The sequence below is a fragment of the Pseudomonas sp. R151218B TE3479 genome, from assembly GCF_053629195.1.
This window is the reverse complement of record NZ_JBRJHV010000001.1, coordinates 966,525-1,080,521: the sequence shown is the minus strand read 5'-3', so window position 1 is coordinate 1,080,521 and position 113,997 is coordinate 966,525. Positions and strand designations below refer to the sequence as shown.

Genomic DNA, 113,997 nt, shown 5'->3' with positions numbered 1-113,997 from the left:
AATGAGTGCCCAGGCGGTGCCGAGCATCGCGCCGAGCAACGCGGCGGCGTATTTCCACAAGACCGAATGCTTTTGTTTTACCCAGCAAGTGCTGCAACCCGGCGAACGCATCGAAATGCCCATGCGCTTCATCGTCGACCGGGACATGCCCAAGGAAGTGAAGCATCTGACGCTGTCCTACACGCTGTTCGACATCACCGCTCGTCATCCACCGGTGGCTTTAAACACTGACCGATAGCGTGCCCGATAAGGAGAACAATAAATGGCAACTCACGAACACTATTACGTTCCGGCCCAGAGCAAATGGCCGATCATCGCCACGGTCGGGATGTTCGTCACGGTGTATGGCCTGGCCACCTGGTTCAACGACCTGAAGGCCGCCCGGCCGGATTCCCACGGCCCGCTGATCTTTTTCGTCGGCGGCCTGCTGGTGGCCTACATGCTGTTCGGCTGGTTCGGCGCGGTGATCAAGGAAAGTCGCGCCGGGCTGTACAGCGCCCAGCTCGACCGCTCGTTCCGCTGGGGCATGAGCTGGTTCATCTTTTCCGAGGTGATGTTCTTCATCGCGTTCTTCGGCGCCCTGTTCTATGTGCGCATGATCTCCGCACCGGGCTTGGCGGGCGAAGGCACCAAGGGCCTGTCACACATGCTCTGGCCGAGCTTCGAGTTCGCCTGGCCGTTGCTGAACAACCCCGATCCGAAACTCTTCCCGGCGCCCAAGGACGTCATCAGCCCCTGGGGCTTGCCGCTGCTCAACACCATCCTGCTGGTCAGTTCCAGCGTCACCGTCACCATCGCCCACCATGCCCTGAAAAAAGGCCATCGCGGCGCGCTGAAAATCTGGCTGGCCATCACCGTCCTGCTGGGTTGTGCCTTCCTGGGCTTCCAGGCCGAGGAATACATCCACGCCTATAAAGAACTGGGCCTGACCCTGGGCTCCGGCGTCTACGGCGCGACGTTCTTCATGCTCACGGGCTTTCACGGCGCCCACGTCACCATCGGCACGATCATCCTGTTCGTCATGCTGATGCGCATCATGCGCGGGCACTTCGACAACGAGCACCAGTTCGGCTTCGAGGCGGCGAGCTGGTATTGGCACTTCGTCGATGTGGTGTGGATCGGCTTGTTCATCTTCGTCTACGTGCTCTGAGGCAAACGCTACCAGGGCGCGTGTGACACCAGTTGGCCGCTGAAGAAACCCCAGGCGATCAAGCCGACGGTGGCGGCGGCCAGACCGACCCGAATCACCAAGGCGATGACCAGGCGATTGGAACTGCTGTCGTCCTTGACCAGAAAAAACAGACCGCTGAAAAGGCTGGCAATCGTGGCAATCAGCATCAGGACGATGGCTGCTTTTAGCATTAGGGACACTCCGGGGGGACGCAATGCACGTGAGTATAGCTATCCCGTTCGACGGCTTTCGGACGGCGCCATGAAACACTTTCGGCCGGGCATCCTGCCGTCGCTGGTGGTCGCCGTTCTGGTGCCGGTGATGGTGTGCCTGGGGTTCTGGCAACTGAGCCGGGGCGAACAGAAACGTGTGCTCATGGAGAGTTACGCCGAGCGCCGCGTGGCGCCGCCGCTGGACAGCACCGAGCTGGCACACACCACCGACCCGGCCTTTCGAGCGGTCACGCTGCAGGGCCAGTTCGACGCCGAGCACAGCATCCTGCTGGACAACCGCCAACACGACGGCAAGGTCGGCGTCGAGTTGCTGCAACCGTTCCTCGACCACCGGACCGGGCTCTGGCTGCTGGTCAATCGCGGCTGGCTGCCCTGGCCGGACCGGCGTACCCCGCCGGTCTTCAACACGCCGGAACAACCCGTCAGCCTCCAGGCCTGGGTCTATGTCGCCCCCGGCGCGACGTTCCAGCTCCACGCCGACCCGGCCGGCGCTCCCTGGCCGCGACTGGTCACTGCCATCGAGCCGGACAAGCTCTGGGCCGACCTGGGCCGCAGCGGCTTCGCCTATGAATTACGCCAACAAAACGGCCCCGGTGCCTACCGGACCGATTGGCCCGTCGTGGCCATGGGCCCGGAAAAACACCTCGGTTATGCCGTGCAGTGGTTCGCCATGGCGGCGGCCCTGTTCGGCCTTTTTCTTTATCTCGGATGGCACAACGCAGGGAGACACCATGGGAAGCACCATGAATCCAACCAACACGTCTGAGGCGCCCGCGGCACACAACCGTCGCAAGGGCCGCGTGCAATTGCTGCTGATCGTGCTCGGGGTGATCGGCCCGATGATCCTGGCCACCGGCATGTACAAATTCCAGTTCTGGGTGCCCGACAGCCGCAGCTACCACGGCGAACTGATCGGCACCGGCCAGACCCGCGCCGAGATTGGCGTGCAGGCCGACGAGCAGCGCTGGCAGATCCTGGTCACGGCGCCACAGGAATGCTCGGTGGATTGCCGGCAACTGGTGTACCTGGCCCGGCAAGTCCAGATCAGCCTGGGCCGCGAAGCCTCTCGCGCCAGCCATGCCCTGGCGGTGGCGCAACCGTTGGACGCCGAGTACGACGCTCAACTGCAACGCGAATACCCGCAACTTCAACGCTACCCACTGGACCTGCCGGCCTATCAGAAAGGCGCCCAGGGCTCCGGCGGCGCCCAACTGTGGATCATCGACCCCCACAGCAACCTGGTGCTGCGCTACGACGCCCGGGTCAAGGGCAAGGACCTGCTCAACGACCTGCGCCACTTGCTGAAACTGTCGAACATCGGATGAGGGCATCGACATGGCCAAACCAGGATTTCGCCTCGCGCTGTTTGCCACGCTGCTGGCACTGATCGTCGTATTGCTGGGCGCCTACACCCGGCTGACCCACGCCGGCCTCGGCTGCCCCGACTGGCCCGGCTGCTACGGATTCATCAGCGTGCCCAAGAGCGAAGCCCAACTGGCCCATGCCGAGCTGCACTTTCCCGACACTCCGGTGGAAGCCCACAAGGGCTGGAACGAGATGGTCCATCGCTACTTCGCCGGCGCCTTGGGCTTGATGATCGTAGCGTTGGCGGCACGGTCCTGGATGAACCGCCACCGCCCGGGTCAGCCGTTGAAATTGCCGCTGTTCCTGCTGGCGGTGGTCTTCGCGCAAGCGGCATTCGGCATGTGGACCGTGACCCTCAAGCTCTGGCCCCAAGTGGTCACCGGGCATTTGCTGGGCGGCTTCGCGACGTTGAGCCTGCTGTTTCTGCTTACGCTGAGATTGTCCGGCGTACTACCGGCGCTGACCGTGCCCAAGCGCCTGCAACACTGGGCCACCGCCGGGCTGCTGCTGGTGATCGGCCAGATCGCCTTGGGCGGCTGGGTCAGTTCCAATTACGCCGCCGTGGCCTGCATCGACTTCCCCACCTGCCACGGCCAATGGCTGCCACCGGCCGACTTTGCCAACGGCTTTCACCTGACCCAACACATCGGCCCCAACTACCTGGGCGGGCAACTGGACAGCGACGCCCGCACCGCCATCCACCTGACCCACCGCATCGGCGCCTTGCTGGTGACCGTGGTGCTGCTCGGGCTGGCCTGGCAATTGAAGACCGTCGGCATGACCCGCCTGGCCGGGCTGGTGCTGACGGCGCTGGCGGCACAGATCACCCTGGGCATCAGCAACGTGCTGTTCCACCTGCCGTTGCCGGTGGCCGTCGCCCACAACGCCGGGGGCGCCGCGTTGCTGCTGACCCTGGTATTGGTCAACTATCACGCCCGCACCAGCCTGGTCCGGGTCAAGCATCAAGTCCCGCTGCGCTGGCGGTTCAACCCGCATAAACACGGCGTCAGCCCCATAACTATAAAAGGAGAGATGCCATGGCAACCTTGACCGGTGAACGCCACAGCCAAGCGATCTGGCGCGATTACCTGGAGCTGACCAAGCCGAAAGTGGTGGTGCTGATGCTGATCACCTCGCTGGTGGGCATGTTCCTCGCCACCCGCGCCGGCGTGCCCTGGACGGTGCTGGTGTTCGGCAACCTGGGCATCGCCCTGTGTGCCGGCGGCGCGGCGGCGGTCAACCATGTGGTGGACCGCCGCATCGACGCCGTCATGGCCCGCACCCACAAACGGCCACTGGCCGAAGGGCGCATCTCCCCCGCCGCCGCACTGACCTTCGCCCTGGCCCTGGCCGTGATCGGCCAGGCCCTGCTGCTGGCCTTCACCAACCCACTGACAGCCTGGCTGACCCTCGCTTCATTGCTGGGTTATGCGGTGGTCTACACCGGCTTCCTCAAGCGCGCAACGCCACAGAACATCGTCATCGGCGGCCTCGCCGGCGCGGCGCCGCCGCTGCTGGGCTGGGTGGCGGCCACCGGGCATGTCAGCGCCGAACCGCTGCTGCTGGTGCTGATCATCTTCGCCTGGACCCCACCACATTTCTGGGCCTTGGCCATCCACCGCAAAGAGGAATACGCCAAGGCCGACATCCCGATGCTGCCGGTGACCCACGGCGAGCACTACACCAAAATCCATATCCTGCTCTACACCCTGGTGCTGCTGGCGGTGAGCCTAATGCCGTTCGTGATCCATATGAGCGGAATGCTCTATCTTGTTTGCGCGCTCGTGCTGGGCGCCCGGTTCCTGCAATGGGCCGTGGTGTTGTACCGTGGCACTCGGCCGCACGCGGCGATCAACACCTTCAAGTACTCTATCTATTACTTGTTCCTGCTGTTCATCGCCCTGCTTGTAGATCATTACTTACTGTTGAGCCTATGACTCGAACCCAGAAAACCGTCTTCATCCTCGTGGCCGTGATCGCACTGATCCTAGGCCTGACCATCAACAAGGTGCTGTCCGGCAAAGGCCAGGGCGACCCGACCGCGCTGATCGACGCCGGCATCATCCTGCTGCCCCAGAGCCGCAACCTGCCGGACGTGAAAATGACCGACCAGGACGGCCAGCCCGTAGTGATGGATGGATTGAAAGACAAATGGAGCCTGCTGTTCTTCGGCTACACCTTCTGCCCGGACATCTGCCCCACCACCCTCGCCCAACTGCGCCAGATCAAAAGCGAGTTGCCGAAGGAAGCTGTGGATAAGTTGCAGATCGTACTGGTCAGCGTCGACCCGAACCGCGACACGCCCAAGCAACTGAAGCAGTACCTGGGGTACTTTGATCCGCAGTTCAAAGGCCTGACTGCTTCGTCTGTTGAAGACCTGCAGAAACTGGCGAATGCGGTGAGCATTCCGTTTATTCCGGCGGATACCAGTAAGCCCAACTATACGGTTGATCACAGCGGCAACCTGGCGGTGATTGGGCCGGACGGTACCCAGCGCGGGTTTATTCGCGCGCCGTTGAATAATCAGAAGCTGGTGGCGCAGTTGCCGGAGATGCTGAAGCGTAAATAGCGCCTCCAGGAGCATGCCGTTCAGCTAAGCCATGCCCATTCCTTGTGGTGAGGAAGTCCCCTTGTGGTAGGGAAGTCCCTTGTGGCGAGGGGATTTATCCCCGCTGGGCTGCGCAGCAGCCCCCAAAAGGCTGAACACAATCAACATGGCACAACGCGATGGCTAGGTTCAGGACGAGAGGCCTCCAGCCCCCGCTCCCACACCGGGTGGAAGTGAACACACTATCTGCAACAGCCCCCCAACCCCTGTGGGAGCGAGCTTGCTCGCGATGAAATCGACTCGGTTCCAGACCAAAACAAGTCACCCGCATCGCCGACAAACCCTGCTCCTACAGACCCCACCTACACCCCACCACCAACCCACGCATCCTTGCGCCTTTGCCTACAACTACGCCAGAATCCGCCCGCTTGTGCGCCTTGTCCCGGGGTTCTATTGTTTTCCTGCCACTGCCCATCAGTGGTCGGGTTTAGTAGCCCGGTTCCCACCTTGGTTGTACAAGTCTCATCAGTCAGGCATTTGCCTGTTCTCGATGGTGGCTGTGCGCATGGCGCCCTCGGGCGCGCCGGGTTTGGTGTGGGTTACCGGTCTACTAACTTGCGCACAGCCGCCACCCTTTCGTTTAGTAGCGAGATGGTGCGGCCTACTATGAGGACCCACACCGATGTACAAAATAACCCCGAATCCGCCAGAGGCAGATTCCACTTCTACGTCCGCAAAATCCAAAGCCAAGCAGCAAGACGAAACCACCAAACGCGTGCTTGATCACTACTTGCTGCCGAAATCTGAAAAATCTCAAGACGCCCCCAAACCGGGCCAGCTATTCACCGTCGTGAAAGGCCTCGATAACGAATGCTTGCTCGCCAATCTCAGCGAGACGCTGGCTTCGGCTGATGCGATGGTGAGTGATCTGGCGTTTGATCTGGATGGATCAAGGCGTCATGTGGCGCAAGGGATTCAGCAGTTGATTGAGCTGAGTTCGTTGTTGGCGAATCGGGTGTTGGATAATGTGGAGCCGAGGCAGTAGCCAAACAGCTCCAACGAAAAAAACCCGGCGCTTTGCGCTGGGTTTTGGCTCTTTTATCCGCAAGAGCGAGCGGCGAATATCGTGATGAGCGACGTCAACTATGCTGCTAGCAGCTGCCTCGCAATAGTTAGGCGCTGCGGAGTTCGTCCAATGCTCCCCGGCCACCTCAGACTTTAGGCATCTATTGCAACACCGGAGGTTTGATGAGTTGCTTACCTAGTCATGGCAGAGTCACCTGCTCGCGTTGCCATAGTCATATCGAGCCGCAATTTGATGTATCCAAGCGCACGGAGGGGGATTGGCGAATTACAGCTAACCCTCTGTCTTGGGGCAGCACTATGCCCGAGATCGTGGTATTAGGCTTCTCCAAGGGCCCGACTCAGGCTGGAGCGCTCGCTTCCACACCTCACGACGAAATTGCGTACAAGGGCAGTCGCCTCAACGTGGGCAAGATTCTGGCTCACATTGGACTCATTCCCACCGACGAGCCTGATAGAGTGAAGAAAAACGTAGACCGTCTTATTTCGGATAAGTCTGGACGCTTTCATTTCGCATCACTCATTCGTTGCACTGTGGAGCGCTACGACCATAAATCTGCATCTTGGAAAGGATCGGGCGGAGGCATGTTGGACAAGTTTATTGCCACCACGTTTGGCACATCCGTCGCAACTAACTGCACAACTACCTTTCTCCGTGACTTGCCGAAAGAAACTCGGCTCGTTGTCATGTTTGGTCTGGGCACGAACCTGAACTATGTGGCATCCGCTTACAGCCTGTTTCGCCGCGCTCGCCCTAGTGCTTGGAAAATGATCAATTCAGTTGCCTATACGGACGGAAATATCACCGTGGTGCATGTTGAGCATTTTGCTTCTCAAGGCGCGTTGATTCCGAATTGGCTCGGGGAAAAAGCCCACCCAAGAAGCAACCTTGGCCTCCTCTCAAAAGCGGCAGTCGAAGCATCTGGAGTCGGCGCTTAACAGTTTATTCAACAAAATTTCGGAAAAGGGGAACAGACTTACTTTCAGTCGCTTGCTGCTCATCAAAAAAGCAAAAAAGGGGACAGCAAAAAAGGGGACAGATTTATTTTAAGAAAGTAAATTTGCCCTCTTTTTTGTTGGGGTCAGGGAGGTGCGTTGGCCGAACGGATACGTTGAATCCAAAGTCGATTGCAGCCTTCGGAGACAGACCGCAATCGGGCCAAAAGCGGTCAGTGATGAGCGGCTGCTTCCGCCCCATAGCGGGACGGTCAAATTTCTCGGCGACCTTAATCCCGGGAACGATGCAGGCCCATTGCGTCCCGCCGGTACAACGTACTCTCATACTGGAAGGTTAGCAGGAAGAGGGATGAGCGCGTTTGAGCAATAGACTCAGCGATTTTTCCAGCTCGCTCATAGATGACTGCCCCTCAGGTTCAGGGCCTTTGATTCTAATGCTGCAACGCAAACCGACTTTGAATTCAAGACCTTTCTTGTCTTCGGCGTATATCGTGAAGTCAGTGGTTTCGTCTTCTGCTATCAGCCTTAGTCCGGAGGCGAAAACGGCCTCCAAAGCGCCGTTCAGATTATCGACCTCTATCGCACCGGCCTTCATCAATGCCATGCTCAGCATCGGAACCGTCAAAACGCTATCAGCTTCTATGTGCAGATCAAAACTCATTCACCCCCCCTCCATCGCCCGAAAAAGGGGACAGAGTTATTTCTATCAAATAAATCTGTCCCCTTTCATTTATACCGTTTTACAAACCGACGTTCGTCAGCCGCATAACCTTGCCGCTGGTAAAATGTATGGGCCTCTATTCGGTGGTCGCTGCTAGTCACCTCAGCCCGAACGCAAAGTTGTTTTGTAAAAAACGCATCGGCAGCGGCAACCAGCATCGCCCCTACACCTTGCCCCCGGAAGTCATCGTCAACGACTAGCGAGGTAATGCGTCCGAGCCTGCCTGCCTGATGAAACAGCTCCAGTACGTGCAAGCTTATGACACCAATGATATTTTCACCGTCTTGTGCCAGCAGCACGGTATCGCAGGTACTAACTCCTAAAGCCTCAAGCTTATTTCGGATAAGCTGTGGCGAGGCTTGGTAGCCTAGCTGCTCTAAGAGTTTAGACACCGATTCTGCATCGGTTAGTAAAGCATTTCGAAACTGGGGACAGACCACGATTATGAGACGGGCCGATTAAAGGCAAACCCAAGATCGCGGTTTGTTCCAATTTCCGCGAGGTATAGAGTCAACTGTTGGACCTACTGAGCAGAGTGCTATTAGACATTTTTTATAGGAGTTTACTTTGCTGACTTTTACGGAGTTACCGAAGGACGGAACCAAATTTGAGCAGCTCGTTCGAGAGATTTTATTAAAGCGAGGGTTGCGGCCTCATTGGACTGGTAAGGGTCCAGATAGCGATAGAGATTTACTTGTTGAAGAACCCCTAAAGGGGGAAATCCAAGATAGCAAGCGCCTGTGGCTTGTTGATTGCAAGCATTATGCACACTCGAATAGAACTATTGGCGTAGATGATGTCACAGACATCCGCGACCGATGTGAAAGAGTTAAAGCTGACGGCTATTTACTGGCCTGCACTACTACTATTTCATCTGAATTGGCGAGAAAGCTAAGAGAGCTGTCCTCTAACGCCAATATTGCAACCGAAGTTTGGGATTCGGTCACAATCGAAAGACTACTACTGAACCCCAACGCTTACTCCATCGCACAACAGTTCTTTCCTATCTCTATGGCAGTCCCAAAATGGCGAATGTTTTACACCGAACGCGAAGAACGCTGGATGGCCCATTTCAGGGGTTATTTCCTTTACGTTGAAAGCCGCGCTGGAATTGACCCTCCCTCACTTATCGATCTTGAGCTCATAGTTCAAGAGCTTGAAAACGTCTACCTCGGCGATGGCGAAAGTCTCCGCATAAGAGGTATTTGGCACGACACCCCAAATGGTCCATTTTACAGTGTCGCCGCAGACTACCTCGTTCCATCTGAGAACTCTCCAGCCTTGAGTCCTTCCGAAATCAAGGCTCAGTTAGATGAATGTTGTGTAGATGGGGGATACATAACTTGGCACATAAAGCTTCAAATCACGCTTCCTCAATCAGACTATTACTCGCCTGATGACCCAAGTTTCTATAGCGAATTTCGGCAACCACTATTTCATGCATTCTACGGTGTAGGCGATCTTGACGAGTTGGCGAAGCACGACAAGTGGGTGAATCTATCCACGCCACCAATACGAACTTTCAATGATCAGATGATCTGGGAGAGCAACAAAGAAAAATTTGGCTACAAGAAGATGGGAAACTTGTCCTACCGTGAAATTCAATAACGGATAAGCAAAAATAAGGGGACGAATTTATTTCTGATAGTTGTCCCTCTTTCTACATGGTGAAGGAGCCTGAATAACGATCAAGCTGCCCAGTAGTACCAGGACGTTAAAAGAACAGGAGCTCCTATGCAGCGTGTCATGATTGTCGGCCAACCAGGGTCAGGGAAAAGTACGCTGGCTCGAGAGATGGGCAAACACACCGGTTTGCCGGTCATCCATATCGACACGATCCATTGGCAACCGGGGTGGATCGAGCGAAACGCAGATGAGAAGACTCGCCTTTGTCGCGAGGTCGAGGCTCGCGATCAGTGGATTTTTGAAGGCGGTCATTCGGCCACCTGGAACAATCGGATTGCCAGAGCCGATCTCTTAATATGGATTGATCGATCATCGCTGCTTCGGTTTTGGCGTGTGCTTCTCAGGACTTTGATCCAGCGAGGCCGCCCTCGCCCCGACCTTCCAGAGGATTGCCCAGAGCAGCTAGGGAAACTCCCGGAATTTTTCAACTTCATGTGGACTACCCGTAAATCGGCGCGTGCCAAGATGAAGCTACTCGCGGCAACGGCCCCATCAACCTGTCGTGTCGTCTGTCTGCGATCCAACCGCCAGACTAGGCAGTTTCTGTCGAGTATTGGGGAAGCGTCTTACGTAAAGTCGTCGCGAAAAGGCCAGGTTCCGACAAAACCGCTGCGTGATTAACATTCAGTCTGCCCTTCTTCTCTTCAGCCAACCGACTCAAACCGCCGCCGCTTCATGAACAACTCCACCCCCAGCGCATAATCGCGGTCTGTTCCCGTTTTCTGCAGGGTTGATGTGGGACTGGTATAGGCGCGGAGGAGCTTCTTATGAGTGCTTCGCACTCAAGCGGGAGCAAGCTCCTCGCCACGGGCTTTGCTTTCAAGGCCATAAGGCTCCTGCGGCGCTCGCGTTGGTCTCAAAAGCCGCCCCCTCAACATGGTAAACCCTCGGCTCCTCCGAAAAATATTCCTCCAACCCCATCATGAACACCCGATGGTCTTCACTCGCTTCAAAACCCGGTGTGTGGTCTTCCAGTGATTGCCACCGCACGATCAGGTTGAACTGCTCGGGCGTTTCGATCCCTTGCGCCAGCATGTGGCCGCCGTAACCCTTGGCCCGTGTGAGCAATGGAGCGACTTCGGCAAATGCGCGTCGGAACGTTTCAATGCGTTCTTTGTGAACAGGAAGCACAGCGATTTCATAAACCATGACGCACCTCTGAATTGGCTAAAAGTTCGCATTTACGGAATGAGCGATGGCTCGACGGCAATGGCGATTTTTCCTCGAAGACCGTTGTTGGCGCTTTCCAACCGGGCATGGGCCAGGGGAATGTCGGCCAGCGAATAGACGGCGCCGACATGTGGGCGCAGCTGACCGCGGGCTATCAATGCGCTCAGCTCATCGAGCTTGCCGCGGTTTTGGCGGGTGAACACGAAGTGATAGCTCGCGTTCTTGCCCCAGGCCTGGACGAGGTTTTGTGGCTGGGCGATGTCCACGATCGAGACGACGCGGCCCAGTTGGGCGAGGACGTCGGGGCTGCGGGACAGTGTGTTGCCGCCGATGGTGTCGAATACGACATCCACGCCGTGGCCAGCGGTTTCCCGAAGGACAGCGTCGACATAATCTTCTTTCTCGTAGTCGATGATCACGTCGGCACCCAAGTTGCGGGCAAACTCCGCGTTTGCTTCGCGCACAGTGGTGAACACCCGGGCGCCCATGGCTTTCGCCACTTGGATCGCGACATGCCCGACGCCTCCAGCGCCGCCGTGGACAAGAATGCTCTCCCCGACCCTGAGCGCCGCGCGCACCACCAGCGCTTCCCACACCGTCCCGCCCACCAGGGTCAGGCTTGCGGCCTCAAGATGGCTCAGCTCGGGCGGTTTCTTCCCGACAATGCTTTCGGCCGCGACGTGGTACTCGGCATAGCTGCCTGACCCTTCAAATATTTGCGGGGTGTACCAGACTTCGTCTCCGGGCGCGAAGGCGGTCACACCGGGCCCGACGGCTTCGACCACGCCAGAGACGTCGTGGCCGGTGATGGCCGGCAGCGGTACCAGGTCGGGATAGTCGCCGCGTCGAACCTGGTAATCCAGCGGGTTGATGGAAGTGGCGTATACGCGGACCAGGACTTGTCCCGCTTGCGGAACGGGCTTGGGCACGTCGCGGAGTTCGAACGATTCAGGACCGCCGAATGATTTAAGAATCATCGCTTTCATAAGTAAATCCTCGTATCGATAAAAAGGGATATCGGAATATCTCGATATCCTGTGGTAAAAAAACGCTACAGGTCTTTCCCAATGATCTCGGCGAGAGCACTGATGGTGGCTTCATTGCGTTTGTAATAGGTCCACTGGCCTATACGCCTGACTTCGACCAGACCCACCCGTTGCAACGTGGCCAGATAACCGGACACCGTTGACTGCGACAGGCCAATCCCTTCCTGGATACTGCTGACGCAGACGCCGACCGTGTGAACGTCACCCTCATCCTGCGGGGGGAAGTTCTTTGCCGGATCCTTCAAACCTTTCAGGATTTGGAGACGTGTCGGGTTTGAGAGGGCTTTGAATATTTCGAGTAGGTCCATGCGGCGAGGATATCGAGATTTTTCGATATGTCAATACGTGAATTCGGATAGCTCATGAGTGGGGGTTTTGAAGCTGCTTCGCAGCCTGGCGGGGATGAATCCCCTCGCCACAGGCGTTGTGCGTCGGTTTCTTGGGGGGCAGGTATTGAATATGAGTGCTTCGCACTCAAGCGGGAGCAAGCTCCCTCGCCACAAAAAGCGGTTTTGTGTGAGTTCAGGGATGGCGGTCCAGCTTCTTCAGGAACACCGTCATTTCCTTCTCCGCCTGTTTGTCGCCGTGGGCGCGGGCGGCTTCGAGGCCTTGTTCCCAGGCTTGACGGGCGGCCGGTAGGTCGCCTTGGCCTTGGTGGGCTTTGCCCAGGAGTTTCCAGGCGGCTGAGTATTTGGGGTCGAGTTCGACGCAGCGTTGGAAGTGTTCGGCGGCGCGGGGGAATTCGCCGAGGTCCAGGTAGCCTTTGCCCAGGCCGAAGCGTAGCAGGGCGTTATCCACACCCTTGGCAAGCATTTTTTCCAGGGAGTCGAGCATGGCGGCGTCCTTATCTGTTGTCTCAGGGGTTGATCAGTTGGCTGCTAGATAGCCATCGCGAGCAAGCTCGCTCCCACAGGGGATCTAGGGTGAACACAAATCTTGTGAACGGCATTGAACCCTTTGTGGGAGCGAGCTTGCTCGCGATGAGGCCCTTTCCGTCACTGCACATTCCAGATCAGAAGAAGCTCAACCCCACATGGAACAGCTTCTCGACGTCGCGAATGTGCTTCTTGTCCACCAGGAACAGGATCACATGGTCGCCGGTCTTGATCGTGGTGTCGTCGTGGGCGATCAGGACTTCTTCGTCGCGGATGATCGCGCCGATGGTGGTGCCCGGCGGCAGGCCGATGTCGCGGATGGCTTTGCCGATGACTTTGCTGGACTTGGCATCGCCGTGGGCAATGGCCTCGATGGCTTCGGCCGCGCCGCGGCGCAGGGAGTGGACGCTGACGATGTCGCCGCGGCGTACGTGGGCCAGCAAGGTGCCGATGGTTGCCAGTTGCGGGCTGATAGCGATGTCGATGTCGCCGCCCTGGATCAGGTCGACGTAGGCCGGGTTGTTGATGATGGTCATGACCTTCTTCGCCCCCAGGCGCTTGGCCAACAGCGACGACATGATGTTGGCTTCGTCGTCGTTGGTCAGGGCCAGGAAGATGTCGGCGTCGGCGATGTTTTCTTCCAGCAGCAGGTCGCGGTCCGAGGCACTGCCCTGCAGCACCACGGTGCTGTCGAGGGTGTCCGAGAGGTAGCGGCAGCGGGTCGGGTTCATCTCGATGATCTTGACCTGGTAGCGGCTTTCGATGGCTTCGGCCAGGCGCTCGCCGATCTGCCCGCCACCGGCGATGACGATGCGTTTGTAATTCTCGTCGAGGCGGCGCATTTCGCTCATCACCGCGCGAATATTCGCCTTGGCGGCGATGAAAAACACTTCGTCGTCGGCTTCGATCACCGTGTCGCCCTGGGGCAGGATCGGCCGGTCCCGGCGGAAAATCGCCGCGACCCGGGTTTCCACGTTCGGCATGTGTTCGCGCAATTGGCGCAGTTGCTGGCCCACCAGCGGCCCGCCGTAGTAGGCCTTGACCGCCACCAGTTGCGCCTTGCCTTCGGCAAAGTCGATCACCTGCAGGGCACCGGGGTGCTCGATCAGGCGCTTGATGTAGTTGGTCACCACCTGCTCGGGGCTGATCAGCACGTCCACCGGGATCGCTTCGTTGTCGAACAGGTCGGCACGGGTCAGGTAGGCGGCCTCGCGCACCCGGGCGATTTTGGTCGGGGTGTGGAACAGGGTGTGGGCGACCTGGCAGGCGACCATGTTGGTTTCGTCGCTGTTGGTCACGGCCACCAGCATGTCGGCGTCGTCGGCGCCGGCCTGGCGCAGCACCGTAGGCAAGGAACCCCGGCCTTGTACGGTGCGGATGTCGAGGCGGTCACCGAGGTCGCGCAGACGTTCGCCGTCGGTGTCGACCACGGTGATGTCGTTGGCCTCGCTGGCCAGATGTTCCGCCAGCGAACCGCCGACCTGCCCTGCACCGAGGATGATGATTTTCATCCAGTCACTCCTATCGAATCGGTCTTAACCGCGTGCAGCGGCGATCTTGATCAGCTTGGCGTAGTAGAAGCCGTCGTGCCCGCCCTCCTGGGCCAGCAACTGGCGGCCATGGGGCTGCTTGAGGCCGGCCTGGCTGGCGATGTCCAGTTCCCGGGCGCCCGGGGTGCGGGCGAGGAAGGCCTCGATCACGTCGGTGTTCTCGGTGGGCAAGGTCGAACAGGTGGCGTAGAGCAGCATGCCGCCGACTTCGAGGGTCAGCCACAGGGCATCGAGCAGTTCGCCTTGCAAGGTGGCCAGTGCGGCAATATCGTCCGGCTGGCGGGTGAGCTTGATGTCCGGATGCCGACGAATCACCCCGGTGGCCGAGCACGGCGCGTCCAGCAGGATGCGCTGGAACGGTTTGCCGTCCCACCAGGTTGCGGTGTCGCGGCCATCGGCGGCGATCAGTTGGGCGTCCAGGCCCAGGCGCTCGAGATTTTCCTTCACCCGTACCAGGCGCTTGGCTTCCAGGTCCACCGCCACCACGCCGGCCAGCTTCGGCTCGGCCTCGAGGATGTGGCAGGTCTTGCCCCCCGGCGCGCAACAGGCGTCCAGCACCCGTTGGCCGGGCGCCAGCTCCAGCAGGTCGGCGGCCAGTTGGGCGGCTTCGTCCTGAACGCTGATCCAACCGTCGGCAAAGCCCGGCAGTGCTCGTACGTCGCCGGGGGTTTCCAGCACGATGCCGTCGCGACTGTACTGGCACGGGATGGCCGGGATGCCCGCCTCGCCCAATAACGCCAGGTAGGCATCACGGGTATGGTGGCGGCGATTGACCCGCAGGATCATCGGCGGATGGGCGTTGTTGGCCGCGCAGATGGCTTCCCATTGCTCGGGCCAGAAGGCCTTCAGGGATTTCTGCAACCAGCGCGGGTGGGCGGTGCGCACCACCGGGTCGTGTTCCAGCTCGGCCAGCAGGGCTTCGCTTTCCCGTTGGGCGCGGCGCAGCACGGCATTGAGCAGGGCTTTGGCCCAGGGCTTTTTCAACTTGTCGGCGCAGCCCACGGTTTCGCCGATGGCGGCGTGGGCCGGGACGCGGGTGTAGAGCAGTTGATAGAGCCCCACCAGCAGCAGCGCTTCGACGTCGGCATCGGCGGCCTTGAACGGCTTCTGCAACAGCTTGGCCGCCAGGGCCGACAGCCGCGGCTGCCAGCGAGCGGTGCCGAACGCCAGGTCCTGGGTGAAACCGCGATCACGGTCTTCCACTTTGTCCAGTTGGGTCGGCAGGGAACTGTTCAGCGAGGCTTTCCCGCTGAGTACCGCGGCGAGTGCCTTGGCGGCGGCCAGACGCGGGTTCATGAGGCGTCCGTCGCTTGGCCGAGGACGGTGCCGACGGCAAATTTCTCACGGCGGCTGTTGAACAGGTCGCTGAAGTTCAGTGCCTTGCCACCGGGCAGTTGCAGGCGCGTCAGGCACAACGCCTGTTCACCGCAGGCAACGACGAGGCCGTCCTTGCTGGCGCTGAGGATCTCACCCGGTGCGCCCTCCCCTTCGGCGTAATGGGCCGCCAGCACTTTCAGGGCTTCGCCGTTCAAGGTGCTGTGGCAGATCGGCCACGGGTTGAAGGCCCGCACCAGACGCTCCAGCTCGACGGCCGGGCGGCTCCAGTCGATGCGGGCCTCGTCCTTGTTCAGTTTGTGTGCGTAGGTGGCGAGGTTGTCATCCTGCACGTCGCCTTCCAGCGTGCCGGCAGCCAGGCCGGCAATGGCCTCGACCACGGCGGGCGGGCCGATCAGCGCGAGGCGGTCATGCAGGCTACCGCCGGTGTCTTCGGCGCTGATGGGCGTGCTGACCTTGAGCAGCATCGGCCCGGTATCCAGGCCGGCTTCCATACGCATCACCGTCACGCCGCTCTCGGCATCGCCGGCTTCCACCGCACGCTGGATCGGCGCCGCACCGCGCCAGCGCGGCAGCAGCGAGGCGTGGCTGTTGATGCAGCCCAGGCGCGGGATATCCAGCACCACTTGGGGCAGGATCAGGCCGTAGGCGACCACCACCATCAAGTCCGGCTGCAGCGCCGCCAGTTCGGCCTGGGCTTGCGCGTCGCGCAGGGTCGGTGGCTGCAACACCTGGATGCCGTGTTCCAGGGCCAGCTGCTTGACCGGGCTGGGCATCAGTTTTTGCCCGCGACCGGCCGGCCGGTCCGGCTGGGTGTAGACCGCGACGATGTCGTGGGGGCTGGCCAGCAGGGCCTTGAGGTGTTCGGCGGCAAATTCGGGAGTGCCGGCAAAGACGATGCGCAGGGGCTCAGTCATGGGAAGCTCTCAATTACAAAGCAGTCGCAAAAAGAAAAAGGCTTGCCGCGGCAAGCCTTTGAAGAGAGGGCATCAAGCATTCTGGCGATGAAGTTTTTCCAGTTTTTTCTTGATCCGGTCACGCTTGAGGGTAGACAGGTAATCCACGAACAGCTTGCCGTTGAGGTGGTCGCACTCGTGCTGGATGCACACCGCCAGCAAGCCTTCGGCGATCAGTTCATAAGGCTGGCCGTCACGGTCCAGGGCCTTGATCTTGACCTTCTGCGGACGGTCGACGTTTTCATAGAAGCCTGGCACCGAAAGGCAGCCTTCCTGGTACTGGTCCATCTCGTCGGTCAGGGTTTCGAACTCGGGGTTGATGAACACCCGGGGCTCGCTGCGGTCTTCGGAAAGGTCCATCACGACGATACGCTTGTGCACGTTGACCTGGGTCGCGGCGAGGCCGATGCCTGGCGCCTCATACATTGTTTCAAACATGTCATCGACCAACTGACGCACTTCGTCGTCCACTACGGCCACCGGTTTGGCGATAGTGCGCAGGCGCGGGTCCGGAAATTCGAGAATGTTCAAAATGGCCATAAGCTTGATAAATGCACGTGTGAGGTAAAGTCGGGTGGCTGGCCTGGCGTGTCTTGGGATGCAGGCTACCGTTGTAAAACGTTGCCCTTGGGGAAAACAGCTCCACAGGGCAGCGAGCCACGGGGGCTCTGGCGTTTTACGCGAACGCACATAATAAAGGGATTCACCGCATGAGGAAATCACTACTCGCCCTGCTGCTCCTGGCTTCGGCCGGTATGGCGCACGGGCAAGTGCAACTTCGGGAAGGTTTTCCCCAGCAATACACGGTGGTGACGGGGGACACATTGTGGGACATTTCCGGCAAATACCTGCGCGAGCCGTGGAAATGGCCGGAACTCTGGCAGGCCAACCCGCAGATCGAAAACCCCAACCTGATCTATCCGGGCGATACCCTGTCGCTGGTCTACGTCAACGGCCAGCCGCGCCTGACCCTCAATCGCGGTGCCTCACGCGGCACCATCAAGCTGTCGCCACGCATTCGCAGTTCGCCGGTGGCCGATGCCATCCCGAGCATTCCGCTGCAAGCCATCAACAGCTTCCTGCTGAGCAACCGCATCGTCGACACGCCTGAGGATTTCGACAAGGCGCCCTATGTCGTCGCCGGCAATGCCGAGCGGGTGCTCAGCGGCATGGGGGATCGGGTCTTCGCCCGTGGCACATTCGACTCGAACCAGTCGGCCTACGGCATCTTCCGCCAGGGCAAGGTCTACACCGATCCCGAGACCAAGGAGTTTTTAGGCATCAACGCCGACGACATCGGCGGCGGCGAAGTGGTCGCCACCGAGGGCGATGTCACCACCCTGGCCCTGCAACGCACCACCCAGGAAGTGCGCCTGGGTGATCGCCTGTTCAGCGGCGAAGAGCGCTCGATCAACTCGACCTTCATGCCCAGCGCGCCAAAAACGGACATCAACGGGTTGATCCTGGACGTGCCCCGGGGCGTGACCCAGATCGGCGCGCTGGACGTGGTTACCCTGAACAAGGGCCGTCGCGATGGGCTGATCGAGGGCAACGTGCTGGCGGTGATGAAGACCGGTGAAACCGTGCGCGACCGCATCACTGGCGAGCCAGTGAAAATCCCCGATGAGCGGGCCGGCCTGCTGATGGTGTTCCGCACTTACGACAAGCTCAGCTACGGCTTGGTGCTGTACGCCTCGCGCTCGCTGTCGGTGCTCGACAAGGTCCGTAACCCATAACGGGTCTCACAAGTTACCAACAGAGTTATCCACAGCTTGTTCCCGTTTGTACGGGGCTTATAACGGTCAAGGATGATCGCATGTCACTACCTGAATCTGCTCCGGTTTCCCCTGCGGAACTGGAAGCTCGGCTACGCCTTCACCGCTTGCCGGAACTCGGTCCCAAGCGTTTCATGACCCTGATGGAGGCCTTCGGCTCGGCCTCCAAAGCTATCAGTGCACCGGCCAGTGCCTGGCGAGCGCTGGGCCTGCCCATCGCCTGCGCCGAGGCGAGACGCAACCCGGATGTACGTGACGGCGCCGCCCATGCATTGGCCTGGCTAGAGCGTGCGGGCCAGCATTTACTGATGTGGGACCAACCTGACTACCCGGCGCTGCTGGCACAGATCAGCGACGCGCCACCGCTGCTGTTCGTCGCTGGCGACACCTCGATCCTGGAAAAACCCCAGCTGGCGATTGTCGGCAGCCGCCGGGCATCGCGGCCGGGCATGGACACTGCGGCGGCGTTTTCCCGCAGCCTGGCCGGGGCCGGTTTTGTCATCACCAGCGGCCTGGCGTTGGGCATCGATGCGGCGGCCCATCAGGCGGCGCTGGACGTTGGCGGCCGCACCGTCGGCGTGTTGGGCACCGGCCTGGAAAATTTTTATCCACAGCGCAATCGTCGGCTGGCAGACGCGATGATTGCCCAAGGCAGCGCGGTGCTGTCGGAGTTCCCGTTGGACGCGCCGCCCCATGCCAGCAACTTTCCGCGCCGCAACCGGATCATCAGCGGCTTGTCCCTGGGGGTGCTGGTGGTGGAAGCCAGTGTCGCCAGTGGCTCGCTGATCACCGCCCGACTGGCGGCGGAACAGGGCCGCGAGGTGTATGCCATTCCTGGATCGATCCATCACCCCGGCGCCCGGGGCTGCCATCAGTTGATCCGCGACGGTGCGGCGCTGGTGGAAACCGTCGAGCACATCCTCGAAGCGTTGCGCGGTTGGCAGCGGTTGCCGCTGGCCACGGCGCCTGAGCCGGTGACCCATCCGCTGCTGCGCCTGCTGCATGCCGCGCCGTTGAGCAGCGAGGCCTTGGCCGACGCCAGCGGCTGGGGCTTGCCCAAAGTGTTGGCGGCGTTGACCGAGCTGGAAATGGAAGGACGCGCCACCTGTGACAACGGGCGCTGGTTTGCACGCTAGGTTTTATGGGGAAGATCGGTAAACTGCCCACAGCCTTATTTGCGTTGCGGGAGAAACTTTCATGGTCAACAGTTGGCGTGTGCAACAAGCCGCGCGAGAAATTCGCGCCGGGGCGGTGATTGCCTATCCAACCGAAGCGGTCTGGGGCCTGGGTTGTGACCCGTGGAACGAGGAGGCGGTGGAGCGCCTGCTGGCGATCAAATCGCGGCTGCCCGACAAAGGCCTGATCCTGGTGGCTGACAACATCCACCAGTTCGACTTCCTGTTCGAAGACTTCCCCGAAACCTGGATGGACCGCATGGCCAGCACCTGGCCGGGGCCCAATACCTGGCTGGTGCCGCACCAGAACCTGCTGCCGGAATGGATCACCGGGGTGCACGACACGGTAGCGCTGCGGGTCAGCGATCATCCCACCGTGCGCGACTTGTGCTCGTTGGTCGGGCCGCTGGTGTCCACCTCGGCCAACCCCCAAGGGCGCCCGGCGGCGCGCACACGGATTCGCGTCGAGCAGTATTTCCGCGGGCAGATCGATCTGGTGCTGGGCGGCAACCTGGGCGGGCGCAAGAACCCCAGCGTGATTCGTGACTTGGCTACTGGCAAGGTCGTACGCCCGGACTGAGCCCGGAAACAAACTCTGCATCTTGCACAAAACCACTGTGGGAGCGAGCTTGCTCGCGATAGCGTCAGGTCAGCCAGCCAGCCAGCCTTGATATTGACTGACACAACGCTTTCGCGAGCAAGCTCGCTCCCACAGGAATTTGTGGCGAATGCCGGATCTGTGGTCACTGCAAACCCCTTGTGGGAGCGAGCTTGCTCGCGATGGCGTCAGGTCCGCCAGCCTTGATATTGACTGACACAACGCTTTCGCGAGCAAGCTCGCTCCCACAGGAATTTGTGGCGAATGCCAGATCTGTGGTCACTGCAAACCCCTTGTGGGAGTGAGCTTGCTCGCGATGGCGTCAGGTCAGCCAGCCTTGATATTGACTGACACACCGCTTTCGCGAGCAAGCTCGCTCCCACAGGAATTTGTGGCGAATGCCGGATCTGTGGTCACTGCAAACCCCTTGTGGGAGCGAGCTTGCTCGCGATGGCGTCAGGTCAACCAGCATTGATGTCGGCTGACACACCGCTTTCGCGAGCAAGCTCGCTCCCACAGGAATTTGTGGCGAATGCCAGATCTGTGGTCACTGCAAACCCCTTGTGGGAGTGAGCTTGCTCGCGATGGCGTCAGGTCAGCCAGCCTTGATATTGACTGACACACCGCTTTCGCGAGCAAGCTCGCTCCCACAGGAATTTGTGGCGAATGCCGGATCTGTGGTCACTGCAAACCCCTTGTGGGAGCGAGCTTGCTCGCGATGGCGTCAGGTCAACCAGCATTGATGTCGGCTGACACACCGCTTTCGCGAGCAAGCTCGCTCCCACAGGAATTTGTGGCGAATGCCGGATCTGTGGTCACTGCAAACCCCTTGTGGGAGCGAGCTTGCTCGCGATGGCGTCAGGTCAACCAGCATTGATGTCGACTGACACAACGCTTTCGCGAGCAAGCTCGCTCCCACAGGAATTTGTGGCGAATGCCAGATCTGTGGTCACCGCAAACCCCTTGTGGGAGCGAGCTTGCTCGCGATGGCGTCAGGTCAGCCAGCCTTGATATTGACTGACACACCGCTTTCGCGAGCAAGCTCGCTCCCACAGGAATTTGTGGCGAATGCCGGATCTGTGGTCACTGCAAACCCCTTGTGGGAGCGAGCTTGCTCGCGATGGCGTCAGGTCAGCCAGCCTTGATATTGACTGACACAACGCTTTCGCGAGCAAGCTCGCTCCCACAGGAATTTGTGGCGAATGCCGGATCTGTGGTCACTGCAAACCCCTTGTGGGAGCGAGCTTGCTCGCGATGGCGTCAGGTCAACCAGCATTGATGTCGACTGGCACAACGCTTTCGCGAGCAAGCTCGCTCCCACAGGTTTTCAAGCAACCTGAACCATCAAATCTCAGGGCAAGAGAATCGTCGACCCCGTCGTGCGCCGCGCCGACAGTTCGGTCTGGGCCTTGGCCGCGTCCGCCAGTGGGTAACGCTGGTTGATGTCCACTGTGAGCTTGCCGCTACTGATCATCCCGAACAGTTCATCGGCCATGCGCTGCAGGTTTTCGGCATTATTGGCGTACGTCGCCAAGGTCGGGCGGGTGACGTACAGCGAGCCCTTGGCCGAAAGAATCCCCAGGTTCACACCGTCCACCGCCCCCGAGGCATTGCCGAAGCTCACCACCAGGCCACGGGGGGCGACGCTGTCCAGGGAGGTCAGCCAGGTGTCCTTGCCAACGCCGTCGTACACCACGGGCACCTTCTTGCCGTCAGTCAATTCCAACACCCGCTGTGCGACGTTTTCCTTGCTGTAGTCGATGGTTTCCCAGGCGCCATGGGATTTGGCGATGGCGGCTTTTTCCGGTGAGCTGACGGTACCGATCAGCTTCACGCCCAAGGCCTTGGCCCATTGGCAGGCCAAGGAGCCCACGCCACCAGCGGCGGCGTGGAACAGGATGGTTTCGCCACCCTTGAGTTCATAGGTCTGGCGCAACAGGTATTGCACGGTCAGGCCCTTGAGCATCACGCCAGCGGCCTGTTCGAAACTGATGGATTCGGGCAGATGCACCAGGTTGGCTTCGGGCAATACATGCACATCGCTGTAGGCCCCCAGCGGCCCGCTGCCGTATGCCACCCGGTCGCCGACCTTGAACCGCGTGACGCCTGAACCGATGGCCTCCACCACGCCCGCGCCCTCGGCGCCCAAGCCCGAAGGCAGCGCCGGTGGCGGATAGAGACCGCTGCGGTAGTAGGTGTCGATGAAATTCAGGCCGATCGCCTTGTTGCTGACGCGTACCTGCTGCGGGCCCGGCTCGGCCGGCTGATAGTCGACGTACTCGAGCACTTCGGGACCGCCGTGGGAACTGAACTGGATACGTTTGGCCATCTTCACTTTCTCCTTGTCGCAGACTTTTACCAAGCCTGCTATCGGACTCCTAAGCTTGACCGTCGTCAACTGTGGCGTGGGCAAGTGCGGTGGTATCCTGTGCGCCCATTTGCCACCGGCCCGCTATACGCCGCGTAGCGTAGCCCTGATCAAGGTGACGTCATGTCCACTCGTACCGAGGCCGTGAAAGCCTATCTGCTCGACCTGCAAGACCGAATCTGCGCCGCCCTGGAAACCGAGGACGGCGGCACGCGCTTCGTCGAAGATGCCTGGACCCGGCCAGCCGGGGGTGGCGGTCGCACGCGGGTGATCGAAAACGGCACGGTGATCGAAAAGGGCGGCGTCAACTTTTCCCACGTCTTCGGCAGCGGCCTCCCACCCTCGGCCAGCGCCCATCGGCCGGAACTGGCCGGACGCGGCTTCGAAGCCTTGGGCGTGTCGCTGGTGATCCACCCGCACAACCCCCACGTGCCGACCTCCCACGCCAACGTGCGTTTCTTCATCGCCGAAAAGGAAGGCGAAGAAGCCGTCTGGTGGTTCGGCGGTGGTTTCGACCTCACGCCCTACTACGGCGTAGAAGAGGACTGCGTCCATTGGCACCGCGTCGCCGAGCAAGCCTGCGCGCCGTTCGGCCCCGACGTGTATCCGCGCTACAAGGCCTGGTGCGACAGCTACTTCCACCTCAAGCACCGCAACGAACCCCGGGGCATCGGCGGGCTGTTTTTCGACGACCTGAACGAGTGGGGTTTCGACACCTGCTTCGCCTTCATCCGCGCCATCGGCGACGCCTACATCGATGCCTACCTGCCCATCGTGCGTCGCCGCAAGCATGACGCGTTCACCGCCAAGCAACGGGAATTCCAGGAATATCGCCGTGGGCGTTACGTGGAATTCAACCTGGTCTACGACCGCGGCACCCTGTTCGGGCTGCAATCGGGCGGGCGTACCGAGTCGATCTTGATGTCCCTGCCGCCGCAAGTGCGCTGGGGCTACGACTGGAAAGCCGAGCCGGGCAGCGAAGAGGCGCGGCTGACCGAGTACTTCCTGCAGGATCGCGATTGGCTGGCAACGGCCTGAACGGGGATATTCCATGGATCGCTACGTTGTAATGGGTAACCCGATCGGCCACAGCAAGTCGCCGCTGATCCATCGCCTGTTTGCCGAGCAGACCGGGCAAACCCTGGACTACAGCACGCTGCTGGCACCGCTGGAGGATTTCTCCGGTTGCGCCCGGGCATTTTTCCGCGATGGGCGTGGGGCGAACGTCACGGTGCCGTTCAAGGAAGACGCCTTTCGCCTGGCCGACACCCTGACCGAGCGGGCCCAGCGGGCCGGGGCGGTCAATACGTTGAGCAAACTGGCCGACGGGCGTCTGTTGGGTGACAACACCGACGGCGCCGGCCTGGTCCGCGACCTGACCGTCAACGCCGGCTTCAGCCTCCAGGGCAAGCGCATCCTGTTGCTGGGGGCCGGCGGCGCGGTGCGCGGCGCCCTGGAGCCGCTGCTGGCCGAAGCGCCGGTCTCGGTGATCATCGCCAACCGCACCGTGGAAAAAGCCGAAGTGCTGGCCGAGTCGTTCGCCGACCTGGGCCCGGTCTCGGCCAGTGGGTTCGATTGGCTGCAAGAGCCGGTGGACCTGATCATCAACGCCACCTCCGCGAGCCTGTCGGGGGATGTGCCGCCGATTGCCGCCAGCTTGATCGAGCCCGGCAAGACGGTCTGCTACGACATGATGTATGGCAAGGAACCGACCTCATTCTGCCGTTGGGCCAGTGAGCACGGGGCGGCGGTGGCGATGGATGGCCTGGGCATGCTCGCCGAACAGGCGGGCGAAGCGTTCTACCTGTGGCGCGGGGTGCGCCCGGACACCGCGCCGGTGCTGGCCGAGCTGCGCCGACAGCTCGCGCTGTAGGCTTCAGGCTGTTGTGGCGAGGGGATTTATCCCCGTTGGACTGCGAAGCAGTCCCAAAAAAGCAGGGCCGCTTCGCGTCCCAACGGGGATAAATCCCCTCGCCACAGGTATGTGTCTGCCTCAAGTCCCCTACAGTTTTCAATCCTCGAAATGGATCGGGCAATGCTCCGGTCCTTCCAGCTTCAACAACTCCTCCACCACCTGCGGCCGGGCCATGCGCAAGGTCAGGCTACGCCCCTGGCCGCGCAGGCGCCGGGCTTCCTGGTGGAGCATTTCCACCCCGGAATAATCGATGAAGTTGATCTGCTGGGCGTCAATGACTACCCGCTGCGCCTGCAACCGTTGCAGGCGTACTTGCAGGTAATGGCTGGCGCCGAAAAAGATCGAGCCGCCCACCCGCAGGATCTCCGCCTCCCCCTCGCGAAAGTGCTGCACCCGCGGCTGTGAGGTGCGCTTGAGGTAGAAGAACAGCGAAGCCAGTACGCCGGCATAAATGGCGGTTTGCAGTTCCAGCAGCAACGTCGCCAGGCAGGTCAGGCTCATCACCATGAATTCGGCGCGGCTCACGCGGTACAACGCTCGGATACCACGGTGGTCCACCAGCCCCCAGGCTATCAGCAGGATGCTGCCGGCCATGGCCGGAATCGGGATGTGCGCGATCAGCTTCGCCCCGGCGACCGCAAACAACGCCACCCACAAGGCCGAGAACACCCCGGCCAGGGGCGAGCAGGCCCCGGCTTCATAGCTGAGGCCGGAGCGGGTGAAGGAACCGGCCGACAAGGATCCCGAGAAAAATCCGCCAACGAGGTTGGAAAGCCCCTGCGCCCTCACCTCCTGGTTCGCATCGAGCAATTGCCCGGAACGTACCGACAACGAACGGGCAATGGACAGGCTGGTGACCAGCCCGAGCATGCCCACCGCAACGGCCCCAGGCAGCAAGCGCAGGATCAGTTCCAGGTCCAGCGGCAGCAGCGTGAGCGGTGGCAGGCGCCCGACGAAAGCACTGACCAGCGCCACATGCCCGAACATCGCCGGCCACAGCCAGACCACCAGACTGCTGATGATTAAAGTTATCAACAGGCTCGGCCAGCGCGGCAGCAAGCGCTTGAGCACCACACCCAGGAGCAGCGTGCCCAACCCCAGCAGCAGCGATGGCTTATCCACAGCCCCGATGTGCTCGACCAGCATCAGCAGGCTCCGCAGCGCCGTGGCTTCATTCGGCAAGTCGAGGCCCAGCAGGTTCGGCAACTGCCCCAATGCGATCACCGCCGCCGCCCCCAAGGTGAAACCCAGCACCACCGAATGGGAGACGAAATTCACCAGCGCACCGAAACGCAACAACCCCAGCAGCCACTGGAAAATCCCCGCCAGGACTGTCAGCAGCAGGATCAAGGTGACGTAGTCCTGGCTGGCGGGCACGGCCAGCGGACTGACGGTGGCGTACAAGACGATGGAGATTGCCGCCGTAGGACCGCAGATCAGGTGCCATGACGAACCCCACAGGCAGGCGATCAGCACCGGCACGATCGCTGCGTACAAACCGTACTCGGGGGGCAAACCGGCAATCAGGGCGTAGGCAATGGACTGCGGCAACGCGAGAATCGCGCCACTCAAACCGACGATCAGGTCACGGCCGACACTGGCGCGAGTCTGTCGGGGCAGCCAGCTCAAGAAGGGAAAGAGTGAATGGCGGGTGGGGATTGCCATGGGGCCTCAAGGATGGGGTTTGGCGCAAGAGTATCAGGCGAGTGATCACCCGTGGCGAGGGAGCTTGCTCCCGCTGGGCTGCGAAGCAGCCCCAAAATCTGAGACGGCACGACACCGTATCGGTTTTGGGAAGGCTTCGCCCTCCAGCGGGAGCAAGCTCCCTCGCCACAAGAGCAACTCATCGGCACATAGGCTTTACAGCTTGGCCTTCACCGCCGCCAACGCCTCCTTGCCATCCAGGGTCTTCACGCCGTCCAGCCACTTATCCAGCACCGCCGGGTTGGCCTTGATCCAGGCCTTGGCCGCATCGGCGTTGCTGACTTTGTTGTTCACCACCTCGGCCATGATGCTGTTTTCCATCTCCTGGGTGAAACTCAGGTTGGTCAGCAGCTTGCCGACGTTCGGGCAAGCCTGTGCATAACCCTTGCGGGTCAGGGTGTAGACGCTGCCGGTGTCGCCGAAGTATTTCTCGCCGCCCTTGAGGTAGTGCATTTTCAATTGCACGTTCATCGGGTGCGGCGTCCAGCCCAGGAAGGTCACGAACTTCTGCTTCTTCACCGCCCGGGAGACTTCCGCCAGCATCGCCTGCTCGCTGGACTCCACCAGTTTCCACTCGCCCATGCCGAAGTCATTGGTCTTGATGATTTCTTTCAGGGAGAGGTTGGCCGGGGCGCCGGAGCCGATGCCGTAGATCTTCTTCTCGAACTTGTCGGCGAATTTGTTCAGGTCGGCAAAGTTATGCACACCGGCGTCCCAGACATAATCCGGAACCGCCAGGGTGAACTCGGTGCCGTCAAGGTTCTTGGCCAGTTGCGTGACGTCGCCCGTGGCCACGAATTTGTCATAGAAGCCCTGCTGCGCCGGCATCCAGTTACCCAGGAATACATCCACCTGGCCGTCCTTGAGACCGCCGAAGGTGATCGGCACCGCGAGGGTGTCAACCTTGGCCTTGTAGCCCATGCCATCCAACAGGAAACCGGTGATGGCGTTCGTCGCGGCGATGTCACTCCAGCCCGGGTCAGCCATTTTCACGGTCTCGCAGCTCTGCTCGGCCCACGCCGAAACACTGCTCAACGCCAACAGCCCAGCGGTCAGTACTGTGGATAACTTTTGCATGTGCTTCCCCTTACGTTATTGGTTTTGGCAGGGTTGTGGATAACGGGCCTTGCGCTCCAGATCGTCGAGATCGATGTGGTTACGCATGTACTGCTGGCTGGCGTCCACCAGCGGCTGGTGGTCCCAGCTCTTGAGTTTGCCCAGGGTCAGCGCCTGGGCGACAAAACGGCGGCGGCGCTGGCTGGCGAGCACCTGTTGGTGAATAACCGGAATATCCCACTTGGCGCGCGACTCGGCGAGAAAATCGGCGAACAGGGATTGATGCTCGGGAGATTGGCTGAGATCTTCCAGCTCCTTGGGATCGTTGCGTACGTCGAACAGCAGGCACGGGTCATCTTCGCTGTAGATGAATTTCCACGGGCCACGGCGGATCATCATCAAGGGGCTGATGGTGCCTTCGGCCATGTATTCACCGAAGACTTCGTCATGCCCGCCCTGCCCTTGCAGATGCGGCACCAGCGAACGGCCATCCAGTGGCAAGCCGGGTTCCAGCGTACCGCCGGCCAGTTCCACCAGGGTCGGCAGCAGGTCGGCGGTAGACACAGCCGCGCCCACCCGTCTGCTGGCGAACTGTCCCGGTGCGCTGATGAGCAACGGTACGCGGGCGGCCATTTCGAACCAGTGCATTTTGTACCAGAGACCCTTTTCGCCGAGCATGTCCCCATGATCGCCGGAGAAGACGATGATCGTGTCGTCCAGCAGACCGGTATCTTCCAGGGTTTGCAGCAGCTTGCCGACGTTGCTGTCGATGTAGCTGCACGCGCCGAAATAGGCGCGGCGGGCATCACGGATTTTATCCACAGGCAGTGGCTTGTCCCACAGGTCATAGACCTTCAGCAGCCGCTGGGAATGTGGATCGAGGTCCGTTTGCGCCGGTGTCTGCGGCAACGGAATGTCGTTGTCGTCATACAAATCCCAGAACGCCTTGGGAATCGTGTACGGATCGTGTGGGTGGGTCATCGACACGGTGAGGCAGAACGGCTGGTCACCGTCTTCGCGGATGTGGTCGAACAGGTACTGTTGGGCCTTGAACACCACTTCTTCATCAAAATCCAGCTGGTTGGTGCGCACGCAAGGGCCGGCCTGCAACACCGACGACATGTTGTGGTACCAGCTCGGCCGCACGTCCGGCTCGTCCCAGTTCACCGACCAGCCGTAGTCGGCCGGGTAAATGTCGCTGGTCAGGCGCTCTTCGTAGCCGTGCAGTTGGTCAGGACCGCAAAAGTGCATCTTGCCGGACAATGCCGTGCGATAGCCGAGGCGGCGCAGGTAATGGGCGTAGGTCGGCACGTCCGCAGGAAAATCCGCCGCGTTGTCGTAGGCGCCGATCTTGCTGGGCAGCTGGCCGCTCACCAACGTGAAACGCGACGGCGCGCACAGCGGGCTGTTGCAATAGGCGGCGTCGAACACCACGCCCTCGGCGGCCAGGCGCGACAGGTTCGGCAGCTTGATCGGCGAAGGACCGTAGATCGGCAACATTGGCGCGGCCATTTGATCGGCCATGATGAAAAGAATGTTCTTGCGCTTCATGTATTCGCGGCATTCCATAGTAGGCAGTTATGCGACATTGCTGCGATTGAGCATGTAGCCCCCAGGTTTTGGGGTAAAGCCCATGCAGGATAATGACTAGGATAAGCACAGCTTATGTATGACGCCTTGGGTAACCTGTCCCTGGAACTGTTCCGTGCCTTTGAAGCCGCGGCCCGCCAACAAAGCTTTACGGCGGCGGCGATTGAGCTGGGCACCACGCAGCCGGCCATCAGCCAGCAGATCAAGCGCCTGGAAGAGCAACTGGGTACACGGTTGTTCGACCGGATCTACCGTGGCATCGAACTGACCGAGGCCGGGACGATCCTGTTCGAGCAGGTGCAGGCCGGTCTGCAGAGCATCGATGCCGGGCTGAGCGCGATTACCGCCCAACACCAGCATGAGGTGCTGCAGGTCGCCACGGACTTCGCCTTCGCCGCTTACTGGCTGATGCCGCGCCTGCATCGCTTTCACGCCGCCAACCCCCAGGTGGACGTGAGCCTGGTGACCAGCGAACGCAACCACAACATGCTGCGGACCGATATCGATGTTGCCGTGCTGTTCGGCGACGGTCGCTTCAAGCAAGGCGAAAGTCGCTGGCTGTTCAGCGAAGAAGTCTTTCCGGTCTGTAGCCCGCTGCTGCTCAAGGAACGTCCCCTGCCCTTGCCCGCCCAGGCCTTGGCGGAGTTTCCATTGCTGCACCTGCGAGCGGGCAACAGCAACAGCTGGTTCGACTGGAGCGGCGTATTCCGCGAGCTGGGCATCACCTCGCCGCCCGCCCCCGGGCAATTGCGCTTCGACAACTACACACTCCTCATCCAGGCGGCGATTGGCGGCCAAGGTGTCGCCATCGGCTGGCGACACCTTGTGGATAACTTATTGGCGCAAGGGCTGCTGTGTCGGCCGATCGCCGAAACGGTGCTGTCGCGGCTGGGGTATTACGTGGTCTTGCCTCAGCGTAAACGGCGCGGTGTGCTGATCAGGCAATTCGTCGATTGGTTGACGGAGGAACAGGCCAATAGCGCCGAATCGCTCACGGGATTGCCGCTGCCTTCCATTGCGGTTTGAGGCCGTGGCGAGAGCCGTGTTTTTGGGGCTGCTTCGCAGCCCAGCGGGAGCAAGCTCCCTCGCCACGGCTGTGGATGTCGACAGCTAGTGGGCGGCCACAAAGTTCACATGCTCGCCCACATGCAGGTTCAGGCGCAGCTCATCGGCGATGCCGACCGCCACGCGGTTGAGCCGCTCCAGGGATTCGGCCATGCCGGGTTCGAGGCTGGTGCTGACCTGGCTGAAATGCTCAATGCCCAGGCCTGGCGCAGCGTAAGGGGCGTTGACCAAGGTCCATTGCAAGGTGCTGTTCTTGAGGGCGTCGAGCACTTCTTCGGCGGCATGGCGTTGCAAATCGTCGTCGGCCTGCTCTTCGTCGAGCACGGCGAAGTCGCCGATCAGGAACAACCGGGACACGTTCACCGCTTGCATGCCGGCGATCAGGGCATCCACCGCCAGGACTTGCTCCACCGGGCCGGGAATCAAGGTGCGCTCCACTTGTTCACTGTTCATCGGCAACCCCGGCGCGTTCAACAGACACGCCACGGCGCTAGCGCCGGCAACACTTTGCTTGACCCGTTCCGGATCGAAAAGATCGCCGGTCTTGGTCCGCAGGCCCGGGCGTGGAGCCAGGGCGGTAAGATCGTCGAGAATGGCGATGACCTCATGCTGGCGCCGCAGCATTTCAGCCATCAACGCACTGCCGAGGCTGCTCATGGCACCATAGAGCACCACTTTGATGACCGGGGTTTCGGCGTTTTTCATGGCTGTTTCCCTCTTTAACACGCATGTAAAGGCTCTGACCCGCGGCAAACGGCGAGGGTTCGGCCTCTTTTCCAAGGAGTACAGATGCAGCGGATCAAGGGCTACCACGCCCATGTGTATTTCGACGCCAGCACCCTCGACCAGGCGCGGGCCCTGTGCGAGGAAGCGGCACGGCTGTTCCCGCTGAAAATGGGCCGTGTCCATCAACGTCCGGTCGGCCCGCACCCGGACTGGAGTTGTCAGTTGGCGTTCGATCCGCAGTACATCGGCGTGGTCCTGCCGTGGCTGGCGCTGAATCGCAAGGGTCTGGTGATTTTCCTGCACCCGGAAACCGGCGATGACCTGACGGACCACACCGAGCATGCGATCTGGATGGGCGCAGTACGGCCGTTGAATCTTTCAGCGTTTAAGGCAAGCACCTGATTGTTGTTGTGGCGAGGGAGCTTGCTCCCGCTCGGTCGCGCAGCGGTCGCAAATCCTGGGGCCGCTTCGCAGCCCAGCGGGAGCAAGCTCCCTCGCCACACAGCTCCCTCGCCACACAGCTACATAGCTACATAGCTACATAGCTACACAGACTCGCTTGACCAACCATCAGCCATTGCAACGGCGAAAGCTTGCTGAAAGCTAGCGCGATTAGGATCACCGCACTTCCGGCAAAAGACCGGTCGGCCAAAAGCGAGTTTTCAAGGCTCGTTCGGCCCTTTTAACAACAACAATGGTGATTCTGATGTCCGCTGCTACCCGTCCCGCCGCACCCACTCCATCCGTCCCCCTCGTGCTTTGCATTTCGCGCTGACCTGTCCGGTTCGCCTTTCATAGCCGCGCTACGCCTGGAGTATTTCCCATGCTGACTTTCCTTGGCTTCGCCATGGTCATCACGTTCATGTTCCTGATCATGACCAAGCGCCTGTCCGCGCTGATCGCCCTGATCATCATCCCGATCCTGTTCGCCCTGTTCGGTGGCTTCGCGCCGAAGATCGGCCCGATGATGCTCGAAGGCATCACCAAGCTCGCTCCGACCGGGGTGATGCTGATGTTCGCGATTCTGTATTTTGCCCTGATGATCGACTCCGGCCTGTTCGACCCGGCCGTGCGCAAGATCCTCAAGCTGGTCAAGGGCGACCCGTTGAAAGTTTCGGTCGGTACCGCCGTTCTGGCGCTCGTCGTTTCCCTCGATGGTGACGGCGCGACCACTTACATGATCTGCGTGGCCGCGATGCTGCCGCTCTACAGCCGCATCGGCATGAGCCCACGCATCATGGCCGGCCTGATCATCCTCGCCGGTGGCGTGATGAACATGACCCCGTGGGGCGGCCCGACGGCCCGGGCGGCCAGTGCGCTGCATGTGGACCCGTCCGACATCTTCGTGCCGATGATTCCGGCGATGCTGGCCGGTGTCGTGGCGATCCTGGCGATCGCCTACATGTACGGCAAACGCGAGCGCGCGCGCCTGGGTGAACTGCACCTGGCCGGCGACGAGATCGACCACAGCGAAATCAGCGTGTCCCAGTTCCCCGACGCTCGCCGTCCGAAGCTGATCTGGTTCAACGGCGCGCTGACCCTGGCCCTGATGTGCACCCTGATCGCCGGCCTGTTGCCGCTGCCGGTGCTGTTCATGGTGGCCTTCAGCATCGCGATGATCGTCAACTACCCGTGCCTGCAACAGCAGAAAGACCGTGTCGCGGCCCACGCCGGCAGTGTGTTGGCGGTGGTCGGGCTGATTTTCGCGGCGGGTATCTTCACCGGCATCCTGTCCGGCACCGGCATGGTCGACGCCATGTCCAAGAGCCTGCTGGCGGTCATTCCGGAGTTCCTCGGTCCTTACCTGGCAGTCATCACTGCGCTGGTGAGCATGCCCTTCACCTTCTTCATGTCTAACGATGCATTTTATTACGGGGTGTTACCGGTTTTGGCCGAGGCCGCTAGCCACTACGGCATCACCGCCGTTGAAATGGCCCGTGCCTCCATCGTTGGCCAGCCCGTCCACCTGTTGAGCCCACTGGTTCCGTCGACCTACCTGCTGGTAGCCTTGGCCGGGATCGAGTTCGGCGATCACCAGCGCTTCACCTTGAAGTGGGCAGTACTGGTTTGCCTGTGCATAATGTTCGCCGCCTTGCTGATGGGGATTTTTCCGCTGTTCAGCACTCTATAAAAGCAACGCTCGCTCTGCCGTGCCTATCTGACAAGAAGGCCGGCCGGGCCTAACACTCGCTCAAAGGAACTCACATGGAATGGCTGACCAACCCGGAAATCTGGGTTGCCTTCTTTACCTTGACCGCCCTGGAAATCGTCCTGGGTATCGATAACATCATCATGATCTCGATCCTGGTCAGCCGCATGCCCAAGCACATGCAGGCACGTACCCGGATCTTCGGCCTGGCGCTGGCCATGATCACGCGGATCCTGTTGCTGCTGTCCATCACCTGGGTCATGCGCCTGACGGCGGATTTGTTCGAAGTGTTCGGCCAGGGCATCTCCGGTCGTGACCTGATCCTGTTCTTCGGCGGTCTGTTCCTGCTGTGGAAAAGCTCCCAGGAGATGTACCACGCGCTGGAAGGCGAAGATGAAAGCAATGACGAACCTTCGGGCAAGGGCGGCAACTTCATCTACACCATCATCCAGATCGCGATCATCGACATCGTGTTCTCCCTGGACTCGGTCATTACCGCGGTCGGCATGGTCTCCCATGTACCGGTGATGGTTGCGGCCATCGTCGTTGCCGTACTGGTGATGATGCTGGCTTCGGGCACCATCAGCACGTTCATCGACAAACACCCGTCGCTGAAGATGCTGGCGCTGTCGTTCCTGCTGGTGGTCGGTACCGTGCTGATCGCCGAGTCGTTCGACGTGCACGTGCCAAAAGGCTACGTCTACTTCGCCATGGCGTTCTCCCTGGCGGTGGAAGCGGTCAACATCAAGATGCGCACCGCCATGGCCCGCAAGCGCAAGCAGCAGGATCCGGTGAAACTGCGTAAGGATGTACCCGGTCAGTAATGACATGGGGCAGTGAATAAAGGGGCTCTTTGGAGCCCCTTTTTCATGCCCGAGAAAAGCCCGGTGCGCATAACCCTGTGGGAGCGAGCTTGCTCGCGATAGCGGTCTGTCAGCCAAAAAAGATGCTGAATGTCTGGGCCCTATCGCGAGCAAGCTCGCTCCCACGGGCTGCGGTGTGTTTTTTTATGACGGTTTTGTTTCAATCGATTCTTTAGCTGTGCAATGCTGGCGTTCGAACCATTAGCCAACTACAGCTTAAGTACATACCTAAAAATGATGTGGCGCTGTCACTTTGTCCCTTTGGGACGCTAACAGGGGGCCTCTCATGCTGACCCTGCTGAATTTGCTCTCCGCCGTGGCCCTGCTGATCTGGGGCACGCATATCGTGCGTACCGGCATCTTGCGGGTCTATGGCTCGAACCTGCGCCATGTCATTGGTCAGAACATGTCCCGGCGCTGGCTGGCGTTCATCGCAGGGATCATAGTCACGGCCATGGTCCAGAGCAGTAACGCCACGGCCATGCTCGTCACCTCGTTCGTCGGCCAGGGCTTGATGGCGTTGACGCCGGCTCTGGCGACCATGCTGGGTGCCGATGTCGGCACCGCGCTGATGGCACGGGTGCTGACCCTCGACCTGTCGTGGCTGTCGCCGCTGCTGATTTTCCTCGGGGTGATCTTCTTCCTCTCGCGCAAACAGACCCGCGTCGGCCAAATGGGCCGGGTCGGCATCGGCCTGGGCCTGATCATCCTGGCCCTGCAATTGATCGTCGAAGCCGCCGCGCCCATCACCCATGCCCAAGGCGTGAAAGTGATCTTCGCCTCACTGACCGGCGACATCCTGCTCGATGCGCTGGTCGGCGCGCTGTTCGCGATGATTTCCTATTCCAGCCTGGCCGCCGTGCTGCTGACCGCGACACTGGCCGGTGCCGCGGTGATCAGCCTGCCGGTGGCCATCGGCCTGGTGATCGGCGCCAACATCGGCAGCGGCGTATTGGCGTTCCTCAGCACCAGCATGCAGAACACCGCCGGACGCCAGGTGGCACTGGGCAGCCTGTTGTACAAGCTGATCGGGCTGTTGTTGATCATTCCGGTGCTCGATCCGCTGGTGGGCTGGCTCGACAGCCTGGATTTCAGCCCCCAGGAAACGGTGATCGGTTTTCATCTGCTCTACAACGCCGTGCGGTGCCTGGTGCTGCTGCCCAGCGTCGGCCCGATGGCCAAGCTCTGTACCTGGCTGCTGCCGGAACGGCCCGAGACCAACGGCACGGCCAAGCCCCGCCACCTGGACCCCACGGCCCTCGCCACCCCGAGCCTGGCGCTGGCGAACGCGGCCCGTGAAACCCTGCGCATTGGCGACCTGATCGAAAACATGCTCGAAGCCATGCTGGACGTGCTGCGCGGCCAGCAGACCGCGGTGACCCAGGAAGTGCGCCGCATGAGCGATGACGTCGAGGCACTGTGCAGTGCAATCAAGTTGTACATGGCGCAAATGCCCCGTGAAGACCTCAGCGAACAGGACAGCCGCCGCTGGGCCGAGATCATCGAACTGGCGATCAACCTCAAGCTGGCCAGCGACCTGATCGAGCGCATGTTGCGCAAGGTCCAGCAGCAGAAGACTTCCCAGCGCCGCTCCTTTTCCGATGTAGGCCTGGAAGAACTGGCGGGGCTGCACAGCCACTTGATCGCCAACCTGCGGCTGGGGTTGTCGGTATTCCTGAGCGCCGACCGGGAAAGCGCCCGCCAGTTGTTGCGTGAGAAACGTCGTTTCCGGGCGCAGGAACGGCGCATGGCCCATGCCCATGTCAGCCGCCTGCAACGAAAAGTCGTCCAAAGCCTGGAGACCAGTTCCCTGCACCTGGAGCTGATTGCCGACATGAGGCGCCTCAATTCGCTGTTTTGCGGCAGTGCCTATGTGGTGCTGGAAACGGCCGAGATCGGGGCGCTGGCGGCGGATGAAATTTCCGACATTACCCATTCGCCTTGAACAACTGGCGCATTGGTCAGTCAGTAACAATGTCAGTCAATAACAATGGCTCGGGCCTGAAACCGTTCAGCGGCCCGCCTGCTCCCGTTGTCATGAATACCGCATAGATTCGATAGGGGGAGCGAGCCAACTCCGGGCGCGATCCACCGATGAGGGCCTGCCCGGCACCATGGACCTTCACTCAGCCGCCAGGAAGCCCTTATGCGTTGTCTGTTGCTCGCCTTTCTTTTGCTCGGCTCACTGCCCGTGGTTGCTGTGGACCGGTTCCAGGTCGAAGGCTATACGCTGCCCAACGGCATGCAGCTGATACTCAAGCCCGGCACCGAGCGCGGCCATGTGGCGATCCGGCTGGTGGTCGGCGTGGGTCTGGACGATTTCAGTTGCGCCGACAAGGAATTGCCGCACCTGCTCGAGCACCTGCTGTTCAGCGGCGTCGACGACAGTGGTGAAGGTGGCCTGGAAGAGCGCATGCAGGCCTTGGGCGGCGAGTGGAATGCCTTCACCAGCAACGCCGACACCACGTTCGTCATCGAGGCGCCGGCGCGCAATCAACGCAAAGTGCTGGACCTGCTGCTGACGCTGTTGACCCGCACCCGTATCGACGACAAAGCCCTGGAGGCGGCCAAGCGGGTGGTGGAGCGCGAAGACGGTGGTCACTACACCCACCTGCAACGCTGGCTCGATCACCAGGACTTGGGCCACAAGGCCAGCAACCAACTGGCGGTTGAGTTGGGCTTGCGCTGCGCAGAACGGGCCGAGGTCCAACGCCATACCCTCGCCCGCCTCGAACAAGTGCGCACGACCTGGTATGCGCCGAACAACATGACGCTGATCGTGGTCGGGGATCTCGACCGACTGCTGCCCGCCTACCTGGAGCGCGCCTTTGGCGAACTCGAGCCGGTGGAACCCAGTGCCCACGAGGCGCTGCCGCAGATCCGCTACAAGGCGGTCACCAAGCGCAATCTGATCCGTGGCCTGGCCGGCGACAGTGCCAAGCTTCACTGGCTGTTCCCGGAACCGGTGCTGGACGAGCAGCATGACGAAACCTTCGATCTGCTCAAGGATTACCTGGATTGGGCACTTTATCGCCAGCTGCGCCTGGCCCGCGGCCTGTCCTACGGGCCGTGGACCGAACGCGAAGTATTCGGCGGCGTCGGCTTCTTCAGCCTGAACGCCGACCTGTCCCGCGAAGACCTGCCCGAAGCCGAACAGGCGCTGGAAGAACTGCGCAAGACCTTGCTCAAGGATGGCCTGGACCCCGCCAGTTTCGTGCGCATCAAACGCGCGGCCATCGCCCATCAGTCCTGGGCGGTTCAAGGTAACAGTGCACTGGCCGATTACTACTGGGGCGCCTTGGGCGATTACGAAGACGGTCGCTTCGCCAACCCGGCCGTGCGCCTGCAGGAGGTGAGCCTGGAACAGGCCAACGTGGCACTGCGCGAGCTGCTCAAGGACCCGGGTTACCTGCGCATCGAGAAGCCGTTGCTCAGTGACGATGAACTCGTCTGGGGGCTGGGCGGCTTGCTGGGGCTGTTGCTGCTCGGCTTGGTGGTGTGGCAGGTACGCCGACTACGTAGGAGCTGACGAGTGCAACGAGGCTGCGATCTTTCCCCTGGCATCCGGGGCGCAAGCGAAAGATCAGAAGATCGCAGCCTTCGGCAGCTCCTGCAGGGTAGTGCGGCGTTTCGCTAAATTCCCTCACCACAAGAGTGCTCGTCACATCGATGTCCTGGCGATACTCTGTCAGGGATATTTTCCTACGACTTACTGTGAAACTACCGAATGCAAAACCTGACGGTCTATATCCAGCGCATCCTTGAATTGATGAAGCGCTATCCAGGGGTCATTGCGCTCGGTGGTTTCATCTCCGGGGTCGGCAGTTTCATGCTGGTGGACCGCCAGCAGGGCCTGGCCACCTGGATCGCCATCATGATGCTGGTGAGCTGGCTCTGGCTGATGGTCGAGAACAGCATGACCCGGCTGTTCACGCGGATTTTCAAACGGGAGATCCCCCAGCCGCTGTTGCGCTACGCCACGCAGATGATTCACCAGGAAAGCCTGTTTTTCGTCCTGCCGTTTTTCTTCATCACCACCACTTGGAACAGCAGCCAACTGCTTTTCACTGGCCTGCTGACGATCGCGGCGCTGATCTCGATCACCGATCCGCTGTACTACAAATGGCTGGCGCCACGGCGCTGGGCGTTCCTGGCGTTGCACACGCTGACGCTGTTCGCCGCCCTGCTCACCGCGTTGCCGGTCATCCTGCATCTGACCACCGACCAGAGCTTCAAGCTGGCACTGGGCATTGCCATGCTGCTGTCGTTTCCCAGCCTGGCCTCGATCTTTCCGATCCGCACCGTGCGCAACGCCGTGGCGATCCTCTGCATCACCGTGGGGATTGGCGCCGCCGGCTGGGTGCTGCGCTCCTGGGTGCCGCCGGCGACGCTGTGGATGACCGAAGTGGCGATCAGCACCCAACTGGAAGACCGCACTCCCGGTGCCAGCCTCAAGGAAGTCAGCGCCGCCCAGATCCGCGGCAACGGCCTGTACGCCTACACCGCGATCAACGCGCCACGTGGGCTCGACGAGCGGATTTATCACGTCTGGCAGTTCAACGGTAAAGAAGTGGATCGTATCGCCCTGGACATTCATGGCGGGCGCAAGGAAGGCTATCGCGCCTGGACTCACAAACAGAACTTCCCGGACGACCCGACAGGCAAATGGCAGGTGCGGGTGCTGACGGAAAATGGCCAGATGATCGGAGTGCTGCGTTTCAACGTGAACGCCGCTGTACCCGAAGCAAAATGATGGCAATTGTGCTATCAGGTAGCGCTGTTCAAGCCGAACGAGCATGGAGCTTATGACCCCCAGCCCCCACATGGGCAGTGCCCGACTCGACACGTCCGGCGCGCCGGCGCAGCTGTGGATCAGCGGCGACTGGACGCTGGCCCATTACCCACAGCTCAAGCGCCTGGCCGAATCGCTGCGCGGCCAGTACGACGAAAACACCCGGATCGACCTCAACGGCCTCGGTGCCCTCGACACCGCCGGGGCCTCGTTATTGGTGGAACTGCTGGGCTCCGAACGGCTAGGCAAGACCACCGAACACCCGGACTGCAGTTTGCCGGCAGCCGAGCGCGCGTTGTTGCAGACGGTGTACTGCTCGCTGACGGATTTCTGCGTACCGGACAAAGAACCGAAAGTCAGCGTCGTGACCCAGTTGCTGACGCGCATCGGCCGCGCCGTGGAGAAGGTCTGGCAGGACACCCTGCAATTGCTCGGTTTTGTCGGCCTGATCCTGGAAACCCTGGCCCGCGGGCTGTTTCATCCGCGGCGCTGGCGCATTACGCCGATGGTCGTGCACATCGAGCAGACCGGCCTGGACGCGGCGCCCATCGTGGCCTTGCTGACGTTCCTGGTGGGCGCGGTGGTGGCCTTTCTCGGGGCGACGGTGCTGGCGGATTTCGGCGCCAGTATCTTTACCGTGGACCTGGTGGCGTTCTCGTTCCTGCGCGAATTCGGCGTGTTGCTGACGGCGATCCTCATGGCGGGCCGCACCGCCAGCGCGTTCACCGCGCAGATCGGCTCGATGAAAGCCAACGAAGAAATCGACGCGATCCGCACCCTTGGCCTCGACCCCGTCGAGCTGCTGGTGGTGCCGCGGGTGCTGGCCCTGCTGGTGGCGCTGCCCATGCTGACGTTCGTGGCCATGCTCTCGGGCATCATTGGCGGCGGTGTCGTGTGCGCGCTGTCGCTGGGCATCTCCCCGGCCATGTTCCTGTCACTGCTGCAATCGGACATCGGCGTGCAGCATTTCGTAGTGGGGATGGTCAAGGCGCCGATCTTTGCCTTCCTGATCGCTGCCGTGGGCTGCCTGGAAGGGTTCAAGGTCAGCGGCAGCGCCGAATCGGTCGGGGCCCACACCACCTCCAGCGTGGTGCAGTCGATTTTCGTGGTGATTGTGCTGGATGCCGTGGCCGCGCTGTTTTTCATGGAGATGAGCTGGTGAGTCGACCTTCTAGGACGCCCGCCGAGGCGGTGATTCAGGTGCGTGGCCTGTGCAACCGCTTTGGCCGCCAGAGCGTGCATGAAAACCTCGACCTGGACGTCTACAAGGGCGAGATCCTCGCCGTGGTGGGCGGCTCCGGCAGTGGCAAGTCGGTGCTGCTGCGCAGCATCGTCGGCTTGAACCAGCCCAGCGAGGGTTCGGTGCGGGTGTTCGGCCAGGACTTGCCGAGCCTGTCCCAGGAGCAGCGTTCGCGGGTGGAACGGCGCTTTGGCGTGCTGTTCCAGAAAGGCGCGCTGTTTTCGTCCCTGACCGTGACAGAAAACGTCGCCCTGCCCCTGATCGAACACGCCGGCCTCAGCCGGGCCGACGCCGAACACCTGGCGGCAGTGAAACTCGCCCTGGCCGGGCTGCCGCTCTCGGCCGCGGACAAGTACCCCGCCTCGCTGTCCGGCGGCATGATCAAGCGGGCCGCCCTCGCCCGTGCGCTGGCCCTGGACCCGGACATCCTGTTTCTCGACGAACCCACCGCCGGCCTCGACCCCATCGGCGCGGCGGCGTTCGACCAGTTGATCCTGACGCTGCGCGACGCCCTGGGCCTGAGCGTGTTCCTGGTCACCCATGACCTGGACACCCTCTACACCATCACCGACCGGGTGGCGGTGCTGGCGCAGAAAAAAGTGCTGGTGGCCGATGTCATCGACAAGGTGTCGGAAACCGACGACGCCTGGATTCATGAATACTTTCATGGCCCTCGCGGCCGCGCGGCTTTATCCGCCGCTACACAGTCCAACGAGGTTTGACATGGAAACCCGAGCCCATCATGTGCTGATCGGCCTGTTCACCGTCATTGTGGTGGTCAGCGCCCTGCTGTTCGGCCTCTGGCTGGCCAAGTCCAGCGTGGACAGCGAGTTCAAGGATTACGAAGTGGTGTTCAACGAGGCCGTCAGCGGCTTGTCCAGGGGCAGCTCGGTGGAATACAGCGGCATCAAGGTCGGCGACGTGGTGAACCTGCGCCTGGACCCGAACGACCCGCGCCGGGTGCTGGCGCGGGTGCGTTTGAGCGGTGAGACACCGATCAAGCAAGACACCCAGGCCAAGCTGGCGCTGACCGGCATCACCGGCACCTCGATCATCCAGCTCAGCGGCGGCACGCCCCAGAGCCCGCCGTTGACCGGGCACGACGGCGAACCGCCGGTGATCATCGCCGCGCCCTCGCCGATCGCCCGCCTGTTGAACAACAGCGATGACTTGATGACCAGCATCAATCTGCTGCTGCACAACGCCAACGAGGTGTTTTCCTCGGACAACGTCCAGCGCCTGAGCAATACCCTCGATCACCTGGAGCAAACCACCGGGGTCATCGCCGATCAGCGTGGCGATATTCGTCAGGCCATGCAGCAATTGGCCTCCGTCGGCAAACAGGCCAGCGCCACGCTGGAGCAGACCACGGCGTTGATGCGCAATGCCAATGGCCTGCTCAACGACCAGGGCAAACAGGTGTTCGGCAGTGCCGGCCAGGCCATGGACTCTCTGGCCCGCAGCACGGCGACCCTCGACAAACTGCTGAACGACAATCGCGACTCGCTGAACAACGGCATGCAGGGCCTCAATGCCCTGGCGCCAGCCGTGCGCGAGCTGCGGGAAACCCTGAGTGCCCTGCGCGGTATATCCCGACGCCTGGATGCCAACCCCAGCGGCTATTTGCTGGGCAATGACAAGGACAAGGAATTCACGCCATGAAACCGTTCCATCGATTCGTCTGTCCGGGCCTGGTGCTGGCGGGGTTTATCCTGTTGGCCGGTTGTTCGATCCTGCCCAAGGCCGAACCCTCGGACATCTATCGCTTGCCTGCCGCCCAGGCACCGGCCTCCGCCGGCACGCCGGTGAGCTGGTCGTTGCGCCTGGCCAGCCCGCAGGCCAGCGAAGTGCTCAACAGCCCGAAGATCGCGGTCATTCCTCAAGGCAACCTGTTCAGCAGCTACGCCGCCTCGCGCTGGAGCGACCCCGCCCCGGTATTGGTGCGCAACCGCTTGCTCGACGGCTTTGCCCAGGACGGGCGGGTCCGGCTGTTGAGTGTCGCTGACAGCAACCTGCAAGCGGATCTGGAGCTGGGCGGGCAATTGCAGGCGTTCCAGACCGAGTACCAGGGCAGCGCCGCCAGCGTGGTGGTTCGCCTGGACGCATTGCTGGTGCGAGGGTTCGACCAGCGCATCCTGGCCAGCCGCCGTTTCGAAGTGCGCCAGCCATTGAACGATGTGAAGGTGCCGGCGGTGGTGGACGGCTTTGGCCGGGCCAGTGACCGGCTGACCGCCGAGGTGGTGAACTGGACGTTGGAGCAGGGCCAGCGTTTCGCAACGCCGGCTCCCTGAAGGCCTCAGCCAAAGAACCAGTAGCAGACCCCGATCGCCGACAGGACGCCCGCCAGTTCGGCCAACAGCGCGCAACCCACGGCGTGGCGCGCCCGCTGGATGCCCACGGCGCCGAAGTACACCGCCAGCACGTAGAACGTGGTCTCGGTGCTGCCCTGGATAGTCGCCGCGACCAGGGCCGGGAAGCTGTCCACGCCGGAGGTCTTCATGGTCTCGATCAGCATCGCTCGGGCGGCGCTGCCGGAGAACGGCTTGACCATGGCCGTCGGCAAGGCATCGACGAACCGTGTATCCCAGCCAGCCCACTGCACCAGGTGGCGAATGCCGTCCAGGCCGAAATCCAGCGCCCCTGAAGCTCGCAGCACACCGACGGCGCAAAGCATTGCCACCAGGTACGGCAGCAGGTTCTTGGCAACGTCGAACCCTTCTTTCGCGCCTTCGATGAAGGCTTCATACACCTTGACCTTGCGCAGCGCGCCCACCACCAGGAACAGGATGATCAGGCCAAACAGGGTCAGGTTGCCCAGGATCGATGACAATCCCGCCAGGGCCGTCGCCGAGAGCGTCGCCAGCAACGCCATGAAGCCACCCAGCGCCAGCGCCCCGGGAATCAAGTAGGCCAGCACCACCGGGTCCCAGAGGCGCAGGCGCTGCATGAATGCCACGGACAACAACCCCATCAGGGTCGAGCCGCTGGTGGCAATCAGAATTGGCAGGAACACCAGAGTCGGGTCCGGCGCGCCTTGCTGGGCGCGGTACATGAAGATGGTCACCGGCAGCAGCGTCAGCGACGAGGCGTTGAGCACCAGAAACAGGATCTGCGCATTGCTGGCGATGGTCGGGCTGGGGTTGAGGTCTTGCAGGGCCCGCATGGCCTTGAGGCCGATGGGGGTGGCCGCGTTGTCCAGCCCCAGGCCGTTGGCGGCGAAGTTGAGGGTGATCAGGCCGATCGCCGGATGGCCGGCGGGCACCTCCGGCATCAAGCGCAAGAACAGCGGGCCGAGCGCCTTGGCCAGCCAGTCGACGATGCCGGCCTTCTCGGCGATGCGCAGGAAGCCCAGCCAGAGGGTCAGGGTGCCGAACAGCAGGACCATGACCTCCACCGACAGCTTGGCCATGGCGAAAATGCTTTCGACCATGGCCGCGAAGATCCCGGCGTTGCCGCCGATCAGCCACTGGGCCAGCGCCGACACGGCTGCCACGATAAAGAAGCCAAGCCACAGGCCATTGAGCATCGGTTAAATCCCCCGGAAGATGCCGCGAATGATAGCGGGGCTGGCAGAAACGACAAACCCCGGATTTCTCCAGGGTCTAGTAGTCACTGCGCAAGCCTCCTGTGGGAGCGAGCTTGCTCGCGATGGCGTCGGATCAGTCAGCATGGATGTTGGCTGACACTCCGCAATCGCGAGCAGGCTCGCTCCCACAGAGGGGGTGCGCATCAGCGGCTGGAGATTTCTCCGGCCGGCAGCGCCTCCTTGCTGCGCCAGTGCGGCAGGGAGTTCCAGTAGCGTTGGCCCTTGGCATCGTCGTACATGCCTTCCCAACGGGCGATGACCAGCACGGCCAGGGCATTGCCGATGACGTTCAGCGCGGTACGGGCCATGTCCATGATGCGGTCGACACCGGCGATGAAGGCCAGGCCTTCCAAGGGAATGCCCACGCTGCCCAACGTGGCCAGCAACACCACGAACGACACGCCCGGTACGCCGGCGATGCCTTTGGAGGTGACCATCAGGGTCAGCACCAGCAGCAATTGTTGGCTGATGGACAGGTCGATGCCGTACAGCTGGGCGATGAAGATCGCCGCGATGCTCTGGTACAGAGTCGAGCCATCAAGGTTGAACGAATAACCGGTGGGCACCACGAAGCTGCAAATGGCCTTCGGCGCGCCGTAGGCTTCCATCTTCTCGATCACCCGCGGCAGCACGGTTTCGGAGCTGGCAGTGGAGTAGGCCAGCACCAGCTCATCCTTGAAGATGCGCATCAGCTTGAGCACCGAGAACCCGAACAGGCGGGCGATCAGGCCCAGCACCACGAAGGCGAAGAAGGCGATGGCGACGTAAACCAGGATCACCAGTTTCGCCAGCGGCAGCAGGGATGCGAAGCCGAAGTTGGCGACCGTCACCGCGATCAGGGCGAACACACCGATTGGCGCGTATTGCATGATCATGTGGGTGACCTTGAACATGCTTTCCGAGACGCCCTGGAACATCTTCACCAGCGGCTCGCGCAGGTCCGATTGCAGGCTGGACAGACCCAGGCCGAACAGTACGGAGAAGAAAATGATCGGCAGCATCTCGCCACGGGCGACCGCTGCGAAGATGTTGGACGGGATCAGGTTGAGAATGGTCTCGATGAACGCATGCTCATGCTGGACTTCAGCGGCGGTGGCCTGGTACTTGGAAATATCCACCGTGCCCAGGGTGCTCATGTCGATGCCGCTGCCTGGCTGGAAGAAATTGGCCAGCAGCAGGCCGACGACGATGGCGATGGTGGTGACGATTTCGAAGTATAGGATGGTCTTGAGGCCGATACGCCCGAGTTTCTTCGCGTCACCGACCCCGGCAATGCCCACGATCAGCGAGGAAATCACGATCGGGATCACGATCATCTTGATCAGACGGATAAAGATGTCGCCCGCCGGTTGCAGCACATTGCTGATCCACCAGGCCTTCTCGGCACTGAAATGGTTGAGCAGCGCGCCCAATGCAATCCCGAGCACCAGACCGATGAGGATCTGCCAGGCGAGGCTGAGTCGTGCCTTCTTCATATCGTTACCCTTACTTCAGTTGGACTCGGGCAGTGACGCGAACGGCTCGTCGCTGACGAAAAGTCATTCGCGCCATTGCCCCCGTATAAGGTCACCCCGAGCGCATGAGCGGCTTACTGGCAGGCGAAAAAAGGCGCAACTATTGCGATGCCAGGGGGGATCGTCTAATGCCGTAAACGCCTACCCTATGCCGAATCGGCATGAGATTTTCCAAGCGAAACCCGCGTTACAAGCGGTTCGAATGCGACATTTTTGCAGGCATAAGTGCCGTGACTCGGCCATTTCAGCGTAGCTGGGCTTTTTTTCCAAGCGTCAGGAATCGAGGAAACGGCAACGGATCGAGACGCGACCCATGAGAGAAATCGTCTCGGTATTCTCCGATATACGGTCAGGGAAGGGGCAATAATTTGGCGAGAGGAGACAAAATGCCGCATCGCGGACTGCTTGCGACACCAGAATTGAGTAACCGCTCTGGCCCACGCAATGCGCGCAATGAAGCTCTACGCAAGTTCGCCAAGCCGTGAGGGCTTTGCGAACTTGCGTCGCAGCTTTTACCTGACCCGGCCCTTTCGCAGGCACCCCTTGTGCCCGTAGGTCACTCCGACGCTCATCCGTCAGAATATCCCGGCCCCCTGGTCATGCACCGGCCCTCCTCGGGCTGTGCAGCAGAGAAAAGCAGAGCTGCTCTTCTCGTCTTCAGAATCAGTACCAGTTCGGATCTTTCTTGAGTTGTTCCATCAACAGTTTTTGCATACCTTCATCGGGATTACCGAGAAAACGGTAGTCGGCATGACGGGTCGGCGACTTGTCGGCCGGCAGTCCGGCAGGAACTTCCACCAACATGGCGTAGGCCTCGTCCTTGTCGAAACTGAAGGCGACGATCAGGCGCTTGCTGCGACACGTGGCCTGGGTTTCACACAGCGGTCCCACCAGATACTTGTCACCGTCCTCTTCGACAGCATTCATCTGTTCCGAATCGCCTGACAGGTTCATCACCCATTCGGGCAGGCGTTCTTCTTTTTTGACGACGTGCTGCCAAGTTTCGCGGTATTGCGGATCCGCCTCCAGCAACTGGTTGGCGCGCATCTGTCCGTCATTGGCAGCCATTGCCATGGCACTGCCGCCCAACAACAGGGCGGCGGCCAGTCCCTTGAATGAAACGCTCATGGTCAGCCTCGGCCGCGACGGCCAAAGAAGAAGGAAGCGATGAACATCACCAGGAACACGACAAAGAGAATCTTGGCGATGCCCGTGGCGGTGCCTGCGATACCACCGAAGCCCAGTACGGCGGCGATGATGGCAATGATCAGGAAAGTAATTGCCCAGCTCAACATGGTGATTCTCCTTACGCTTTTCTATTTAGTGAGGGTCTCGCGGTGATGGTTCCGGCACAGTGGACGACCGGTACATCGGGTTAAAACACCCAGCGCTCTTCACGTGGCATGTCGGTCACTGGCTGAGCCTGATCGACATCCATCATGCGCATGGAAGCAGAAGCTTCTGCGACGTTGACGGCGGTGAAATGGGTTTGTGGGGCGCGGTAAATGGACACCTGTGGCGCTTCTGGCTGTTGACGTTCGTGCCAGAGCAACCATTGCTGACCAATCACGAGCGTGACCAGCAATGCCAGGGCGGCCCATAAGCCCTGCTGAATGTTCAAGGAAGAGAGTCGAAACTGCGCGGCACATTGACGATTCATCCTGAAATTCCTCCCCACCCGGGTGTGGTGATCTGATTGAGGCGCTCTTGCGCCACGTTGACCAGAGCATTGCAGCCGGCGTGCCAGGATTTTTTAATGAATAAATCCTTTTTAAATCAAACACTTGCGAAATAGATACGAGACATGGGGAACGCATCCTGCACGATGGTCCGCGCGCACGTCGTGCGTATTGCACGAACGGGAAGGAAAAGGCGTAAGGTTGTTTTGGAATTTCCTGTCAGACACAGCCGTCGGAATCAGCGATGTGAACCGTCCGACCCGTACGAACAAGAAAAAAAGGAACTCAAATCAGTCTTTTAGGAGTCAGACGTCCACAGAGGCAGGTTCGGTGGGTAATATCCCCTCAGAATCGACCATGCAACTTGCCCGATTTTTCTGACACTAACCAACATCATTCATTAAAGGAGCGTAGGAAAAATGGAATCCGCCACTGAGCACCAAGGCCGCATTCTGCTGGTAGACGATGAGTCCGCCATCCTGCGTACGTTCCGTTACTGCCTGGAAGACGAAGGCTATACCGTCGCCACCGCCAACAGCGCCGCCCAGGCCGACACACTGCTGCAACGCCAGGTGTTTGACCTGTGTTTTCTCGACCTGCGCCTGGGGGAGGACAACGGCCTGGATGTCCTGGCACAAATGCGTATCCAGGCGCCCTGGATGCGGGTCGTCATCGTCACCGCCCATTCGGCCGTCGATACCGCAGTCGATGCGATCCAGGCCGGGGCCGCCGACTACCTGGTCAAGCCTTGCAGCCCGGATCAACTGCGCCTGGCCACCGCCAAGCAGTTGGAAGTGCGCCAACTGTCGGCAAGGCTCGAAGCCCTGGAAGGGGAAGTGCGTAAACCCAAGGACGGTCTGGACTCTCACAGCCCGGCGATGAAAGTTGTCCTGGAGACCGCCCGCCAAGTCGCCAGCACCGACGCCAACATCCTGATCCTCGGCGAATCCGGTACCGGTAAAGGTGAGTTGGCCCGGGCGATCCACGGCTGGAGCAAGCGTGCGAAAAAGTCCTGCGTCACCATCAATTGCCCGTCGCTGACTGCCGAATTGATGGAAAGCGAATTGTTCGGCCATAGCCGTGGGGCCTTCACCGGCGCCAGCGAAAGTACCCTGGGACGGGTCAACCAGGCCGACGGCGGCACGCTGTTTCTCGACGAGATCGGCGATTTTCCCCTGACGTTGCAACCCAAGTTGTTGCGGTTCATCCAGGACAAGGAATATGAGCGGGTAGGGGACCCGGTCACCCGCCGCGCCGACGTGCGGATTCTCGCCGCCACCAACCTCAACCTCGAGGACATGGTGCGCGACGGGCGCTTTCGCGAAGACCTGCTGTATCGCCTGAACGTCATCACCCTGCATCTGCCACCGTTGCGTGAGCGCGCCGAAGACATCCTGACCCTGGCCGACCGCTTCCTGGCCCGCTTCGTCAAGGAATACGCGCGCCCGGCCCGGGGCTTCAGCGACGAGGCTCGCGAAGCGCTGCTAGGCTACCGATGGCCCGGCAACATTCGCGAACTGCGCAACGTCGTCGAGCGCGCCAGCATCATCTGCCCGCAGGAAAAAGTCGAAATCAGTCACCTGGGCATGGCCGAGCAGCCAGTCAACAACGCACCGCGCATCGGTGCCGCACTGAGCCTCGACGAGCTGGAGAAAGCCCACATCGGGGCGGTGCTGGCCACGGCTGACACGCTCGATCAAGCGGCCAAGACCTTGGGTATCGATGCCTCCACGCTGTATCGCAAACGCAAGCAGTACAACCTGTGAGCGACACCTTATGAAACTTGCGATGAAGCTGCGCACACGGCTGTTTCTCAGTATCTCGGCCCTGATCACCGTAGCATTGCTGGGATTAGTGCTTGGCTTGGTCAGCGTCATGCAAATGGCCAATACCCAGGAACAATCGGTACGCGACAACTTCATCCTGCTGGACCTGGGCCTCAAGCTGCGCCAGACCCTCGGCGATCAGTTGATTATCATGCTCGACGACAAGCCCGACCTGGCCGCTCTGGAGGCATCCGAGCGGCAATACCTGGCGCTGATCGACCAAGGGATCGCCCACGAAAGAAAGCTGGACAACACGGCCGTCAGCTTCAGCAGGGCCAAGGCCGACTACGTTGAATTTCTCGAGGCCTTCACCACTTCTCGCCAGCAACCGAGACAGCTCACGGGCATCAAGGACCTCACCGAAAAATTCAACGTGCTGCGCAATGGACTGATCGAAAGTTATCGCCAGGCCCTGACCAAGATCAGTGAAACCCAGGACCGCGCTCGTGAACGCGCATTGTGGATTTCCGGACTGCTGGGGCTGGTGGGGTTTGCGGTACTGGTCATCGGCTTTATCACGGCCCATGGCCTTGCCCGGCGTTTCGGCGCACCGATCGAGGCGCTGGCCGCGGCGGCGGATGACATCGGCCAGGGCAATTTCGAGGTCACGCTGCCCATTTCTTCCGCCGCCGAGTTGAATTTGCTGACCCGTCGTTTTGGGGTCATGGCCCAGGCACTGCGCGAACATCAGGCCACCAATGTCGATGAACTGCTCGCCGGCCAGCAACGTTTGCAAGCGGTGCTCGACAGCATCGACGACGGTTTGCTGATGATCGATCGCCAAGGCCAGCTGGAGCACCTCAACCCGGTGGCCCAGCGTCAATTGGGCTGGGATGAGGCGCGCCTGGGCCAAGGGCTCGGCGAGGCGCTGGGACGCCTGGAGCTGGATGAAGAATTGCACCTGGTACTGCGCGGTGGAACCCTGGAGCGTGCACCGGAAGACCTGAGCATCGAGGTGGATGGCGAGTCGCGGGTGCTGACCTACAGCCTCACGCCGGTCAGCCACACCCAGGGCCACATCCTCGGCGCGGTCATGGTGCTGCATGACGTCACCGAACAGCGCGCCTTCGAACGAGTGCGCAGTGAGTTCGTCCTGCGTGCCTCCCATGAGCTGCGCACGCCAGTGACGGGCATGCACATGGCATTCGGCCTGTTGCAGGAGCGCCTGCACTTCCCACCGGAGTCCCGCGAGGCGGACCTGCTCAACACCGTCACGGAAGAAATGCAGCGGCTGATGCAACTGATCAATGACCTGCTGAACTTCTCTCGCTACCAGAACGGTCTGCAAAAACTGACCCTGGCGCCTTGTTCCATCGACACGCTATTGGAAGAGGCCCGGCTGCGGTTCGCCGAGCAGGCCCAAGCCAAGGGTATCGAGCTGCTGGTGGCGATCCAGGGCCCATTGCCGCGGCTACATGCCGACGCTGCGCAACTGGATCGCGTGCTCGATAACCTGATCGACAACGCCATGCGCCACACCGGTGAAGACGGCCAGATCCGCTTGCAGGCCCGACGCCACGGCGAGCGGGTGATCATCAGTGTCGAAGACAACGGTGAAGGCATTGCCTACGGCCAACAGGGACGAATCTTCGAGCCTTTCGTCCAGGTCGGACGCAAGAAGGGTGGTGCCGGCCTCGGTCTGGCCCTGTGCAAGGAGATCGTCCAGCTCCACGGCGGACGCATGGGCGTTTATTCGAGGCCGGGGCAGGGTACGCAGTTCTACATGGCGCTGTCAGTCTGAGCGCAAGGCCGGAGGACACCTAGGCTTCATCGTCAAGGCGACGCCCACGCAGGCGTCGGCCACGGGTAATCAATTCGATGAGCTGGACCGCGCTGAGGGCGTGGGCGAACAGCCAGCCCTGGCCGAACCTCACCCCTTCGCTGCTCAAATAAGAGGCCTGGGCTTCATGCTCGATACCTTCGGCGATCACCTTGAGCTGCAGCGCGTGAGCCATGCGGATGATGTGCGGGGCCACGCCGCTGCTAGCGGCGTCGTGGCCCAGAGCGTCGATGAAGGCCTTGTCGATTTTCAGGCAGTCCACCGGCAGGGTTTGCAGGTAGGCCAGGCTGCAATAACCGGTGCCGAAATCGTCGATCAGCACCTGATGTCCAACGTCGCGCAGCGATTGCAGGTTATCCCGGGCAACCAACACATCGATCAGCCCGCGCTCGGTCACTTCGAAGGCAATCTGGTGCGCCGAGACCCGATGCAACGCCAGCAGGCGAGCGATCACTTCGCCAATACGCGGCACCATCACATCGCAGGCCGCCAGGTTCACCGAGATATACAACTGCGGATTGGCCCGCAACAGCTGGCCCAATTGATCGAACAGCCGTTGCAGCACGAAATCGGTGATCTGGCGGATCTGCCCGGTGTTTTCGGCCATCGGGATAAACAGGTCCGGGCTGGTCAGGGTGCCGTCCGGTCGTCGCCAGCGCAGTAGGGCTTCAGCACCCACGCAGTTGCGGCTGTCCAGGTCGAAAATCGGCTGGTACAGCACCTGCAATTCACCGCGCCGGAGGGCTCCGTGCAACTCAGCATCCATCGACTGGCGATGGCGCGCCAGCAGAAACACCTGGAAACCAATCCCCAGGCCCAGCACCAAGCTGACGGGCAACATCCACCAGGCATAGGCCGGCACCTTGAAACCGTTGCGCTGGGCGATCAGCACCAGTTGATATTCCGGGCTGTCGGTGGGCATTCGATAAATCAGCCGGGTCTGCGTCACCTGCAAGGCATTCTGGCTTTTCGGTGGCCAAGGCTCTGTGGGCGGCCAGTATTGTTGGGTGCCCAACACGGGAATGGCCCGCGTGCCGTGATCCAGGACCACCAGCAGGCTGCTGCCCGGTGGCAGGTCGACCACGTCGGCCAAATGCCCCCGGGAGGTGGCGACTCGGAAATTGCCACGGCCCAGCATCAACGCAGCGCGGTCTTCGTTGGGTTCGGTGGTGGTATTGAGCCAATAGCTGTAGGTCGGGCCTCGAAGATCGGGCGGACGGGCCACCGACAATCCGCTCTGGCGCGGACGATTGGAACAGATGCCGCTGCCATCGATGTACACCGCTTCATAAACGAAACGGTAATTGAAGCTGACCTCTCGCAAGGTCGCGATCATGTCATCGTCGCAACCGCGCAACGGCTGGTTTTGCAGGTCGTCGAGGCTTTCTCGCAATTGCCCGAAAAGCTGTTCCAGCCGTTGCAGGAAGCGCTCGCCCTGGGCATTCATCTGGTCGCTTTCCCGCTGCTGGATCTGCTGCACGACCACGAACAGACTGCCCGTCAGCAGTAGGAAGGTACTCAGGGCAGCCGCCATCATCGCCAGGAACAGGGGGCGATGGAGCCAGCTCTGTAAGGTTTCGCGGGCAGCCGTCATCATGGGTAATCCGAAAGTTACCAATGAGTTATAGCTTCTGATTTGAATTTGGCCCGATTCGTCGGACGGGCGTCATTATTTTGTCTGGTTGAGCACCTGCAGAATTGCCGCGCTTTGCGGATCCGGCATGCCATCGAAGCGGGTCGGTCGATAGTGCATCTGAAAAGCGGCCAGCACGTGGTGGGTGGCCACGTCCCATTCGCCGGTCTGGGGCGTCGGATAGCCCAGACGGGCCAGCTCGGCCTGGAACCAACTGGCAGGCGGTAGCTGCGTTGCGAAGGAAACCTGCTGGCGTGCGACGGCTTGTTCATCCGGCCACACCCCCAGGCCCTCTTGCGCCAGCCGCTTCCAGGGGAACAGCGGCCCCGGATCAAGCTTGCGCAGGGGTGCGATGTCGCTGTGGCCGATGATGCTGCGCGGGCTGATCCCGTTGCGTTGGATGATGTCCTTGAGCAAGACGGTCAAGGCCTGGACCTGAGCTTCGCTGTAGGGATACCAGAGGCGCCCGGTAGGCGTGTCGACGAAACCCGGATTGACGATTTCGATGCCGATGGAACTGGAATTGAGCCAGGTCCGGCCTTCCCATTCACTTTCCCCGGCGTGCCAGGCGCGCCGGCTTTCATCCACCAGCTTGTAGATGGTCGCGTCTTTATCGTCGCCAATCAGGTAATGGGCACTGACTTCGCCATGGGTCAGCAGGGCCAGTGAACGCTCCAGGGACGCCGAGGTGTAATGCACCACCACGAATTGGATGCGGTTGTCATGGTTGACGGAGGGGTGACTGGTGTCGAACCGAGGGCCGCTGGTGCAGCCGGCCAGGATAAATAAAGAAACAATGAGCGAGAACAATTTCATGGCGGAAGGCATTACGCGCTGGAAGTAATGCAACAGTGTAACGTATCGCCCCGCGATGATCCGATGCGCGGGACGATATTAAACAAATTGGAACAATTAGATCTCAGCCCAGCTCCACGCGGTTGCGACCGGCATTTTTGGCTCGGTAAAGCGCCTGATCGGCTCTTTTAAGCACCGAGTCGCTGTGTTCGCCCGGCTTGAAAGCTGTCATGCCCACCGATACCGTCACCGTCACCGGTTCGCCCTTGAAATGAAACGGGCAGGCTTCGATGGCCAGCCGCAGCGCTTCGGCCAGTTTGGCGCCAGCCGCCAGGGGGGTATCCGGCACGAGCAGGACAAACTCCTCGCCACCAAAACGCGCAATGAAATCGCCGCCACGCAGGCGTTTTCGCAGGACCGAGGCGATGAGTTTCAACACCCGGTCACCGGCCAGATGGCCGTAGTTGTCATTGATGCGCTTGAAATGATCGAGATCGAGCATGGCCAGCAGCAAGCTGTTGCCGTGCTGGTGCCACTGGACGACTTCGTGCTCCAGACGCTCGGACCAGGCGGCGCGGTTGGGCAACCCCGTGAGCGGATCGACCAGCGCTTTTTGCCGCTGTTCCTCGAGATTCTCCCGCACGACCTGGGCGTCCTGCTCCATCAGCGCGACGCGATCGGCCAGGCTTTTCAGGCGCGTCGAGACTTCCTGCTCGCGTTGATCACGTTGCCGGCGGTGCTGGTCCATTGTCCCGAGCAAGCCTTCGAGGTGATTCTCGAGCACCTGCTTGAGGCCTTCCAAGTCATCGGCTTGTTGCACGCTGCTTTGCAGGCCGTCTACCTGTTCGCGAATCTGGGTGTCCATTTCCCGGGAGGCCGAGAGGTTGTCGGCATGATCCTCACTGGCGGCCTGCAGGCTGCTCTGGAATGACTCGAGACGATCATTGAGGCGTTGCAGGTACGCTTCGAATTCATGCTGGCCGGTGTCGGTGATGGCTAGCATCAATACCGCCAGATCATCGAGGATCGGTAGCAGTTCGTACCAGTTCAAGCCATTTCGCAACCGCTCACGCATGGCTTCGGCTTGTGGCCGATGACGCTCGGGCAAGGTCAGGTCGCCCAACAGGCCCAGCAAAGTGTCTTCGATATGCCTGGCGACCGAGCTGTAGGATGGTTCAGGCGAGTCGGGCAGGGCGTATTGGGCGTCAGCCACATCGGCGGCGGCCAAGGGCGCGGGCGCGTCAGGCTCGGCTTCTGCTGGAGGCGCCGAGGGGTCGGGGAGGGCCTGTGGCGCCTCCTCGGGCATCAGCTCGTCGGGATTTTCCAGGGTGGGTGCCGCTTCCGGGAGTTCGTCGGCGATCACCGCTGGCAAGGGGGCTGGCTCGGCGGCTTCGTCCGGCTCGCCGATCGGCTGAGCCACTTCGGCTGCTGGTGCCGGAGGGAGCGCCGGCGCGAGTTCGGTCTGCGGCGTAATCTGGTCGACCGGCTCGGGCACTGCCTCCAACGTGGGTGCTTGCTCCGCTACCGACGGGGCTGGTGCTGGTGCTGTGTGGACTGCCGGCTCAACGACTACTGGCAGGGCGGTGTCTGCCGGGGGCGCCACGTTGGCCTGGGCTGGCTCGTGAGGCTGGGGCGGCACGTCCTCATGGCCTTGGCCACCAAACAGCCGTTGCAGCAATCCGGGGCGGCTCGGTTCGACAGGAGCGTCCAAGGACCTCAGTGCCTTGCCTTGCAAACCGCTCAATTCGCTGAGCAGCAGCGGAATCTCCCGGGCCTGGCCGACCCGATCTTCCAACTGCTTGGAAAATTTCTTCAGGGGCCGGCTGACTTCCTTCGGCAGCGGCAGGCTTTGCAACTGGGCCACCAGGGCCGTCAATGCGGTGCTCATCTGCTCGATTCGGGTTTCGCGGCGCTGCTCGGAATCGAGTACGGCTTTCTCCAGGCGCGGCAGCAGGGCGGCGAGGCCGGCGTCCATGTCATCGGTGCGCACCACCTCGCGCATCTCTTTCATGCATTGGTCGACGACCCGATCAGAGCCCTCGGCGGCCAGGGTGCTGCGCACCAGGCCACGACGCAACAAGTCGAGCCGAGCATCCCAGCGGCGCTCAAGCTTTTCCTGCTGTTCGATACTCTTTAAGTATTTCTCTCTCCAGCGTTCGGCGTCGTCGCTCATTCATCGGATCCGCGAGGGGCAGCACTCAACGCGGGGAATGCATCGGCCGTGAGCGAACCCGGCAAACGAATTTCTACCGCGACCGGCAGGTGATCGGAAATGGGTTGGGCCAACACCTCGACGCGTTCGAGGGTCAGGGTCGGGCTCAACAGGATATGGTCCAGGCAGCGCTGCGGGCGCCAGCTGGGGAATGTCGCTTCCAGTTGTGGGGCGAGCAGACCGAGATCGCGCAGAGGCGAGGTCTGCAGCAGGTCGGTGGCATGGGTGTTCATGTCACCCATCAGTATCTGGTGCTTGTAGCCGCCGATCAGCTCGCGAATGTACGCCAGCTGCATCGTCCGAGTACGCGCCCCGAGCGCCAGGTGCATCATGACCACGATCAGCGCTTCCGGCCCTTCGCCGAAACGCGCAAGAATCGCCCCGCGCCCCTTGGGGCCCGGCAGCGGATGGTCCTCGATCGCCCAGGGACGCAAACGACTCAACACGCCATTGCTGTGCTGGCCGAGCCGTCCGAGGTTGCGATTGAGTTGTTGGTACCAGTAGGGGAAGGCGCCCAGTTGGGCCAGGTGTTCCACCTGATTGACGTAGCCTGACCGCAAGCTCCCGCCGTCGGCCTCTTGCAGGGCTACCAGGTCGAAATCCTTGAGCAGGTCGCCGATTTTCTGCAAGTTGCCGGCACGGCCGGTGTGCGGCAGCAAGTGTTGCCAGCCGCGGGTCAGGTAATGCCGGTAGCGTTCGGTGCTGATGCCCACCTGGATATTGAAGCTGAGCAGCCGCAAGCGGCTATCGCCAGGCAGGCCCGTGGACGTGACATGGTGCTCGTTGACCCGTGGTTCATGCAGGCCAACGATGCGTTCGGTACTCCAGCGGGCCATGGGCGTGGGCCGCGCTTAGTTGGCGGCAGCCTTGGTGGCCGCTCGCTCTTTGGCGATCAGTTGGTCGGCCAGTTGCAGCGCTTGTTCAGCACCGCCGGCAGAGCCGATGTCAAAGCGATACTTACCGTTGACGATCATGGTCGGTACGCCCGTGATCTCGTATTTCTTCGCCAGCTCACGGGCCTTCTTGATCTGGCCCTGGATGGCAAAGGAGTCGAAGGTGGCCAGGAACTTGTCCTTGTCTACGCCTTGGGTCGCCAGGAAGTCCGCCATGTCTTCTTTGTCGGTCAGCTTCTTGTGTTCTTTCTGGATCGCGTTGAAAACGGCAGCGTGAACCTTGTGCTCGACACCCATGGCTTCGAGGGTCAGGAACATCTGGCCGTGGGCGTCCCACGGGCCACCGAACATGGCGGGGATGCGCACGAAGTTGACGTCAGATGGCAGTTTCTCGACCCATGGGTTGATTACCGGCTCGAAAGCGTAGCAATGCGGGCAGCCGTACCAGAACAACTCCACCACTTCGATCTTGCCAGGCGCCGCCACCGGAACGGGGTTGGTCAACTCGACGTAGGGGGCTTTCGATTCCTCGGCGTTGGCTTGAGCGCCGATGCCGAACAGGCTGGCGGCGACGAGCGCGGCGCTGATGATCAGATTACGCATGCTTTACTCCTGGACAATGAGGGGGCCTCGCAAGACCTGTTTCTTAAGACAGACCGTGGCGGGTTCAAGTTCTCTAGTGTAACGGCAGCGGCCACAAAAAAGGGCGGCCAAAGCCACCCTTTTGATGCTCGCATCGACAGATTAATCGAGCGTTAACGTTGCAAGAGGTGTATCCCCTCGCAACGGCCTTAGTGCAGGCCCTGGATGTAGCTGGAGACAGCCGCGATATCTTCGTCGCTCAGCTTTTTGGCGATGCTCTGCATGGGTTTGGTGTCGCCGTCGTTGGTCCGGCCGCCTTCTTCTTTGCGGAAGTCGGTCAGTTGCTTGCCGACGTACTGGGCATGCTGGCCGCCCAGGTGTGGGAAACCGGCAGCGGCGTTGCCTTTGCCATCCGGGGAGTGGCAACCGGTGCAGGCTGGCAAGCCTTTGTCGAGGTCGCCGCCACGGAACAGCGCTTCACCGCGAGCCACGAGTTTTGGATCGGCGGCGCCGACGCTGCCCTTCTGGCTGGCGAAATAGGCCGCGATGTCCGCCAGGTCCTGATCGCTCAGGTTGGTCAGCAGGCCGGTCATTTCCAGCACCGTACGCTTGCCGGACTTGATGTCGTGCAGTTGCTTGTTCAGGTAACGCTCGCCCTGGCCCGCCAGTTTCGGAAAGTTGGGCGCCATGCTATTGCCATCCGGGCCGTGGCAGGCCCCGCATACGGCCGCTTTCGCCTGACCGGCAGCGGCATCGCCAGCGGCGTGGGCTACGCCGGATATCCCCAAGGTCAACAGCAGACTCACGATCAGTTTGTTCATCAGCTAATCCAACTACGGCTAAGGGTTAAAGAGTTATGGACCGGGTTTACTCGCTCATCCACTGGATGATGGCTCGGTAATCCTCGGCACTGCAGTCCATGCACAAACCACGCGGCGGCATCGCCTTGAAACCCTGGGTCACGTGTTGCACCAGCGTCTCCATACCTTTCGCCAACCTCGGCGTCCAAGCTTCCTGATCGCCCTTGCGAGGCGCCATGGGGAGTTGGCCGGAATGACAGGCACCACAAACACGGTTGTACACAGCTTCCGGATCCTGTGTAGCCTGAGCGCTGTAAAGCGGCATCAAGACACCGGCAGCTAGCAGCCATTTCGTCATAAAACGACCTTTTCAGGGTTGGGAACGAGCTGCGTTCTAATGCGCAATTTCGGTCGGTCGCTCCCGTGAGCCTCATCCTACGCTGGGACAAAGCGCACACAAAATCTGCGGCATTATATACTGGCGTCACTGAAACGGAAACGACACAGCTTGCCGCGTCCATTCCCGACGCCGCCCACATCGGAAATCTCATGCAACTGAAGAACCCCATCCTTGGCCTGTGCCAACAGTCCACCTTCATGCTCAGCGCCGCCAAAGTCGATCAATGCCCAGACGACGAAGGCTTCGAAGTGGCTTTTGCCGGGCGTTCCAACGCCGGCAAATCCAGCGCTCTGAACACCTTGACCCATGCGAGCCTGGCACGCACCTCGAAAACCCCGGGTCGCACGCAGCTCTTGAACTTCTTCAAGCTAGACGATGAACGGCGTTTGGTCGACCTGCCCGGCTACGGCTACGCCAAGGTCCCGATCCCGCTCAAGCAACACTGGCAGCGCCACCTGGAAGCGTACCTGGGTAGCCGCGAGAGTTTGAAAGGCCTGATCCTGATGATGGACATCCGCCATCCGATGACCGACTTCGACCTGTTGATGCTCGATTGGGCGGTCGCCAGCGGCATGCCGATGCACATCCTGCTGACCAAGGCCGACAAGCTCACCTATGGCGCAGCCAAAAACACTTTGCTCAAAGTGCAGTCGGAAATTCGCAAAGGCTGGGGCGACGCGATCACCATCCAGTTGTTCTCCGCACCCAAGCGTATGGGCCTGGAAGAAGCCTACACGGTGCTGGCCGACTGGATGGAATTGGCGGACAAGGGCAGCGAAGCGGCCGAATAAGCCAAATCGCAGGCAAAAAAAACCCCGGACTTCTTATGGGGAGGGGGAAGTTCGGGGTCCAAGTTCCGGACCGCTAGGGCGGGGTCCAGATATCTGCCAACACTTAACACAACATAGGAGCATTGAAGGGCTTCACCAGCCATTCAGAATCTCTGAGTGGCGATTCACGGGTTTAGTTCAGATTATTTTTGGAAATAGCCTTAGGAATTTTCCGAACTAAAGATATCCGTCCCTGGTTTTTCGGTGACTCTATGGGGCATGGGTGTCTGGGCCGACGCTATCGCGAGCAAGCTCGCTCCCACAGGGAATTGGTGCTGGGCTCGGTATTCGGCTCGACACAAAACCCATTGTGGGAGCGAGCTTGCTCGCGATGGCCATCTTTCATTCCCCGCAGAGGTATCAGCCGCCACAAGAGCCCTCGACTCAGGGCTTGGGAATCAGTGCGCCTCGTCCCAGTTATTGCCCACGCCCACTTCCACCAACAGCGGCACGTCCAGCGTGGCGGCGGTGCTCATGTGCTGGCGGATTTCTTCGCGCACCTGATCGACCAGGTCTTCACGCACTTCCAGCACCAGTTCGTCGTGGACCTGCAGGATGACCTTCGCATCCAGCCCGGACGCCGTCAGCCAGCGGTCCACGGCGACCATGGCTTTCTTGATGATGTCGGCCGCCGTGCCCTGCATCGGCGCGTTGATGGCGGTGCGCTCGGCGCCTTTGCGCAGGGCCGGGTTTTTTGCGTTGATGTCCGGCAAGTACAACCGGCGACCGAAAATGGTTTCGACAAAACCTTGCTCGGCCGCCTGGGCGCGAGTGCGTTCCATGTACGCCAGCACACCCGGGTAGCGAGTGAAGTAGCGGTCGATGTAGGCCTGGGACTGCTTGCGATCGACGCCAATCTGTTTGGCCAGACCGAACGCGCTCATGCCATAGATCAAGCCGAAGTTGATCGCCTTGGCGCTGCGGCGCTGGTCATGGGTGACCGCGTCCAGATCGACGCCAAACACCTCGGCGGCCGTGGCCCGGTGCACGTCCAGGTCATTACGAAACGCATGAAGCAACCCTTCGTCCTTGGCCAGGTGCGCCATGATCCGCAGTTCGATCTGCGAATAGTCCGCCGCCAGCAGCTTGTAGCCTTTCGGCGCGACGAACGCCTGACGAATCCGGCGGCCTTCGGCGGTACGGATCGGGATGTTCTGCAGGTTCGGGTCGATGGATGACAGGCGCCCGGTCGCGGCGACGGCCTGCTGGTAATTAGTGTGGACGCGGCCGGTGCGGCTGTTGATCTGTTCCGGCAGGCGATCGGTGTAGGTGCTCTTGAGCTTGCTCAGGGAGCGGTACTGCATCAGCACCTTGGGCAGCGGGTAATCCTGCTCCGCCAGTTCGGCGAGCACCGCTTCGGCGGTAGACGCCTGGCCCTTGGCGGTTTTGCTGAGCACCGGCAAGCCGAGCTTTTCGTACAGGATCACGCCCAATTGCTTCGGCGAACCCAGGTTGAACTCCTCGCCGGCGATGGCAAACGCCTCACGCTCCAGCGCCACCAGTTTTTCCCCCAGCTCGACACTCTGTACGCCCAGCAGGTTGGCATCGACCAACGCGCCCTGGCGCTCGATGCGCGCCAGGACCGGCATCAGCGGCATTTCGATGTCGTTGAGCACCGGGGCCAGGCTTGGCGTGGCGGCCAGCTTTTCCTGCAAGGCCTGGTGCAAGCGGAAGGTCACGTCGGCGTCTTCGGCGGCGTAAGGGCCGGCCAGTTCCAGGGAGATCTGGTCGAAGGTCAGTTGCTTGACCCCTTTGCCAGCGATGTCCTGGAAATCGGTCTTGCTCTGGCCCAGGTACTTGAGCGCCAGGCTGTCCATGTCGTGGCGGGTCGCGGTGGAATCCAGCACGTAGGATTCGAGCATGGTGTCGAAGGCGATGCCCTGGACCAGGATGCCGTTGTTCTGATCGCCACCGATGGCGCAGTTGGCCAGGATGTTGGTTTCGAACTTGGCGTGCTGGCCGATCTTAACCTTGTCCGGGTTTTCCAACAGCGGCTTGAGCGCCGTGAGCACCGTGTCGCGGTCCAGTTGCTCCGGCACGCCCATATAGGAGTGGGTCAGCGGGATGTAGGCCGCCTCGAAAGGGGCCACGGCGAACGACAGGCCGACCAGTTGCGAATGCTGGGCATCACCGCCGTTGGTTTCGGTGACAAAAGCGAACAGCGGCGCTTTGTCCAGTTTCGCCAGCCACGCCTCGAAGCGCGCCTGCTCGAGAATAACCTCGTACTTGGCCTCTGCGGCGCCGGGCTGTTCTTCGACTACTTCGACGATCTCCTGGCCGGCACGCTTGGCGTCCCGCTGGTTTTCCTCGAACCAGCTCTTGAACTCCAGCAATGTGTACAGCTCAGCCAGCTTCTCGTGATCGGGTGCGCCCATCTGCAGGTCGTCAAGGCCGATATCCAACGGCACGTCGGTCTTGATGGTCGCCAGCTCGTAGGAAAGAAACGCCATTTCCTTGTGCTCTTCGAGCTTGGCGGCCAGGGTCTTGGCGCCACGGATCGGCAAAGTGGCGACGATGTCCAGTTGCGCGTACAGCTCGGTCAGGCCGCCATTGACGCCCACCAGCAGGCCGGAAGCGGTCTTCGGTCCGATGCCCGGAACGCCCGGGATGTTGTCGGACGAATCGCCCATCAGCGCCAGGTAATCGATGATCTGCTCTGGAGCGACGCCAAACTTCTCCTTCACGCCAGCCACGTCCAGGGCGCTACCGGTCATGGTATTGACCAAGGTAATGTGCCCGTCGACCAACTGCGCCATGTCCTTGTCGCCAGTGGAGATCACCACCGGGCGGTCGGCCGCCGCGCTGCTGCGGGCCAGGGTGCCGATCACGTCATCGGCTTCGACGTTGTCCACGCACAGCAGCGGGAAACCCAGGGCCTTGACGCTGGCATGCAGCGGCTCGATCTGCACGCGCATGTCGTCGGGCATGCTCGGGCGGTTGGCCTTGTATTCGGCGTACAGCGCATCGCGAAATGTCCCACCCTTGGCGTCGAAGACCACGGCGAACGGACTGTCCGGATACTGCTTGCGCAGGCTCTTGAGCATGTTCAACACGCCTTTGACCGCACCGGTCGGCAGGCCTTTGGATGTGGTCAGCGGTGGCAGCGCGTGAAAGGCGCGGTACAGATAAGAAGAACCGTCCACCAGGACGAGGGGGGCTTGGCTCATGAGCAGGATCAACCTTTTCGGCGGGTCCGGGGCTAGAATAGCGGGACCGTTGACGACAAAGGGACAAGGTTATCATGCGCACACTAAATCGCCTGTTACTGGCTGGCTTGTTTGCAATCACCCCGTTGGCCGTCATGGCGGCGGACGACGCCCCCTCGGCGGACCCGGATGTCACCATCCGCACCGAAGGCGATAAAACCATTCAGGAGTACCGGCAAAACGGTTTTTTGTACGCGATCAAGGTCACGCCCAAGAACGGCAAGCCTTATTTCCTGGTGCGGGCCGACGGTACCGATGCAAACTTCATCCGTTCGGATCAGCCGGATATGCTGATTCCGTCGTGGAAAATCTTTGAGTGGTAATACCGCTCGCGACTTCAACCGGCGCCCGCTGAAGGGCGCCCGTACTGGCAGTTTTTAACCATGTCTGTGTTCACGCCCCTGGCTCGGCCCGAGCTGGAAACCTTTCTCGCCCCTTACGGGCTCGGCCGCCTGCTTGATTTCCAGGGGATCGCCGCCGGCAGCGAAAACACCAATTTCTTCGTCAGCCTGGAGCAGGGCGAATTCGTCCTGACCCTGGTCGAGCGCGGCCCGGTGCAGGAGATGCCGTTCTTCATCGAACTGCTGGACGTGCTGCATGACGCCGACCTGCCGGTGCCTTACGCCTTGCGCACCACCGACGGCGTGGCGTTGCGGGAACTGGCGGGCAAGCCGGCGCTGTTGCAACCGCGCCTGGCGGGCAAGCACATCAAGCAGGCCAACGCCCAGCACTGCGCCCAGGTCGGGGAGTTGCTGGCGCATCTGCACTTGGCGACCCGGGACAACATGATCAAGCGCAAGACCGATCGTGGCCTGGACTGGATGCAGGAGGAGGGCGCCAAGCTGCTCTCGCACCTCGATACCGCGCCGCGTCAGTTGCTGGAGGCTGCGCTGGATGAAATTTCGTTGAAGAAGGTAGGCATCCTGGCGCTGCCTCGAGCCAACATCCATGCCGATCTGTTCCGCGACAATGCGATGTTCGAAGGCACGCACCTGACCGGGTTGATCGACTTCTACAACGCCTGCTCCGGGCCGATGCTGTATGACGTCACCATTGCTTTGAACGACTGGTGTTCGGATGACGACGGTGCGCTCGATGGCCCGAGAGCGCGGGCATTGCTGGGTGCCTATGCGGCGCTACGGCCGTTCACCGCCGCCGAGGCCGAGCTGTGGCCAACCATGCTGCGTGTGGCGTGCGTGCGTTTCTGGCTGTCGCGGTTGATCGCCGCCGAGTCGTTCGCCGGGCAGGATGTGTTGATTCACGATCCGATGGAGTTCCAGCAGCGCTTGGCGCAGCGGCAGACGGTTCATGCGTTGTTGCCTTTTGCCCTGTAACAGCAGGCAAGCGCGAAGCGGCTGCTCTTGTGGCGAGGGGATTTATCCCCGCTGGGCTGCGAAGCAGCCCCATGCTTTGGATCTGACGGACCGCGGCGGAAGTTGCTTCTTGGGGGCCGCTGCGCGCCCCAACGGGGATAAATCCCCTCGCCACAGGTTTGTGCATCGACGGGGTCATAGCGACTCCAGGCACCCCGCCAGATCATTCCCCAACTTCTCCAACAACTGCTCATACCCCTGCGCCGTCGCCGGGGTATAGCCGCCCAGTGCATCCAGCTCCGCCAGTTTCACCGGCAACCCGGCCACCAGGGTTTCGGCCAGGCGCGGGCGCAACGGCGGTTCGCTGAAGACGCAGGTCTTGCCCACCGCTTGCAAGCGCGTGCGCATCGCCGCCACATGCTGGGCGCCGGGCTGGACTTCGGCGGCCACGGCGAACACCCCGGCGTGCTTGAGGCCGTAGTTGTCTTCGAAATAGTCGAACGCTTCGTGGAACACGAAATACGGTTTGCCCGCGACCCCGGCCAGACGCGTCTTGAGGCGCGCGTCCAAGGCGTCGAGACGCTGGTTGAAACCCGTGAGGTTGCTCTGGTAGCGGGCCGCATTCGCCGGATCCGCCGCGCTCAGGTCAGCCGCCATTTTCGCGGCGATCACCCGCGCATTGTGCGGCGATAGCCACAGGTGGGCATCCACGGTGCCGGGGCGGTGGTCGTGATCGTGCTCATCGCCGTCATGGTCATCATCCTCGTGGGATGCGCTGTCCTGGGCGAAGTGACGCAACTTGAGCCCCGGCAGCGCCTGCACCGCGACCGACGGCAGCGTACGACTGTTCAATACACGCGGCAGGAAACCCTCCATGTCCGGCCCAATCCAGTACAGCAGGTCCACCGACTGCACCTTGCGCACGTCCGATGGCCGCAACGCATAGTGATGCGGCGAAGCCCCTGGCGGCAGCAACACTTCCGGAACGGCCACGCCCTCCTGCACAGCGGCGGCAATCAGTTGCAACGGCTTGATGCTGGTGAGAACCTTGACGTCGGCCTGGGCCGGGCCAATCAGTAGAAAACTTGCGACAAAAGCGACAAAGAGCGAAAAAAATCGGGACACGATGACCACTCGAAGAGGCGAGAACGGGTAACATAATAACGTCTCTCACTAAACTCGTCGCTGCCCATGCCTATTACACCCCTTGCCAGTCGTCCCCACGATCACTCCCACTGCGTGCACAGCGCGCTGTCCGAGGCCGACGCCATCTGCGCGCGCCAAGGGTTGCGCCTGACCGCCCTGCGGCGGCGTGTGCTGGAATTGGTCTGGCAAAGCCACAAGCCGCTGGGCGCCTACGACATCCTCGCCGTGCTCAGCGAGCAGGACGGCCGCCGTGCCGCGCCGCCAACGGTCTATCGGGCGCTGGATTTCCTCTTGGAAAACGGCCTGGTGCATCGCATTTCATCGCTGAACGCCTTCGTCGGCTGCAACCATCCGGAGCACGCCCACCAAGGCCAGTTCCTGATTTGCCGCGAATGCCACGCCGCCATCGAGCTGGAACAGAAGTCCATCAGCGATGCCATCATCGCCAGCGCCAAGGATGTCGGCTTCGTGGTCGACACCCAGACCGTCGAAGTGGTCGGTCTATGCTCCGGCTGCCAGGGGGCCTGATGAGCAATGCGTTGATCCGCCTCGAGCAGGTGGCCGTGACGTTCGCCGGGCAGAACGTGCTGGACAACATTCACCTGAGCGTCGAGCCGGGACAGATCGTGACCCTGATCGGCCCCAACGGTGCCGGCAAGACCACCCTGGTGCGCGCCGTACTGGGTTTGCTCAAGCCCGACAGCGGCAGCGTCTGGCGCAAGCCCAGGTTGCGCGTCGGCTACATGCCGCAAAAACTTCACGTCGATCCGACCCTGCCGCTTTCCGTACTGCGCTTCCTGCGCCTGGTGCCTGGCGTGGACCGCGCACGGGCCTTGGCCGCGCTCAACGAGGTCGGCGCCGAACAGGTGATCGACAGCCCCGTGCAAAGTGTCTCCGGCGGCGAGATGCAACGCGTGCTGCTGGCCCGCGCCCTGCTGCGCGAGCCTGAATTGTTGGTGCTCGACGAGCCGGTGCAAGGGGTCGATGTGGCCGGGCAGGCCGAGCTGTATAGCCTGATCACGCGCCTGCGCGACCGCCATGGCTGCGGCGTGCTGATGGTCTCCCACGACTTGCACCTGGTGATGAGCACCACCGACCAGGTGGTCTGCCTCAACCGTCATGTCTGCTGCTCCGGGCATCCCGAGCAGGTCAGCGGCGATCCGGCCTTCGTCGAGCTGTTCGGAAAAAACGCACAAAGCCTGGCGATTTATCACCACCACCATGACCACGCCCACGACCTGCATGGCTCGGTGGTCAGCGCCCCTTCCGCTTCCAATCATGTTCATGGAGATGGCTGCAAGCATGGCTGATTTTCTGTTGTACGCCCTGCTCGCAGGCCTGGCACTCGCCCTGGTCGCCGGCCCCCTGGGTTCGTTCGTGGTCTGGCGGCGCATGGCCTATTTCGGCGACACCTTGTCCCACGCCGCATTGCTTGGGGTGGCCCTGGGATTTTTGCTGGATGTCAGCCCCGCGGTAGCAGTGACCGTTGGTTGCCTGTTGCTGGCGGTGGTCCTGGTGACCCTGCAACATCGCCAGCCGCTGGCGTCCGACACGTTGTTGGGCATTCTCGCGCCGAGCACCTTGTCCCTCGGGCTGGTGGTACTGAGCTTCATGCATGACGTGCGCATCGACCTGATGGCCTATCTGTTCGGCGACCTGCTGGCGATCAGTCCGACAGACTTGTCGTGGATCCTGGGCGGTAGCGCGGCGGTGTTGCTGTTGCTGGTGGCGCTCTGGCGGCCATTGCTGGCCGTCACCGTGCACGAAGAGCTGGCCCGAGTCGAAGGCTTGCCTGTGCTGGGTTTGCGACTGGCGCTGATGCTGCTGATTGCAGTGGTCATTGCCGTGGCAATGAAAATCGTTGGTGTGTTACTGATTACATCATTGCTGATCATCCCGGCGGCTGCGGCACAGCGTCACGCCCGCTCGCCCGAGCAGATGGCGCTCGGCGCGAGCCTGCTGGGCATGCTCGCGGTGTGTGGCGGCCTGGCACTTTCCTGGTTCAAGGACACCCCGGCCGGCCCGTCGATCGTGGTCAGCGCCGCTGCGTTGTTTCTGCTGAGTTTTGTCCTGCCTCGTCGAGGGGTGTAGACTTGCTCGCTTTTTGCGCAAATAGAGAGTCGCAGGAATGAAGCCGTTCGCCTCCCGTTATCTGCTCCTTGTCGCATTTTCCCTGCTACTGGGCGCTTGCCAAAGTACACCGCCGGTCACCCAGGCTCCCGATACGCGGGGTCCGGCCATCGCACAGCTCGAGCAAAGCCTGGCCAGCAATGAGCTGGCCACCGCTGAAGGCCAGCTGGCCGCCCTGCAAGCCCAGTCGCCCGAAGACCGGTCGCTGGAACCCTACCAGCGGCAATTGGCCGAGGCGTATTTGCGCCGCAGCCAGATCGACTTGCAAAAAGGCGACGTAAACGCCGCAGCCACCGCCCTGAGCCGGGCCCGGGCGTTGATGCCCAAGGCCCCAGCCCTTACCGGCGAGGTCAACAGCGCCATTGCCGAAGCCCGCAAGGCCGACCTGGAAAAAGCCGAGGCCGACCTCAAGGCCGCCGAAGCCAAACCGGTTGCCAAAGTGATTGATCCGAGTGCCGAGAGCACCACCGTTGCCCTTAATATCGGCGATATCCAGAAAATGCGGCGCCAACTGGACGCCATTGCCGCTGATGTGGTGAATTATCAGTGCGACGTCAGCATCCAGGCGCCGCGCACCGATGATTATCCGTGGTTAGCGACGTTGCTGACCAAGCGGGTCAAGAAGCTTGATCCGGGGTTTGATCTGAAATTGCAGAAGCAGATTGTGCGCAGTGTGCCGGCGCAAGTCGTGCTGACTCCGCGCAAACCCTAAAAGCATCGCGAGCAAGCTCGCTCCCACAGTAGTCAGTGTCGATCACTAAACTGTGATCACCCTAGATCCAATGTGGGAGCGAGCTTGCTCGCGATAGCGTCTTACTCAGCAACAAATCTCTTTCAGACACTCATCAAGCCGGAATCGCCTTCGCCTTAGGTTCCCGCGCCCACACCCGATGCTGGGCAATCGCATCGAAGAACGCCTGGAACTTGCCAGCATCCGCGTCAGGAATCAGCCCCGCATCCGCCTCCAGCTTCAACAACACCAACAATTGCCGGGCTTCGCCATTCAGCGCGATGGCCTTCAGGTGCTTGTAGGCTTCCAGCAGGTAATGCAACGCTACACCATCGCCGCTCAAGGCCTTGATCGATTCCGCGCCACCCGGTACGAACACCGCGTCGAAGGCAATCGACGGCAAGCCTTCCATGGACGCATCCACCGCCAGTTTCTGCCCATCGGCCGTGGTGACGGGCGCCGAGGTTGGCCCCAGCACTTTGGCGTGGGCGCCCTCGGCCTCCAGGGCCTGCTTGAGGGCATCGATGATCGCCCCATCGACACCGTTGGCTACCAACACCGCCACTTTGCGCGTCTTGATGTCACCGGACAGCAGGTTCGCCTGGCTCAAGGCCGGGGACTCCTCCAGCGATGGCGTCGGAACATCGACAGTGCCCGCGGTCGGTGCTGGCAAGCCGAGGTTTTTCGCTACCCGCCCAGCCAGTTCCAAGTCGATGTTGGCGAGAATCTCATTGACCTGCCGCGCCCGGATGAACTCCCGCTCTACCTTGCCCAACTCAAAGCTGTAGGCGGCGATGATGTGCTCTTTTTCGTGGGGGCTCATGCTCTTGTAGAACAACCGCGCCTGGGAGAAATGGTCGGAGAACGAATCGCTGCGTTGGCGGATCTTGTAGGCATCGATACGCTCTGGATAACTTTCGAAGCCGCCGTCTTCCGGGCCGGGCGGGGTTTCCTTCGGCCAGCCGCCGTCGATGGAGTTCGGCTCGTAAGACGCGCGTCCCTTGTCGATGGTGGTGCGATGCATGGCATCCCGCTGACCGTTGTGCACAGGTGTGATAGCACGATTGATCGGCAGCTCATGAAAATTCGGCCCACCGAGTCGGCTGATCTGTGTATCGGTGTAGGAAAACAACCGACCTTGCAACAATGGGTCGTTGGAAAAGTCGATGCCCGGCACGATGTGCCCGGGGCAGAACGCAACCTGTTCGACCTCGGCGAAGAAATTGTCCGGGTTACGATTCAGCACCATCTTGCCCAGGGGCGTGATGGGCACCAGCTCTTCAGGGATGATCTTGGTCGGGTCGAGCAGGTCGAAGTCAAACTTATGCTCGTCTTCCTCGGCGACGATCTGCACGCCGAACTCCCATTCCGGGTAGTCGCCCATCTCGATCGACTCCCAGAGATCGCGACGGTGGTAGTCGGTATCCTTGCCCGCCAGCTTCTGGGCTTCGTCCCACACCAATGAACATGTCCCGGCTGTAGGACGCCAGTGGAATTTGACGAAGCTGCTTTTGCCTTCGGCGTTGATCATGCGGAAGGTGTGCACCCCAAAACCCTGCATGGTGCGTAGGCTTTTTGGAATGGCCCGGTCAGACATCGCCCAGATCACCATATGAGCCGATTCCGGCACCAGCGAGACAAAATCCCAGAACGTGTCGTGGGCCGAGCCACCTGTAGGAATTTCGTTATGGGGCTCGGGTTTTACCGCGTGGACAAAGTCCGGAAACTTCACCGCGTCCTGAATGAAAAACACCGGCATGTTGTTGCCCACCAGGTCGAAGTTGCCTTCGTCAGTGAAGAACTTCACCGCGAAGCCGCGTACGTCCCGCACGGTGTCGCCGGAACCGCGCGGACCTTGCACGGTGGAAAAGCGTACGAACACCGGGGTTTTCTTGCTCGGGTCCTGTAGGAAACCGGCCTTGGTCAGCGCCGAATGCGCTTCATAGCTCTGGAAGTAGCCATGGGCGCCGGTCCCGCGGGCGTGCACGATGCGTTCCGGGATGCGTTCATGGTCAAAATGCGTGATTTTTTCACGCATGATGAAGTCTTCCAGCAGCGAGGGCCCACGGGGGCCGACGCGCAGGGTGTTCTGGTTATCGGCGATCTTCACGCCTTGGTTGGTGCGCAACGCCTGTTCGGTGGCGTCGGAACGGAACTGTTCCAGGCTTTCGAGCTTGGCGTTTGTGTTGCCGCGATCCAGGGTGTCGGTCCCGGCCAGTTGGCTCTTGTTGACCGTGGGCTTCTTGGTACTCATCAGGCATGACTCCTCTTTACGTTCCTCGCCGTGGCCAGGACTCTTGAGTTCGATGCCGCAGGCACATGACCTCGGCATTTCAAGTGGCTTAATGAGTGACCGACGCCGTTTGGCCGTGTTCCTTTTTTTATGTCCTTTGATCGCGTTATTGCCAAATGACTGGTCCGATCGCAAATAAATGCTAAGAACCTCTATACGGACAGGCTAAAATGCGCGCCCGGCTAACCGCTGATCCTTTTCCAACGCGCCCCACAAGGTTCGCTACGTGATCGAGTTTCAAGACGTCCATAAAACCTACCGGGTCGCCGGTAGGGATATCCCCGCCCTGCATCCGACCAGTCTGACGATTGAGAACGGTCAGGTCTTCGGCCTGATTGGCCATTCCGGTGCGGGAAAAAGTACCCTGCTGCGCCTGATCAATCGCCTGGAAGATTCCACTGGCGGCAAGATCATCGTCGACGGCGAGGAAGTCACCGCCCTGGACGCCAGCGGCCTACGGCGCTTCCGCCAACAGGTCGGGATGATCTTCCAGCACTTCAACCTGCTGGCGTCCAAGACCGTGGCCGACAACGTGGCGCTACCACTGACACTGGCGGGCGAATTGTCCCGCAGCGAAATCGACCAGCGCGTCGCCGAGTTGCTCGCCCGCGTCGGCTTGTCCGACCACGCCAAGAAGTACCCGGCGCAACTGTCCGGCGGCCAGAAGCAGCGCGTCGGCATCGCCCGCGCCCTGGCGACCAAACCCAAGATCCTGCTGTGCGACGAGGCCACCAGTGCCCTCGACCCACAAACCACCGCCTCGGTCTTGCAACTGCTGGCGGAGATCAACCGCGAACTGAAGCTGACCATCGTGCTGATCACCCATGAAATGGACGTGATCCGCCGCGTTTGCGATCAAGTAGCGGTGATGGACGCCGGCGTCATCGTCGAACAAGGCCCGGTGGCCGAGGTGTTCCTGCACCCCAAGCACTCGACCACCAAGCGTTTCGTCCAGGAAGACGAGCAGATCGACGAAAGCGAACAGCGCGACGATTTCGCCCACGTGCCCGGACGCATCGTGCGTCTGACGTTCCAGGGCGACGCGACCTACGCGCCATTGCTCGGCACCGTCGCCCGGGAAACCGGTGTGGACTACAGCATCCTGGCCGGTCGTATCGACCGCATCAAAGACACCCCCTACGGGCAACTGACCCTCGCCATCACCGGCGGTGACATGGAGGCGGCGTTTGCCCGCTTCACCGCGGCCGATGTCCACATGGAGGTGCTGCGCTAATGGAACTGTTGAGCTCATTCTTCTCCAACATCGACTGGCTGGAAATCTGGCTGGCCACCGGCGACACCTTCCTGATGCTGTTCGGTTCGCTGTTGTTCACCGTGCTGCTCGGCTTGCCCCTGGGCGTGTTGCTGTTCCTCTGCAGCCCGCGCCAGTTGCTTGAGGCCCGCGGTGTGTATGCACTGCTGTCGCTGATCGTGAACATCCTGCGTTCGCTGCCGTTCATCATCCTGTTGATCGTGATGATCCCGTTCACGGTATTGATCACCGGCACCTCCCTGGGCGTGGCCGGCGCGATCCCACCGCTGGTGGTCGGCGCGACGCCGTTCTTCGCCCGCCTGGTGGAAACGGCCCTGCGCGAAGTCGACCGCGGCATCATCGAAGCGACCCAGGCCATGGGCGCCACCACGCGGCAGATCATCGTCAATGCCTTGCTGCCGGAAGCCCGTCCAGGCATTTTTGCCGCGATTACGGTGACAGCGATTACGCTGGTGTCCTACACGGCCATGGCCGGTGTGGTCGGCGCCGGCGGTTTGGGCGACCTGGCGATCCGCTTCGGCTACCAGCGTTTCCAGACCGACGTCATGGTGGTCACGGTGGTGTTGCTGCTGGTGCTGGTCCAAGTCCTGCAAACCGTGGGCGACAAACTGGTTGTACATTTTTCTAGAAAATAAGGCCTCGCGGCCAATAAACCATGAGCCGGCCATTCGCTGGCAGGCGCCGAGAGCGGGCGCCTAAAAAGGAGTTAGCTGAATGAAAAAATTACTGGTTGCCTTCGCTGCCGCCGCAGCGTTTTCCGCCCACGCCGCCGACACCCTGACCGTCGCCGCCACACCGGTGCCGCACGCGGAAATCCTCGAATTCGTCAAACCGGCCCTGGCCAAAGAAGGCGTCGACCTGAAGGTCAAGGTCTTCACCGACTACATCCAGCCGAACGTACAGGTTGCGGAAAAGCGCCTGGACGCCAACTTCTTCCAGCACCAGCCGTACCTGGATGAATTCAACAAGGCCAAGGGCACGCACCTGGTGAGCGTGGCCGGTGTGCACTTGGAACCCCTGGGCGCGTACTCCAGCAAGTACAAGGCACTTACAGAATTGCCAGGCGGCGCCAACGTGGTAATCCCGAACGACGCTACCAACGGCGGCCGTGCGCTGTTGCTGCTGGCAAAGGCCGGAGTGATCACGTTGAAGGATTCGAACAACATCTTGTCGACGACCAAGGACATCACCGAGAACCCGAAGGATCTGAAGTTCCGTGAGCTGGAAGCGGCGACCATTCCGCGGGTGCTGACCCAGGTGGATCTGGCGTTGATCAATACCAACTATGCGTTGGAGGCGAAGCTTGATCCTTCCAAGGATGCACTGGTTATCGAAGGTAACGACTCGCCTTATGTGAACATCCTGGTGGCTCGTGAGGATGACAAGGACAGAGAGGCGATGAAGAAGCTGGTGGCGGCGCTGCATACGCCGGAAGTGAAGGCTTTTATTCTTGAGAAGTACAAAGGGGCGGTTTTGCCGGCGTTTTGAGCTGATCGGATGGTGAAAAAACGGGGCTGCGTGGGAATGCAGGCCCGTTTTTTTTGCTCGGAATGTCGAGAAGCTCATGGATAGCTCACTTTCGCCGTCGAGAGAGCGAACCGACTAGGCTTCATAGTCCTATTGCAGCCTGTGCAATTGCCCATGTGTGGACAGTGGACAAAGTGATGGCAAATAGATAGCATTATTATCAGCTAGCAAGGCTTGTTCGTCATCTATCTCGTGTTTCTTCCCTGACCAATGTCACGTTTGCCAGGGCCCGCTTCGAGCTAGACAGGGTTTTGTAGAAAAAAAGAAACTTTTTACAGGCGCTCCATCAATGACAAGAACACAACAATCACATACCGCCCAGTAGTGGTTGTAAACCGGTTAGATGTGGTAATAATCACCGTGCTTATATTAGCTGTTTTGGAAGAGGTCCTAAAAAAATCATGTTATTTTATTGGACACGATTGTTTTTATATCATCTTCCTGACGCGCTCTTCCAGCTCCATTTTATAGTATTACGCTCAACAAACACCGCTCGCTCCGCTCAAGGTGTGCGCAAAGCTATACTTTTTTCGTCTGTAGCTCGACCGTAAAACAATAGGAGTTCCAGTGAAAAACTTTGATCCATTCATGAAAAAATCATGGCTTATCCTAGTAATTAGCGGGGTGGTGATTAGCATTCTACCCTCAACAATATCCTACTCAGTAGGCTTTCTTTTAATAAGTTCAGTCTGGTTAGCCATCTACATTGCCTTTGTTATATTTTCATTGAATAAATTAGCCACCGAAGACGGTCTTCTGAAAACAAAAAAACCTATAACGATTTGGGGCTATATTTGGCGCTCAATTATTGTGTACTGGATTTCATGGATTCTAGCCATGTTCCCAGCCCTCATGATCATTGGGACACAACCGTACCCGTCAAACCCGTCAATTCCTGCTTTCCTTTTTATAAGCACACTTCAAGCGCTGTTCTCCATAATCGTAATATGGGCCATTTTTTCGAACGATAGAAAGTCTCAGATTCGGTGGCTTCTCTCGTTGGGTCGTGGTTATTGATTTCTACTGAATAAAGTCGTTTCGCTTCGTTTAATGGGCTGGATAAAGCCGGCCCACGACAAAGTAGTTATCTCCTAGGGAGTTTTTCCCACAACCAGTTTTATAAAAGCAGGCTAGTGGTTTTATTGTAAGCGATTGAACTCGAATAAAAGCTTGCTTTGAGGAACCATGACTTAGCATTGCTTGTGGGGAGGGAATAAGTCATGAACTTAATTATCAAAAAATTCCGCATTTGCCTGAGCAATCGAGGGCTGTTTATGCTACGACATATAAAAACAAGTAGCGAAAAATGAAGAATATTAGCTTTCAAAGAGTCACTCTAAAATCGCTATCAGGCCTAGAATATTTAAGACCGTTGTATCGCCAGGCACTTCAGCTGAATGTCATTTTTTTGTTTTCATTTCTTATATCGGGTTGTTTGAGCGCCGAGTATATAGACCCCTATCTTACCGATGAAGTTCGACAACACCCTATTTCGGATACAGCCGTTTTTTCAGCGGTTCAATTCTCTGGAAATATCTTGGGGCAAATAATTAGTGTAGACGGTGTTGAGACAAGTTGTTGGAGGGCTGGTTGCCCTGGTTGGGTACGGGTAACGCCGGGGGATCATGTATTCAAGGTAAGATTTAGCATTTTTTACGGTATCAACTCATACAAGCACGGAGAGGACGATTTGCATATAACGCATATGGAAGCTAAGCACGTCTATGACACGGTGTTTACCTATCAAGACAATCAGTTTTCCGTGGCGCCTAGAGACTTGGGTGAGGAACCTGAGTACGGAATGAATGTCGGGCTTAAGGGAGTCAACCAACGATATGTTCCGGTGCTTTTTAAGTGATTCCAGAATTTCCATGTTATTTACACCCTAATAATGCATTATTGAGTTATGCGGGCTGTCGGTAACAAATAACAAACCCGCCACGAAGTGTCGGGTTCGCTTTTATCGACAAATGTTTATCCGCTATCGCGGATCAACGTTATCCAACACCCGGTTCGCCAGTAATGAACTCAATTCAATCAACTGCTGGATGCCGAGAAGGATGTGACGACGCGGACCTTCCAGGTCGAAAGCCAGGTTGCTGACCATCGCGTCGGCTGCCGCCAGGGTTTCGCTGAGGTTGGCGAGGAGGGATTCGTTGTCGGCGTTTTTGGCGACAGTGAAGAGTTGGCCCGGTTGGGACGCATCTTCGGACTTTTCCGGTTTTGGTAGCAGGTAGTGATCCAAGACGCGTTTGGTGGCTTCGTCGTGCTTTTTGGCTTTGGATTTGATGTGCGGTGGGGCTTGGTCCGTTTCCGGAGGGTTTGGAGTTATTTTGAACATAAGCTGGAATCCTCGAGTTAGGCCGCGACCTCTTCCCTACTAAAAGAAGGGTGGCGGCTGTACGCAGGTTAGTAGACCGGGGATTCCAGCATTGCCGGCGCGCCGAAGCGCCCTGCGCACAGCCACCATCAAGGACAGGAATTGGAACACCTGCCTGAGTGGAGAGCTCATGCATCTTGCGGAAAACCTCGGGCTACTAAACCCGACCACTGATGGGCAGTGGCAGGGAAACGATAGAACCCGGGGACAAGGCGCACAAGCGGGCGGATTCTGGCGTAGTTGTAGGCAAAGGCGCAAGGTTGGGTAGCCTGGTGGAAGGGTTGGGGTTGGAGGATAAACGGGTGGCGTTTATTACCTGTAGTTCGGGGATAGAGGGGTGCTTGCGAATGGGCGGCGTGGCTGGTGGGGTTGGTCTGTAGGAATGTGTTTGGCTGGTTTGGGGCTGCTGCGCAGCCCAGCGGGAGCAAGCTCCCTCGCCACAGGGATTGGGGGGGTATAGGAAGTGGGGGCAGTCGCATCGGCGGGAGCGATGCAGCCTTTTTCAGCAATCACTTGCTCCCGCCCCCTATAGCATTTGCCCCTTGTTCGGGCCGAATGAACCATAGGATCTGCTTCATTGTTCAACAACCCCCATGATAAATTCCCCGCCGCGACCTCTAATCAATAGAGGGCATTCAGGGAGAGAAGTAAGTGATCAAGTCTTTGTTGGTTGGGGCATTGCTGGCAATGGCATCAGCATCGGCATCTGCGATGAGTTGCGATAACCCTAGAAACGCCTATGACAGGACATATTGCGCGTCGCTGAAAATGGTTCAGTCGGATCAGGAGATCAATGATCAATACAAGAAGACGATGAGTGCCCTGACCCCGGATCAGAAGAAAAAGGTGAAAGCCGCTCAAATCCAGTGGATCAAAAATCGTGACAGCGCCTGCTCCAACGATGGCCTGCTCTACCTGGACTGTGCCAATGAGAAGACCGAGGCGCGTATCGTCATACTCAAAGCTGTCGAGCGCGAGTGCCGTGCTGCCGGTTGCGACGACGCGAAGCTGTCGCAAGTCGAGTAACCCGTAAACAACGTCGGGCTTGCAGTCGTACCCCACGAAAAACCCGACGTAAAGCGTCGGGTTTTTCATTATCAGTGCTACGCAGCGCCACGCTCGACCATGGCATGCCATGTCTGGACGCTAGGGCGCTCTTGCATCCTGGCGTGCCAGACTCGCAGTGCAGCACACTCATCAGGAACGGGGAGTTGCACCAACGAGGCGAAGATCATGCCGCCCAGTACCGCAATGTCGGCCATCGAAAACTTGTCGCCCGCCACAAAGGGCCGATCTTTGAGAAGGTTGTCGAAATAGCGCATGCCCCTGATCGCCTTATCGCGCATCCGGGCGCCCCACTCGGCATTCTGGTACAGCTCGACATCGGGGCCGAGGCCCGGCGTGGCATGGTGGAAGTACACGCTGACGGCGTCGAGAAACTCGATCTCGGCACGTTTGGTCATCATATGGATGATGCCTTTTTCAACAGGCGTTTCGCCCGTCAGCGTCGGATGACCGTCCAGGCTATCCAGGTACTGGGTGATCGCCGTGCACTCGGCGATCCGCGTCCCATCGCTCAGCTCCAGCACGGGCAGCGTCCCGGAGTAATTGATGGCCAGGAACTCGGGTTTCTTGTGCTCGCCGGCCCAGAGATTCACCGGTACGAATTCGATGTTCGGCAGCAATCCTTTTTCCGCCAGCGCAATGCGGACGCGGGCGGGATAGGGGCCGTTGAACCAATCGTAGATTTTCATCGTAGGAACAGTGGAAACATCAACGCGCTGTTGTGGGGAAGTCATGATTCGAGCACCTGCCTGTCAATTGGTAGGTAAAGATTGAGCCGCCAAATTAGTGCTGTCAATCCCCTACCTGACAATTGGCAGGTAGACGGATCTGCGCGTAGAATCGCCGTTACCTGAGTGAGTCGAATCTCGAAACGAGGCTGCAACGTGAACGAAAATGCTCGAGAAGCCATCTTGGCGGCAGCGAAAGCCGCTGCCCAACTGCACGGTTACAGCGGTATCAATTTCCGCAGCATCGCCGACCAGGTGGGCATCAAGAACGCCAGCATTTACTACCACTTTCCGAGCAAGGCAGGCCTGGCTGCGGCGGTTGCTGAACGCTACTGGCAGGACGCGCTGCGCATGCTCGAAGAGATACGCGCCGCCAATACCGATCCGCAGGCGTGTGTGCGGCTGTACCCCTCCATTTTTCGAAAGTCGCTTGAGGACGGCAACAGGCTTTGTCTGTCCAGCTTCATGGCAGCCGAATTCGAAGACCTTCCCGATGAGGTGTCGCGAGAGGTCAGGGCTTTTGCGGACGTTAACGTGGCGTGGCTCGCCCAGGTGCTGGCAGATGCTGGGACAGGTAGCGCAGAGGAATGTGAACGCCGAGCCCGCGCCATTTACACCGCTGTTGCGGGTGCTCAGTTAATCGCGCGGACTCGGGCGGATGTCGCCCTGTTCGATGATCTGATTTTGAGCTACCGGGAAGCAGGATTGATTCCAGCCTGATCCTGTAAAGCAGATGATGCCGTTTGGCTGTAGGAATGGTTGGGGCCGCTTCGCAGCCCAGCGGGAGCAAGCTCCCTCGCCACGGGGTTTTGGTTCAATTGGGGCCGTGGGTGTAATTCAGTTGTTTGCATTGGTGGCCGGGTGCCACAATCGCCGCTTTCGTTGCGTCACGATCAGGTGGATCAAATGGATGGCCCAAGATCTCGGAACGGCCAAGCTTTTTTCATAGCCGAACAGGTGCGAACTGATCGACTGCAGCAACTGTTTCGCCAATCCGTTTCCGCGGTTTTCGGCAGTTACCTGGCTGCCATCATGCTGAGTTGGCTGTGTTGGGATCGGTTTGAGCACAGCGTTATTCTTTGGTGGCTGGGCATCCTGAGCGTATCGACGTTGTTGCGTATCGCGATGTTCGTCGCCTATTTTCGCAGCGACGAAAGTGAGCGTACGCCTCAACGCTGGGAACGCAGATACTGGGTCACACTGGTGTTATCCGCCAGTATCTGGGGCGGTGGGGCGTTTGTGGTCATGCCGGCGGACGATCTATTGTCCCAGGCCTTGGTCATGCTCTTTACTGTCGGGATGTCCGTCAGTGCGGTGTCTTGCTACTCCGCTTACCGCAATATGACACTCGTCTCCATTGGCCTGGTTCTGTTGCCGTGCACCGCCTGGCTGCTGTTTCAACCATCCGCGATTCAAGTCGGCATGGCACTGTCGATCGTGGTGTTCACCGCATTTGCTGCCCGCGCTACAAGCAAGATGTCCCAGGCATTGGAAACCGCTTTTCGACTCACCCGTGAAATGGAACAGGCGAACAGCATTTCAACCCGCGCAGCCCAAACCGATGAACTGACCGGTCTGAAAAGCCGACGCGCTTTTTTCGAACATGCCCAGCAGCTTTATGACGAATGCAAGACCCACCAGTTGGGGTTGTGCGCGGTCATGTTGGACATGGATCACTTCAAGCACATTAACGACACCTACGGCCATCAGGTCGGGGATCAGGTTTTACGCGAGATGGGGGTGGTCATCAGCTCGTCGTTTCGGGCGACGGACATTCACGGCCGGCTAGGTGGGGAAGAGTTCGCCATTCTGCTTCCGGACACGTCTATTGAGGTCGCCACGCAAATTGCAGAACAGCTCATCGATACGATTGCGGGCTTGATGATAGAGCCTGTTCACTGCATAACCGCCAGCCTTGGCGTCGCGTCGACGGAGGCCTGTAATAAGGATCTTCACGGCTTGATGAACGATGCGGATAAGGCCCTGTATCGGGCGAAGGCGCTGGGGCGTAATCGGGTCGCTGTTGCTTAGTCGGGTTGGCTTTGCATCATTAGCCAGAGTTTGATCCCCTCACGCTCTACGTCACATTCCAGAAGCGGAACGCGGAGCGTCCCTGGCGGCGTTCCCACGCGGAAGCGTGGGAGCCATCGAGAAACCCTGAACACGCGCTCCCCAAAGGCCTGCAGTTGCGCGGGCACTGACCCCCTTGCACCTCCTTCTCCTTGGTTCACCTTGCGGCGGGTGATCTTGCGCTGTCCTAAAAATAAATTCCTTTTCATATCAACAAGTTAATCCAGAAGTGATAATTTTTTGAAAATTTATCTTGCGCGCAAAGTATTTGAGCGTTAAATTTATCTCAACTGGTTAGCGCACAAACATTTAGCGCCGACCAAAACCAAACCCAATCAGCCCATTCAGCAAGAGGAAACACCATGAACGTTCTCTATACCGCAGTCGCAACCTCCACCGGTGGCCGTGATGGCCGTGCTGTTTCCAGCGACAAGATTCTCGACGTGAAATTGGCCACGCCAAAAGCCTTGGGTGGTGCCGGTGGTGAAGCCACTAACCCTGAGCAACTGTTCGCAGCCGGCTACTCGGCCTGCTTCATCGGCGCACTGAAGTTCGTCGCCAGCCAGAGCAAACGCACCATTCCTGCCGACGCTTCGATCACGGCACACGTTGGCATCGGCCAGATCCCTGGCGGTTTCGGTCTGGACATCGACCTGCACATCAGCCTGCCAGGTCTGGATCAAGCCGATGCCCAAGCGCTGGTCGACGCAGCTCACCAGGTTTGCCCGTACTCCAACGCGACACGCGGCAACGTCGACGTCCGTTTGCACGTCACCGTCTAACTCACTCACATACGAATAAAAGGATCAGGACATGAACACTTTCCACAAAACTCTCGTTGGCTCGCTTCTGGCACTGTCCCTCGGCAATGCGTTCGCAGCTTCTTTTGTTCAACCCACGTACGCTGAAGGTGGTTCGGATCGCCTGATCGAAAAACGTGTGGCCGAAGGCGGCTCGGATCGACTGATCGAAAAACGCGTAGCCGAAGGTGGCTCGGATCGCCTGATCGAAAAACGTGTGGCCGAAGGCGGCTCGGATCGACTGATCGAAAAACGCGTAGCCGAAGGTGGCTCGGATCGCCTGATCGAAAAACGTGTGGCCGAAGGCGGCTCGGATCGACTGATCGAAAAACGTGTGGCCGAAGGCGGCTCGGATCGACTGATCGAAAAACGCGTAGCCGAAGGCGGCTCGGATCGACTGATCGAAAAACGTGTAGCCGAAGGTGGCTCGGATCGTCTGATCGAAAAACGTGTAGCCGAAGGTGGCTCGGATCGTCTGATCGAAAAACGTGTAGCCGAAGGTGGCTCGGATCGTCTGATCGAAAACCGTGTGGCCGAAGGCGGCTCGGATCGCCTGATGGAAAACAGAGTGGGCTGAAAAAACTCCTTCACCACTTCAAAGCCGGTCGAATCAACCCATGTTGCTTCCAAAACAAAAACGCCGCTTATCTCTCACGAGGAAGCGGCGTTTTTTGCAACGTATCATCGGCTCCTAAACGATGCTATCCACCACACCACCATCGACACGCAGCGCCGCTCCAGTGGTGGCCGAGGCCTGCTCCGAGCTGGCATAGATAATCATGTTGGCGACCTCCTCGACGCGCGCCGCGCGCTGGATGATCGAAGTGCTACGGTGCTCATTGACGAAATCCGCCGCGACCTTTTCCAGGCTTTCCCCCGTACGCTCGACATCTGCCTGGAGCATCTGGGCGACCCCTTCGGAAAGCGTCGGCCCAGGCAATACCGAATTGACCGTCACGCCCGTACCAGCGAGTCGCTTAGCCAGGCCGCGAGCGATGGACAGTTGGGCGGTTTTGGTGAAGCCGTAGTGGATCATGTCGGCAGGAATGTTCACGCCCGATTCCGACGAAACAAACACAATCCGCCCCCAACCGCGCTCGACCATGCCTTGTGCGTAGGCCCTGGAAACCCGCACGCCCGACATCACGTTGGTTTCGAAGAAACGCTGCCATTCGCTGTCCGGCGTTTCGAAAAAGTCTTCCTGTTTGAAAATGCCCAGGTTGTTGATGACGATATCGAAGCTCCGGTGCTTGGTGATCAGTGCCTGGCAGCCAGACGAGTTGCTGAGATCGCCCACAAAGCCGGTCGCCCTTGAAGCTAGGTTGCCCAAGCGCTGCAGCGCGTCCTCCACGCTGCTCTCGCTACGACCGTTGATGACCACGTGAGCGCCAGCTTCCAGGAAGCCTTTGGCAGTGGCAAAACCGATACCGCTGGTGGACCCGGTGACCAGGACCTGACGTCCGGTGAAATCGATGTTCATGAGGGGACTCCTTGATTAATGAACCAGAGGAAGTGCGATATTTCTGACTGAACGGTAGTCCGACGGATTTAGAGATGGCTTTGCCATCCCAACGTCGCCCATATCGCAGGCCCTTAATCATGGACACGATTGAGGCTTTGCGCCTCCTCGTGATCAAACAACCATCAGGAAGCCGACCACACCGCCAGCTCATAGCTGGTCATGGGGAAGGGCTGCTACGCAGCCCGGCGGGAGCAAGCTCCCTCGCCACACGATTTGGTAGACCCGGCTTAGGCCTGCGCGCTGAATCGCTGCGCAGCACGCCGTTCAAGCATCGCGGCTTCCGTCTCTCGCGTCGCCCGTTCGCCTTTGTACGCCAGCTGGTTGAAAAACAGCCCGTCCGAAAATTCCTGGGGCGGCACCGAGCCGGCGCGCTTGAGCATCGGCGCCAGGTCGATGGTACTGGCGAAGTTTTCCTTGGTCAGGTTGTAGAGACCCAGATAGCTGCCGGACCATGGCGAGTCGGCGTCGACCATGTCGATGGAGGCGTCGCGGAACGCAACGGCTGCGGCTTTCAGATCGGTGGATTCGTTGAGCAGATTCGTCAGCCGCTGGGCGTCCGAGCTGCTGAGCTGGCCGGCCGAGTTGAGCACTTTCAGCTTGCCGTCGGCCTCGACGGTGAAGCCGTATTTCTTGCTGGCCAAATCCGGGTGGGTCGCTGACAACGTTGATTGGAATGTCTCGAAGGAGGTGGTCAGCGTGCTTTTCGCTCCCGCGGTGATCGCGGCATATCGCGGGAAATCTGGCGATTGGGGTCGACCGATCCAGGTGACGGTAAACACCGGTGTTCCCACCGTGGTTTGAGTATCCTCACTGGGGTGGTAGATGGCCGCTGGGCCAGCGCTTGCCAGTTCCTTTACGGAGCCCGTAGGAGGATGAGTGACCAATTTCTGATCGGAACGGGTGAGATGGGTGTTGGCGGGTGCAATAGAGGTAGCGCTAAGGGAGAGTTCCATTTCATCGGTCCATGATTGGCGGATACATCGGGTTATCGACAGCCGGGGGCCGAGCTTTAGGAGGGGAGATGGCGTGGGGTGAAGTCAGTTAGTGATGTGGCGGCTGTTAGGGCGCTATCGCGAGCAAGCTCGCTCCCACAGGAATTTATGATGGACCAATGTCTGTAAACAGCCCGGAAACATGGTGGGAGCGAGCTTGCTCGCGATAGCGGTGGGTCTGCTTGCATCGACGTTGGGTGTGCCGCCGTCATCGCGAGCAAGCTCGGCTCCCACATGGGTACTTGGGTGCTCACAGATCCCGCATCCACGACAAATCCCAAGCACCCCCGCTCATATGAAGCAACAGGTCTTCAGTACCACCGCGCCTCGCCCGGCGGGCGTTTCTTGAAGCGTTTCATGCTCCACATGTACTGGCTTGGGTAGGCCCGCACGTAGCGCTCCACCACTTGGCTCATGGCCGCGCAGGCGGTTTCGGTGTCGGTGCTGTACATCGCGTCCGGGGCGGCTTCGAGGATGACTTTGTAGCCGGAGCCGTCCGGCAGGCGCAGGGCGTGGAGGAAGACGCCAACCGCCTTGCCGCCGGCGAGCATGTTCGGCACGAACTTGCTGGTCAGGGCCTGGGTGGCGAAGAAAGGCACGAAGATCCCGGCGGATTCGGCCGGTTCCGGGTCGGCGGGGATGCCCACCTGGCCACCCTTGCGCACTTCCTTGATGACGCTGAGGATGCCTTCCTTCGTCGACGCCGCGACCTTGTTGCCCAACTGAACGCGTTGCTTTTGCAGTAATTCATCCACCGCCTTGAGCTTGGGTGGGCGGTAGAAAATGATCGGTTTGCACTGGCTGCAATAGAAGTGGTTGAGCACTTCCCAGTTGCCCAGGTGGCTGGTGATGCCCACCACGCCTTTACCGGAGGCCAGGGCTTCTTTGAGCACCTCCAGGCCTTCGACTTCACGCACCAGGTCGATGGAGCGCTGGGCCGGCCAGATCCAGGCGCAGGCGCTTTCGGTCAGGGATTTGCCGATGTCCTTGAGGCTCTGGCCCACCAGGCGTTCGCGCTCGACCGGGTCCATCTCGGGAAAACACTTGGCGAGGTTGATCCGCACCACGTCGCGGGAACGGTTGGGAAATTTCCACATGAGCCAGCCAATCGCCGAGCCCACTGCCTGCACCGCTCGCCAGGGCAGCAGCGCAAACAACCGCAGAGCGCCGACAAGCAAGGCGCCTTTCAACTTATCCACAGGTCACTCCTGAATGTATGGGCCGTGTTGCGAGCCGGCTATTCTAACCGCCGTTTACCAACTCGGCGTAGCGGTCGCAGTTTTGGGTGTGGTCCATGACCATGCCCGAGGCCTGCATCAAGGCGTAGCAAATGGTCGGCCCGACAAAAGTGAACCCGGCCTTTTTCAGGCCTTTGCTCATCGCCAGTGCCTCGGGCGTGATGGCCGGCACTTCGCTGCGGTCCTTGAAATGGTTGATGATGGGTTTGCCGCCCACGAACGACCAGAGGAACGCCACCGGGTCTTCCAGCGCCAGCCAGGCCTGGGCATTGCGACGGGCGGCCTTGAGCTTGAGGCGGTTGCGGATGATGCCCGGGTCGAGCATCAGCTCATCGATTTCCGCGTCGCTCATCTGCGCCACGCGCTGCACATCGAAGCCGTACAACACTTCCCGGTAGCGCTCGCGTTTGCGCAAAACGGTGATCCAGGACAGCCCCGCCTGGAACCCTTCGAGCAAAAGCAACTCGAACAAACCCTGCGCATCGCGCAGCGGCGTGCCCCACTCCTGATCGTGATAAGCCATGTACAACGGATCGTCAGAACACCAAAAGCAGCGTGGCATAAGGCTCCAGGGGGCGTGCGCACGAACGAATCGGGTATACTCCCGCTCTTTAAATCGCAGCCCAAGAAACAGGTGAATTTCGTGAGCCAGCCTACGCCAGCCGTGCGTACCTTCCAAGACTTGATCCTCGCCCTCCAGCAATACTGGGCCGAGCAAGGTTGCGTGGTACTTCAGCCCTACGATATGGAAGTAGGCGCCGGCACTTTCCACACTGCCACGTTTCTGCGTGCCATCGGCCCGGAAACCTGGAACGCCGCTTATGTGCAGCCCAGCCGCCGCCCGACTGACGGCCGCTACGGCGAAAACCCGAACCGCCTGCAGCACTACTACCAGTTCCAGGTGGTCCTGAAGCCGAACCCGGAAAACTTCCAGGAACTGTACCTGGGCTCCCTCAAGCACGTCGGCCTCGACCCACTGGTGCACGACATTCGTTTCGTCGAAGACAACTGGGAATCGCCGACCCTGGGTGCCTGGGGCCTGGGCTGGGAAGTCTGGCTCAACGGCATGGAAGTGACCCAGTTCACCTACTTCCAGCAAGCGGGCGGCATCGAGTGCTACCCGGTCACCGGCGAGATCACCTACGGCCTGGAACGCCTGGCCATGTACCTGCAGGGCGTGGATTCGGTCTACGACCTGGTATGGGCCGACGGCCCGTTCGGCAAAGTGACCTATGGCGACGTGTTCCACCAGAACGAAGTGGAGCAGTCGACCTACAACTTCGAACACGCCAACGTCGAGAAGCTGTTCGAGCTGTTCGATTTCTACGAGAGCGAAGCCAAGCGCCTGATCGAGCTCGATCAGCCGCTGCCGTTGCCAAGCTATGAAATGGTGTTGAAGGCGTCCCATACCTTCAACCTGCTGGACGCACGCCGGGCGATTTCCGTGACCGCGCGCCAGCAATACATCCTGCGTGTACGCACCCTGGCGCGTTCCGTTGCGCAAGCCTACCTGCTGGCCCGTGCCAAGCTGGGCTTCCCGATGGCGACCCCGGACCTGCGTGATGAAGTGTTGGCTAAGCTGGAGGCTGCACAATGAGTGCTCAAGATTTTCTGGTTGAACTGGGCACCGAAGAACTGCCACCCAAAGCCCTGAACACCCTGGCCGATGCGTTCCTGGCCGGTATCGACAAAGGCCTGCAAGCCGCTGGCCTGAGCTACGAAGCCAAGCAGGTGTACGCCGCGCCGCGCCGCCTGGCCGTGCTGATCACCGCCCTGGCGACCCAACAGCCGGACCGCAGCATCAACCTCGACGGCCCGCCACGCCAGGCCGCGTTCGATGCCGACGGCAACCCGACCCAGGCCGCCCTGGGCTTCGCCAAGAAGTGCGGCGTGGACCTGAGCGAAATCGACCAAAGCGGTCCGAAGCTGCGCTACAGCCAGAGCATCAAGGGCAAGCCGACCGCCAGCCTGTTGCCGACCATCGTCGAAGACTCCCTCAATGACTTGCCGATCCCCAAGCGCATGCGCTGGGCCGCGCGCAAGGAAGAATTCGTACGTCCAACCCAGTGGCTGGTGATGTTGCTCGGTGACCAGGTCATCGATTGCACGATCCTGGCCCAGAAGGCCGGTCGCGACTCCCGCGGTCACCGCTTCCATCATCCGCAGAGCGTGCGCATCACCTCGCCGGCCAACTACCTGGCCGACCTGCGTGCCGCCTACGTACTGGCCGACGCCAACGAGCGGCGCGAGCTGATCAGCAAGCGCACCGAAGAGCTGGCCAACCTGCAGGAAGGCACCGCCATCGTGCCGGCCAACCTGCTGGACGAAGTGACCGCGCTGGTGGAATGGCCAGTGCCGCTGGTGTGCTCGTTCGAGGAACGTTTCCTTGAAGTGCCGCAGGAAGCGCTGATTACCACCATGCAGGACAACCAGAAGTATTTCTGCCTGCTGGACGCCGAAGGCAAGTTGCTGCCGCGCTTCATCACGGTGGCCAACATCGAAAGCAGGGACCCGCAGCAGATCATCGCCGGTAACGAAAAAGTCGTTCGCCCGCGCCTGACCGATGCCGAGTTCTTCTTCAAGCAAGACAAGAAACAGCCCCTGGAAAGCTTCAACGAGCGCCTGCGCAACGTGGTGTTCCAGGAAAAACTCGGCAGCGTCTACGACAAGGCCGAGCGCGTTTCGAAACTGGCGGCGTTCATCGCCCCACGCATCGGCGGCGACGCCCAGCGCGCGGCCCGTGCCGGCATCCTGTCCAAGTGCGACCTGTCCACCGAAATGGTCGGTGAGTTCCCGGAGATGCAAGGCGTCGCCGGTTACTACTACGCCCTCAACGATGGCGAGCCGCAGGACGTGGCCCTGGCACTGAACGAGCAGTACATGCCTCGCGGTGCCGGCGCTGAACTGCCAACCACCCTGACCGGTGCGGCCGTGGCGATCGCCGACAAGCTCGACACCCTGGTCGGCATCTTCGGCATCGGCATGCTGCCCACCGGCAGCAAAGACCCGTATGCCTTGCGTCGTGCGGCCCTGGGCGTGTTGCGGATCCTGATCGACAAGCAGCTGGACCTGGACCTGAACGACGCGGTGGCGTTCGCCGTCAACGCGTTTGGCAACAAGGTCAAGGCTGCCGGCCTGGCCGATGCGGTGCTGGAATTCATCTTCGACCGCCTGCGTGCGCGTTATGAAGACGAAGGCGTCGACGTCGCCACCTACCTGTCGGTGCGAGCCCTGAAACCGGGTTCGGCCCTGGACTTCGACCAGCGCGTACAAGCGGTGCAAGCCTTCCGCAAATTACCGGAAGCCGCCGCGCTGGCCGCGGTGAACAAGCGGGTATCGAACCTGCTGGGCAAGGCCGAAGGCAACATCGCGGCCACCGTCGAAGCCAAGTACTTCGACAACGCCAACGAGTTTTCCCTGTACTCGGCGATCCAGCAGGCGGACCAGGCGGTCCAGCCAATGGCGGCGGCGCGTCAGTACAGCGAAACCCTGGCGCGCCTGGCGGCACTGCGCGAACCGGTGGACGCGTTTTTCGAGGCGGTGATGGTCAACGCCGAAGATGCCAAAGTACGGGCCAACCGCTACGCGCTGCTGGCGCGTCTGCGTGGGCTTTTCCTCGGCGTCGCCGATATTTCGTTGCTGGGGTAACGCTTGAAACTGCTGATTCTCGATCGGGACGGGGTGATCAATCACGACTCCGACGCTTACATCAAATCGGTGGAGGAGTGGTTGCCGCTGCCCGGTTCGATCGAAGCCATCGCGCAGTTGAGCAAGGCCGGCTGGACGGTGGCGGTCGCCACCAACCAGTCGGGCATTGCCCGCGGTTATTATGACCTCACCGTCCTGGACGCCATGCATGAGCGCCTGCGCGCCCTGGTGGCGGAGCAGGGCGGGGAAGTCGGCTTGATCGTCTATTGCCCCCATGGGCCGGATGACGGCTGCGATTGCCGCAAGCCCAAGCCGGGCATGTTGAAAACCATTGCCGCGCATTACGATGTGGCCTTGGCAGGTGTGTGGTTCGTCGGTGACAGTCTCGGTGACCTGGAGGCGGCCAAGGCCGTCGATTGTCAGCCAGTTTTGGTAAAGACCGGGAAAGGCGAGAAGACTCTGGGCAAGACCCTGCCGGTGGGCACCTTGATTTTTGACGACCTGGCGGCGATTGCCGCTGAACTTATCCACAATTAGAGCTCCCAAGACATCCTGATCAAGGACTGTTCGGGAAGCGCTTGAACAGGCGGGCATTGCCCGCAACGGTAAACGCCGCTATGTCGATATTGCAGGCCATCAGAAGCTTTCTCTTTTACCTGCTGCTGGGCACCAGTTCCTTGTTGTGGTGTTCCCTGAGTTTTTTTATCGCGCCCTTTCTGCCGTTCAGGGCGCGCTACCGCTTCATCAACGTGTACTGGTGCCGCTGCGCACTGTGGCTGAGCAAAGTGTTCCTGGGCATCCGCTATGAAGTGAAAGGCGCCGAGAACGTGCCGGACCGCCCCTGCGTGATCCAGTCCAACCACCAGAGCACCTGGGAGACGTTCTTTCTCTCGGCCTATTTCGAGCCGTTGAGCCAGGTCCTCAAGCGTGAGCTGCTGTTCGTACCGTTCTTTGGCTGGGCCATGGCCATGCTGCGCCCGATTGCCATCGATCGCGACAATCCCAAAGTGGCGCTCAAGCAAGTGGCGAAAAAGGGCGACGAACTGCTCAAGGACAACACCTGGGTGCTGATCTTCCCCGAGGGCACTCGTGTTCCTTACGGGACGATTGGCAAATTTTCCCGCAGCGGTTCCGCATTGGCGGTGAACGCTAACCTGCCGGTGCTGCCGATTGCACACAATGCCGGCAAATTCTGGCCCAAGGCAGGTTGGATCAGGACACCAGGCGTCATCACCGTGGTGATCGGCGCACCGATGTATGCCGAAGGCACTGGGCCCCGCGCCATCGCCGAACTCAATGACCGCGTACAAGCCTGGAACGAACAGGCACAACGGGAAATGGGCTCGCTTCCTCCAGGCCCTGTCACGAAAGTCCCCACGGAACAAGCCGCTGTTTGAGATCTGTGGATAACCTGTGTACCGTTTTTTCGAAGTCCGTTGCTTTTATGTTGTAACTATATGTTTTTAATGCATATTTCCTAAACACATAAAAGCCACGGTCAGGTGCATAAGTTTTTATAGCGGCAAAAAATCGTAGCCTTCGGGGGAATTGATATGTCCTGCAGGAGCTGCCGAAGGCCGCGATCTTTCAATCTTCCAACAACGGGAAGCGCAGGCTGAACGTCGTGCCTTTACCCACCACGCTACGACACTCGATTTTCCCCTCGTGATGGTCAACCACGGCCTTGACCATCGACAATCCCAGGCCAATTCCATCGACCCCGTGAGCCGAGGAAAACCGTCGGTACTGACTGAACAGGTCCGGCAGTTCTTCGGCGCTGATGCCCTTGCCTTGGTCGGCGACATTGCATATCAACCAGCCCGACACACAATGCACCTGCAGGGAAATGCAGGCGTCGGACGGGCTGTACTTGATGGCATTTTCCAGCAGATTGAACAGGGCACGGGTCAACAACGATTGATCCGCCCTCACCATCGCGTCTTCATCCTCTATTTCGTGAACCAACTGGATACGCTTTGCCTGGGCGATGGGCAGCGCCTGATCGAGCACGTCCAACACCAGCATGGCGAACAGCGTCGGCTGGAATTGATAGGCCTCGGATTCGGCCTTGGCCAATTGTACGAAGCCCTCGGTCAGGTCCAGGGCGCGCCGTACCTGGCGTTCGATCTGGTCGAACAGCGGATGATCGCCACCCGCCTGATGCCGCTGCACATCGAGCAGCGCAAGGATTGCCGAGTGAGGGGCGCGCAAGTCATGGGAGAGGAACCGCAGCATGACGCTGCGCTGTTCTTCCGCCTCACGTTCTGCGCTCAGGTCCGTGAGGCTCAGCAACCAGCCAATCGGCGCATCGCCCTCCACCGGCAACAATGCAGCCCGTTCCAGGCGCAGGCTGCGCTCGCGAATATCGCGAAACTCCACCAAGGGCAATGTGGATAAGCGATGATGCGCCTCGTGTTCCAGCCCCGGATAACCCAATTGCCCAAGGTGCTCCAGCACATCGCCGCCCGCCAAGCCATGGCCGAATAGCTCGCGGGCCTTTCGATTACCCAGCAGCAGCTTGCCTTGGGGATCGCTGATCATGGTTGCCACCGGCAAGTATTCCAGGCCGTCGGCAATGAAGCGCCGGGTGTCGCGGGTTCGGCTCATGGCTTGTTCCAGGGCCATGATCTGGCCCTGTAAACGGTCGCTGCCGGTGTAAGAGGCGCGGCGACGTTCCGGGAAGACCTTGGGCTCGGCGTCCAGGCGTGCCAGTTCCCAACCGAAATAGGCCAACACCACGCTCAGCCGTCGCCAGTTCCAGATCAGGTAGCCGAACATGATCCCCAGCACACTCGCCATGGGCGACCACCACCAACCCCGTGCGCCCAGCATGGCGCTGATCAACAGGGCCAGGCTCATGCCACCCACCGTTGTCCACAGGGCCAGGCGCGGGCGCAACAGCAGCAAGCCCAATACACAACCCACCAGGCCCACCGACAACAATGCGGCGCCTGAATGGCCTGTGGATTGGCTGCTCAATGACAGCAAGGCCGTCAGCGGCAACAGCAGCAGACTTATCCACAACCATTCCCGCACCAACTGTCGAAACAACCGCTGAACCTGGGTGGGCTCACGACTTTCACGGCGACGCTGGTTACTCATAGGCCTCCTGGCCGAACTCAAGGACTGTGGATATCTTCACTGGCCTGCCTAAGTCGACAGGCTTGAAAGCCCACGACTATAACGGACTCGATGGGTGGCGCGCTGCTGCCTTTCCCTCTGTGTCGCGAGCCGGTATTGTCGCAGCCAGCGACAGGTCAATGAATCCGCCACTGGCTGCCTTTCATTGCCACCTGAAGATGTCCGTTACTCTCGAGATCAAGGAATCGCATTCCATGCGTGTCGCCATACTGGACGATGAACCGGCCGAGTTGCGCCGGGTTGAACAGACGCTGCAACAAATCCCCGGCAGAGGCGAGCAAGCCTGGACCTTGCACAGTTTTGAACGAGGGGAAGACTTGTTGCGACAACTGCGGCGGGAAACCTTCGACTTGTTGATCCTCGACTGGCAACTGCCCGACATCAGCGGGCTTTCGTTGCTGCGCTGGACCCGCGAGCACATGGATTCGCCACCGGCCGCCATCATGCTGACCAGTCGCGATGGCGAGCACGACATCGTCCAGGCCCTCAACGCCGGCGCCGACGACTATGTGAGCAAACCCTTCAGGCCCAACGAGCTCAAGGCCCGGGTCACAGCCGTGCTGCGTCGCCACAACCTGCAACGCGCGCCCGCCAGTGACGTGCTGGTGTTCAACGACCTGGCGTTCGACGACGCCGAGCTGACCATCACCCGTGCCGGCATTCCCATCAGTTTGACCGAACGGGAGTACCGCCTGGCCCGATGCCTGTTCGCCAACTTGGGCCGGCCACTGTCCCGAGAATATTTCTACGAACGTTTCTGGACCCACGAGGAAATGACCTCGTCCCGCCCGCTCGACACCCACATCTATCGTCTGCGCAACAAGCTCGGGCTGACGGCGGATCGGGGTTGGCAGTTGCTGACGATCTACGGGTATGGGTATCGGTTGGAGAGTGTGGTGGCGGGGAGTGAGGCGTCTGTCGCGAGTTAGATATTGGAGACATCCGTGGCGAGGGGATTTATCCCCGCTGGGCTGCGTAGCAGCCCCTCAACCAAGCACCTCGGTGTGCCTGGAAGATTGAATTCACTGCTTTAGGGCTGCTGCGCAGCCCAACGGGGATAAATCCCCTCGCCACAGAATGGATATCACCCGATCGTCGGTACCAAGCGTCCTGCTTTTGCGATCCGACGACGCTGTATCAGCACGCCGGATATCACCACCAGGACACTCAGCAGCCCGGTCGCGAGGATCTCCACGCGATGGGCTTCCTGGAACAGCATGATGGTCAAGGCCCCAACGATGAAGATAATCACCGCGTAGGTCAGGCCGGGAAACAGCCACATGCTGAAAGCGATTTTTTCCCCGCGAGCCATGCGTTGTTTGCGCATACGCAATTGCGAAACCGCAATGACCAGGTACACCAGCAACGCAATGGCGCCAGAGCTGGCCAGCAGAAATTCGAAGACCGCCGCCGGCGCCACGTAGTTGGCGAACACCGCCAAAAAGGCCGCGCCGGTCGACAACATCACCGCCCAGTGAGGCGTGCCGCTCTTGTTGGTGCGCTGGGAAACGGCCGGCGCATCACCGCGCTTGCCCAACGAGAACATCATGCGCGAAGCCGTGTACAACGCCGAGTTCAGGCAGCTGGTGACCGCCACCAAGACCACGATGTCGACGATCAGCTTGGCGTTGGGGATGCCCATGCGCTCCAGCACCGTCTGGTAGGAGCCGACACTGGCCAGGAGCGGGTCGTTCCATGGCACCAGGGCCACGACGATGAAAATGGAGACGAGGTAGAACAAGCCAATCCGCCAGATCACCGAGTTGGTTGCCTTGGAAATCTGCTGGCCAGGGTTCTTCGATTCAGCCGCCGCGATGGTCACGATCTCGGTGCCCATGAACGAAAACATGGTGGTCAGAATCGCCCCCAATACCGCGCCCATGCCATTGGGCAGGAAGCCTTGGGTGTCGAACAGGTGCGAAACACCGCTGACCTGGCTGGTTGGCAGAACACCGAATATCGCCATCAGCCCCAGCCCGATGAAGCCGATGATTGCCACCACCTTGACCAGGGCGAACCAGAATTCGAACTCGCCGTAATTCTTCACACTGAACAGGTTGGTGACCGTCAGCAGCAGGGTGATGACCAACGTGAAGACCCAGATCGCCACGTTCGGGAACCAGGCGTGCAGGATCGTTGCAGCAGCGTTGGCCTCCAGCGGAATCACCAGGACCCAGAACCACCAGTAGAGCCAGCCGATGGTGAAGCCCGCCCAATGACCAATCGCCCGGTCCGCATACGTCGAGAAGGAACCCGTGTCCGGCGATGCCACGGCCATTTCGCCCAGCATCCGCATCACCAGCACCACCAAGGCACCCGCGGCAGCGTAGGCCAACAACACGGCCGGACCGGCCGCTGCGATCGCATGGCCGGAGCCGACGAACAGACCGGCGCCAATCACACCGGCTATGGAAAGCATCGTCACATGACGGGGCTTGAGCCCTTGCGCCAGATTATCGGAAGTTTGCGTACCGCTCATTGAGACTACCCTTGGCATTTGGATTTATTCGTACCACTTGGACCCATCGCTTTCTGTAAATTTAAAAAAACGATGTGTAAGTTATTAAACACGCAAGTTTTGCGCCAGGAAATCCCAGGCCCCCGGTATCCGGGGCCTTCATCCAATTCCTAACCCATTGACAATGAAGGCTTTCTGCCAGGGTGTTACCCAGCTACCCCATTCATGACCGGTGGGTCTTAAGAAGGAGTGGGTATTTCAAGCGTAAAAAAAAGCCAACGCATGTGCGTTGGCTTTTTGTTGGAGCGAGGGTATTGCGCGAGGATCAGAAATCCAGATTGGACACTGCCAACGCATTGCTCTCGATGAAGTCACGACGAGGCTCGACCGCATCACCCATCAGGGTGTTGAAGATCTGGTCCGCGCCAATGGCGTCTTCGATGGTGACTTTCAGCATCCGGCGCGAGCTTGGGTCCATGGTGGTTTCCCACAGCTGATCCGGGTTCATTTCACCCAGACCTTTGTATCGCTGGATGGTGTGGCGCTTGGTGCTTTCGGCCATCAGCCATTCAAGGGCTTCCTTGAACTCGGTCACGGCTTTCTTACGCTCACCCCGTTGGATGTAAGCACCTTCGTCCAGCAGCGTGCTCAGTTGCGCGCCAAGGGATACGACGGTCTTGTAGTCGTTGCTGCCGAAGAAGTCGCGGTTGAAGGTGACGTAGTTCGACAGGCCGTGGGAGATCAGTTCGACCTCCGGCAGCCAGACGTTACGCTCACGGTCTTCGCGCAGGCTGGCTTTGTAGACCAGGCCGGATTTTTCGACGGTGCGCAGGCGTACTTCGTATTGGGCCAGCCAATCCTGCATCGCTGCGTGATCGGACAGTTGCTCCAGGCTCACGGCAGGCAGGTAGATGAAGTGCTCGGTCAGTTCCTGTGGGTACAGGCGCGACAGGCGCTTGAGGGTTTTCATCACCAGGCGGAAGTCGTTGACCAGGCGCTCGAGAGCTTCACCGGAAATACCCGGGGCATCTTCGTTCAGGTGCAGGCTTGCGTCTTCCAGGGCCGACTGCGTCATGTACTCTTCCATGGCATCGTCGTCTTTGATGTATTGCTCTTGCTTGCCTTTCTTGACCTTGTACAGCGGCGGCTGGGCGATGTAGATGTAGCCGCGCTCGATCAACTCCGGCAACTGACGGAAGAAGAACGTCAGCAGCAGGGTACGGATGTGCGAACCGTCGACGTCAGCATCAGTCATGATGATGATGTTGTGATAGCGCAACTTGTCGATGTTGTACTCTTCGCGGCCAATGCCGCAGCCCAGCGCGGTGATCAAGGTGCCGACTTCCTGAGAGGAAATCATCTTGTCGAAGCGCGCCTTCTCGACGTTGAGGATCTTGCCCTTGAGCGGCAGGATGGCCTGGGTGCGACGGTTGCGACCCTGCTTGGCGGAACCGCCAGCAGAGTCACCTTCCACCAGGTACAGCTCGGACAGGGCAGGGTCCTTTTCCTGGCAGTCGGCCAGTTTGCCCGGCAGGCCCGCGATGTCCAGCGCGCCTTTGCGGCGGGTCATCTCACGGGCCTTGCGCGCGGCTTCACGGGCACGGGCGGCGTCGATCATCTTGCCGACCACCAGCTTGGCTTCGTTCGGGTTCTCCAGCAGGAAGTCGGAGAAGTACTTGCCCATTTCCTGTTCAACGGCGGTCTTCACTTCGGAAGACACCAGCTTGTCCTTGGTCTGGGAGCTGAACTTCGGATCCGGCACCTTCACCGAAATGATCGCTGTCAGGCCTTCGCGGGCATCGTCACCAGTGGTGGCGACTTTATGCTTCTTCGCCAAGCCTTCCTGTTCGATGTAGTTGTTCAGGTTACGGGTCAGCGCCGAACGGAAGCCCACCAGGTGGGTACCGCCGTCGCGCTGCGGAATGTTGTTGGTGAAGCACAATAGGTTCTCGTTGAAGCTGTCGTTCCACTGCAGGGCGATTTCCACACCGATGCCGTCTTCACGCTGGATGTTGAAGTGGAACACCTGATTGACCGGGGTCTTGTTGGTGTTCAGGTACTCAACGAATGCACGCAGGCCACCTTCATACTTGAACAGCTCTTCCTTGCCGCTGCGCTCGTCCTTGAGGACGATGCCGACACCGGAGTTGAGGAAGGACAGTTCGCGAATCCGCTTGGCCAGGATGTCCCAGCTGAAGTGGATGTTCTTGAAGGTTTCGCTCGACGCCTTGAAGTGAATCTGGGTGCCGGTGGACTCGCTGTCGCCAACGATCGCCATCGGTGCCTGAGGCACGCCATGGACGTAGGTCTGCTCCCAGATCTTGCCACTGCGGCGCACCGTGAGAACAAGCTGTTCGGACAGCGCGTTCACCACCGATACACCTACGCCGTGCAGACCGCCGGAGACCTTGTAGGAGTTATCGTCGAACTTACCGCCAGCGTGGAGGACGGTCATGATGACCTCGGCGGCGGAAACGCCTTCCTCTTTGTGCACGTCTACCGGGATGCCACGGCCGTTGTCGCGAACGGTGATGGACTCATCCGGGTGGATGATGATGCTAATGTCGTCGCAATGGCCGGCGAGGGCTTCGTCGATGGAGTTGTCGACCACCTCGAACACCATGTGGTGCAGACCGCTGCCATCGTCGGTGTCACCAATGTACATACCGGGACGTTTGCGTACGGCATCCAGGCCTTTCAGCACTTTAATGCTCGTTGAGTCGTACGTATTTTCTTCGCTCAATGCCTTCACTCCCGATGGTCGTGGGTCTGGGTGATACGGCCCTGTTCCACGTGGAACAGGGCGACTGGCGTTTCCGTCTGCCAGCCTTCCCTCAATAATTCGTGGTCTACACAGGTGATGAACACCTGGCAGCGTAAGTCTTCCAGCAAGCGGCACAACGCGCGGCGGTGGGCTTCGTCCAGCTCGGACGGCAAGTCATCCACCAGATAAATACACTGACCGCGCCGGGCCTGACTGACCAGATGCCCTTGGGCGATACGCAAGGCACACACCACTAACTTCTGCTGACCCCGGGACAAGATGTCCGCGGCGTTATGTGCACCCAATCTGAGGCGCAAGTCAGCGCGTTGTGGTCCAGCCTGGGTATGGCCCATCTGCTGGTCCCGTTGCAGCGAGCCAGCCAGCACGGTGCTCAGTTCCCGGTCCTTGTCCCAGCCTCTGTAATAGCTGAGCGTCAGGCCCTCAAGCTCAACCAGTTCGCTCAAGGTCTGCTCGAAGACCGGTTTCAAGGCTTTGATGTAAGCGCGGCGGTATTCATCGATTTCAGCGCTGGCCTGGCACAGTTCCCTGTCCCAAACCGCTTGCGAAACGGCGTCAAGTGTACCATGTCGCAGCCAAGAGTTTCGCTGGCGCAGCGCCTTCTGCAGGCGTTGCCAAGTCGTCATGAAACGCGGTTCCACGTGGAACACGCCCCAGTCCAGGAATTGCCGGCGAATCTTCGGTGCACCCTCCAGCAGGCGGAAGCTGTCCGGGTTGATCAACTGCAACGGCAGGATCTCGGCCAGCTGCGCAGCGCTGCGGGCGTTCTGCCCATCGATGCGGATCTGGAATTCCCCTTGCCGGTCCCGCGAGATCCCCAGGGCGCTATGGCCACCTTCCGCCAGTTCCACCTGCCCGAACACCGTGCACGCCAGTTGGTCGTACTGGATGACCGGTAACAGACGGGTGCTGCGGAACGAACGGGCAAGCCCCAGCAGGTGCACGGCTTCCAGCACGCTGGTTTTGCCGCTGCCGTTGGCGCCGTAAAGGATATTGATGCGGGGGGAGGGGGAGAAGGTCACCGGGTGCAGATTGCGCACCGCGGTGACCGAGACGCGACTTAAGGACATCTAGCTTCTGCTGGGCATGATTACAGACGCATCGGCATGACAACGTAAGCCGAATCGTCGTTATCGGACTCTTGCACCAGCGCACTGCTGTTGGAGTCAGACAGGATCAGACGCACTTGCTCGGTGGTCATCACGCCCAGCACGTCGAGCAGGTAGCTGACGTTGAAGCCGATTTCCAGGGAGCCGCCGTTGTACTCAACGCCTACTTCTTCTTCCGCTTCTTCCTGCTCCGGGTTGTTCGCCTGGATCTTCAACTGCCCGTTGGCCAGTTGCAGACGAATGCCGCGGTACTTCTCGTTGGACAGGATCGCGGTACGGCTGAAGGCTTCGCGCAGGGCCTGGCGATCGCCCAGGACCAGCTTGTCACCGCCTTTTGGCAGCACGCGCTCGTAGTCTGGGAACTTGCCGTCGACCAGCTTCGACGTGAAGGTGAACTCACCGGTGGTGGCGCGGATGTGGTGTTGGCCCAACACGATGCTGACATTGCCGTCGGGCTCGGTCAGCAGGCGGGCCAGCTCCAGGATGCCTTTACGCGGCACGATCACCTGATGGCGATCCGGCTGACCGATATCGGCCTGCATCGAGCACATCGCCAGGCGGTGACCGTCGGTGGCGACCGCACGGATAACGCCGGCCGACACTTCCAGGAGCATGCCGTTGAGGTAATAACGCACGTCCTGCTGGGCCATGGCGAAACTGGTGCGTTCGATCAGGCGACGCAATTTGCTCTGGTCCAGGCTGCAGGTCAGCGAACCCGGGCCTTCTTCAACGGTCGGGAAATCGTTGGCGGGCAGTGTGGACAAGGTGAAGCGGCTGCGACCGGCCTTGACCACGAGCTTCTGCTCATCGACCTTGATGTCGATCAGCGCGTCGTTGGGCAGGCTCTTGCAGATGTCCATCAGCTTGCGCGCCGGCACGGTGATGGAACCCGGATCGGCCGGTTCCTCAAGTTGCACACGACCGACCAGCTCGACTTCCAGGTCGGTACCGGTCAGCGACAATTGCTGGCCTTCGACAACCAGCAGCACGTTGGAAAGTACCGGCAAGGTCTGGCGGCGTTCGACGACGCCTGCGACCAGTTGCAGGGGTTTCAACAGGGCTTCGCGTTGAATGGTGAAATGCATGGTCTAGTCCCTTGCCTTAATAAGCTGCGCTGGTGGTCATCAAGTGGTCAGTGTACGCAGCAGGTTCTTGTAGTCCTCGCGGATGTCCGCGTCGGATTCCTTAAGTTCGTTGATCTTGCGGCACGCGTGCAGCACGGTGGTGTGGTCGCGCCCGCCAAACACATCGCCGATTTCCGGCAGGCTGTGGTTGGTCAGCTCCTTGGACAGGGCCATGGCCACCTGACGCGGACGTGCCACCGAACGCGAACGGCGTTTGGACAGCAGGTCGGAGATCTTGATTTTGTAGTATTCAGCAACCGTTCGCTGAATGTTATCCACAGAAACCAATTTGTCTTGGAGCGCCAGCAGGTCCTTCAAGGATTCGCGGATCAATTCGATGGTGATATCGCGGCCCATGAAGTGCGAATGAGCGATCACCCGCTTGAGGGCACCTTCGAGCTCACGCACGTTCGAGCGGATACGCTGAGCGATGAAGAACGCCGCGTCATGAGGCAGTTCGACCTTGGCCTGGTCGGCCTTCTTCATCAGGATCGCGACCCGGGTCTCCAGCTCCGGCGGCTCGACGGCCACCGTCAGACCCCAGCCGAAACGCGACTTGAGGCGTTCCTCGAGGCCTTCGATCTCTTTCGGGTAGCGGTCACTGGTGAGAATGACCTGCTGCCCGCCTTCAAGCAATGCGTTGAAGGTGTGGAAAAATTCTTCCTGGGAGCGTTCCTTGCGGGCGAAGAACTGAATGTCGTCGATCAGCAAGGCGTCCACCGAACGGTAGAAGCGCTTGAACTCGTTGATGGCGTTCAGTTGCAGCGCCTTGACCATGTCGGCCACGAAACGCTCGGAATGCAGGTACACGACCTTGGCATTCGGGTTCTTCTTTAATAGATGGTTGCCCACCGCGTGCATCAAGTGGGTCTTACCCAAGCCGACACCGCCATAAAGGAAGAGCGGGTTGTAACCGTGCTTGGGGTTGTCCGCGACCTGCCAGGCTGCCGCGCGGGCCAGCTGGTTGGATTTGCCTTCGACGAAATTCTCGAAGGTAAAGGTCCGGTTCAGGTAGCTGGTGTGCTTGAGCGCGCCTTCGACCTGGACGGTGCGCTGTTCGGCCCGCACCGGAGCCTGCTGGGAGCTGGCACCGGCCATGGGGTCGAAGCTGTCCCGGGAAGGCTCTTCGCTGACTTCGGCGACTTTTTGCGTGTTGCGTTTGCTCGGGGTAGGCGCGGGTGCCGGGGCGGCATGGTTGTTCACAGGGGCAGGGGCAGCCTGCTGGGCCTGTGACGCTGCGGCGGCCAGCGGTGCATTGGGCGCGGCACGGGGTGCCGAACTGCGTTTGCTGCCTATTAATAAGGACAACGCAGGCGCCATGCCATTGCCATGCTCGTCGAGCAGTTCCATGACCCGGCCCAGGTACTTTTCGTTGACCCAGTCGAGAACGAAACGGTTCGGTGCATAGACACGCAACTCGTCGCCTTCGGCTTCGACCTGTAGTGGACGGATCCAAGTGTTGAATTGTTGGGCAGGCAGCTCATCGCGCAAAAGCTCCACGCACTGCTGCCAAAGTTCCACTGACACGGATATCCCCTAAGTTGAAAGCCGGTGAGGCAAAAACAAGCGGCCATTGTAGCGAGCAGACGTGCACTTATCCACACGCAGGTTGCTCATTGCCCATGATTTATCAAGGCGTTAACCGAGAGAAAGGCGACCGACGGTCGGTGGATAAGCTCTGTGGATAACCGCCCCTGAGGTCGTTGCACAAGTGGGGTCGAAACTCGGTGGATAACCGCCCTGTGGATAACCTGCCATTCCACCCACAGCTTATCCGACAGCGCAGCACAGGCTGGCCACTGCTTTCCCCTGTAGTTGTCATTCTCTGTACATAGCGAATTACAAGGCCTTGGCATGGTTATCCACAGATAGGTGGCGGCCTTGCTTTTATAAGCTTTACAGAAAAGCTTTAAATAATTCCCTTCTTTATTTCTATATCTAGCGCAGTGTGATGAATCCGCCGAACGCGGCTGGATATCTATTTAAAGGAAACGCTGGTTGGAAATTGACCTAGAGGCTTGCTTTCTCTAGAATCCCCGGTCTCTTAAAACGGGGGCCATTCCGGCCCGTTGTGGACGAACCAGGTAACACGACATGAAACGTACTTTCCAACCAAGCACTATCAAACGCGCTCGTACCCACGGTTTCCGTGCTCGCATGGCTACCAAGAACGGTCGTGCCGTCCTGTCGCGTCGTCGCGCCAAAGGTCGTGCGCGTCTGGCAGTTTGATAATCCGGCACTGGAGGTGAGTCAGGACTTCAGTCGGGAAAAGCGTCTGCTTACACCCCGGCATTTCAAGGCAGTCTTTGACTCCCCTACCGGCAAGGTTCCGGGGAAAAATCTCCTGCTCCTTGCGCGCAGTAACGATCTCGATCACCCCCGACTAGGGCTGGTTATCGGGAAAAAGAGCGTCAAGCTCTCCGTTCAGCGCAATCGCCTCAAACGTCTGATGCGCGAATCGTTTCGCCTGAACCAGGATTCACTGGTTGGATGGGACATCGTTATCGTCGCGCGCAAAGGTTTGGGTGACGTAGAAAACCCCGAATTGATTCAGCATTTCGGCAAGCTCTGGAAACGTCTGGCACGCAACAAGCCAGTACCAGCGGTCAACACCGAAACTGTAGGGGTAGACAGTCCCGATGCGTAAACTGGCACTCGTTCCGATCCAGTTTTATCGCTATGCCATTAGTCCTTTGATGGCCAGTCACTGTCGTTTCTACCCCAGTTGTTCCTGCTACGCGTACGAAGCCATAGAAAATCATGGCCTCCTGCGCGGTGGCTGGCTGACCTTTCGTCGTTTAGGTCGCTGTCATCCGTGGAATCCCGGCGGTTATGACCCGGTTCCGCCTATCCCTACCTCCCGTTCTTCTTCGATGGCCGAGTAATCATGGATATCAAACGCACGATCCTGATCGTCGCCCTGGCAATCGTGTCCTACGTCATGGTCCTTAAATGGAACCAGGACTATGGCCAGGCTGCCCTGCCGACTCAGAATGTTGCAGCCAGCAATACCGCACCGAGCCTGCCGGATGCTCCCGTTGGCAACAACGCTGCCAGCAATGACGACATCCCACGCGCGGCAAGCGATACCAGCGCTCCTGCCGAAGCCCCTGTGGCCGCGAGCAAAGATCTCATCCAGATCAAGACGGACGTGCTCGAGCTGGCAATCGATCCACAAGGTGGTGACGTCGCCCAGCTGAAGCTGCCGCTGTACCCGCGTCGCCAGGATCATCCGGAAATCCCGTTCCAGTTGTTCGACAACGGTAACGAGCGCACCTACCTGGCTCAAAGTGGCCTGATTGGTAGCAACGGCCCGGATTCGAGCCCGGCCGGTCGCCCGGTCTACTCTGCCGAGAAGAAGACTTATCAACTGGCTGACGGTCAGAACCAACTGGTCGTGGACCTGAAGTTCAGCAAGGACGGCGTCAACTACATCAAGCGTTTCACCCTGAAACGTGGCCTGTATGACGTCACCGTCTCTTACCTGATCGACAACCAGAGCGCCCAGCCTTGGTCCGGTGCGATGTTCGCGCAACTCAAGCGTGACGCCAGCGACGATCCGTCTTCCAGCACGGCCACCGGCACCGCGACTTACCTGGGCGCCGCCCTGTGGACAAGTTCGGAGCCGTACAAGAAAGTGTCCATGAAGGACATGGACAAGGGCCAGATCAAGGAAACCGTCCAAGGTGGTTGGGTTGCCTGGCTGCAGCATTATTTTGTAACAGCATGGATCCCGCAGAAGGGCGACAGCAACGTTGTCCAGACGCGTAAAGACAGCAAGGGCAATTTCATCATCGGCTACACCGGCCCGACATTGACTGCCGCGCCAGGTGCGAAAGCCGAAACCAGCGCCATTCTGTATGCCGGTCCAAAAAGCCAGGCGGTGCTGAAAGAATTGTCCCCAGGCCTGGAACTGACCGTGGACTACGGTTTCCTGTGGTTCATTGCCCAGCCGATCTTCTGGCTGCTGCAACATATCCACAGCATCGTCGGTAACTGGGGCTGGTCGATCATTTTCCTGACCATGCTGATCAAGGGGATCTTCTTCCCATTGTCGGCCGCCAGCTACAAATCCATGGCACGCATGCGTGCAGTGGCGCCGAAACTGGCCGCCCTGAAAGAACAGCATGGCGATGACCGGCAGAAAATGTCCCAGGCCATGATGGAGCTGTACAAGAAAGAGAAGATCAACCCGCTGGGTGGGTGCTTGCCGATTCTTGTGCAGATGCCTGTGTTCCTCGCGCTCTACTGGGTTCTGCTGGAAAGCGTGGAGATGCGTCAGGCACCGTTCATGCTGTGGATTACCGACCTGTCGATCAAGGATCCGTTCTTCATCCTGCCGATCATCATGGGCGCGACCATGTTCATCCAGCAGCAACTGAACCCAACGCCTCCGGATCCGATGCAGGCGAAGGTCATGAAAATGATGCCAATCATCTTCACCTTCTTCTTCCTGTGGTTCCCGGCGGGTCTTGTGCTGTACTGGGTTGTGAACAACGTGTTGTCCATCACTCAGCAGTGGTACATCACGCGTAAGATCGAAGCGGCGACGAAAAAAGCCGAGGCGTAACTTGCTCTGTGGATAACCACACAAAACGCCCCCTAGTGGGGCGTTTTGCTATCTGCCACTTTTGTCTGGATACCGGTTTATGAGCGCACCGCGTGAAACCATCGCCGCCGTTGCCACCGCCCAAGGTCGCGGCGGTGTCGGCATCGTCCGTATTTCGGGGCCCTTGGCCAGTGCTGCGGCCAAGGCAATCAGCGGTCGTGAACTCAAGCCGCGGTTCGCGCATTACGGCCCGTTTTTCAGTGATGACCAGCAGGTGCTCGACGAAGGGCTGGCCTTGTATTTCCCGGGGCCAAATTCGTTCACCGGCGAAGATGTGCTGGAACTGCAAGGCCACGGTGGTCCGATCGTGTTGGACATGCTGCTCAAGCGCTGCCTTGAACTGGGCTGCCGCCTGGCCCGGCCGGGGGAATTCAGCGAACGCGCATTCCTCAACGACAAGCTCGACCTGGCCCAGGCCGAGGCGATTGCCGATTTGATCGAAGCCAGCTCTGCCCAGGCCGCCCGCAACGCATTGCGTTCCTTGCAAGGAGCGTTTTCCCAGCGTGTGCATAACCTCACCGAACAATTGATTGGGCTGCGGATTTACGTCGAGGCGGCGATCGACTTCCCGGAAGAGGAAATCGATTTCCTTGCCGATGGCCACGTGCTGAGCATGCTCGATAAAGTGCGCGGTGAGTTATCCACAGTACTGCGCGAAGCCGGACAGGGTGCCTTGCTGCGCGATGGAATGACCGTGGTGATCGCTGGACGACCGAATGCCGGCAAATCCAGCCTGTTGAATGCCCTGGCCGGCCGCGAGGCGGCGATCGTCACTGAGATCGCCGGCACCACCCGGGACATCCTCCGCGAACATATCCACATCGACGGCATGCCGCTGCACGTGGTGGATACGGCCGGTTTGCGCGACACCGAGGACCAGGTGGAAAAAATCGGCGTCGAACGCGCACTCAAGGCCATCGGTGAAGCCGACCGAATATTGCTGGTGGTGGATGCCACCGCACCGGAAGCAGACGATCCCTTTGCCTTATGGCCTGAGTTCCTCGAGGTTCGCCCGGATCCCGCGAAAGTCACCCTGATTCGCAACAAGGCCGACCTGACTGGGGAATCGATTGCCCTGGAAGTCAGCGCTGACGGCCACGTGACCATCAGCCTGAGCGCGAAGTCGGCGGGTGAAGGCCTGGAGCTGCTACGCGAGCACCTCAAGGCCTGCATGGGCTACGAACAGACCTCGGAAAGTAGCTTCAGCGCTCGCCGGCGGCACCTTGAAGCGTTGCGCCATGCCAGTGCCGCCCTGGAACACGGTCGCGCGCAGCTGACCTTGGCGGGGGCTGGTGAGTTGTTGGCCGAAGACCTGCGCCAGGCGCAACAGTCCCTTGGGGAAATTACCGGCGCCTTCAGCTCCGATGACTTGCTGGGGCGGATCTTTTCCAGCTTTTGCATCGGTAAATAGCCCCTTCTTTTCAACCGGGTTTGTCCTCGACAATTTGACGAGCGCAACGCAAACCCGGTTCCTCCTCTCTTTTTTTGAACCGATTGCCCCTGAAGGCGGCTTGCCTGTGGACGCTGCTACGACCCCTTGGCGGCTGTTTCTGTGGATTAAGCCCTGTGAATAACTGCCATTGAGGTCGGTTGATAAGCGGCCTTCAAAACTGAAGATAACCGCCTCTGTGGATAACAACCTCTTTCATCCACAGGCTTACACCGGTTATCCAAGCCCCTCAATGCCACATGACCACAGGGTTTTGAATCTCTGTACACAGCGTAAATAAAGGCATACAGAACGTTATCCACAGATAGGTGGGGCAGTAAGAATAAACATAAAAACAAAGATTTTATAAATTTCTTTCTTTTTTATTTTTTTAACCGCGAGTTCTCCACAGCTGGTTAAATTTTGTGCAAAGGGTTCTTTAGAAAGGGCGAAGTCCCTATACTTGCCGACCTGGCTCGAAAAACGCCCAGGGCCAGACTCAAAACCTATTTCCGAATTACCTGAATAAAGCAGGCACGAGGTGCGTGGTGGATTTCCCTTCCCGTTTTGAAGTGATCGTCATCGGCGGCGGTCATGCCGGTACCGAGGCAGCACTTGCATCAGCGCGCATGGGGGCAAAAACCCTGTTGCTGACGCATAACGTGGAAACCCTCGGCGCCATGAGTTGCAACCCTGCCATTGGTGGCATTGGCAAAAGCCACCTGGTCAAGGAGATCGATGCCCTTGGGGGCGCGATGGCCATGGCCACCGATAAGGGTGGTATCCAGTTTCGCGTATTGAACAGCCGCAAAGGCCCAGCCGTGCGTGCCACTCGCGCCCAGGCCGACCGCATCCTGTACAAGGCCGCTGTCCGCGAAATCCTGGAAAACCAGCCGAACCTGTGGATATTTCAGCAAGCAGCGGATGACCTGATTGTCGAGCAGGACCAGGTACGTGGTGTCGTGACGCAGATGGGCCTGCGTTTCTTCGCCGATTCCGTGGTGTTGACCACCGGGACCTTCCTCGGTGGACTTATCCACATAGGCTTGCAGAACTTTTCCGGCGGTCGCGCTGGTGATCCGCCGTCGATTGCTCTGGCTCACCGTTTGCGTGAGCTGCCATTGCGTGTCGGGCGCTTGAAAACCGGTACGCCACCGCGTATCGACGGGCGTTCTGTGGATTTCTCGGTGATGACCGAGCAGCCTGGCGATACGCCGATCCCGGTGATGTCATTCATGGGCAACAAGGAACAGCATCCACGGCAAGTCAGTTGCTGGATCACCCACACCAATGCCCGTACCCATGAAATCATTGCGGCGAACCTCGATCGTTCGCCGATGTATTCCGCTGCCGGTGAAATCGAAGGCATCGGCCCGCGTTATTGCCCGTCGATCGAAGACAAGATCCATCGCTTTGCCGACAAGGAAAGCCACCAGGTCTTCATCGAGCCGGAAGGCCTGACCACACATGAGCTGTACCCGAACGGAATTTCCACCTCCCTGCCGTTCGATGTGCAACTGCAGATCGTGCAATCGATTCGCGGCATGGAAAACGCCCATATCGTTCGCCCCGGCTACGCCATCGAATACGACTATTTCGATCCGCGTGACCTGAAGTACAGCCTGGAAACCAAAGTCATTGGCGGCCTGTTCTTCGCCGGGCAGATCAACGGCACCACCGGTTACGAAGAGGCCGGCGCCCAAGGGTTGTTGGCCGGTGCCAACGCGGCACTGCGGGCCCAGGGCAAAGACAGCTGGTGCCCGCGCCGCGATGAGGCCTACATCGGTGTGCTGGTGGACGACCTGATTACCCTGGGTACCCAGGAACCGTATCGGATGTTCACGTCCCGCGCCGAATATCGCCTGATCCTGCGTGAAGACAACGCCGACCTGCGCCTGACCGAAAAAGGTCGCGAGTTGGGTCTGGTGGATGACGTGCGGTGGGCCGCTTTCTGTACGAAACGCGAGCGTATCGAGCTGGAAGAGCAACGCCTGAAAAGCACCTGGGTTCGTCCCGGTACCGAGCAGGGCGATGCCATCGCGGCGAAATTCGGTACGCCGCTGACCCACGAATACAACCTGCTCAACCTCTTGAGCCGTCCGGAAATCGATTACGCGGGGCTGGTGGAAGTAACCGGCCAGGGCGCGGAAGATCCTCAGGTGGCCGAGCAGGTCGAGATCAAGACCAAGTACGCCGGTTACATTGACCGCCAGCAGGATGAAATCGCCCGCCTGCGCGCCAGCGAAGACACCAAGCTGCCTGTGGATATCGATTACACCGGCATTTCCGGGTTGTCGAAAGAAATCCAGAGCAAGCTCGGTGCGACCCGTCCGGAGACCCTGGGCCAGGCCTCGCGCATTCCCGGCGTCACGCCGGCGGCGATTTCCCTGTTGATGATTCATTTGAAAAAACGCGGCGCGGGCCGCCAGTTGGAGCAAAGCGCTTGAGTTCGATGGTCACCTCGCAACACGCTGAAGAGTTATCCACAGGTGCCCGTGAACTCGGCGTCAGCCTGACCGAAGCCCAGCACACGCAGTTGCTGGGTTATCTGGCGCTGTTGATCAAATGGAACAAGGCCTACAACCTGACCGCCGTGCGCGATCCGGATGAAATGGTCTCGCGGCATTTGCTCGACAGCCTCAGCGTGATGTCCTTCATCGAAAACGGTCGTTGGCTGGACGTCGGCAGTGGCGGCGGTATGCCGGGCATCCCCCTGGCGATCCTGTTTCCCGACTCGCAAGTGACTTGCCTGGACAGCAACGGCAAGAAAACCCGCTTCCTGACCCAGGTCAAACTCGAACTCAAACTGGATAACCTGCAAGTTATCCACAGCCGCGTCGAAGCGTTCCAGCCTGCCGAGCCGTTCAACGGGATCATCTCCCGGGCGTTCAGCAGCATGGAGAACTTCAGCAACTGGACTCGCCACCTGGGCGACGCCGATACGCGCTGGCTGGCAATGAAGGGCGTTCATCCGGCCGATGAGCTGGTAGCATTGCCGGCAGACTTCCACCTCGATAGCGAACACGCCTTGGCCGTACCCGGTTGCCAAGGCCAACGCCATCTGCTGATACTGCGCCGCACGGCATGATTGGGAACACAAGCAAGAATGGCTAAGGTATTCGCGATAGCGAACCAGAAAGGTGGTGTGGGCAAGACCACCACCTGCATCAACCTCGCAGCATCCCTGGTCGCGACCAAGCGCCGGGTGCTGTTGATCGATCTCGATCCACAGGGCAACGCCACCATGGGCAGCGGTGTGGATAAACATGGCCTGGAAAACTCCATCTACGACGTCCTGATCGGCGAATGCGATCTGGGCCAGGCCATGCACTTCTCCGAACATGGCGGTTATCAACTGCTGCCGGCCAACCGTGACCTGACGGCGGCCGAAGTGGTGCTGCTGGAAATGCAGATGAAGGAAAGCCGCCTGCGCAGCGCCTTGGCGCCGATCCGGGAAAACTACGATTACATCCTGATCGACTGCCCGCCGTCGCTGTCGATGCTGACCCTCAACGCCCTGGTGGCCGCCGATGGGGTCATTATCCCCATGCAGTGCGAGTACTTCGCACTGGAAGGGTTGAGCGACCTTGTGGATAACATCAAGCGCATCGCCGAACTGTTGAACCCGGACCTGAAGGTCGAAGGCCTGTTGCGGACCATGTACGACCCGCGCCTGAGCCTGATGAACGATGTCTCGGCCCAGCTCAAGGAACACTTCGGCGAGCAGCTCTACGACACCGTCATCCCCCGTAACATCCGTCTGGCCGAGGCGCCGAGCTACGGCATGCCGGCCCTGGCCTACGACAAACAATCCCGTGGTGCGCTGGCTTACCTGGCCCTGGCGGGCGAGATGGTTCGTCGTCAGCGCCGCAACCCACGCACCGCTGCAGCCCAGCCAACTTAAGGAAACCCCATGGCCGTCAAGAAACGAGGTCTCGGACGTGGACTGGATGCACTGCTCAGCGGTCCGACTGTCAGCTCGCTGGAAGAACAGGCCGTACAGGCCGACCAGCGCGAGCTGCAGCACTTGCCCCTGGACCTGATCCAGCGCGGCAAATACCAGCCGCGCCGGGACATGGACCCGCAGGCGCTGGAAGAACTGGCCCAATCGATCAAGAGCCAGGGCGTGATGCAGCCGATCGTGGTCCGGCCGATCGCCAATGGACGCTTCGAGATCATCGCCGGCGAACGTCGCTGGCGCGCCAGCCAGCAGGCCGGCCAGGAAACCATCCCGGCGATGGTCCGCGATGTGCCGGATGAAACCGCCATCGCCATGGCGCTGATCGAGAACATCCAGCGCGAAGACCTCAACCCGATTGAAGAAGCCGTAGCCCTGCAACGTCTGCAGCAGGAGTTCCAGCTGACCCAGCAACAGGTTGCCGAGGCGGTGGGCAAGTCCCGCGTGACCGTGGCCAACCTGCTGCGCCTGATCGCGTTGCCGGAAGTCATCAAGACCATGCTGTCCCATGGCGACCTGGAAATGGGCCATGCCCGAGCATTGCTCGGTTTGCCGGAAAATCAACAGGTTGAAGGGGCGCGACATGTTGTCGCACGCGGCCTCACCGTGCGCCAAACCGAGGCATTGGTTCGCCAGTGGCTCAGTGGCAAACCGGCACCTGTCGAGGCACCCAAGATCGATCCGGATATCGCCCGCCTCGAACAACGCCTGGCCGAGCGCCTGGGCTCTGCGGTGCAGATTCGCCACGGGAAGAAGGGCAAGGGCCAATTGGTGATCGGTTATAACTCCCTCGATGAGCTGCAGGGTGTCCTTGCACACATTCGCTGAAACAATTGCTCTTGTAGCGCGCAGTCGGAAATCACTACCTGGCAGTTGAATAGGGGCAGAACCGCCCCTATACTCTGCGCGCATTTTGTCGGCACAAATTATGCCAAGTTATTGAATTATGGCGGCCGACTATTGGAGAGCAAAAGCGATGGAAACCCGCACGCCAAACCGCTTGCCGTTCCATCGTCTGGCAGTTTTCCCGGTTTTGATGGCTCAATTCACCGTCGTACTGATCGCCACATTGGCGCTCTGGCAATGGAAAGGAGTCGTCGCCGGATACTCAGGGCTTTGCGGAGGCCTGATAGCCTTGCTTCCCAATATTTACTTTGCTCATAGGGCCTTTCGGTTTTCCGGCGCCCGAGCAGCCCAGGCTATCGTCCGGTCTTTTTATGCCGGCGAGGCGGGGAAACTGATTTTGACGGCAGTGCTGTTTGCATTGACGTTCGCAGGTGTGAAGCCACTGGCGCCGCTGGCTGTATTCAGCGTCTTCGTGCTGACCCAACTGGTTAGCTGGTTCGCTCCCCTGCTAATGAGAACAAGACTTTCGAGACCTTAGGGCGTTTGAGGCAACCATGGCAGAGACAACCGCTTCGGGCTATATCCAGCACCACTTGCAGAACCTGACCTTCGGTCAGCTACCCAACGGCGGCTGGGGCTTCGCCCACACCGCAGCAGAAGCCAAGGAAATGGGCTTCTGGGCTTTCCACGTCGATACCCTCGGCTGGTCGGTCGCACTGGGCCTGATCTTCGTTCTTCTTTTCCGCATGGCGGCGAAGAAGGCGACCTCCGGACAGCCAGGCGCACTGCAGAACTTCGTTGAAGTACTGGTCGAATTCGTCGATGGCAGCGTGAAAGACAGCTTCCATGGCCGCAGCCCGGTGATCGCACCGCTGGCACTGACCATCTTCGTCTGGGTGTTCCTGATGAACGCCATCGACCTGGTACCGGTCGACTGGATTCCTCAGCTGGCCATCCTGATCTCCGGCGATGCACACATCCCCTTCCGCGCCGTGTCGACCACCGACCCGAACGCGACCCTGGGCATGGCGTTCTCGGTTTTCGCACTGATCATTTTCTATAGCATCAAGGTCAAGGGCATCGGCGGCTTCATCGGCGAACTGACCCTGCACCCGTTCGGCAGCAAGAACATCCTCGTTCAGGCCCTGCTGATTCCGGTGAACTTCCTGTTGGAATTCGTGACCCTGATCGCCAAGCCGATTTCTCTGGCACTGCGTCTGTTCGGCAACATGTATGCCGGCGAACTGGTGTTCATCCTGATCGCTGTGATGTTCGGCAGCGGCCTGCTCTGGCTCAGCGGCCTGGGTGTAGTTCTGCAGTGGGCGTGGGCTGTGTTCCACATCCTGATCATCACCCTGCAGGCGTTCATCTTCATGATGCTGACCATCGTCTACCTGTCGATGGCGCACGAAGAAAACCATTAAGGCCAGTCTCGACTAGTCTGATGTCCTTCCCGGTCAAACGGGAAGGAGCCCGAACCGGGCTGAGAAACGATTTGTTTTACCGCTTTAATCTAAAAAACCTAAACCATACGACGTAAAAGTCGGGAGGAAAGATGGAAACTGTAGTTGGTCTAACCGCTATCGCTGTTGCACTGTTGATCGGCCTGGGCGCACTGGGTACCGCAATTGGTTTCGGCCTGTTGGGCGGCAAGTTCCTGGAAGGCGCAGCGCGTCAGCCAGAAATGGTTCCAATGCTGCAAGTCAAAATGTTCATCGTGGCCGGTCTGCTCGACGCCGTGACCATGATCGGTGTTGGTATCGCGCTGTTCTTCACCTTTGCGAACCCGTTCGTTGGTCAAATCGCTGGCTAATTACTCGGATGTCTCGAGTAGATTGGTGTGATGGACAACGTAACTGCGAGGTGTTGGCGTGAACATTAATGCGACCCTGATTGGCCAGTCCGTTGCGTTCCTGATTTTTGTACTGTTCTGCATGAAGTTCGTATGGCCTCCGGTCATTGCGGCATTGCACGAACGTCAAAAGAAGATCGCTGATGGTCTGGACGCTGCCAGCCGTGCAGCTCGCGACCTGGAGTTGGCCCATGAGAAAGTGGGTCAGCAACTGCGCGAAGCGAAAGCTCAGGCAGCTGAAATCATCGAGCAAGCCAAGAAACGCGGTACCCAGATTGTCGACGAAGCCCGTGAACAGGCTCGCGTCGAAGCTGACCGTGTGAAGGCTCAGGCTCAAGCCGAGATCGAACAGGAACTCAACAGTGTCAAAGACGCGCTGCGTGCCCAAGTGGGTGCTCTGGCCGTTGGCGGTGCTTCGAAGATCCTGGGTGCCACAATCGATCAAAACGCGCACGCAGAGCTGGTAAACAAACTGGCTGCTGAAATCTAAGCGAGGGCGATCATGGCAGAACTGACCACGTTGGCCCGACCTTACGCTAAGGCGGCCTTCGAGCACGCTCAGGCCCACCAGCAACTGGCCAATTGGTCAGCCATGCTCGGCCTGGCAGCAGCGGTGTCGCAAGACGGCACCATGCAGCGCGTGCTCAAGGCCCCGCGACTGACGAGCGCAGAAAAGGCCGCCACGTTCATTGACGTGTGCGGCGACAAGTTCGATGCCAAGGCACAGAATTTCATTCACGTCGTTGCCGAAAACGACCGTCTCCCGCTTCTGCCGGAGATCGCCGCTCTTTTCGACCTGTACAAGGCCGAGCAAGAGAAATCGGTAGACGTGGAAGTCACCAGTGCTTTCGCATTGAACCAAGAACAGCAAGACAAACTCGCCAAGGTTCTCAGTGCACGACTCAACCGGGAAGTGCGCCTGCAAGTCGAGGAAGACAAGTCCCTGATTGGGGGCGTTGTCATCCGCGCCGGCGACCTGGTTATCGATGGCTCGATTCGCGGCAAAATCGCGAAACTTGCCGAAGCATTGAAATCTTGAGTTTGAAGGGGCAGCAGAGCAATGCAGCAACTCAATCCTTCCGAAATAAGTGAAATTATCAAGGGCCGCATCGACAAACTCGATGTGACCTCCCAAGCCCGTAACGAAGGCACTGTCGTCAGCGTATCTGACGGCATCGTGCGGATTCACGGTCTGGCCGACGTCATGTACGGCGAGATGATCGAGTTTCCGGGCGGCGTCTACGGTATGGCCCTCAACCTGGAGCAAGACTCTGTAGGTGCCGTGGTACTGGGCGCATACACGACGCTGGCTGAAGGCATGAGCGCCAAGTGCACCGGCCGCATCCTCGAAGTTCCGGTAGGTAAGGAACTGCTAGGGCGCGTTGTCGACGCACTGGGTAACCCTGTTGACGGCAAAGGTCCGCTGAACAACACCGAGACCGACGCGGTCGAGAAAGTTGCTCCAGGCGTGATCTGGCGTAAGTCGGTAGACCAGCCTGTACAGACTGGCTACAAGGCTGTCGATGCCATGATCCCTGTCGGCCGTGGCCAGCGTGAGCTGATCATCGGCGACCGTCAGATCGGTAAGACCGCTCTGGCGATCGACGCGATCATCAACCAGAAAAACAGCGGCATCTTCTGTGTCTACGTGGCAATCGGTCAGAAGCAATCGACCATCGCCAACGTGGTTCGCAAGCTGGAAGAGAACGGTGCACTGGCTAACACCATCATCGTTGCCGCCAGTGCTTCCGAATCGGCCGCACTGCAGTTCCTGGCACCGTACTCCGGTTGCACCATGGGCGAATACTTCCGCGACCGCGGTGAAGACGCGCTGATCGTTTATGACGATCTGTCCAAGCAAGCAGTGGCCTACCGCCAGATTTCCCTGCTGCTGCGCCGTCCACCAGGCCGTGAAGCCTACCCAGGCGACGTGTTCTATCTCCACTCCCGTCTGCTGGAGCGCGCATCCCGCGTTTCGGAAGAGTACGTAGAGAAGTTCACCAACGGCGCAGTGACTGGCAAGACCGGTTCCCTGACCGCTCTGCCGATCATCGAAACCCAGGCTGGCGACGTTTCCGCGTTCGTTCCGACCAACGTGATTTCCATCACCGACGGTCAGATCTTCCTGGAATCGGCCATGTTCAACTCGGGCATCCGTCCTGCTGTGAACGCCGGTGTTTCGGTATCCCGTGTGGGTGGTGCCGCTCAGACCAAGATCATCAAGAAGCTGTCCGGTGGTATCCGTACCGCCCTGGCCCAGTACCGTGAACTGGCGGCATTCGCCCAGTTCGCTTCTGACCTGGACGAAGCGACCCGTAAGCAACTTGAGCATGGTCAGCGCGTTACCGAGCTGATGAAGCAGAAGCAATACGCACCAATGTCGATCGCTGACATGGCGCTGTCGCTGTATGCCGCTGAGCGTGGGTTCCTGACTGACATTGAAATCGCCAAGATCGGCAGCTTCGAACAAGCGCTGATCGCTTTCTTCAACCGCGATCACGCCGATTTGATGGCCAAGATCAACGTTAAAGGTGACTTCAATGACGAAATCGACGCTGGCCTCAAGGCTGGTATCGAGAAGTTCAAGGCCACCCAAACCTGGTAAGCCGCAGCGGGAGCCGCAAGGCTCCCGCTTGCTAACCTGATAGGTGTTACATGGCAGGCGCAAAAGAGATTCGCAGTAAGATTGCGAGCATCAAAAGCACGCAAAAGATTACCAGCGCCATGGAAAAAGTGGCGGTCAGCAAAATGCGCAAGGCACAAATGCGCATGGCTGCTAGCCGTCCTTATGCGGAGCGCATTCGCCAGGTGATTGGTCATCTGGCCAACGCCAACCCGGAATACCGCCACCCGTTCATGATCGAACGCGCCGTCAAGCGCGTCGGTTACGTTGTGGTGAGCAGTGACCGTGGTCTGTGCGGTGGCTTGAACACCAACCTGTTCAAGGCCCTGGTCAAGGACATGGCGGTAAACCGCGAACAAGGCGTCGAGATCGATCTGTGCGTGGTCGGTAGCAAGGGTGCGGCTTTCTTCCGCAACTTCGGCGGTAACGTCGTCGCTGCTATCAGCCACCTGGGTGAAGAGCCGTCGATCAATGACCTGATCGGCAGCGTCAAGGTGATGCTGGATGCTTACCTGGAAGGCCGGATCGACCGTCTGTCCGTGGTATCCAACAAGTTCATCAACACCATGACGCAACAGCCGACCGTGGAGCAGTTGATTCCACTGGTGGCGACCCCGGAACAGGAACTCAAGCACCACTGGGACTATCTCTACGAACCGGATGCCAAGGAGCTGCTTGACGGCTTGATGGTCCGCTACGTGGAGTCGCAGGTCTACCAGGCGGTGGTCGAGAACAACGCAGCTGAACAAGCGGCGCGGATGATCGCGATGAAGAACGCTACCGACAACGCCGGTGATTTGATCAGCGATTTGCAGCTGATCTACAACAAGGCGCGTCAGGCTGCGATCACCCAAGAGATCTCGGAAATCGTCGGCGGCGCTGCCGCGGTTTAACGGTTCAAATATTCAGAGGATCCAGCTATGAGTAGCGGACGTATCGTTCAAATCATCGGCGCCGTTATCGACGTGGAATTCCCACGCGACAGCGTACCGAGCATCTACGACGCCTTGAAGGTTCAAGGCGCCGAAACCACCCTGGAAGTTCAGCAGCAGCTGGGCGACGGCGTGGTTCGTACCATTGCGATGGGCTCCACCGAGGGCTTGAAGCGCGGTCTGGACGTCAACAACACTGGCGCAGCCATCTCCGTACCGGTCGGTAAAGCGACCCTGGGCCGGATCATGGACGTACTGGGCAACCCGATCGACGAAGCTGGCCCGATCGACACCGAAGAGCGCTGGGGCATTCACCGTCCTGCGCCAACCTTCGCTGAACAGGCCGGTGGCAACGAACTGCTGGAAACCGGCATCAAGGTCATCGACCTGGTTTGCCCGTTCGCCAAGGGCGGTAAAGTCGGTCTGTTCGGTGGTGCCGGTGTAGGCAAGACCGTAAACATGATGGAACTGATCCGTAACATCGCCATCGAGCACAGCGGTTATTCCGTGTTCGCCGGTGTGGGTGAGCGTACTCGTGAGGGTAACGACTTCTACCACGAGATGAAGGATTCCAACGTTCTGGACAAAGTGGCACTGGTCTACGGCCAGATGAACGAGCCGCCGGGAAACCGTCTGCGCGTAGCCCTGACCGGCCTGACCATGGCCGAGAAGTTCCGTGACGAAGGTAACGACGTTCTGCTGTTCGTCGACAACATCTACCGTTACACCCTGGCCGGTACCGAAGTATCCGCACTGCTGGGCCGTATGCCTTCGGCAGTAGGTTACCAGCCGACCCTGGCTGAAGAGATGGGCGTGTTGCAAGAGCGCATC

General features: G+C 60.0%; 110 protein-coding genes (2 of these 110 running past the window's edge). 67 read left to right on the top strand and 43 right to left on the bottom strand.

Going from position 1 to position 113,997, the window contains the following annotated elements:
- Positions 1–238, top strand: the final stretch of a protein-coding gene (locus AB7M32_RS04940; RefSeq protein WP_123413963.1) for a cytochrome c oxidase assembly protein. 314 nt of this gene lie to the left of the window's left edge; 238 of the gene's 552 nt are visible here — the last part of the coding sequence; its start codon lies off the left edge, out of view; it ends in the stop codon at positions 236–238.
- Between the two features lie 24 nt (positions 239–262).
- A complete protein-coding gene (locus tag AB7M32_RS04935) occupies positions 263–1,150 on the top strand; it encodes a cytochrome c oxidase subunit 3 (protein ID WP_454249250.1) in 888 nt (295 codons plus the stop codon).
- Between the two features lie 8 nt (positions 1,151–1,158).
- On the opposite strand, the gene AB7M32_RS04930 is transcribed toward AB7M32_RS04935, so the two are convergent.
- A complete protein-coding gene (locus AB7M32_RS04930) occupies positions 1,159–1,362 on the bottom strand; it encodes a twin transmembrane helix small protein (protein ID WP_454249249.1) in 204 nt (67 codons plus the stop codon).
- 70 nt (positions 1,363–1,432) lie between these two features.
- On the opposite strand from AB7M32_RS04930, the gene AB7M32_RS04925 reads away from it, so the two are divergent.
- The 7 genes from AB7M32_RS04925 to AB7M32_RS04895 all read left to right on the top strand — a co-directional run bounded on the left by AB7M32_RS04925 (position 1,433) and on the right by AB7M32_RS04895 (position 7,339).
- The gene (locus AB7M32_RS04925) at positions 1,433–2,170 is read left to right on the top strand and encodes an SURF1 family protein (RefSeq protein WP_454249248.1); all 738 of its coding nucleotides are present in this window, start codon (positions 1,433–1,435) and stop codon (positions 2,168–2,170) included.
- Entirely contained in the window at positions 2,136–2,729 is a 594-nt protein-coding gene (locus AB7M32_RS04920; protein WP_072411158.1) for a hypothetical protein, read from the top strand. The genes AB7M32_RS04925 and AB7M32_RS04920 overlap by 35 nt, the downstream gene beginning before the upstream one ends.
- Before the next feature lie 10 nt (positions 2,730–2,739).
- Positions 2,740–3,819, top strand: a complete 1,080-nt coding sequence (locus AB7M32_RS04915) for a COX15/CtaA family protein (protein ID WP_454249247.1) — start codon at positions 2,740–2,742, stop codon at positions 3,817–3,819.
- Entirely contained in the window at positions 3,807–4,706 is a 900-nt protein-coding gene (gene cyoE / locus AB7M32_RS04910) for a heme o synthase (protein WP_072347596.1), read from the top strand. Before AB7M32_RS04915 ends, cyoE begins: the two co-directional genes overlap by 13 nt.
- A complete protein-coding gene (locus AB7M32_RS04905) occupies positions 4,703–5,338 on the top strand; it encodes an SCO family protein (protein WP_454249246.1) in 636 nt (211 codons plus the stop codon). Before cyoE ends, AB7M32_RS04905 begins: the two co-directional genes overlap by 4 nt.
- 661 nt (positions 5,339–5,999) lie before the next feature.
- Positions 6,000–6,362, top strand: coding sequence for a DUF6124 family protein (locus tag AB7M32_RS04900; RefSeq protein ID WP_454249245.1), 363 nt, complete (start codon positions 6,000–6,002; stop codon positions 6,360–6,362).
- A gap of 338 nt (positions 6,363–6,700) precedes the next feature.
- Positions 6,701–7,339, top strand: coding sequence for a hypothetical protein (locus tag AB7M32_RS04895; protein ID WP_454249244.1), 639 nt, complete (start codon positions 6,701–6,703; stop codon positions 7,337–7,339).
- A 352-nt stretch (positions 7,340–7,691) separates the two neighbouring features.
- On the opposite strand, the gene AB7M32_RS04890 is transcribed toward AB7M32_RS04895, so the two are convergent.
- The gene (locus AB7M32_RS04890; protein WP_454249243.1) at positions 7,692–8,018 is read right to left on the bottom strand and encodes a hypothetical protein; all 327 of its coding nucleotides are present in this window, start codon (positions 8,016–8,018) and stop codon (positions 7,692–7,694) included.
- A gap of 65 nt (positions 8,019–8,083) precedes the next feature.
- A complete protein-coding gene (locus AB7M32_RS04885) occupies positions 8,084–8,470 on the bottom strand; it encodes a GNAT family N-acetyltransferase (protein ID WP_454249242.1) in 387 nt (128 codons plus the stop codon).
- 175 nt (positions 8,471–8,645) lie between these two features.
- Here AB7M32_RS04885 and AB7M32_RS04880 point away from each other — a divergent pair, with 175 nt between their 5' ends.
- Both AB7M32_RS04880 and AB7M32_RS04875 read left to right on the top strand, forming a co-directional pair.
- Entirely contained in the window at positions 8,646–9,686 is a 1,041-nt protein-coding gene (locus AB7M32_RS04880; RefSeq protein WP_454249241.1) for a restriction endonuclease, read from the top strand.
- A 126-nt stretch (positions 9,687–9,812) separates the two neighbouring features.
- Positions 9,813–10,385 (top strand): AAA family ATPase, encoded by a 573-nt coding sequence (locus AB7M32_RS04875; protein WP_454249240.1) that lies wholly within the window; start codon positions 9,813–9,815, stop codon positions 10,383–10,385.
- A gap of 198 nt (positions 10,386–10,583) precedes the next feature.
- On the opposite strand, the gene AB7M32_RS04870 is transcribed toward AB7M32_RS04875, so the two are convergent.
- From AB7M32_RS04870 to def, 8 genes are all read right to left on the bottom strand, one after another.
- A complete protein-coding gene (locus AB7M32_RS04870; protein WP_454249239.1) occupies positions 10,584–10,913 on the bottom strand; it encodes an antibiotic biosynthesis monooxygenase family protein in 330 nt (109 codons plus the stop codon).
- Between the two features lie 32 nt (positions 10,914–10,945).
- Positions 10,946–11,920 (bottom strand): zinc-dependent alcohol dehydrogenase family protein, encoded by a 975-nt coding sequence (locus tag AB7M32_RS04865; protein WP_454249238.1) that lies wholly within the window; start codon positions 11,918–11,920, stop codon positions 10,946–10,948.
- A gap of 65 nt (positions 11,921–11,985) precedes the next feature.
- On the bottom strand, positions 11,986–12,288 hold the full coding sequence (locus AB7M32_RS04860; protein ID WP_003177098.1) for an ArsR/SmtB family transcription factor: 303 nt from the start codon (positions 12,286–12,288) through the stop codon (positions 11,986–11,988).
- 214 nt (positions 12,289–12,502) lie between these two features.
- Positions 12,503–12,814: a tetratricopeptide repeat protein gene (locus tag AB7M32_RS04855; RefSeq protein ID WP_095974457.1), complete on the bottom strand. Its 312-nt coding sequence runs from the start codon at positions 12,812–12,814 to the stop codon at positions 12,503–12,505.
- 178 nt (positions 12,815–12,992) lie between these two features.
- Positions 12,993–14,366, bottom strand: a complete 1,374-nt coding sequence (trkA, locus tag AB7M32_RS04850; protein ID WP_454249237.1) for a Trk system potassium transporter TrkA — start codon at positions 14,364–14,366, stop codon at positions 12,993–12,995.
- Positions 14,367–14,390: 24 nt separating this feature from the next.
- Positions 14,391–15,701: a 16S rRNA (cytosine(967)-C(5))-methyltransferase RsmB gene (gene rsmB / locus AB7M32_RS04845; protein WP_454249236.1), complete on the bottom strand. Its 1,311-nt coding sequence runs from the start codon at positions 15,699–15,701 to the stop codon at positions 14,391–14,393.
- Positions 15,698–16,657, bottom strand: a complete 960-nt coding sequence (gene fmt / locus AB7M32_RS04840) for a methionyl-tRNA formyltransferase (protein WP_454249235.1) — start codon at positions 16,655–16,657, stop codon at positions 15,698–15,700. The genes rsmB and fmt overlap by 4 nt, the downstream gene beginning before the upstream one ends.
- A gap of 72 nt (positions 16,658–16,729) precedes the next feature.
- Positions 16,730–17,236: a peptide deformylase gene (gene def / locus AB7M32_RS04835; RefSeq protein ID WP_003196300.1), complete on the bottom strand. Its 507-nt coding sequence runs from the start codon at positions 17,234–17,236 to the stop codon at positions 16,730–16,732.
- 170 nt (positions 17,237–17,406) lie between these two features.
- Between def and AB7M32_RS04830 the strand changes: the two genes are divergently transcribed.
- From AB7M32_RS04830 to AB7M32_RS04820, 3 genes are all read left to right on the top strand, one after another.
- Positions 17,407–18,432 carry a LysM peptidoglycan-binding domain-containing protein gene (locus AB7M32_RS04830; RefSeq protein ID WP_454249234.1) on the top strand — a complete coding sequence of 342 codons (1,026 nt, stop codon included), beginning with the start codon at positions 17,407–17,409 and terminating at the stop codon, positions 18,430–18,432.
- Between the two features lie 80 nt (positions 18,433–18,512).
- Positions 18,513–19,607, top strand: a complete 1,095-nt coding sequence (gene dprA, locus AB7M32_RS04825; RefSeq protein WP_454249233.1) for a DNA-processing protein DprA — start codon at positions 18,513–18,515, stop codon at positions 19,605–19,607.
- 61 nt (positions 19,608–19,668) lie between these two features.
- The gene (locus AB7M32_RS04820) at positions 19,669–20,226 is read left to right on the top strand and encodes an L-threonylcarbamoyladenylate synthase (RefSeq protein ID WP_014335849.1); all 558 of its coding nucleotides are present in this window, start codon (positions 19,669–19,671) and stop codon (positions 20,224–20,226) included.
- Between the two features lie 1,369 nt (positions 20,227–21,595).
- Here AB7M32_RS04820 and AB7M32_RS04815 read toward each other — a convergent pair.
- Positions 21,596–22,573 (bottom strand): NADPH:quinone reductase, encoded by a 978-nt coding sequence (locus tag AB7M32_RS04815; RefSeq protein ID WP_454249232.1) that lies wholly within the window; start codon positions 22,571–22,573, stop codon positions 21,596–21,598.
- Between the two features lie 162 nt (positions 22,574–22,735).
- On the opposite strand from AB7M32_RS04815, the gene hemF reads away from it, so the two are divergent.
- Both hemF and aroE read left to right on the top strand, forming a co-directional pair.
- Positions 22,736–23,650, top strand: coding sequence for an oxygen-dependent coproporphyrinogen oxidase (gene hemF, locus AB7M32_RS04810; protein ID WP_454249231.1), 915 nt, complete (start codon positions 22,736–22,738; stop codon positions 23,648–23,650).
- A gap of 13 nt (positions 23,651–23,663) precedes the next feature.
- The gene (gene aroE, locus AB7M32_RS04805; RefSeq protein ID WP_454249230.1) at positions 23,664–24,485 is read left to right on the top strand and encodes a shikimate dehydrogenase; all 822 of its coding nucleotides are present in this window, start codon (positions 23,664–23,666) and stop codon (positions 24,483–24,485) included.
- Positions 24,486–24,623: 138 nt separating this feature from the next.
- On the opposite strand, the gene AB7M32_RS04800 is transcribed toward aroE, so the two are convergent.
- From AB7M32_RS04800 to betC, 3 genes are all read right to left on the bottom strand, one after another.
- Positions 24,624–26,192 (bottom strand): SulP family inorganic anion transporter, encoded by a 1,569-nt coding sequence (locus AB7M32_RS04800; protein WP_454249229.1) that lies wholly within the window; start codon positions 26,190–26,192, stop codon positions 24,624–24,626.
- 195 nt (positions 26,193–26,387) lie between these two features.
- Positions 26,388–27,308 carry a choline ABC transporter substrate-binding protein gene (gene choX / locus AB7M32_RS04795; RefSeq protein WP_454249228.1) on the bottom strand — a complete coding sequence of 307 codons (921 nt, stop codon included), beginning with the start codon at positions 27,306–27,308 and terminating at the stop codon, positions 26,388–26,390.
- A gap of 15 nt (positions 27,309–27,323) precedes the next feature.
- Positions 27,324–28,838, bottom strand: coding sequence for a choline-sulfatase (gene betC / locus AB7M32_RS04790; protein WP_454249227.1), 1,515 nt, complete (start codon positions 28,836–28,838; stop codon positions 27,324–27,326).
- Positions 28,839–28,952: 114 nt separating this feature from the next.
- On the opposite strand from betC, the gene AB7M32_RS04785 reads away from it, so the two are divergent.
- Entirely contained in the window at positions 28,953–29,903 is a 951-nt protein-coding gene (locus AB7M32_RS04785) for a choline sulfate utilization transcriptional regulator (RefSeq protein WP_072407751.1), read from the top strand.
- Positions 29,904–29,987: 84 nt separating this feature from the next.
- Here the strand turns inward: AB7M32_RS04785 and AB7M32_RS04780 are convergent, their stop codons facing one another.
- Complete coding sequence (locus AB7M32_RS04780; RefSeq protein WP_454249226.1) at positions 29,988–30,647, bottom strand: NAD(P)-dependent oxidoreductase; 660 nt, start codon at positions 30,645–30,647, stop codon at positions 29,988–29,990.
- An 84-nt stretch (positions 30,648–30,731) separates the two neighbouring features.
- Between AB7M32_RS04780 and AB7M32_RS04775 the strand changes: the two genes are divergently transcribed.
- The 10 genes from AB7M32_RS04775 to AB7M32_RS04730 all read left to right on the top strand — a co-directional run bounded on the left by AB7M32_RS04775 (position 30,732) and on the right by AB7M32_RS04730 (position 42,003).
- Positions 30,732–31,070: a DOPA 4,5-dioxygenase family protein gene (locus tag AB7M32_RS04775; protein ID WP_072407747.1), complete on the top strand. Its 339-nt coding sequence runs from the start codon at positions 30,732–30,734 to the stop codon at positions 31,068–31,070.
- Positions 31,071–31,491: 421 nt separating this feature from the next.
- Positions 31,492–32,799: a CitMHS family transporter gene (locus AB7M32_RS04770; protein ID WP_092167797.1), complete on the top strand. Its 1,308-nt coding sequence runs from the start codon at positions 31,492–31,494 to the stop codon at positions 32,797–32,799.
- 74 nt (positions 32,800–32,873) lie between these two features.
- The gene (locus AB7M32_RS04765; RefSeq protein ID WP_072407745.1) at positions 32,874–33,641 is read left to right on the top strand and encodes a TerC family protein; all 768 of its coding nucleotides are present in this window, start codon (positions 32,874–32,876) and stop codon (positions 33,639–33,641) included.
- Between the two features lie 325 nt (positions 33,642–33,966).
- Positions 33,967–35,625 (top strand): Na/Pi cotransporter family protein, encoded by a 1,659-nt coding sequence (locus AB7M32_RS04760; protein WP_072407743.1) that lies wholly within the window; start codon positions 33,967–33,969, stop codon positions 35,623–35,625.
- A gap of 201 nt (positions 35,626–35,826) precedes the next feature.
- Positions 35,827–37,209, top strand: a complete 1,383-nt coding sequence (locus AB7M32_RS04755) for a M16 family metallopeptidase (RefSeq protein ID WP_454249225.1) — start codon at positions 35,827–35,829, stop codon at positions 37,207–37,209.
- 198 nt (positions 37,210–37,407) lie between these two features.
- Positions 37,408–38,433 carry a DUF5924 family protein gene (locus AB7M32_RS04750; RefSeq protein ID WP_072407739.1) on the top strand — a complete coding sequence of 342 codons (1,026 nt, stop codon included), beginning with the start codon at positions 37,408–37,410 and terminating at the stop codon, positions 38,431–38,433.
- 52 nt (positions 38,434–38,485) lie between these two features.
- On the top strand, positions 38,486–39,634 hold the full coding sequence (locus AB7M32_RS04745; protein ID WP_158456917.1) for an ABC transporter permease: 1,149 nt from the start codon (positions 38,486–38,488) through the stop codon (positions 39,632–39,634).
- Complete coding sequence (locus tag AB7M32_RS04740; RefSeq protein ID WP_060739868.1) at positions 39,631–40,434, top strand: ABC transporter ATP-binding protein; 804 nt, start codon at positions 39,631–39,633, stop codon at positions 40,432–40,434. The genes AB7M32_RS04745 and AB7M32_RS04740 overlap by 4 nt, the downstream gene beginning before the upstream one ends.
- 1 nt (position 40,435) lies before the next feature.
- Positions 40,436–41,374: an MlaD family protein gene (locus tag AB7M32_RS04735; protein WP_454249224.1), complete on the top strand. Its 939-nt coding sequence runs from the start codon at positions 40,436–40,438 to the stop codon at positions 41,372–41,374.
- On the top strand, positions 41,371–42,003 hold the full coding sequence (locus AB7M32_RS04730; RefSeq protein WP_060739870.1) for an ABC-type transport auxiliary lipoprotein family protein: 633 nt from the start codon (positions 41,371–41,373) through the stop codon (positions 42,001–42,003). The genes AB7M32_RS04735 and AB7M32_RS04730 overlap by 4 nt, the downstream gene beginning before the upstream one ends.
- Positions 42,004–42,008: 5 nt before the next feature.
- Here AB7M32_RS04730 and AB7M32_RS04725 read toward each other — a convergent pair whose 3' ends face one another.
- From AB7M32_RS04725 to AB7M32_RS04705, 5 genes are all read right to left on the bottom strand, one after another.
- Complete coding sequence (locus AB7M32_RS04725) at positions 42,009–43,238, bottom strand: nucleoside recognition domain-containing protein (protein ID WP_072407729.1); 1,230 nt, start codon at positions 43,236–43,238, stop codon at positions 42,009–42,011.
- 203 nt (positions 43,239–43,441) lie between these two features.
- Positions 43,442–44,773: a glutamate/aspartate:proton symporter GltP gene (gene gltP / locus AB7M32_RS04720; protein WP_454249223.1), complete on the bottom strand. Its 1,332-nt coding sequence runs from the start codon at positions 44,771–44,773 to the stop codon at positions 43,442–43,444.
- A gap of 702 nt (positions 44,774–45,475) precedes the next feature.
- Positions 45,476–45,940 carry an inhibitor of vertebrate lysozyme family protein gene (locus AB7M32_RS04715; protein ID WP_454249222.1) on the bottom strand — a complete coding sequence of 155 codons (465 nt, stop codon included), beginning with the start codon at positions 45,938–45,940 and terminating at the stop codon, positions 45,476–45,478.
- Between the two features lie 2 nt (positions 45,941–45,942).
- Positions 45,943–46,107: a DUF1328 domain-containing protein gene (locus AB7M32_RS04710; RefSeq protein ID WP_003177151.1), complete on the bottom strand. Its 165-nt coding sequence runs from the start codon at positions 46,105–46,107 to the stop codon at positions 45,943–45,945.
- A gap of 80 nt (positions 46,108–46,187) precedes the next feature.
- Positions 46,188–46,472, bottom strand: a complete 285-nt coding sequence (locus AB7M32_RS04705; RefSeq protein ID WP_072407723.1) for a hypothetical protein — start codon at positions 46,470–46,472, stop codon at positions 46,188–46,190.
- A gap of 438 nt (positions 46,473–46,910) precedes the next feature.
- Between AB7M32_RS04705 and algB the strand changes: the two genes are divergently transcribed.
- Positions 46,911–48,257: a sigma-54-dependent response regulator transcription factor AlgB gene (gene algB, locus AB7M32_RS04700; protein ID WP_053126909.1), complete on the top strand. Its 1,347-nt coding sequence runs from the start codon at positions 46,911–46,913 to the stop codon at positions 48,255–48,257.
- Between the two features lie 10 nt (positions 48,258–48,267).
- Positions 48,268–50,058 carry an ATP-binding protein gene (locus tag AB7M32_RS04695; protein WP_454249221.1) on the top strand — a complete coding sequence of 597 codons (1,791 nt, stop codon included), beginning with the start codon at positions 48,268–48,270 and terminating at the stop codon, positions 50,056–50,058.
- 19 nt (positions 50,059–50,077) lie between these two features.
- On the opposite strand, the gene AB7M32_RS04690 is transcribed toward AB7M32_RS04695, so the two are convergent.
- The 7 genes from AB7M32_RS04690 to AB7M32_RS04660 all read right to left on the bottom strand — a co-directional run bounded on the left by AB7M32_RS04690 (position 50,078) and on the right by AB7M32_RS04660 (position 57,370).
- On the bottom strand, positions 50,078–51,691 hold the full coding sequence (locus AB7M32_RS04690) for an EAL domain-containing protein (RefSeq protein ID WP_454252100.1): 1,614 nt from the start codon (positions 51,689–51,691) through the stop codon (positions 50,078–50,080).
- A 75-nt stretch (positions 51,692–51,766) separates the two neighbouring features.
- On the bottom strand, positions 51,767–52,546 hold the full coding sequence (locus AB7M32_RS04685; protein ID WP_454249220.1) for an N-acetylmuramoyl-L-alanine amidase: 780 nt from the start codon (positions 52,544–52,546) through the stop codon (positions 51,767–51,769).
- Between the two features lie 103 nt (positions 52,547–52,649).
- Positions 52,650–54,698: a diguanylate cyclase gene (locus AB7M32_RS04680; RefSeq protein WP_454249219.1), complete on the bottom strand. Its 2,049-nt coding sequence runs from the start codon at positions 54,696–54,698 to the stop codon at positions 52,650–52,652.
- Positions 54,695–55,573 (bottom strand): endonuclease/exonuclease/phosphatase family protein, encoded by an 879-nt coding sequence (locus AB7M32_RS04675; RefSeq protein ID WP_454249218.1) that lies wholly within the window; start codon positions 55,571–55,573, stop codon positions 54,695–54,697. Before AB7M32_RS04675 ends, AB7M32_RS04680 begins: the two co-directional genes overlap by 4 nt.
- A gap of 15 nt (positions 55,574–55,588) precedes the next feature.
- A complete protein-coding gene (locus tag AB7M32_RS04670) occupies positions 55,589–56,233 on the bottom strand; it encodes a thiol:disulfide interchange protein DsbA/DsbL (RefSeq protein WP_072407714.1) in 645 nt (214 codons plus the stop codon).
- Between the two features lie 188 nt (positions 56,234–56,421).
- Positions 56,422–57,033: a c-type cytochrome gene (locus AB7M32_RS04665; protein ID WP_454249217.1), complete on the bottom strand. Its 612-nt coding sequence runs from the start codon at positions 57,031–57,033 to the stop codon at positions 56,422–56,424.
- A 46-nt stretch (positions 57,034–57,079) separates the two neighbouring features.
- Positions 57,080–57,370, bottom strand: coding sequence for a c-type cytochrome (locus tag AB7M32_RS04660; RefSeq protein WP_003196231.1), 291 nt, complete (start codon positions 57,368–57,370; stop codon positions 57,080–57,082).
- 191 nt (positions 57,371–57,561) lie between these two features.
- Between AB7M32_RS04660 and yihA the strand changes: the two genes are divergently transcribed.
- Entirely contained in the window at positions 57,562–58,203 is a 642-nt protein-coding gene (yihA, locus tag AB7M32_RS04655) for a ribosome biogenesis GTP-binding protein YihA/YsxC (RefSeq protein ID WP_072407710.1), read from the top strand.
- Between the two features lie 437 nt (positions 58,204–58,640).
- On the opposite strand, the gene polA is transcribed toward yihA, so the two are convergent.
- Positions 58,641–61,409, bottom strand: a complete 2,769-nt coding sequence (polA, locus tag AB7M32_RS04650; protein WP_454249216.1) for a DNA polymerase I — start codon at positions 61,407–61,409, stop codon at positions 58,641–58,643.
- A gap of 74 nt (positions 61,410–61,483) precedes the next feature.
- Between polA and AB7M32_RS04645 the strand changes: the two genes are divergently transcribed.
- Both AB7M32_RS04645 and AB7M32_RS04640 read left to right on the top strand, forming a co-directional pair.
- Entirely contained in the window at positions 61,484–61,771 is a 288-nt protein-coding gene (locus tag AB7M32_RS04645) for a DUF2782 domain-containing protein (RefSeq protein WP_018602771.1), read from the top strand.
- Between the two features lie 60 nt (positions 61,772–61,831).
- Entirely contained in the window at positions 61,832–62,782 is a 951-nt protein-coding gene (locus AB7M32_RS04640; protein WP_454249215.1) for a homoserine kinase, read from the top strand.
- Between the two features lie 174 nt (positions 62,783–62,956).
- Here AB7M32_RS04640 and znuA read toward each other — a convergent pair whose 3' ends face one another.
- The gene (gene znuA / locus AB7M32_RS04635; RefSeq protein ID WP_454249214.1) at positions 62,957–63,886 is read right to left on the bottom strand and encodes a zinc ABC transporter substrate-binding protein ZnuA; all 930 of its coding nucleotides are present in this window, start codon (positions 63,884–63,886) and stop codon (positions 62,957–62,959) included.
- 66 nt (positions 63,887–63,952) lie between these two features.
- Between znuA and zur the strand changes: the two genes are divergently transcribed.
- The 4 genes from zur to AB7M32_RS04615 are packed head-to-tail and all read left to right on the top strand — an operon-like array spanning position 63,953 to position 66,749.
- Complete coding sequence (gene zur, locus AB7M32_RS04630) at positions 63,953–64,435, top strand: zinc uptake transcriptional repressor Zur (RefSeq protein WP_018602776.1); 483 nt, start codon at positions 63,953–63,955, stop codon at positions 64,433–64,435.
- The gene (gene znuC, locus AB7M32_RS04625; protein WP_060739886.1) at positions 64,435–65,217 is read left to right on the top strand and encodes a zinc ABC transporter ATP-binding protein ZnuC; all 783 of its coding nucleotides are present in this window, start codon (positions 64,435–64,437) and stop codon (positions 65,215–65,217) included. The genes zur and znuC overlap by 1 nt, the downstream gene beginning before the upstream one ends.
- The gene (gene znuB / locus AB7M32_RS04620) at positions 65,210–65,998 is read left to right on the top strand and encodes a zinc ABC transporter permease subunit ZnuB (RefSeq protein ID WP_003196213.1); all 789 of its coding nucleotides are present in this window, start codon (positions 65,210–65,212) and stop codon (positions 65,996–65,998) included. The genes znuC and znuB overlap by 8 nt, the downstream gene beginning before the upstream one ends.
- 37 nt (positions 65,999–66,035) lie before the next feature.
- Entirely contained in the window at positions 66,036–66,749 is a 714-nt protein-coding gene (locus AB7M32_RS04615) for a PA5502 family lipoprotein (RefSeq protein ID WP_454249213.1), read from the top strand.
- A gap of 133 nt (positions 66,750–66,882) precedes the next feature.
- On the opposite strand, the gene katE is transcribed toward AB7M32_RS04615, so the two are convergent.
- Complete coding sequence (gene katE / locus AB7M32_RS04610) at positions 66,883–69,099, bottom strand: catalase HPII (protein WP_454249212.1); 2,217 nt, start codon at positions 69,097–69,099, stop codon at positions 66,883–66,885.
- Between the two features lie 187 nt (positions 69,100–69,286).
- Between katE and AB7M32_RS04605 the strand changes: the two genes are divergently transcribed.
- The 4 genes from AB7M32_RS04605 (at position 69,287) to AB7M32_RS04590 (ending at position 73,718) form a co-directional block, all read left to right on the top strand.
- Positions 69,287–70,294: a methionine ABC transporter ATP-binding protein gene (locus AB7M32_RS04605; RefSeq protein WP_092167897.1), complete on the top strand. Its 1,008-nt coding sequence runs from the start codon at positions 69,287–69,289 to the stop codon at positions 70,292–70,294.
- A complete protein-coding gene (locus AB7M32_RS04600) occupies positions 70,294–70,968 on the top strand; it encodes a methionine ABC transporter permease (protein ID WP_003196204.1) in 675 nt (224 codons plus the stop codon). The genes AB7M32_RS04605 and AB7M32_RS04600 overlap by 1 nt, the downstream gene beginning before the upstream one ends.
- A gap of 79 nt (positions 70,969–71,047) precedes the next feature.
- Positions 71,048–71,821 (top strand): MetQ/NlpA family ABC transporter substrate-binding protein, encoded by a 774-nt coding sequence (locus AB7M32_RS04595; RefSeq protein ID WP_454249211.1) that lies wholly within the window; start codon positions 71,048–71,050, stop codon positions 71,819–71,821.
- Positions 71,822–73,166: 1,345 nt separating this feature from the next.
- Positions 73,167–73,718, top strand: coding sequence for a hypothetical protein (locus AB7M32_RS04590; protein ID WP_454249210.1), 552 nt, complete (start codon positions 73,167–73,169; stop codon positions 73,716–73,718).
- Between the two features lie 123 nt (positions 73,719–73,841).
- On the opposite strand, the gene AB7M32_RS04585 is transcribed toward AB7M32_RS04590, so the two are convergent.
- Positions 73,842–74,201: a DUF6124 family protein gene (locus AB7M32_RS04585; RefSeq protein ID WP_454249209.1), complete on the bottom strand. Its 360-nt coding sequence runs from the start codon at positions 74,199–74,201 to the stop codon at positions 73,842–73,844.
- Between the two features lie 690 nt (positions 74,202–74,891).
- Between AB7M32_RS04585 and AB7M32_RS04580 the strand changes: the two genes are divergently transcribed.
- The gene (locus AB7M32_RS04580) at positions 74,892–75,266 is read left to right on the top strand and encodes a lysozyme inhibitor LprI family protein (protein WP_265032331.1); all 375 of its coding nucleotides are present in this window, start codon (positions 74,892–74,894) and stop codon (positions 75,264–75,266) included.
- Between the two features lie 77 nt (positions 75,267–75,343).
- Here the strand turns inward: AB7M32_RS04580 and AB7M32_RS04575 are convergent, their stop codons facing one another.
- Positions 75,344–76,039 (bottom strand): glutathione S-transferase, encoded by a 696-nt coding sequence (locus AB7M32_RS04575; protein WP_454249208.1) that lies wholly within the window; start codon positions 76,037–76,039, stop codon positions 75,344–75,346.
- Between the two features lie 150 nt (positions 76,040–76,189).
- Between AB7M32_RS04575 and AB7M32_RS04570 the strand changes: the two genes are divergently transcribed.
- From AB7M32_RS04570 to AB7M32_RS04555, 4 genes are all read left to right on the top strand, one after another.
- Positions 76,190–76,753 (top strand): TetR/AcrR family transcriptional regulator, encoded by a 564-nt coding sequence (locus AB7M32_RS04570; protein WP_454249207.1) that lies wholly within the window; start codon positions 76,190–76,192, stop codon positions 76,751–76,753.
- A 186-nt stretch (positions 76,754–76,939) separates the two neighbouring features.
- Complete coding sequence (locus AB7M32_RS04565; protein WP_454249206.1) at positions 76,940–78,064, top strand: diguanylate cyclase; 1,125 nt, start codon at positions 76,940–76,942, stop codon at positions 78,062–78,064.
- A 401-nt stretch (positions 78,065–78,465) separates the two neighbouring features.
- Positions 78,466–78,885, top strand: a complete 420-nt coding sequence (locus AB7M32_RS04560) for an organic hydroperoxide resistance protein (protein ID WP_454249205.1) — start codon at positions 78,466–78,468, stop codon at positions 78,883–78,885.
- Between the two features lie 31 nt (positions 78,886–78,916).
- Positions 78,917–79,480 (top strand): phage infection protein, encoded by a 564-nt coding sequence (locus tag AB7M32_RS04555; protein ID WP_454249204.1) that lies wholly within the window; start codon positions 78,917–78,919, stop codon positions 79,478–79,480.
- Between the two features lie 114 nt (positions 79,481–79,594).
- Here the strand turns inward: AB7M32_RS04555 and AB7M32_RS04550 are convergent, their stop codons facing one another.
- The 4 genes from AB7M32_RS04550 to AB7M32_RS04535 form a co-directional block, all read right to left on the bottom strand.
- Positions 79,595–80,383 carry an SDR family NAD(P)-dependent oxidoreductase gene (locus tag AB7M32_RS04550; RefSeq protein ID WP_454249203.1) on the bottom strand — a complete coding sequence of 263 codons (789 nt, stop codon included), beginning with the start codon at positions 80,381–80,383 and terminating at the stop codon, positions 79,595–79,597.
- Between the two features lie 269 nt (positions 80,384–80,652).
- Complete coding sequence (locus AB7M32_RS04545) at positions 80,653–81,378, bottom strand: hypothetical protein (RefSeq protein ID WP_454249202.1); 726 nt, start codon at positions 81,376–81,378, stop codon at positions 80,653–80,655.
- Between the two features lie 350 nt (positions 81,379–81,728).
- Positions 81,729–82,616, bottom strand: a complete 888-nt coding sequence (locus tag AB7M32_RS04540) for a lysophospholipid acyltransferase (RefSeq protein WP_072407683.1) — start codon at positions 82,614–82,616, stop codon at positions 81,729–81,731.
- Between the two features lie 43 nt (positions 82,617–82,659).
- Complete coding sequence (locus AB7M32_RS04535; RefSeq protein ID WP_072407681.1) at positions 82,660–83,217, bottom strand: DNA-3-methyladenine glycosylase I; 558 nt, start codon at positions 83,215–83,217, stop codon at positions 82,660–82,662.
- Positions 83,218–83,298: 81 nt separating this feature from the next.
- On the opposite strand from AB7M32_RS04535, the gene glyQ reads away from it, so the two are divergent.
- The 4 genes from glyQ (at position 83,299) to AB7M32_RS04515 (ending at position 87,700) form a co-directional block, all read left to right on the top strand.
- Entirely contained in the window at positions 83,299–84,252 is a 954-nt protein-coding gene (gene glyQ, locus AB7M32_RS04530; protein ID WP_003177094.1) for a glycine--tRNA ligase subunit alpha, read from the top strand.
- The gene (gene glyS / locus AB7M32_RS04525; protein ID WP_454249201.1) at positions 84,249–86,303 is read left to right on the top strand and encodes a glycine--tRNA ligase subunit beta; all 2,055 of its coding nucleotides are present in this window, start codon (positions 84,249–84,251) and stop codon (positions 86,301–86,303) included. The genes glyQ and glyS overlap by 4 nt, the downstream gene beginning before the upstream one ends.
- 3 nt (positions 86,304–86,306) lie before the next feature.
- Positions 86,307–86,840: a D-glycero-beta-D-manno-heptose 1,7-bisphosphate 7-phosphatase gene (gmhB, locus tag AB7M32_RS04520; RefSeq protein WP_060739901.1), complete on the top strand. Its 534-nt coding sequence runs from the start codon at positions 86,307–86,309 to the stop codon at positions 86,838–86,840.
- A gap of 80 nt (positions 86,841–86,920) precedes the next feature.
- Positions 86,921–87,700, top strand: a complete 780-nt coding sequence (locus tag AB7M32_RS04515) for a lysophospholipid acyltransferase family protein (RefSeq protein ID WP_454249200.1) — start codon at positions 86,921–86,923, stop codon at positions 87,698–87,700.
- 190 nt (positions 87,701–87,890) lie between these two features.
- Here AB7M32_RS04515 and AB7M32_RS04510 read toward each other — a convergent pair whose 3' ends face one another.
- A complete protein-coding gene (locus AB7M32_RS04510; protein WP_454249199.1) occupies positions 87,891–89,405 on the bottom strand; it encodes an ATP-binding protein in 1,515 nt (504 codons plus the stop codon).
- 233 nt (positions 89,406–89,638) lie between these two features.
- Between AB7M32_RS04510 and AB7M32_RS04505 the strand changes: the two genes are divergently transcribed.
- On the top strand, positions 89,639–90,373 hold the full coding sequence (locus tag AB7M32_RS04505) for a response regulator transcription factor (protein ID WP_103310551.1): 735 nt from the start codon (positions 89,639–89,641) through the stop codon (positions 90,371–90,373).
- A 155-nt stretch (positions 90,374–90,528) separates the two neighbouring features.
- On the opposite strand, the gene gabP is transcribed toward AB7M32_RS04505, so the two are convergent.
- From gabP to dnaA, 5 genes are all read right to left on the bottom strand, one after another.
- A complete protein-coding gene (gene gabP, locus AB7M32_RS04500) occupies positions 90,529–91,923 on the bottom strand; it encodes a GABA permease (protein WP_454249198.1) in 1,395 nt (464 codons plus the stop codon).
- Between the two features lie 304 nt (positions 91,924–92,227).
- On the bottom strand, positions 92,228–94,645 hold the full coding sequence (gene gyrB / locus AB7M32_RS04495) for a DNA topoisomerase (ATP-hydrolyzing) subunit B (protein ID WP_072407669.1): 2,418 nt from the start codon (positions 94,643–94,645) through the stop codon (positions 92,228–92,230).
- A gap of 5 nt (positions 94,646–94,650) precedes the next feature.
- The gene (gene recF / locus AB7M32_RS04490; RefSeq protein ID WP_003196148.1) at positions 94,651–95,754 is read right to left on the bottom strand and encodes a DNA replication/repair protein RecF; all 1,104 of its coding nucleotides are present in this window, start codon (positions 95,752–95,754) and stop codon (positions 94,651–94,653) included.
- 20 nt (positions 95,755–95,774) lie between these two features.
- Positions 95,775–96,878, bottom strand: coding sequence for a DNA polymerase III subunit beta (gene dnaN / locus AB7M32_RS04485; RefSeq protein ID WP_003196145.1), 1,104 nt, complete (start codon positions 96,876–96,878; stop codon positions 95,775–95,777).
- Between the two features lie 39 nt (positions 96,879–96,917).
- Positions 96,918–98,444, bottom strand: a complete 1,527-nt coding sequence (dnaA, locus tag AB7M32_RS04480) for a chromosomal replication initiator protein DnaA (protein ID WP_454249197.1) — start codon at positions 98,442–98,444, stop codon at positions 96,918–96,920.
- 567 nt (positions 98,445–99,011) lie between these two features.
- Between dnaA and rpmH the strand changes: the two genes are divergently transcribed.
- From rpmH to atpD, 17 genes are all read left to right on the top strand, one after another.
- A complete protein-coding gene (rpmH, locus tag AB7M32_RS04475; RefSeq protein WP_003213577.1) occupies positions 99,012–99,146 on the top strand; it encodes a 50S ribosomal protein L34 in 135 nt (44 codons plus the stop codon).
- A 16-nt stretch (positions 99,147–99,162) separates the two neighbouring features.
- The gene (rnpA, locus tag AB7M32_RS04470; RefSeq protein WP_003207107.1) at positions 99,163–99,564 is read left to right on the top strand and encodes a ribonuclease P protein component; all 402 of its coding nucleotides are present in this window, start codon (positions 99,163–99,165) and stop codon (positions 99,562–99,564) included.
- On the top strand, positions 99,557–99,802 hold the full coding sequence (gene yidD / locus AB7M32_RS04465; RefSeq protein ID WP_010465488.1) for a membrane protein insertion efficiency factor YidD: 246 nt from the start codon (positions 99,557–99,559) through the stop codon (positions 99,800–99,802). Before rnpA ends, yidD begins: the two co-directional genes overlap by 8 nt.
- Positions 99,803–99,804: 2 nt before the next feature.
- A complete protein-coding gene (gene yidC / locus AB7M32_RS04460; RefSeq protein ID WP_454249196.1) occupies positions 99,805–101,487 on the top strand; it encodes a membrane protein insertase YidC in 1,683 nt (560 codons plus the stop codon).
- Positions 101,488–101,566: 79 nt separating this feature from the next.
- The gene (gene mnmE, locus AB7M32_RS04455; protein WP_454249195.1) at positions 101,567–102,937 is read left to right on the top strand and encodes a tRNA uridine-5-carboxymethylaminomethyl(34) synthesis GTPase MnmE; all 1,371 of its coding nucleotides are present in this window, start codon (positions 101,567–101,569) and stop codon (positions 102,935–102,937) included.
- 566 nt (positions 102,938–103,503) lie between these two features.
- On the top strand, positions 103,504–105,402 hold the full coding sequence (gene mnmG / locus AB7M32_RS04450; protein ID WP_060739910.1) for a tRNA uridine-5-carboxymethylaminomethyl(34) synthesis enzyme MnmG: 1,899 nt from the start codon (positions 103,504–103,506) through the stop codon (positions 105,400–105,402).
- Positions 105,403–105,407: 5 nt separating this feature from the next.
- Positions 105,408–106,043 carry a 16S rRNA (guanine(527)-N(7))-methyltransferase RsmG gene (gene rsmG, locus AB7M32_RS04445; protein ID WP_454252099.1) on the top strand — a complete coding sequence of 212 codons (636 nt, stop codon included), beginning with the start codon at positions 105,408–105,410 and terminating at the stop codon, positions 106,041–106,043.
- 18 nt (positions 106,044–106,061) lie between these two features.
- Entirely contained in the window at positions 106,062–106,859 is a 798-nt protein-coding gene (locus AB7M32_RS04440) for a ParA family protein (protein ID WP_003207100.1), read from the top strand.
- 9 nt (positions 106,860–106,868) lie between these two features.
- The gene (locus tag AB7M32_RS04435) at positions 106,869–107,741 is read left to right on the top strand and encodes a ParB/RepB/Spo0J family partition protein (protein ID WP_060739912.1); all 873 of its coding nucleotides are present in this window, start codon (positions 106,869–106,871) and stop codon (positions 107,739–107,741) included.
- 148 nt (positions 107,742–107,889) lie between these two features.
- Entirely contained in the window at positions 107,890–108,297 is a 408-nt protein-coding gene (locus AB7M32_RS04430; protein ID WP_014340990.1) for a F0F1 ATP synthase subunit I, read from the top strand.
- A gap of 16 nt (positions 108,298–108,313) precedes the next feature.
- Positions 108,314–109,183, top strand: coding sequence for a F0F1 ATP synthase subunit A (atpB, locus tag AB7M32_RS04425; RefSeq protein WP_039593180.1), 870 nt, complete (start codon positions 108,314–108,316; stop codon positions 109,181–109,183).
- A gap of 131 nt (positions 109,184–109,314) precedes the next feature.
- Positions 109,315–109,572 carry a F0F1 ATP synthase subunit C gene (gene atpE / locus AB7M32_RS04420; RefSeq protein ID WP_003097235.1) on the top strand — a complete coding sequence of 86 codons (258 nt, stop codon included), beginning with the start codon at positions 109,315–109,317 and terminating at the stop codon, positions 109,570–109,572.
- 58 nt (positions 109,573–109,630) lie between these two features.
- A complete protein-coding gene (locus tag AB7M32_RS04415) occupies positions 109,631–110,101 on the top strand; it encodes a F0F1 ATP synthase subunit B (protein ID WP_047230097.1) in 471 nt (156 codons plus the stop codon).
- 12 nt (positions 110,102–110,113) lie between these two features.
- Positions 110,114–110,650 (top strand): F0F1 ATP synthase subunit delta, encoded by a 537-nt coding sequence (locus AB7M32_RS04410; RefSeq protein ID WP_060739913.1) that lies wholly within the window; start codon positions 110,114–110,116, stop codon positions 110,648–110,650.
- A gap of 21 nt (positions 110,651–110,671) precedes the next feature.
- Positions 110,672–112,216, top strand: coding sequence for a F0F1 ATP synthase subunit alpha (gene atpA / locus AB7M32_RS04405; RefSeq protein ID WP_053126819.1), 1,545 nt, complete (start codon positions 110,672–110,674; stop codon positions 112,214–112,216).
- A gap of 50 nt (positions 112,217–112,266) precedes the next feature.
- Positions 112,267–113,127 (top strand): F0F1 ATP synthase subunit gamma, encoded by an 861-nt coding sequence (atpG, locus tag AB7M32_RS04400; RefSeq protein ID WP_072343713.1) that lies wholly within the window; start codon positions 112,267–112,269, stop codon positions 113,125–113,127.
- Between the two features lie 27 nt (positions 113,128–113,154).
- Positions 113,155–113,997, top strand: the 5' portion of a protein-coding gene (atpD, locus tag AB7M32_RS04395; protein ID WP_003187186.1) for a F0F1 ATP synthase subunit beta. The gene runs 534 nt beyond the window's last position; 843 of the gene's 1,377 nt are visible here — the first part of the coding sequence; its start codon is at positions 113,155–113,157; its stop codon lies off the right edge, out of view.

Bases quoted from the DNA above. Each gene is read 5' to 3' on its own strand.
- atpG (WP_072343713.1), top strand. From the start codon at position 112,267: ATGGCAGGCGCAAAAGAGATTCGCAGTAAGATTGCGAGCATCAAAAGC.
- AB7M32_RS04600 (WP_003196204.1), top strand. From the start codon at position 70,294: ATGGAACTGTTGAGCTCATTCTTCTCCAACATCGACTGGCTGGAAATC.
- choX (WP_454249228.1), bottom strand. From the start codon at position 27,308: ATGCAAAAGTTATCCACAGTACTGACCGCTGGGCTGTTGGCGTTGAGC.
- AB7M32_RS04905 (WP_454249246.1), top strand. From the start codon at position 4,703: ATGACTCGAACCCAGAAAACCGTCTTCATCCTCGTGGCCGTGATCGCA.
- yidD (WP_010465488.1), top strand. From the start codon at position 99,557: ATGCGTAAACTGGCACTCGTTCCGATCCAGTTTTATCGCTATGCCATT.
- AB7M32_RS04730 (WP_060739870.1), top strand. From the start codon at position 41,371: ATGAAACCGTTCCATCGATTCGTCTGTCCGGGCCTGGTGCTGGCGGGG.
- AB7M32_RS04430 (WP_014340990.1), top strand. From the start codon at position 107,890: ATGGAAACCCGCACGCCAAACCGCTTGCCGTTCCATCGTCTGGCAGTT.
- rpmH (WP_003213577.1), top strand. From the start codon at position 99,012: ATGAAACGTACTTTCCAACCAAGCACTATCAAACGCGCTCGTACCCAC.
- AB7M32_RS04685 (WP_454249220.1), bottom strand. From the start codon at position 52,546: ATGAAATTGTTCTCGCTCATTGTTTCTTTATTTATCCTGGCCGGCTGC.
- AB7M32_RS04760 (WP_072407743.1), top strand. From the start codon at position 33,967: ATGCTGACCCTGCTGAATTTGCTCTCCGCCGTGGCCCTGCTGATCTGG.
- recF (WP_003196148.1), bottom strand. From the start codon at position 95,754: ATGTCCTTAAGTCGCGTCTCGGTCACCGCGGTGCGCAATCTGCACCCG.
- hemF (WP_454249231.1), top strand. From the start codon at position 22,736: ATGTCCACTCGTACCGAGGCCGTGAAAGCCTATCTGCTCGACCTGCAA.
- AB7M32_RS04735 (WP_454249224.1), top strand. From the start codon at position 40,436: ATGGAAACCCGAGCCCATCATGTGCTGATCGGCCTGTTCACCGTCATT.
- fmt (WP_454249235.1), bottom strand. From the start codon at position 16,657: ATGACTGAGCCCCTGCGCATCGTCTTTGCCGGCACTCCCGAATTTGCC.
- AB7M32_RS04725 (WP_072407729.1), bottom strand. From the start codon at position 43,238: ATGCTCAATGGCCTGTGGCTTGGCTTCTTTATCGTGGCAGCCGTGTCG.
- AB7M32_RS04515 (WP_454249200.1), top strand. From the start codon at position 86,921: ATGTCGATATTGCAGGCCATCAGAAGCTTTCTCTTTTACCTGCTGCTG.
- AB7M32_RS04785 (WP_072407751.1), top strand. From the start codon at position 28,953: ATGTATGACGCCTTGGGTAACCTGTCCCTGGAACTGTTCCGTGCCTTT.
- AB7M32_RS04410 (WP_060739913.1), top strand. From the start codon at position 110,114: ATGGCAGAACTGACCACGTTGGCCCGACCTTACGCTAAGGCGGCCTTC.
- def (WP_003196300.1), bottom strand. From the start codon at position 17,236: ATGGCCATTTTGAACATTCTCGAATTTCCGGACCCGCGCCTGCGCACT.
- AB7M32_RS04695 (WP_454249221.1), top strand. From the start codon at position 48,268: ATGAAACTTGCGATGAAGCTGCGCACACGGCTGTTTCTCAGTATCTCG.
- AB7M32_RS04595 (WP_454249211.1), top strand. From the start codon at position 71,048: ATGAAAAAATTACTGGTTGCCTTCGCTGCCGCCGCAGCGTTTTCCGCC.
- AB7M32_RS04640 (WP_454249215.1), top strand. From the start codon at position 61,832: ATGTCTGTGTTCACGCCCCTGGCTCGGCCCGAGCTGGAAACCTTTCTC.
- rsmB (WP_454249236.1), bottom strand. From the start codon at position 15,701: ATGAACCCGCGTCTGGCCGCCGCCAAGGCACTCGCCGCGGTACTCAGC.
- algB (WP_053126909.1), top strand. From the start codon at position 46,911: ATGGAATCCGCCACTGAGCACCAAGGCCGCATTCTGCTGGTAGACGAT.
- AB7M32_RS04440 (WP_003207100.1), top strand. From the start codon at position 106,062: ATGGCTAAGGTATTCGCGATAGCGAACCAGAAAGGTGGTGTGGGCAAG.
- AB7M32_RS04865 (WP_454249238.1), bottom strand. From the start codon at position 11,920: ATGAAAGCGATGATTCTTAAATCATTCGGCGGTCCTGAATCGTTCGAA.
- AB7M32_RS04555 (WP_454249204.1), top strand. From the start codon at position 78,917: ATGAACACTTTCCACAAAACTCTCGTTGGCTCGCTTCTGGCACTGTCC.
- AB7M32_RS04535 (WP_072407681.1), bottom strand. From the start codon at position 83,217: ATGCCACGCTGCTTTTGGTGTTCTGACGATCCGTTGTACATGGCTTAT.
- AB7M32_RS04925 (WP_454249248.1), top strand. From the start codon at position 1,433: ATGAAACACTTTCGGCCGGGCATCCTGCCGTCGCTGGTGGTCGCCGTT.
- AB7M32_RS04745 (WP_158456917.1), top strand. From the start codon at position 38,486: ATGACCCCCAGCCCCCACATGGGCAGTGCCCGACTCGACACGTCCGGC.
- AB7M32_RS04565 (WP_454249206.1), top strand. From the start codon at position 76,940: ATGGATGGCCCAAGATCTCGGAACGGCCAAGCTTTTTTCATAGCCGAA.
- AB7M32_RS04675 (WP_454249218.1), bottom strand. From the start codon at position 55,573: ATGGCCCGCTGGAGTACCGAACGCATCGTTGGCCTGCATGAACCACGG.
- AB7M32_RS04670 (WP_072407714.1), bottom strand. From the start codon at position 56,233: ATGCGTAATCTGATCATCAGCGCCGCGCTCGTCGCCGCCAGCCTGTTC.
- AB7M32_RS04715 (WP_454249222.1), bottom strand. From the start codon at position 45,940: ATGAGCGTTTCATTCAAGGGACTGGCCGCCGCCCTGTTGTTGGGCGGC.
- AB7M32_RS04915 (WP_454249247.1), top strand. From the start codon at position 2,740: ATGGCCAAACCAGGATTTCGCCTCGCGCTGTTTGCCACGCTGCTGGCA.
- AB7M32_RS04920 (WP_072411158.1), top strand. From the start codon at position 2,136: ATGGGAAGCACCATGAATCCAACCAACACGTCTGAGGCGCCCGCGGCA.
- AB7M32_RS04780 (WP_454249226.1), bottom strand. From the start codon at position 30,647: ATGAAAAACGCCGAAACCCCGGTCATCAAAGTGGTGCTCTATGGTGCC.
- AB7M32_RS04575 (WP_454249208.1), bottom strand. From the start codon at position 76,039: ATGACTTCCCCACAACAGCGCGTTGATGTTTCCACTGTTCCTACGATG.
- AB7M32_RS04935 (WP_454249250.1), top strand. From the start codon at position 263: ATGGCAACTCACGAACACTATTACGTTCCGGCCCAGAGCAAATGGCCG.
- AB7M32_RS04820 (WP_014335849.1), top strand. From the start codon at position 19,669: ATGGTCAACAGTTGGCGTGTGCAACAAGCCGCGCGAGAAATTCGCGCC.
- AB7M32_RS04550 (WP_454249203.1), bottom strand. From the start codon at position 80,383: ATGAACATCGATTTCACCGGACGTCAGGTCCTGGTCACCGGGTCCACC.
- katE (WP_454249212.1), bottom strand. From the start codon at position 69,099: ATGCCGAGGTCATGTGCCTGCGGCATCGAACTCAAGAGTCCTGGCCAC.
- AB7M32_RS04510 (WP_454249199.1), bottom strand. From the start codon at position 89,405: ATGAGTAACCAGCGTCGCCGTGAAAGTCGTGAGCCCACCCAGGTTCAG.
- atpB (WP_039593180.1), top strand. From the start codon at position 108,314: ATGGCAGAGACAACCGCTTCGGGCTATATCCAGCACCACTTGCAGAAC.
- gabP (WP_454249198.1), bottom strand. From the start codon at position 91,923: ATGAGCGGTACGCAAACTTCCGATAATCTGGCGCAAGGGCTCAAGCCC.
- yidC (WP_454249196.1), top strand. From the start codon at position 99,805: ATGGATATCAAACGCACGATCCTGATCGTCGCCCTGGCAATCGTGTCC.
- AB7M32_RS04505 (WP_103310551.1), top strand. From the start codon at position 89,639: ATGCGTGTCGCCATACTGGACGATGAACCGGCCGAGTTGCGCCGGGTT.
- dnaN (WP_003196145.1), bottom strand. From the start codon at position 96,878: ATGCATTTCACCATTCAACGCGAAGCCCTGTTGAAACCCCTGCAACTG.
- AB7M32_RS04815 (WP_454249232.1), bottom strand. From the start codon at position 22,573: ATGGCCAAACGTATCCAGTTCAGTTCCCACGGCGGTCCCGAAGTGCTC.
- AB7M32_RS04680 (WP_454249219.1), bottom strand. From the start codon at position 54,698: ATGAGCGACGACGCCGAACGCTGGAGAGAGAAATACTTAAAGAGTATC.
- trkA (WP_454249237.1), bottom strand. From the start codon at position 14,366: ATGAAAATCATCATCCTCGGTGCAGGGCAGGTCGGCGGTTCGCTGGCG.
- cyoE (WP_072347596.1), top strand. From the start codon at position 3,807: ATGGCAACCTTGACCGGTGAACGCCACAGCCAAGCGATCTGGCGCGAT.
- AB7M32_RS04590 (WP_454249210.1), top strand. From the start codon at position 73,167: ATGAAGAATATTAGCTTTCAAAGAGTCACTCTAAAATCGCTATCAGGC.
- AB7M32_RS04560 (WP_454249205.1), top strand. From the start codon at position 78,466: ATGAACGTTCTCTATACCGCAGTCGCAACCTCCACCGGTGGCCGTGAT.
- mnmE (WP_454249195.1), top strand. From the start codon at position 101,567: ATGAGCGCACCGCGTGAAACCATCGCCGCCGTTGCCACCGCCCAAGGT.
- AB7M32_RS04665 (WP_454249217.1), bottom strand. From the start codon at position 57,033: ATGAACAAACTGATCGTGAGTCTGCTGTTGACCTTGGGGATATCCGGC.
- AB7M32_RS04775 (WP_072407747.1), top strand. From the start codon at position 30,732: ATGCAGCGGATCAAGGGCTACCACGCCCATGTGTATTTCGACGCCAGC.
- yihA (WP_072407710.1), top strand. From the start codon at position 57,562: ATGCAACTGAAGAACCCCATCCTTGGCCTGTGCCAACAGTCCACCTTC.
- AB7M32_RS04710 (WP_003177151.1), bottom strand. From the start codon at position 46,107: ATGTTGAGCTGGGCAATTACTTTCCTGATCATTGCCATCATCGCCGCC.
- AB7M32_RS04660 (WP_003196231.1), bottom strand. From the start codon at position 57,370: ATGACGAAATGGCTGCTAGCTGCCGGTGTCTTGATGCCGCTTTACAGC.
- AB7M32_RS04875 (WP_454249240.1), top strand. From the start codon at position 9,813: ATGCAGCGTGTCATGATTGTCGGCCAACCAGGGTCAGGGAAAAGTACG.
- atpE (WP_003097235.1), top strand. From the start codon at position 109,315: ATGGAAACTGTAGTTGGTCTAACCGCTATCGCTGTTGCACTGTTGATC.
- AB7M32_RS04855 (WP_095974457.1), bottom strand. From the start codon at position 12,814: ATGCTCGACTCCCTGGAAAAAATGCTTGCCAAGGGTGTGGATAACGCC.
- AB7M32_RS04800 (WP_454249229.1), bottom strand. From the start codon at position 26,192: ATGGCAATCCCCACCCGCCATTCACTCTTTCCCTTCTTGAGCTGGCTG.
- AB7M32_RS04895 (WP_454249244.1), top strand. From the start codon at position 6,701: ATGCCCGAGATCGTGGTATTAGGCTTCTCCAAGGGCCCGACTCAGGCT.
- AB7M32_RS04645 (WP_018602771.1), top strand. From the start codon at position 61,484: ATGCGCACACTAAATCGCCTGTTACTGGCTGGCTTGTTTGCAATCACC.
- dprA (WP_454249233.1), top strand. From the start codon at position 18,513: ATGTCACTACCTGAATCTGCTCCGGTTTCCCCTGCGGAACTGGAAGCT.
- AB7M32_RS04705 (WP_072407723.1), bottom strand. From the start codon at position 46,472: ATGAATCGTCAATGTGCCGCGCAGTTTCGACTCTCTTCCTTGAACATT.
- glyS (WP_454249201.1), top strand. From the start codon at position 84,249: ATGAGTGCTCAAGATTTTCTGGTTGAACTGGGCACCGAAGAACTGCCA.
- AB7M32_RS04435 (WP_060739912.1), top strand. From the start codon at position 106,869: ATGGCCGTCAAGAAACGAGGTCTCGGACGTGGACTGGATGCACTGCTC.
- AB7M32_RS04765 (WP_072407745.1), top strand. From the start codon at position 32,874: ATGGAATGGCTGACCAACCCGGAAATCTGGGTTGCCTTCTTTACCTTG.
- AB7M32_RS04615 (WP_454249213.1), top strand. From the start codon at position 66,036: ATGAAGCCGTTCGCCTCCCGTTATCTGCTCCTTGTCGCATTTTCCCTG.
- znuB (WP_003196213.1), top strand. From the start codon at position 65,210: ATGGCTGATTTTCTGTTGTACGCCCTGCTCGCAGGCCTGGCACTCGCC.
- AB7M32_RS04750 (WP_072407739.1), top strand. From the start codon at position 37,408: ATGCAAAACCTGACGGTCTATATCCAGCGCATCCTTGAATTGATGAAG.
- AB7M32_RS04585 (WP_454249209.1), bottom strand. From the start codon at position 74,201: ATGTTCAAAATAACTCCAAACCCTCCGGAAACGGACCAAGCCCCACCG.
- AB7M32_RS04930 (WP_454249249.1), bottom strand. From the start codon at position 1,362: ATGCTAAAAGCAGCCATCGTCCTGATGCTGATTGCCACGATTGCCAGC.
- AB7M32_RS04545 (WP_454249202.1), bottom strand. From the start codon at position 81,378: ATGGAACTCTCCCTTAGCGCTACCTCTATTGCACCCGCCAACACCCAT.
- znuC (WP_060739886.1), top strand. From the start codon at position 64,435: ATGAGCAATGCGTTGATCCGCCTCGAGCAGGTGGCCGTGACGTTCGCC.
- betC (WP_454249227.1), bottom strand. From the start codon at position 28,838: ATGAAGCGCAAGAACATTCTTTTCATCATGGCCGATCAAATGGCCGCG.
- aroE (WP_454249230.1), top strand. From the start codon at position 23,664: ATGGATCGCTACGTTGTAATGGGTAACCCGATCGGCCACAGCAAGTCG.
- gltP (WP_454249223.1), bottom strand. From the start codon at position 44,773: ATGAAGAAGGCACGACTCAGCCTCGCCTGGCAGATCCTCATCGGTCTG.
- AB7M32_RS04690 (WP_454252100.1), bottom strand. From the start codon at position 51,691: ATGACGGCTGCCCGCGAAACCTTACAGAGCTGGCTCCATCGCCCCCTG.
- zur (WP_018602776.1), top strand. From the start codon at position 63,953: ATGCCTATTACACCCCTTGCCAGTCGTCCCCACGATCACTCCCACTGC.
- AB7M32_RS04860 (WP_003177098.1), bottom strand. From the start codon at position 12,288: ATGGACCTACTCGAAATATTCAAAGCCCTCTCAAACCCGACACGTCTC.
- rsmG (WP_454252099.1), top strand. From the start codon at position 105,408: ATGGTCACCTCGCAACACGCTGAAGAGTTATCCACAGGTGCCCGTGAA.
- AB7M32_RS04900 (WP_454249245.1), top strand. From the start codon at position 6,000: ATGTACAAAATAACCCCGAATCCGCCAGAGGCAGATTCCACTTCTACG.
- AB7M32_RS04770 (WP_092167797.1), top strand. From the start codon at position 31,492: ATGCTGACTTTCCTTGGCTTCGCCATGGTCATCACGTTCATGTTCCTG.
- AB7M32_RS04755 (WP_454249225.1), top strand. From the start codon at position 35,827: ATGCGTTGTCTGTTGCTCGCCTTTCTTTTGCTCGGCTCACTGCCCGTG.
- AB7M32_RS04870 (WP_454249239.1), bottom strand. From the start codon at position 10,913: ATGGTTTATGAAATCGCTGTGCTTCCTGTTCACAAAGAACGCATTGAA.
- AB7M32_RS04830 (WP_454249234.1), top strand. From the start codon at position 17,407: ATGAGGAAATCACTACTCGCCCTGCTGCTCCTGGCTTCGGCCGGTATG.
- AB7M32_RS04890 (WP_454249243.1), bottom strand. From the start codon at position 8,018: ATGAGTTTTGATCTGCACATAGAAGCTGATAGCGTTTTGACGGTTCCG.
- polA (WP_454249216.1), bottom strand. From the start codon at position 61,409: ATGAGCCAAGCCCCCCTCGTCCTGGTGGACGGTTCTTCTTATCTGTAC.
- atpA (WP_053126819.1), top strand. From the start codon at position 110,672: ATGCAGCAACTCAATCCTTCCGAAATAAGTGAAATTATCAAGGGCCGC.